This is a genomic window from Moritella sp. Urea-trap-13 (assembly GCF_002836355.1).
In the GTDB taxonomy this organism is placed as follows: domain Bacteria; phylum Pseudomonadota; class Gammaproteobacteria; order Enterobacterales; family Moritellaceae; genus Moritella.
In genome coordinates this window covers 1-115,343 of the sequence record NZ_PJCA01000028.1, presented here as the reverse complement: position 1 = coordinate 115,343, position 115,343 = coordinate 1, and the positions used below count along the sequence as shown (strand labels likewise).

The following is a 115,343-nucleotide window of genomic DNA, read 5'->3' as shown; positions in this document are numbered from 1 at the left end:
GATGCAATTACCTTGCCCAAGTGGTCAATTATTTTTAGTTGTAGTGTGTGTGTGCCAATGGGCACGCCACTAACATTAAATTGCGTGTCAATTTGTTCGCTATGGGTCACCCCATCAATTAATAAACGCATATTTAAACCATAGGCGAGTGTGGTACTCAGTGTCGCTGATAAGGTTATATCGCCGCTATTGCTGCGCAAGGTTTGTTGATCAACAGGACTGTGGATACTAATGCCAATCGCTATTTCAGCAATGTCAGTGATGCTTGGGTTCGCTGCACTTGCCTCTGGCGTTCTTGATTGCGTTAGTGATGCTATTGATGGCGGTGTGAGTTTTACATCAATTTCTGTGGCGGATTCAGGTTTACTTTCGTCATCCGAAAAATGGGTTATGCCTTGTTCATCAGTCCATTGATAAATAGCGGCGATACTCGCGTAACTGGTGAGTAATAATATTAATAATACACTGTGTTTCATTGCGACATCCTGTCTTCTTTTTATTGATTTATATAGTTATTCTCACCTAGTTAATAAAAATTAACAAATAAAAAACCCGCTATTTAGCGGGTTTTTTTAGATTAATTTTTATTAATAACAAATTATACGCTGTAGTACATTTCAAACTCAATTGGGTGAGTTGTCATGTTCAGTCTTTCAACTTCTTGCGCTTTAATTGCGATGTAAGCGTCGATCGTATCGTCGGCCATTACATCACCAGCTGTTAAGAAATCACGATCTGAATCGAGTGCCGCAAGTGCTTCGTCTAATGATGCTGCAACTTGTGGAATTTCTGCTGCTTCTTCAGCTGGCAGATCGTATAAATCTTTATCCATAGCATCACCAGGGTGGATACGGTTTTTAATACCGTCGATACCCGCCATTAACATAGCTGAGAATGCTAAGTATGGGTTTGCTGCTGGATCTGGGAAACGTACTTCAATACGCGTCGCTTTTGGCGATGGTACGATTGGGATACGAATCGATGCTGAACGGTTACGTGCAGAGTAAGCTAGCATTACTGGTGCTTCAAAACCTGGAACTAAACGTTTGTACGAGTTAGTTGCTGGGTTAGCAAATGCGTTAATTGCTTTTGCGTGCTTGATGATGCCACCAATGTAATAAAGTGCCATTTCAGATAGGCCGCCATACTGATCACCAGAGAAAAGGTTTTCGCCATTTTTCTGTAGTGATTGGTGACAATGCATACCTGAACCGTTATCGCCTACTAATGGCTTCGGCATAAATGTTGCTGTTTTGCCATAAGCGTGGGCAACATTATGGATAACATATTTAGTGATTTGCACTTCATCAGCTTTTTCAACGATAGAGTTGTATAGTGCTGCGATTTCGTTTTGACCAGCGGTTGCTACTTCATGGTGATGCGCTTCAACTGTTAAGCCCATTTCTTCCATTACTAAGCACATTGCGCTACGGATGTCTTGTGCAGAGTCAACTGGTGATACTGGGAAGTAACCACCTTTAACGCCTGGACGGTGACCCATGTTGCCGCCTTCGTACTCTTTGTCAGAGTTCCAAGAAGCTTCTTCAGCGTCAATTTTGTACATACTACCTGACATGTCTGTTTTGTATTTAACATCATCAAATAGGAAAAATTCTGGTTCTGGACCGAAGAAAACATCATCTGCGATACCTGTCGAACGTAAGTATGCAAGTGCTCGTTTAGCTACAGAACGTGGGTCACGGCTATAACCTTGCATTGTTGCAGGTTCTAGTACGTCACAACGTAGGTTCAGCGTTGTTGCTTCTGTGAACGGGTCAAGTACAGCTGTTGCAGGGTCTGGCATTAAAATCATGTCAGATTCGTTGATGCCTTTCCAACCTTCAATTGATGAACCATCAAACATTTTACCTTCTTCAAAGAAGCCGGCATTCACTTGATGATGCGGTAGAGAAACGTGCTGCTCTTTACCTTTCGTATCTGTAAAACGTAAATCTACAAATTTAACGTCTTGTTCTTTAATTAGAGCTAATACGTTTTCTGCTGACATAATAAAATAACCTCCGGTGTCATCAATATGATGGCTTCATTTAAAGTTGCTGACTGTAAACAATCATAAACTAGATAATGCCATATATGTGCCAACTATTTAAGTTGTTGATTTAAATGTTTTAATGTACTTGCCTTCTGTTACCACTACCCTCTATTGCACACTCATCGTGCGCTCTATGCACTATATTGGTGCAATGGTGGTGGTGATCATTAAACTTATACATTTGTTATTACTCAGTTCGATATTATGGTTTATTTTCAACGATTACCAGTAAAATCGTGTTCAAATTATTTTGACAATATATATGCAATATAGGTCGCAGATATTACCGCTTAAAACACTTTATTACGCTGTGATTTGCCTGCTAAAAGCCCGTATGCGGCCTATCGCACGGTTTTTAAATAAAAAAAAATGCAATCATTTTACTCTGCGCCAAAATTTTGCTAGGTAGATCACAGCGGGACGGTTACAATACCGCCTAATTTTTACACATAAAAAACATATAGAGGCATCACAGTGCTAGATAAACTACGCAACATTGCGATTATCGCTCACGTTGACCACGGCAAAACGACTTTAGTTGACAAGTTATTAGAACAGTCAGGTACTTTAGAAACACGTGGTGGTAATGAAGAACGTGTAATGGATTCCAACGATCTTGAAAAAGAACGTGGTATTACAATTCTTGCTAAGAACACAGCAATTATCTGGAAAGATTACCGTATCAACATCGTAGATACTCCAGGACACGCCGATTTCGGTGGTGAAGTTGAGCGTATTATGTCTATGGTAGACAGTGTTTGTTTGATCGTTGACGCAGTTGATGGCCCTATGCCACAAACGCGTTTCGTAACACAAAAAGCATTTGCTCACGGTCTTAAGCCAATTGTTGTTATCAACAAAATCGATAAGCCTGGTGCTCGACCTGAATGGGTAATGGATCAAGTATTTGATTTGTTCGATAACCTAGGCGCTACTGATGAACAGTTAGACTTTAAAGTTGTTTACGCTTCAGCGTTAAATGGCTGGGCTAACTCTGAGTCAGAAGAAGCAACTGAAAACATGGAACCTTTATTCCAAGCTATTGTTGACGGTGTTGCTCCACCTGAAGGCGATCGTGACGGTGATTTCCAAATGCAAATCTCGCAACTTGATCACAACGCATATGTTGGCGTGATCGGTGTTGGTCGTGTAACGCGTGGTTCTGTTAAAGTAAATCAACAAGTTACTATTGTTGGTTCTGACGGTAAAGAACGTAAAGGTAAAGTTGGCCAAGTATTAGGTTACTTAGGTCTTGAACGTCATGATGTTGAACTTGCACAAGCAGGCGATATCATTGCAGTTAGTGGTTTAGGCGAACTTAAGATTTCTGACACTATTTGTGCACAGAACAATGTTGAAGCGCTACCACCATTATCAGTTGATGAACCAACTGTAACAATGACGTTCCAAGTAAATAACTCACCATTCTGTGGTAAAGAAGGTAAATTTGTTACATCACGTAACATCCTTGACCGTCTGAACAAAGAGTTAGTACACAACGTTGCACTTAAAGTAGAAGAAACTGCTGATCCAGATAAATTCAAAGTATCTGGCCGTGGTGAACTTCACTTAGGTATCTTAATTGAAAACATGCGTCGTGAAGGTTTCGAGCTAGCAGTATCTCGTCCTGAAGTTATCGAAAAAATGATCGATGGTAAGTTACACGAACCAATGGAAACATTGACAGTTGATTGTGAAGATCAACACCAGGGTTCTGTTATGGAACAGTTAGGTATCCGTAAAGCGGAACTAACTAACATGACTCCAGATGGTAAAGGTCGTATTCGTTTAGACTTCATCATCCCAAGCCGTGGTTTAATCGGTTTCCAAACTGAATTCTTAACAATGACTTCTGGTTCTGGTCTTCTATACCATAGCTTCGATCATTATGGTCTGCATAAAGGCGGAACAATTGGTCAACGTCAGAATGGTGTATTAGTTTGTAATCAAACTGGTAAAGCTGTTACTTACTCTCTATTCTTCTTACAAGATCGTGGTCGCCTGTTCTTAGGTCACGCTACAGAAGTATACGAAGGTCAAATTGTTGGTATTCATAACCGTGCTAACGATTTAACAGTTAACTGTATCCGTGGTAAGCAGCTTACTAACGTACGTTCTTCTGGTACTGATGAAGCACAAACGCTTTCACCAGCAATCGTATTGACTCTTGAGCAAGCGCTTGAATTCATCGACATCGATGAGTTAGTTGAAGTTACACCAAAAAGCATTCGTATCCGTAAGAAACTTCTTTCAGAAAACGATCGTAAACGTGCTGGTCGTCCAGTTAAATAATAATAGTTAGCGGGGTTATTATTTAATAATCTTGGCGCTATGACAAAAAAAGGTGATACTTAGGTATCACCTTTTTTTTATCTTAAAATTACCAAGGACGGAACCTGTGGTTACTTTATCTTATCAACAATCGTTGGTATTACTTGCTAAAACAAAAACCAGCCTCAGGTTGTCCTTATTAACTTGCTTTGCCTTTCTACGTTATTTCGGTAAACGCGTCAGTGATGATCGGATCACGGTTAACGCCAGTTCTCTCGCCTATACCACGCTACTTTCTCTCGTGCCTTTAATTACCGTGTTGTTTTCTGTCATGTCTGCGTTTCCTATCTTTGAAACCTGGCAGCAGAGTGTTGAATCATTTTTATATACCAACTTAGTACCGCATGCGACGGGGACTATTCAAGACTATTTACAGGATTTTGTAGCCAACACCGGTAAGATGACCTCTATCGGTTCTGGGGCATTATTCATGGTGGCATTGCTGCTGATTAACACTATAGATAAACACATTAACTATATTTGGCGGTGTAAAATAGATCGCAGTTTCTTTTTATCTTTCGCCGTTTATTGGCTTATCTTAACGTTTGGTCCACTTTTCATCGCCATCAGTTTAGGTGTTTCTTCTTATCTATTATCCTTGTCATTCGTGACCGATGTAACTGAAGTAACGGGTACGGTGAGTTTATTAAAACTGGTACCCGCGTTATTAGGTACACTGGGTTTATTTGTGATGTATGTGGTGATCCCACATCGCCGTGTGCCGCGGCGTTATGCCCTTATTGGTGCGTGTATTAGTGCCTTTTTGTTTGAAACGATTAAACGTGTCTTCACTTGGTATTTAGTGCAATTTCCCTCTTATGAAGTGATTTATGGCGCATTAGCAACTATACCTATCTTACTGGTTTGGATTTATATGTGCTGGTTAATCGTGTTGTTAGGCGCTGAAATTACCGCGTCATTGACCGAGTTTACTGAACAGCTAAAACTCAAAAAAGTACAACCTGAATACCAACAACAGTCACATAATCAGCAACAAGCACACCTATCTATGGATGACAGTTCTGACTAAGCAAGGCAATTTAAACCCGCAAACGCGATAAAATTGTCTTCGCCGATGTTAGGTGCAACTATCAACCTCAGTGTCCTTTGTTGCGGAACAGGAGGTTGATATAACTATGATTGGACTGTACCCCGCCATCCAGCATTACGCTGAACATTATTTACCTGTGAATGCCCAACATTGCCTTTATATTGAGGAGGTGGGGAATCCGGACGGTATACCGTTATTATTTCTTCATGATGGTCCCGGTAAGGGGATTCTGGAGGATGATCGACGTTTATTCGACCCTAAGCTATACCGCATTATTTTATTCGACCAACGCGGCTGTGGGCGCTCTAAGCCATATGCATGCACTGACGATAATACCAGCCAAGACTTAGTGCAGGATATCAATGCGATCTTAACGTTATTGAATATCCACCGCTGCGTATTATTCGGTGAAGGCTGGGGCGCAACATTGGCATTATTATACAGTTTGAATTATCGTGATAAGGTGCGAGGGTTAATATTGCACAGTGTATTTTTAGCCCGAGATCAGGATTTAACCTGGCAATTTTCTGCTTCAGGCGGTGCTGCGCAGCTATTTCCTGAACATTTTAGCCATTTACACAGTCATGCTAATGGCAATGATTATGCGGCGCTACTATCCTCGTATCGCCAGTTGTTAGCCAGTGATAATGACATCGAGAAAATGACCGCCGCGAAGGCGTGGGTGGAATGGCAGGCGCAGATTGGCAATCCCCATCCGGAATTTCGCAGTAAGGTGGATTTGATTGATGCCGATGTGGCGTTAAGTATGTCGACCCTACAGTGTCATTATTTTTCCCAGCACTGTTTTATTAGCGATAATTATATTTTTGAATGCTGTGGTGCATTAGCGCAAGTGCCGATGATCATGGTACATGGCCGTTTTGATATTTCCAATCCACTCGGGCCTGCTTATGCGTTATGCCAGCGTTTACCATTAGCACAGTTATTTATTGTGCCTTATGCTGGGCACTTCGACTGTGAGCCAGGCATGATTGATGCGTTACGAAAAGCGACCGAGCTCATGGCTGAGATTATCGATTATGAGTTTGTCAGTGATTAATTTAAGCCGTTTCGGTATTATCAATAACATTAAGATTTAATAATGATTATTGAGGCAAGGCATGATTGCATTGATCCAACGTGTGCACAAAGCAGATGTAAGCGTTGAAAATGAAGTGATTGGTAAAATAGAGCAAGGTTTACTGGTATTTCTGGGTGTTGAGAAAGGCGATACGGAAGCCAAAGCGAAACGTTTATGTGAAAAATTATTAGCCTATCGGGTGTTTAGTGATAGCGATGATAAAATGAATTTAAATGTGCAGCAAGTTGACGGTGAGCTGTTGGTGGTGTCACAATTTACCCTTGCCGCGGATACTAATTCAGGTACGCGTCCCAGCTTTTCGACGGCCGCTGCGCCTGCTGATGCTTATCATTTATATGAGTATTTTGTTGGTCAATGTCACCAGAAAAAAATAACCACAGCAACAGGACGCTTTGCCGCAGATATGCAAGTGTCGTTAGTCAATGATGGACCAGTTACTTTTTGGCTGCAGGTGTAGAGCGCAGACCATGAGTGATAATAATAGACAAGGAGAGACTATGTTTCACGTGCATGTTCCTGAAACGGAACAAGAGTTAGAAGATTATTATCATTTACGTTGGTCGCTGTTAAGAGCGCCATTACAGCGTCCGCGTGGCACCGAAAAAGATATTTATGATGAGCACAGTGAACATCGTATGATCTTGGATAGTTCCGGTACGCCTATCGCCTGTGGTCGGATTTATACCGCTGGCGTAAACGAATCTCAAATACATTATATGGCTGTAGACCCAAATCACCGTAAAAAAGGCTTGGGTAGCTTGCTGATTTCAGCGTTGGAAGATGAAGCATATAAAGCCGGTAGCGAACGTATTGTCATGAATGCGCGTGTTGAAGCGGTACCATTCTATGAAAAATGTGGCTTTTCCTTAGTCGGTAGTGGCCAAATCAGTGAAGGTGTTCAGCATCGTCAGATGATTAAAGAAGTCAGTGCCATGGATAAGATCTTACGCCATCCAGGATGGTGTGCGGAACTGCAAAATGAGTGGGCAACTAAGATCCCCATTAGTCAGCATATGGGCATTAGTATTCGCCAATATAGCGGCTGGCGCTTTGAAACTTCAGCGCCATTAAACGCCAATGTCAACGTTCACGACACCATGTTTGCAGGCAGTATTTATAGTCAGGCAACATTAACCGGTTGGGGATTAGTTTGGTTAATGCTTAAAGAACAGGGCTTAATGGGTAATATTGTGCTGTCGAAAGGCAGTATTAATTATAAACGGCCGATTAATCTTGAACCGTTTGCGGTGGCGCATAAATATCGCATGAAGGGCAGCTTTCTTGAGCTACTAGAAGGGCGTAACGCCAAGCTGGATATTGACGTTGATGTTTACAGTGGCCCTAAATTGGCTGCGGTGTTTAGTGCGACCTTTGTGGTGATTCCTATCGGTGCCTAGTGTTATCGCCTAATCCTTAATTAACGCTTAGCCCTAGTTTAACTGCGCTAAGCGTTAGAATAAATGTCTTTATCTGCCATCCAGCGCTGGGTGATCGCATGGGCATTATCTGGATGCTGTTGCAGTAAGTGGCGAGCAATATTTTGCACTAAAGGTATCAGTTGCTGGTCGCGCACTAAGTCTGCGACTTTTAAGTCGGCAATACCGGTTTGCTTACTGCCGAGCATTTCGCCGGGGCCACGGATCTCAAGGTCACGCTGCGCAATTTTAAAACCGTCGGTGGTTTCGCGTAATACCGACAACCGCTTGCTACCGCTCTCTGAAAGGGGGGCGTGATAAAGTAATACGCAATGACTCGCCACTTTCCCACGACCAACCCGACCGCGTAACTGATGTAATTGTGCCAGACCCAAACGCTCTGGATTTTCGATAATCATCAGACTCGCATTGGGGACGTCCACACCGACTTCAATGACCGTTGTCGCGACCAGTAAATCCAGTTCTTTGTTCTTAAACGCCGCCATGACGTATTGTTTTTCAATGGCTTTCATTCGGCCATGGACTAAACCAATACGTAAGTCGGGTAATTGTTTCTGTAAATCATTAGCGGTATCTTCCGCGGCTTGCACTTCCAATACTTCTGACTCTTCAATTAGGGTACATACCCAATAGACCTGACGGCCTTCATTCTTAACCGCTAACTCGACCCGTTCAATAATTTTACCGCGTTTACTATCGGGCATCACCACGGTTGTGATTGGTGTGCGTCCCGGCGGTAATTCATCAATCACCGAGGTATTTAAGTCGGCATATGCGGTCATGGCTAAGGTTCGCGGGATCGGGGTTGCGGTCATAAATAATTGATGGGGGTATAAACCACTCACCGCGCCTTTTTCACGTAGAGCAAGACGTTGTTCGACACCAAAGCGATGTTGTTCATCGATAATCACTAAGGTTAAATTTAAAAATTTTACCGCATCTTGAAAAATAGCATGAGTGCCGACAATCATCTGAGTTGCGCCACTGGCAATCGACTCCAGCTCAGCTTCTCGCGCTTTACCTTTTTGTTTACCCGATAGCCAGCCGACTTTAATGCCCAGTTGATTGAACCAGGCTTTGAAATTAAGCGCATGTTGTTCGGCTAATATCTCTGTGGGTGCCATCAATGCCACTTGATAGCCATTACCGATAGCCTGAAGGGCTGCTAGAGCCGCGACAAGAGTTTTACCTGATCCAACGTCACCTTGAACTAATCGCATCATAGGGTAGCTTTTATGGAGGTCCTGTTGGATCTCAGCAACCACGCGTTGTTGCGCATTAGTTGGCGTAAAAGGCAGTTGCGCTAAAAATTTGTCGGTCAGTGTTTTGCTGGGCTGCAGTTTTAGTGCTGGATGCTGCTGCATTTTTTTGCGTAATTGCAGCATACTGATATTTTGCGCTAGCAGCTCTTCAATAATCAAGCGTTGTTGCGCAGGGTGCTGACCTTGCTCCAATAATTCCAGCGACACATCAGGTGTTGGTCGATGTAATAATTGAATGGCATGGTTTAATTCAATTTGGCCGGTATACAGTCCTGTCGGTAGTAATTCTTGCAATGTGCTTTGGCTAAGGTGCTGCAGTGCTTGATCGGTTAGATTACGCAAGGTTAATTGTTTTAAGCCATCGGTTGAAGGGTACACAGGTGTCAGTGTTTCTTCACTCATCTCAGAAGTGCTGGCGTGCGCGAGTTTATATTCTGGATGGACAATCTCATAACCAAAGCGGCCACGGCGAAATTCGCCAAACGCGGTAATGGTTTTACCGATATTGAAACTGTTTTTTTGTCCGGCATTAAAGTGGAAAAACAATAGCGTGATGATGCCTGTGCCGTCGTTGACTTTACAAGACATTATTTTGCGTTTACCAAAGGTGACATCGCAGCTGACGATCTCGCCTTCGATAGTGCCGTGCAGACCGGGTAATAGGTCTTGGATCGGATAGATGGTGGTGCGATCCTGATATCGACTTGGCAGGTGAAAAAGCAAATCCTGAACCGTCACTAAGTTCAGCTTTGCTAACTTGTCGGCCATTTTGGCGCCAACACCTTTTAATTCGATAACCGGGATCTTATCTAATCGCATAATTACTCACGAATCTACTGTATATATGAACATATATTATCAGAAGATGCGGATTATACTAGCCTAGTTTGAGCTACGTAATGCATTCCACCACGATTCGTCAGCAACTATCTGACCTTCTTCATCTAATTCTGGGTAAGCGAGCCCTTTACGTTTACAGGCTTTAGCAAAGACAGGATGGCCGCCTTCAAAGTAAATTTTGTGTTGTTCTTCAGCTGGTAACTTGCTCTCGCCTTGGTACATGCCGGCGTTGTCACGTTGACGCTGTGCTTCGTACAAGATGGTCGCTGTCGCTACTGATACGTTTAGTGACTGCACCATGCCAACCATCGGAATGATGATATCTTGATCGGCAAGTGCTAATGCTTCTGCACTGATGCCAGTCTTTTCTTGACCCATTAAGATCGCGGTTGGTTTGGTGTAATCAATTTCACGGAAATCCACGGCATTATCCGACAGGTTCGTTGCAAGCACTTGCATACCCTGCGCTTTCAACTCTTTAATGGCTTCAGCAATATTATCGTGAGAGTGTACTTTCACCCAGTTTTGGCTACCAGTAGCAGTACCACCAGATACTTTTGTTGGGCGTATAGACCATACCGCGTGAACATTGTTGACACCAACAGCATCACACGTTCTTACTACAGCAGCAAGGTTATGTGGTTTATGTACTGCTTCCATACAAACGGTTAAATCTGGTTGGCGGTGTTGGAGCATTTTAGTAATGCGGTCTAAACGTTCTGGGGTCATGGTCTTACTCTATAAGATTTAATTGGCGAGGTATTATACCCAAATAATCGGCTAATGCGAGTATCTGCAGTTAGCTTAAGTGGGTCTAGGATAGCTGAATGATAAATATATCGCCAAGGCATTGTCAGCAAGGCCCTGGCGAGCAACGTAATAGCGAGACATTATGCTTCGCTATTAGCTGTTTAGTTATAACTGCGCGATATTTTCAATACATCTTGTAGGGTGCGGATCTTCTTCATTACATCAGCCACATGTTTGCGGTTTTTAGCGGTAATAAGAATATCCACGTTATACACACGGGCATCTTTCTCATCGGTGACAATATTGTGGATATTGGCACCTGTGGCGGCAACAGTATTGGTTAGTTTAGCTAATACACCTTGGTGATTAACTACTTGAATACGGATCTCAGTTTTAAACTCTTGGCTTGGATCGATATTATCATCCCACTCAACCGGAATATAACGATCCGGTTCATTTTGATAACCGTGAATATTACGACAGGTTTCAATATGCACGACTAGCCCTTTACCTGGACTTAAATGCGCAACAATCGGATCACCTGGAATAGGGTGGCAGCAGTTAGCAAAACTAACCAGCATACCTTCCGCGCCCTTAATCGGCATTTTGTCTTGTTCTTCCGAGCGTGGTGCAAGATCGGTGAGCTCATCAACACGACCTTGTAGACGACGCGCCACTAGAATACTCATGATGTTGCCTAGCCCAATTTCGATAAGTAAGTCATCGAAGGTTTCACACTTAATATCAGTCAGTACTTGGCTTAAATTTTCTGCAGCAATATCTTCAATTTTGACGCCATTGAGGGCATGATTTAATAATCGGCGACCAAGGATAATTGAATCCTCGGTACGCATATTTTTCAATTGCTGACGAACGCGGCCGCGGGCTCTGCCTGTGACAATAAAGTTTAACCAAGCGGCATTTGGACGCGCACCCGGTGCGGTAATAATTTCCACTGTTTGACCATTTTTTAATGGCTGACTGAGTGCATGTGGTTGACGATTTACACGTGCACCAACACAAGTATGACCAACATCGGTATGAATGGAATAAGCCACGTCGACTGGTGTTGCGCCACGAGGTAATTCGATGATCTTACCTTTCGGCGTGAACACATAAATTTCATCTGGGAACAGATCGGTTTTCACACTCTCAATAAATTCAAACGACGAACCGGCACTTTGCTGCAGTTCGAGTAGGCTTTGCATCCACTTCTGCGCACGCAATTGAGCGTTGGTATTAATTTTGTCTGCGCCTTGCTTATACGACCAATGCGCGGCAACACCACGGTCAGCCATCAGGTCCATATCTTTAGTGCGGATTTGAATTTCCAGTGGTACGCCGTGTGGGCCGACCAACGAAGTATGCAGGGATTGATAACCATTGGTCTTGGGAATGGCAATATAATCTTTAAAGCGCGTTATTTTGGGCTTATACAAGCTGTGCATTTGACCCAGTACGCGGTAACAGGTATCTAGATCGTCAACGATGATTCTAAAAGCATAAATATCGACAACCTCATGGAACTGTACCCGTTTTTTCTTCATCTTGTTATAAATACTAAAGATGAGTTTTTCGCGGCCATGGGTTTCCGCTGGTACACCGGCTTCTGCTAAACGACCTTCAATTTCTTGACGGATGTTCGACATGACTTCTTTGCGGTTACCACGTGCCGATTTTACTGATTCGACAAGAATACGGTAACGCATTGGGTACATGGCTTCTAACCCGAGTTCCTCTAATTCATTTTTAATATTATGAATACCAAGGCGGTTCGCAATCGGGGCGAAAATTTCTAATGTTTCGCTAGCAATACGGCGGCGCTTGTCAGGTCTTAATGCCCCTAAGGTACGCATGTTGTGTGTGCGATCGGCTAGTTTGATTAAGATAACGCGAATGTCTTGAACCATCGCCATGAACATTTTACGGAAGTTTTCCGCTTGGGCTTCTTTGCGATCGCGGAATTTTAGCTTATCAAGCTTAGACACACCTTCGACTAATTCAGCAACGGTATTGCCAAATAATGAAGCAAGGTCTTCTTGGGTGGTTGGCGTATCTTCAATCACATCATGGAGCAGGGCGGCCATAATGGTTTTATGATCAAGACGCATTTCAGCAAGAATTTCAGCAACGGCAACAGGGTGAATAATATAAGGTTCGCCCGTACTTCTTTTTTGAGGTAGATGCGCTTCTCGCGCGACTAAATAAGCATGCTCAATGAGTTCGACTTGTTCAACCGATAGATAGGTTGATGTCGTTGCTTTTAAATTTGCGAATATATGCAAGTACTGCCTCGTTACTAAAAAGTTGATATAAATAAGATGATAATATTAGCAAGATAATAAAAAGTGGAACTAATTGCACCTTTAAATTTACATCTTCGTCATATTTATGCCAACTCAAGCTTGAATTAGCGGTTTGGGGATTTTGAATTTAAAAAGATATACAAACCTATAAACATTAATTTGGCCGGATCATAGGTATTAAAAAAGGTGCAATATGCACCTTTTTATAAAACCATCAAAAAAGATGATTAAGTATTAACCACGGCCTTCAGCGATTGCTGCAACTGCTGCAACTTGCTGTGCTTCGTGTTCTTGCTGTTCTTGACGGTCGCTAGCATCCATCAATTCGTTGCTCATTAGACCAGCTTCAATTTCACGAAGGGCAATGACAGTCGGCTTATCATTCTCTGGTGCTACCAAAGGTTCTTTGCCGTGAACTGCGATTTGACGAGCGCGACGTGCCGCCATTAATATTAGGTCGAAACGGTTACCAACCTGTTTTACAGCATCTTCTACGGTTACGCGTGCCATGCAGGAACTCCAAGTGAATTAAGTCTAAAAAATGACGAGAAACTATACTTTATTTTTGCCTAATTAACCAGCAAATCTTTCATAATTACGTTGTTTTTTGCTGCTTGCTTCGCTGAACCAAGTCGTTCCGCACGTACAATCGCGTGTAGATCTTCAAGGGCAGTGGAGAAATCATCATTAATAATGAGGTAATCATATTCATTATAGTGCGACATTTCAGCTTCTGCTTCAGCCATTCGGCTTGCTATGATCTCTTCACTGTCTTGACCGCGACTGTTAAGGCGACGTTCAAGTTCTTCGCGACTCGGTGGTAGGATAAAAATACCACGCGCATCAGCAATCTGTTGTTTAATTTGACGGGCACCTTGCCAGTCGATATCTAAGAAAATATCAATGCCACGAGCTAGGGTATTTTCAATCATCACGCGTGACGTACCGTAGTAATTACCGAATACTTCAGCCCATTCAAAAAACTCATTGTTTTCGATTTGCGCTTTAAAATCAGCAACGGGAATGTAGTGGTAATGGGTACCGTCAATTTCACCAGGGCGAATAGCGCGAGTAGTGTGAGAGACAGACACTTTCATATCGCTGCTTGGGTTTGCATCTAAAAGTGCTTTGATAAGACTTGATTTTCCTGCGCCACTTGGAGCGGATACAATAAATAGAGTGCCTTTACGTGCCATGGTGAACCTTTGATGAGAGTATTTAATGGGAGTTAAAAGCGACCCAAGATAGCATAAATAGCAGGAGGAATTAAACTGCTTTAATGGTTTACGCAGTGATAGCCACAAAAAATAGTTATAAAGTGCTGCACTTATCAAGCAACTTCAGCAACGACTTAATGTGTATGCGGTGTTGATGATAGGTTGATAAGCGCAATACCAACAGCAATAAATAACATGCCGATCCAAACTTTAGTATCAAGATGTTGTTTGTAGACTAAGCTCGACATGTAAGTGACTAAAATAATAGCTAATCCTGCCCATGACGCATGTACAATACCGACGGGTAAGTTTTTAACGGCTTGGCCTAAAAATAAAAACGCCAGCAGGTGACCAAAGATAACAATGACGCTGGGCCAGAAGTTGCTAAAGCCGTTGGTGGCTTTCAAAGCGACATGTGATGTTGCTTCTGCTAATACGCCTAATAAAAGAAATAACCAACCCATAACGCTACCAGCTCACTTTATTTATAGAAAATATAGAAAATATAGAAAATATAGAAAATTTTTATACTTTAAAAAAACGCCTTCACATACTTACGCATGTGAAGGCGGATATAACACGATTAATTACTAAACTATTTTTAATAAACAACCGGTTGTAGAAGGTGCTACTTATCGAAATGAATGACAGTACGAATACTTTCGCCTTTGTGCATCAATTCAAATGATTCGTTAATGTCCTCTAAGCCCATGGTATGGGTAATGAAATCGTTTAGTTTGAAATCACCAGCCATGTAACGTTCTACAATTTCAGGTAACTCTGAACGACCTTTAACACCACCGAATGCACTGCCACGCCATACACGACCCGTTACAAGTTGGAATGGACGAGTCGAGATCTCTTTACCTGCACCGGCTACACCAATAATCACTGATTCGCCCCAACCTTTGTGACAACATTCTAATGCCGAACGCATTACATCTACGTTACCGATACATTCGAATGAGTAATCAACACCACCGTCTGTTAGTTCAACGATCACGTCTTGAATTGGTTTGTCGTAGTCTTTCGGATTGATGCAGTCTGTAGCGCCTAATTGACGTGCTAGTTCGAACTTGCTTTCGTTAATGTCGATAGCAATGATACGACCTGCTTTTGCCATTTGTGCGCCGATAATTGCAGAAAGACCGATACCACCTAGGCCAAAAACAGCAACTGTGTCGCCTTCTTGCACTTTGGCTGTATTAAGCACTGCGCCCATACCTGTGGTAACGCCACAACCTAATAAACAAACTTCTTCTAACGGTGCTTCTTTATTTACTTTTGCTAACGAGATTTCTGGTAGTACTGTGTATTCAGAGAACGTTGAGCAGCCCATGTAATGGAAGATTGGCTGACCGTCTTTGTAAAAACGTGTGGTGCCGTCTGGCATTACGCCTTTACCTTGAGTTTCACGAATTTTTTGGCAAAGGTTAGTTTTACCTGATTTACAGTACTTACATTCGCCACATTCTGGGGTGTAAAGTGGGATAACGTGGTCGCCAACTGCAACACTTGTTACGCCTTCACCAATTTGTTCAACGACACCGCCACCTTCATGGCCAAGAATCACTGGGAAGATACCTTCTGGATCATCACCTGACATCGTGAATGCGTCTGTGTGGCATACGCCAGTTGCCACTATGCGCACTAATACTTCACCAGCGCGGGGTAACATCACATCAACTTCTTCAATAGAAAGTGGTTGGTTAGGGCCCCAAGCAATAGCCGCTTTTGATTTAATAAATTTATCAGTCATGTTGTTCTCGCTAATTTATATTGTCATTTGGGAGGTAACACTGAGGTCCCCTCGTTTTGTTGGAGCCATTATAGTTATTTCTCAGATATTGATAATCCCATTAAATTACAAATTACTTTTACTACATGGTAACAATTGGCGGTTATTAGCAGTGATTGGCTGAAAATCTAAGTTGAATGACTGGTATGCAGGTTTTTTACCGCGAGGTTATTCTATTTATCATAAAAAAAGCCTGATATTGCTATCAGGCTTTCATGCATTAATTAACTTGGCTGGACACCATTTAATTAAGCGAATTTCTTTTCTAAATGGGCAATGATGTCATTTGATTCATACATCCATTGTACTTGACCATTTTCTTCAATGCGCAGGCAAGGTACTTTACGGCGACCGCCTTGTTGCTCTAGTTCGTTACCAAACGTCGCATCATTTTTTGCATCACGTACAGTAATATCTAGGTTTAAACGCTTCATGCTACGACGTACTTTTACACAAAATGGGCAAGCTTCAAATTGGTAAAGTGACATGTTATTAATTTCACTATCCACTTTTGCTTGTTCATCTGCAGGGCGTTTCATGCTTTTTGGCGAGAAGATGAAATTAAGCGTTAAAATAAGACGGCCTAGTAACCAGCGAATAACTTTCATGAATAAGTACCTTGTGAAAATGGGGTGATTTTTTCGGTATGCTAACACATTTATAGTCTGTTAGGCGACGCCCAGAACGACCCTCGGTGTTTATCAACAAGGGCGCTAGGCGTAGACCTGATTAGTTATTGATTATAATCAAGTCGATATACGAGTGACTAAGCACGACGCTTTCTAAATGCGTAGATACCAGCGCCATAGATGGTTTTGAAGAACACTGGCCAAGTACCGAGATTGGCTTTTGGCTGTTGCTGTTTGGCAATACGCGCAAGCTGAGCTTCATACCAAGTAATGTCTAACATCGCCATACGATCAATGGCTTTCACACCTGTGGTTAAGTTCGGTAAACTAATTTTATGCTCATCCGATGCCATTAATTTATTCGGCAGTTGGGTATCTAGCGACATTGGACGCGCGAGTCCGATAAAATCAGTGGCATTGCTTTGCAGTGCTGACAACATGGCTTTGCTTGAACGGAAACCGCCCGTCACCACTAACGGTGTGTCGCTGATAGCACGCACTTTTTCAGCATAGCTAAGGAAATAAGCTTCACGCGCTAAGGTTGATTTTTTTACCTTATGACCGGTCATCGTCGGACTTTCATAAGTACCTCCGCTGATTTCAATCTGATCGATACCAGCATCGGACAAGGCTTTTACTACCTGCATCGATTCTGCTTCAGTAAAACCACCACGCATGAAATCGGCTGAATTTAATTTAATGCCAATGGGAAATTCATCACCGACTTCGGCGCGTATAGCTTGATAGATAGATAATACAAAACGCATGCGGTTTTCAATGCTACCACCCCATTTATCGTCACGTTGATTATGACGTGGAGACAGGAACTGACTAACTAAGTAACCGTGCGCACCGTGAATTTGCACACCAGAGAAACCCACTTTCTTAGCCAGTTTGGCACTGGTTTGGAACTGACCAATAATGTTCAGGATTTCTTTTTCGGTTAGCGCGCGCGGGGTATTAAAGCCTTTTTCCAAACCGTTGGTTAATGCGATAGCCGAGGGGGCAACGGGTTCTTTATTAATAAAGTTCGGTGTTTGTTTGCCGGGATGATTTAACTGCGCCCACAATTGAGTATCGTTAACGCTGCCTTGTTGTGCCCAGTTTTTAAATTCGCTTAAATTACTTTGTTCATCTAATACGACGTTTTTGGGCTCACCTAAAGCATTGCGAGCAACCATGATATTACCGGTAATTGATAAGCCTAAACCACCTAACGCCCAAGCGTGATAAAGCGTAGCTAGACCCGGTAATGGATTGTGTTGGGCATCACCAAGCTGTTCGCTCATTGCCGATTTAAATAAACGGTTTTTAATAAACGTGCCATTTTTTAAGGTAAAACCTTGTTGTAATGTAATTGCTGTAGTCATTATTAATCCTGCTTTAAATAAATCATTAGACCGGTCGTCTTAAGCTAGGGTCAAAAAAACGATATTATAATTCGACTCATAATATCGCTGTCTGTTTGTCTGTCAGTTTTTGTGAAGTAATTAGTTAGCTTTTAAAATGTCATCAAAAATGAAATCGGTGATCTGCGTTAGATTATCGGTATTACCGGCGATCTTCATTTCGATTAAACTGCCTTCCCATGCCGTCCACATTAATGTCGCTAGCTGTTTGGCTGGTAAGTCTGTGCGGATCAATTGCTGTGCTTGCGCATCGCTGATTAATCCAGATAATAATATGTTTAGCGCTTTAACCGAACGTTGCATTGCTTGTTGGCATAATGCACTGGAATCACCAATATCGTTGGCCACACTGGCAACCAAACAACCTTGCTTACCTTGGTTTTCGCTGTACTTTTGGCGGCCTTTTTCAAATAGCGCACGCAACTTTTGTATTGGGTTCAGGTTTACGTCATCCAATAGCGGTTGAATTTCCTTGGCATTGGCGTGCATATCGGCTTCGATTAGCTCGGCAACAAAGGCTTCTTTGCTATTAAAATAGTTATAAAAGGACCCTTTAGGTACTTTCAGCTCATCTAGGATCTGTTTGATCCCAGTGCCGTGATAACCGTGTTGAGAGATATGCTTGATACCAACTTCAATCAGGGCTTCGCGGGTATGTTCGTTTTGTTTAGGTCTTGGCATTTGGCTATTCTATGACCGATCGTCTTGAAATGCAATTATTAAGGTAGGAGGCTTATCTTTTCCGACCTTAATAACGCGAGTTAGGTGCGATTATATTTTATCCTGCTGCCATTTATCAACAACTAAGGCGGCAATCAAATCACCTTCAACATTCACTGCAGTTCTAAATGTATCGAGTGGACGTTCGATAATAAGTAAGATGGCGATGCCTTCTAATGGAATACCGGCTGCTAACATCACCAACTGCATGCCTGACATCGAACCTGATGGCATACCTGGCGCGCCGACTGACGATACCATCGCCATGATAAATATCATTACGACACCTGTGGTCGTTAAATCAATACCAAATAACTGCGCGAGGAAGATGGCAGCAACACCTTCAAACAAGGCGGTACCATCCATATTCATCACCGCGCCAAGCGGCAGAACAAAACTGCTGGTACTTTGTGATATGCCCAGCTCGTTCTCTGCGGCTTGCATAGATAGTGGTAGAGTTGCGGAGCTTGATGACGTGGCAAACGCCATCGCTAGTGGTGCGGATATGGCTTTAAACAAAGTGCTAAATTTAATGCCAGTAAAAATTTTAGCCAGAGTCGGTAATACAATCAGACCGTGGATAAGGGTTAGTACAAATACTAACAAGGCGAACAGCGCCAACTGGCCAAATAAGCCGGTATTACCAGTGACGGTAAACTCAAATACGATGGCAAACACGGCAATCGGTGCGAGACGAATAATGCTCTGTACTAATTTATTTAAGCCTGTATTCAAACCTGCAATCACAGTAAATACCACATGATTTTGTGGCAATGAACGTAATAGCGATACTGAAAATAACAACGAGAATAAAACAATCGCTAACAGGTTGCCGTTAACCAAGGCTGAAAAAGGATTCACTAACGCCATCGTCAATAATTTAGCGGTAATGCTGGAGCCTGTTACTGTATCTTGTTCAATTAAATTAATGTGGTCAGCAACAACGACTGGCTCAACAAGTGGCTGCCATTCTGGCATTAACAGCGCAGCACCGAGCCCGAGACTGATCGCGATAATCGACGTTAAGCTGTAAAAAGCGAGGGTGCTTACGCCTAAGGTTTTTAATTTTAGCGTTGAACCTATATTGGTAATACCCTGCATTAACGACAGCATGACTACTAAGCCGATAACCATTTTAAGTAAACCGGTATAGGTGGTCTTGCCTAACAAGATTAATTGATACCAAGTTTGTTCTGTAACGTGTTCAGCCACGGGCTCGGTAATATTGGCTACAGTGGGCATTATTGTGGCAAAAATCCAAGCCAGAATAGCGGCAGTCAGTAGTTGCAATGGCAATGAACGCTTGATAGTAGATAGCATAATCTTTCTCGTGAGAGTTACTGGATATCAGTAATTAAGGCGAGATTATAGGGGAGTTATTAGCAGATGATAATTAGCTCGATAAGCAAATCACTTTTACTGCATAGTAATAATTTAGGTTTATTGTGGCTAATAACTTATAATTGTTACTTAACAGTTGAATAAGAGAATGTATTGATGAGTGATTGGTCTGGTGTCAGTGAGTTTGTTGCGGTTGCTGAAACCGAAAGTTTTACCGCGGCGGCCAAGCGTTTAGGGATCTCGACGGCGCAAGTGAGTCGACAGGTTTCGGCACTTGAAGAGCGCTTGTCGGCAAAGTTATTCTACCGGACCACGCGTAAAGTATCTGTGACTGAAGTGGGTGGCATTTACTATCAACATTGTCGTCAGGTAATGGATGGTTTAGCTGATGCTGAACGTGCCATCAGCAATTTACAAAGCACGCCAAAAGGTAAGTTAAAAATAACCGCGCCAATCACCTATGGTGAACGCAGTGTGGCACCGTTAGTAAATGACTTTGTGATCCAGTATCCTGAGCTAGAAGTGCAATTAGTATTATCTAATCAGCAGATTGATTTAATCGATGAAGGCTTTGATTTAGCCATTCGTCTCGGTCAGTTAGGTGATTCATCTATGATCGGTAAACGGCTTGCGACCCGTAAGCAATATGTTTGCGCCGCGCCGGAATATTTAAGTGCCTTTGGTGCCCCGCATACCTTGTCAGAATTAGACCGTCATAATTGCTTATCAGGTACTTTGGATTACTGGCGTTTTCAGGAAAAAGGCAAAGCCCGTAATATTCGCGTGAAAGGTAATTTTAGCTGTAACAGTGGCCCTGTATTAGTCGATGCGGCGTTGAAAGGCGTCGGTATCGTGCAATTGCCCGATTATTATGTGCAGGAATATATTAACCAAGGTCTACTGATTGAATTGCTGCCAAACTACCGCGAACCGGATGATGCTGTGTGGGCGTTATATCCGCAAAATCGTCATCTGTCGCCGAAAGTACGTATGTTGGTAGACTATTTAGCGAAAGAATTGGCGATAAATTAATTATAATAATATCGTTATTTACATAGTTTATGGTCGATAGTGAAGTCGGGAGTCATCGCATTTGACTCCCTTTTTTAGTACTTATTTTTAGTGCAGTTATTTTATTTATACAAGTTAACTGTTATTCGCTAACAGAACTAGTCAATTAACGCTGACACAGTTTCTTGTAACGCTGTTAACTGCGCTTTCAGCGTCGCGACTTCATGTTCTAGTTCATCAACGCGAGTGGCTAATGCGTTATTCTCATCGGCGCTGTTGTTTCTAGTCTGTGCTGAGCTATCCGTTGTGCTAACTGTCGAAGCGACTGGACCACTGAATAGATGGGCATAGCGGCAAGCACTTTGTCCTGGCTCTCTATCCAGTTTAACGATAAACGGACCTTGTTCATGATTGGCTAGCTGATCTAATGCCGTTTCAACTTCTTGTACATCATTAAATGCATGCTGGCGCGCTGAGCGGGTTCTTAGTTCACCCGGTGTTTGCGGCCCACGTAAAAATAATAGCGTCAAAATAGCTAATTGTTGTGGGTTAAAACGAATTTTACTGAACTCAGTATTACCAAAACGATGACGAATTTTAGCGCTGCGTTTACCGCCATTTTCATCGTTTATCACTAAGTGTTTTTTCACCAAGTCATCAACAATGTTTTGTACTTCGTCTTGGCTTAATGACAGTACTGGCTCACGGCTGCTTTTTTGATTACATGCTGACGTTAATGAATTTAACGACAGTGGGTAAGTATCTGGCGTTGTGTGTTCTTTTTCGATTAATGCGCCTAATACGCGCGTTTCATGTAGTGATAATTCATCCATTACCAGTCAATCCCTATTTGCGCTTTAATGCCTGAGCGAAAGGCGTGTTTTTCTTCTCTGACTTCACTTACCGTGTCTGCCATTGCCACGAGATCTTTGTGGGCACTGCGACCTGTGACGATAACAGTCTGATCAACAGGGCGGTTACGGATAGCGCTAAGTACTTCTTCTAGATCTAAATATTGGTAACTGAGCATGTAAGTCAGTTCATCTAATAACACCATTTTTAGATCCGGATTTGCGAGCATGGCTTTAGCATGTTCCCATGCTGTTTCTGCTGCCGCGATATCGGCGGCTTTATCTTGGGTATCCCAAGTAAAACCGGTTTTCATCGCATGGTAAGGCATATCTGGACGAACCTGCTGGATAAATTTAACTTCACCCGCTGCCCAGGTTCCTTTGATAAATTGCACTACACCGGCATTAAAGCCATGGCCAATACAGCGGATCACATTACCAAAACCAGCGCAGGTTTTACCTTTACCGTTACCTGTCATGATGATCAAAATACCACGTTCTTCAGTGGCTTTATCTACACGTTTCGCGACAGTGCTCTGGATCTTTTGCATCTTTTGTTGATGTTTATCTTGGCTATTTTCTTCCGTCATTCCAAATTCCTTTAATGCCTAGTACTGTTAACGTCAGTGTAAGGCTTTTGTGGCTAAATGGAAGTGGGAAAATTAAAAATCACCTTGAGTGAGCTTTTGATAAATCTTATCTTTTAAGGCCACGCGACGACTTTTTAATTCGCTAAAGTGACTGTCTGTGGTGGGAATACCACTGGCTTCAAGGCCGTAAATATGGTGGTCGAGTTGATGGTATTCTTTGGCTAGGGCGGTAAATCCGGGATCGTCGCTTTTTAACTTGGCGATGTCGATAGCGTGGTCTGGGAATTCGTGCGATAGGGGATGTTTTTCATTCTGCATGATAACGGCCTAGGTAATGAACGAGTTCTTTCAGTGTAGTCGAACCCGTTCATTGCGGCATTTAATGCTGAGCTTGTTCTTGGTGCCAATGATCAAGACGTGGTGTTAGCATGATCGCCAGTAATACCAGAGACAAACCACCCATCAAGACAATTACCGCGTAAGGGGCTGTTAAATCAGTTTGTTGAATTAAGCCGGCAAGCAATGCTGCGCCACTCATCTGGATACAACCTAACATAGCGGCGGCTGTGCCTGCGCGTTCACCAAATGCAGCTAATGCCATACTGGTTGCTGGACCAAGCAATAATGCAAAACCAATGCAAAGCAACATCATAGGTAGCATAAAGGCAAAGGCAGCTGACATACCAGTCGTTGGTCCCCATTGTTGTACCACTAACTGTAATACGGCAGATGATAATAAAGCGAGTAGAGCAATAATAACCGTAGGGCGATTACCAAAGCGTTTAATCACTAACGGCGCGGTAAAACAAGCGGCGATATTAACGATGGCATTCAGACCAAATAAACCACTAAACTCTAACTCGGCGATACCTAAGTTGCGGATCAACCAATCGGGTGCATAAGAGACATAGGTTAAGATTGAAGCCATACCAACCATGCAAGCAACGGCATAAAACATAAAGTGGGCATCGTGTAACACAGGTTTAAAGCGATCCCAGTGATAAAGCGAGCCGGATGTATCGGTATTATCTGGGCGAGTCTCAGGTAATTTTCTGATGATCAGTGCAAGTATGATTAAACCGTATATCGCCATGAAGATAAACGTCGAACGCCAGCCAAACTGCAATGCTAATAGACCACCTAGTGTTGGTGCTAATGCTGGGATAACACAGATCACGCCATTTAAATAACTGTAGTAATGCGCGCTTACTTTAGAATCAAAGCTATCTCGTACGGCACTAAATACCACGATTGAAGTGGCACAAGCCGCGATACCTTGTAATACTCGCGCTATTTGTAACCAATGAAATTCAGCCGCGCCTGCAGCAAGTAGACTGCTTAAGCAATACAGGATTACGCCGCCGATAGCGACTGGACGACGGCCAAAACGATCGGCTAGTGGCCCTATTAATATCTGACCAATACCCATGGCAAATAAAAATAATACTAAGGTGGATTGGATTTCACTTGAGGATACCTGAAACTCGGTGGCCATTGTCGGCATTGAAGGCAGGTAAATATCGATAGCGAGGGGGCTTAATACCACCATGGCCATCAAAATAGGTAATATATTTCGGCGCATTGTTATTCTCGAGTAAAAAAGGCTGGTTTAATGCGGGGCAGTTTACGTAAAGCGTGTTATGAATGGAAGTGGTATAATGTCAGGAGTGAATTTCCTTTAAGGAATATCTTATGAATTTAGATAATCTCGCCAGAATAGATTTAAACCTCTTAGTTATCTTACAGATCTTGCTGGAAGAAGAGAGCGTTACCCGTGCAGCCAACCGTTTGCACTTGAGCCAGTCGGCATTAAGTAAAAGCCTCACCCGCTTACGCGATACTTTAGATGATCCGTTATTTTTACGTACCGCTCATGGACTAAAACCGACCGCGCATGCTTTGCAGTTAAAAGCGCAATTGCCGACGATACTGCAAGGTTTGTATCAGATCAGTTTACCGCCGAGTTTTGAGCCCGCAAAAAGCCATCGCCAGTTTTCGTTTGCCATGCTGGAAAGTGCCTATGAAACTTTACTGCCTTATTATATTGGCCCTATTCTATCGCAAGCACCGAAGCTGAATTTAGAAATCTATGGCTGGAATGAAAAGTCATTATTAGACTTGCAGCAAGGGCAAATTGATTTTGGCATTACCGCTAGGGAGTTACACCCAACCGCTGATTTTCGCTTGAATAACCTACCGGATGGCATTGCCCATCAGCGTTTATTTACCGATAACCAAGTCTGCTTAGTGCGCAGTGACCACCCGATGTTAGCCAGTATTAATGCCGGACAGTGGGATGTTGAAACCTATTTGAGTATGTCGCATGTGCAGGTGCGCTGTGAAGGCAATGATTGGTGGTTACTCGATTATCAATTAGCAGAGTCAGGACAACACCGTCATATCTGCGCCACATTACCGGATTTTTACGGCGCTGCTAGCGTCTGTGCCCACAGCGATTTAGTGCTTACCTTACCCTCGTGTTTTGTCTCTCATGCGCAGAAGTTATATGACTTGGTGCAATTACCTCTGCCGATCGACTTTTCGTCATTAGTGTATGTGCTGTTATGGCATGAGCGTAACAACGATGAACCTGGGCATAAATGGGTGAGAGATATTATTTGTCAGAGTGTGGAAAGGGCAATTGACTAATCATGTGGCGTTGCCGTGTGATGGATGGGCTTTCACCAAACAGTAACTTATAGTCCTGAGAAAATGCGCCTGGATGATAAAATCCGTAATCAAGCGCTATATCCACTATGGGTTTGGTTTGAGTTGGCTCACTGAGTTCTCGTCGTATGTGGTTTAAACGAGTAAGGCGAATAAAACGCTGAGGACTAATACCTAATATTGATTCAAAGCTATATTGCAGGGTGCGTCTGCTCACGTTGGCGATACCACAAAGTTCACTAATCGTCGTTGGATAAGCGGTGGTTTGGATGTATTGAGTAATGGCGTCGACAGTCGTTTTACGTTTGCGATAACTGACGCGTGTTGTTATTAGAGGTTGGTTCTGCATTAGTAATTCAACCGTAGCAGCAATCAGAATATCTTCTTGTATACGACTGGTTATGTTGAGTAATTTAGAGGCTAACAAACGTTCTGTAAAAAATCGTAATGCGGTAATGGTATTGCTTGGACTACCGGGCAGTAAAATTGGGTCTGAGGTGATGCTATCCAACGCCAAATGCTGTTTATCAAAAGCCTGTTGTAATGCTGGTTGCTCGATGACAATACCAAAAATATTAAAATCTTTGGGGGTGATTAATTCGAAATCTTGTTGTCCGGTTCTACACATGATGGTGTTTTCTGGTGTATTGAGACCATTTATGCGGCAACATTTATTATTTGTACTAAACCCGAGCCAGATCCCCCCGTCGTTAATATTACATTGTTGTCGTAATGATTGATTGGTGTATTCCTTAAAGACACTTATGTGCGCTAAGGCGACCTCGTTAATACGGCCATAAAAAGCACCCTGACTAAATTGATCATATTCTTGTGACCAAAGCGATAAGTTATTGGCATGCCTGTTTGCATCATCTGCTTCATAGATGCTCAAACATGGTGCAATGATGTTGTCGGACTTATCGCTCATCTCTAATTACCTCTTTATGACTATGCTCTTCTATGCAGCAATGTAATTTCAACTTATTGATTTTAATGGTTTTTAATATTTGCCTAAATCTGATAGGCGATTGGAACGATCCTCGCTTTTGTTTTATTCATGCAAGTATTAATCCTAATCTGTGCAAAACGTTTACAGAAGCTATTTGAGGTCAAAGTATGAACGCTGCTTACCGTCACCAACTTGGTAGTAAAATATATCAATTCAAATCTTTAGCAGACCTACTTGCTAAAGCAACACCTGAACGTTCTGGAGACAAACTCGCTGGTGTTATGGCGCTGACCGCCGAAGAACGCGTGGTTGCGCAAATGACACTGGCAGCATTACCGTTGAAAACATTTCTTAATGAAGCAATTATCCCTTACGAAAAAGATGAAGTGACTCGCCTTATTATGGACGAACATGATGTTGAAGCTTTTGCGATTATTGCACATTTCACCGTGGGTGACTTTAGAAATTGGCTACTCACTGACGCTGCCACACCACTGATATTAAATCGTTTACGGTTGGGGATCACGCCAGAAATGGCAGCGGCGGTGAGTAAGATAATGCGTAACCAAGATCTTATTCTGGTGGCTAAAAAATGCCAGGTGACCACGGCGTTTCGCAATACGATTGGCTTGGATAAACGCTTATCTACCCGGCTTCAACCTAATCACCCGACGGATGATGTGAATGGTATTGCCGCCAGTATTTTTGATGGTTTGATGTATGGCAGTGGAGATGCGGTAATCGGTATTAATCCTGCGACTGATAATGTTGCGCAGGCATCGAAATTGTTAACACTGATGGATGAGGTTATTCAGCAATACGAGATCCCGACACAATCATGTGTATTAACGCATGTGACGAATACGATTGAAGCGATTGAGCAGGGATCACCTGTTGACCTGGTATTTCAATCTATTGGTGGTACAGAAGGAACAAACCAGAGTTTTGGTTTTGATCTCAATATATTGGCAGAGGCGAATGACGCTGCATTATCATTGAATCGTGGCACGGTTGGTAACAATGTCATGTATTTTGAAACTGGACAGGGTAGCTCACTGTCGGCGAATGCTCATCATAATATCGATCAGCAAACGTGCGAAACCCGCGCTTATGCTGTGGCGAGGAAATTTAAACCTTTATTAGTGAACACTGTGGTGGGCTTTATTGGTCCTGAATATTTATTTGACGGTAAACAAATCATCCGCGCTGGTTTAGAAGACCATTTCTGTGGCAAGTTACTTGGCCTCCCTATGGGCTGTGATATTTGTTACACCAATCATGCTTATGCCGATCAAAATGATATGGATAACTTACTTACCTTACTCGGCGTTGCAGAATGTTCTTTCATCATGGGCATTCCAGGGTCGGATGACATTATGCTGAACTATCAAACGACGTCATTCCATGATGCTTTGTATGCGCGTCGTGTCTTAGGTTTACGTCCTGCCCCTGAATTTGAACAATGGCTGACGAAGATGCAATTGTTTGATGATACCGCTGATGTGGTCCTTAATAACGCCATTCCTGAACGCTTTTCAAAACAATTAAATAACTTACCTAAGGGGGAATGCTATGTCTGATCTGCATGAGTTAATTGCGCCGCAATCCGATTCCGTTGTGACAAACCCGTGGCGTAAATTAAGACGTTTCACCAATGCTCGGATTGGTTTAGGGCGAGTGGGTAATAGTATCCCGAGTGATGAGTTATTTAAATTTCAATTGGCCCATGCACAGGCTAAAGATGCAGTGCATACACCACTCGATATTCATTTGTTATGTAATGACTTAACGTTAATGCAGACACCAGTCATGTTAGCCGAGCCCTTGGTGTTACACAGTGCCGTTGCTGATCGCATTATGTATTTGCAGCGGCCTGATCTCGGACGTCAGCTTAATGATATCTCATGTCAAAAACTAACTGATTATCAACAAATGACACAGACAGAATATGACCTAGTAATTGTGGTTGCAGATGGGTTGTCTTCCCGGGCTGTGCAAGATCATGCTGTTGCTGTTATTTCCTTAATAGCATTGCACTTAGCGGCGGATAAAACTAATTCATGGACTGTCGCTCCTATCATTGTTGTCGAACAAGGTCGTGTCGCGATCGGTGATGATATTGGTGAATTACTCCATGCTAAGGCTGTTTTGGTGTTGATTGGTGAGCGCCCTGGACTGAGTTCACCTGATAGCTTAGGCATGTACCTTACCTGGGCACCTAAACGTGGGCTTGATGATTCGAGTCGTAATTGTATTTCTAACGTACGTCCCGAGGGGTTGAGCTATAACGAAGCTAGTTTACGGGCTTTTTACCTGTTAACAGAAGCACGTCGATTATCACTGTCTGGGGTGAGCCTAAAAGATCGCTCTGATACAAAGGTGGTTGAAACGCTGCAGGATACACAAAATTTTTTACTTTCGAAAACAAACTAAAATAAGGATATAGCATGTCTGATCATAAGGAATATCTCGCGAAGAGACAATTGAAAAAGGGAACTGCAGGTTGGCTCTTATTGGCTGGTTTGGGTGTGTCATACGTGATATCGGGTGATTTTGCTGGCTGGAACTTTGGTTTTGCTCAAGCAGGATGGGGTGGCTTTGCCATTGCCTCGGTATTAATGGGGTTGATGTATTATACCTTGGTGTTATCACTGGCGGAAATGTCTGCTGCGATCCCCGCAGCAGGCGGTGGTTATAGTTTTGCTCGTCAGGCCATGGGGCCGGCTGGTGGCTATCTTACTGGGCTCGCAATATTGATCGAATATGCGCTGGCACCTGCTGCAATCGTTATCTTTATCGGCTCTGCGGTTAATGCATTGCTTGGTGTCGATGGCCCTTTCGTATATGCATTATTTTATTTGGTCTTTATTGGTATTCACTTAGCGGGTGTCGGTGAAGCATTAAAAGTGATGATGGTGATCAGTGGTCTGGCTGTATTCGCTATTATTGCTACCGCTGTAGCCTTAATTGGTGAATTTGATGTCAATAATTTATACGATATTGCGGTCACTGATGCTGTTGGTGCATCTGAATTTATGCCTATGGGTTGGTATGGCGTATGGGCGGCATTACCTTTTGCAATGTGGTTATTCTTGGCTGTTGAAGGGGTTCCGCTTGCTGCCGAGGAAGCAAAAGATCCCGCAAAAGATGTGCCGAAAGGTATTATCGCTGCGATGATATTCCTACTCTTTACTGCATTGTTAGTAGTGGTACTGTTAGCTGGAGCCGTTGGTGCTGACGTGATTGGTAAGAGTGCTGTGCCGTTAGTGGATGCATTAAAAATCAGTGGTAATGAAACGTTAGCAACTTGGGTCAATGTCTTGGGTCTTGCTGGACTAGTAGCGTCGTTTTTCTCTATTATTTATGGTTATAGTCGGTTGGTATTTGCGTTGTCACGTGCGGGTTATCTACCTAGCTCATTGTCGTTAACGAGCAAACGTAAAGTACCTTCAAGAGCATTGATTGTTCCGGGTGTATTTGGGTTTTTAGTGTCATTAAGTGGCGAGGGAGATTTGATTTTAGCCATGGCGGTAGTCGGTGCGACGGTATCTTATGCCCTGATGTCACTCAGTCATATATTATTACGTATTAAACAGCCTGACTTAATTCGTCCTTACAAAACGCCGGGTGGTGTTGTGACATCATCAATTTCGTTGTTACTGTCTTTAGTTGCCTTGACTGGGGTATATGCATTTGACCCACGCGCATTTAATCTTACATTCGGATTATTTGTGATTGGTGGCCTGTATTATTTCTTTGTCAGTAAGCACAACCTGATAGCTGACAGCGCGGAAGAAGAGTTCGCATTGCTGTCGCAAGCAGAGTTGGAACTGCAACCGGATGAGCGTGGAGAATTAGCTAACACCGTTTAATCGTCAATTTTTTAGTATTGAAATAATGAGCCTTAACCCCTGGGTTGAGGCTCTTTATTGATGATGGAATTAATCCATCGCTTTAGCAGGAAAGGCATTTTCGCCAACGACTTTACCGTTAACAGTTTTACCGTAATAACCTTGGTGGTTATGGTACTGCTCTTTATTGGCTTTCAAGTCACCCGTAAAACGCGGATCTTGTGGGCGCTCATGGCTATTCATAAACGCGGCGACATCCCATGCTTGCTGTTCGCTTAGCTGGATGCTTTTACCCAATGGCATGTTTTCATAAATAAAGAAGGCTGCGGTATTCACGCGGTGCATCCCCGCGCCCCAGTTAAAGGAGCCTTCACCCCAGAGTGGTGGGAATGATTGCACCCCATCTTGTTTCAAACCTTGGCCATTATCACCATGGCAAGTTGAACAGGTTTGCTTATAGACAATTGCACCGCGCTCCAGAGATGGCGTTTCTGCTGACTTGGCTAATTTAGGATAACCACGACCAGCTAGCTTGTTACGCTGTTCAATTGGTAGCGCTGCCGCAATTTTTTCTGGTAATACAAATGAATCTGCTTTACCGCCAAGTTGTACGACAGCGTCACTCATTTCTGGAATAGGCGTACTTTGCATATCGTATTTATCTAACAAGCCACCCATCGCTAACCAATATGAATAAGCGGTTAAGGCGACCAGCTCTGGTGAATCAAGCGTAGGCGCGACGCCGTTCATTGAATATTTAAAACAACCTTGAATACGTTCAGCGTAGGTATTTACCTTATCGTTCTTTTTACGATAGGCAGGGTAAGCCATGAATGCGCCCCATAGCGGTGCAGAATTGGCTTTCATACCCGCTTGCATGTGGCAGTTGGCACAATTTTGTTCATTACCCACGTATTGACCACGCATGGTTTGCGAATTAACGAATAGTGAATAACCTTGTTTTACTTTGTTACCAAACTCAGTATTTGGGATAGTGGCTAAATCTCGCGGGACTAGGTATTCACTGCTTGCCACTTTGGCATGCGCTGGTAGTTCGGTTTGGCGGTCGGGTAAATTAGCTTCTGCGTTGGCAAACGTCGTGAACAATAAACCTGCGCTGATGATAAGAGATAATGTTTTCATTGGATGACCTTATTTTATCGCCGCAAAGTATTGCGCAAGATGTTGGATTTCAGAGGCTGTTAATTGCTGCGCTATGGTTGCCATCACGTAGTTGTGATCGCCAGTGCGCTGTTTGCTTTGCCATGCTGTTAATTGGTTACTGATATAATCGGCATGCTGGCTGGCTAGACGCGGGAAATGCGCGACGCCTAAACCGCTCGGACCATGACATGTAGCACAGGCTGGGATATTGCGTGTCCAATCACCTTGGTAAACAAGTTTTCTAGCGGGGTCGGTAATGATGACATTATCACCACGTTTTTCAATATCAGTGATGGTCGGTGCTGGTAAAGAGGAAAAAAATGCAGCAACTTGCTGTACGGACTCTGGCGTTGGTAAGGTCATGACCATCGATGTCATGGATGGATTCTTACGATTACCATTTTTAAAGTGATTAATTTGTTCGACTAAATAATCTTTATCCATACCTGCCAACATCGGCGCTAGATTAGGCGTGCCTAAACCTGCAGTGCCATGACAACTTTCACATACCATCGCCGCGGGTGGTGTTGCTGAAAATGCGGGCGCTTGCACTAACAGCAAAGCGCTAAGTCCAATGATGCTGCGGAATATATTATTTATGGGCATGGTATGTCTCCGAGGTGATGTTGGTATGCTCGAGTCGTAGATGGGTATCTATGACATTATAGTGATTAGTTTGACTGTTTGAGCCGAGGATGACTATTGTGGTTATCCACATTTATTGTAGGGGTGATGTGATTGCTAGGCTATTTCAGCTGATGGTCGCTCAATGAGTACGGAGTAGTGGATATTGCCAAGTTTACGCTAACAGTGTTTTCTTAGGTAAACTTGGCGTTGTTGTATTAGTAGTTAATGGTTAATGTTAAGCGGTATTAGCCTTAATCTTCTAGCTCTGCTTAACCTAGGCTAATCTTAGCCGGTAATGCTTGTCTTGCTGCGGCACCAACCACCCAATCGAGTAATACGCCTTTACCTTCTCGAGTTGGGTCGATTAGACCGATATCATTGATATTCACCCCATCATGAGATTTCATTTTTACTGGCTGTTGTTTATCGCCGATCCAATGGGCGCGCTCACCGAGTTCGGTATGACCAAAACCATGTTCAAACCCTAACGTTCCCTGTTTGACTCCATCAACGATTAACGCCATTGCTTGGGTCGCGCTTGTTGGTGTGGTAATGGTAAACATCGCACCGGTTGTTAAGCCTATTTTCGCCGCATCAGTCGGATGGATATAAACTGGGTTAACACCTTTAATCGAATTTAGCCGCGGTGACAGATTTGATACCGCACTGTGAATATTCGATTTAAAGTTGGTTAAGGTAAATGGCCATTCCGTCGCTGGATACTTTTCTGTTAACGGTGTGCCATCGGCTAATTTTTGTGGATACCATGTAGGACAGCCCGAATAATATTCACCCGTCATGGTATTACGTGATGTGCCGACTTTTTCATTCCAAATTGCTAATGGTTTTTGCCATTTATATTTCATTTCGTCGCCTTTGTAGGCTTGGGTTGCATCTTCAAAGCGACCGCCACGGGCAAAGATAAACGCCACTTTACCGAGTTCTTCCGGTGTCAGTACCCGCTGCATATCAGGTAATAACCGTGCCAATCCAGATAACACCATATCTTCACTACTTGCAGCAGGAACGCCATTAGCTACATAGGCTAAGTTAGCGGCAGCGCGTAGATAGAAATCTTCAGCATTATGAATACCGTGCCAGTTACCTTGGCTATCGCTAATGGCATTATCACCAAAGCCACCTAACTGCATTTTTTTGGCGATATCAATTAAGAAATTTTCTAGATTGATTGAACGACCGTCGGCAGTTTTTTCTGTTAATGCGTTCACAATCGGCCAACGTGCGGTGACTGTTTTAGTGGGAACGCCATGCCAAGGTGTCGTCATGCCCCAACTTTCGTAAGTGACGGTATCTGGGACTATGTAATCGGACAACGCTGTTGTTTCATTAATGAAGGCATCAACAGAAACAATCAGTGGTAATTGTCGTGGATCTTTTAATTTCTCGCCCAGTAAGTTAGCTAAACCGGGAACGCCATACATAGGGTTCGCCATGTGGTTGATCCAAGCTTTAGCACGATACGGATAACCATCCACTGCAGCCGATAAATGTTCGGTTAATAACGGCGCTGAGATCGGGTACCAAGGTGATCGTGTTGGGTACGGTGATTCTCCAGCAGCAACGCGACGTTTATACTCACTGGTTTTTTGGTACGGGAATTTACTGCGCGATAAGAAGATCCCCTTGGGTTTTACTTTATTTTTGAATTTAGTGAAGTCATAACGCGGGCCATTACCTGAGGTTGGATAACCGCCTGATTTAGCCATCACCCCACCTTTAAGGTTGATGTTACCAATCAGCGCGTTGAGCATCAGGATGGTATAGGCATTGTAGAAACCATTACTGTGCATGTTACCGCCATGGCTATCTACTACGGCTTTAGTGCCGTGACTGGTAAAGCGTTTTGCCAGTGCCGTGATCGTCGCTACTGGGATATCACATTGGGCACTGTAGAAAGCCAGATCATGTTTAAATGCGGATTCTTTTAAATGCTGCAATGATGATTTAACTTGTACGGATCCTTGCTTGGTTTCGACTATTTGATCAACAAAGATGCGTGCAGGTTGATCTTGAGTGTGAAGCGAAAGATCACCGCTGTTGGCATCGACGACGACATACGGATCTGTTTCTGATAGTGGCTTACCGGTAAACGGAAGATCCATTTCTGACGCCCGTAAAAAGGCCCCATAACGTGGATGAGTGTTATCACTGATCACCAGATGGGTAGCATTACACCAGTGCGCCGTACCCGCAGTTTTCATCGCATTTGGTCCGGGTTGTGACAAGAACGGTTTATTAAACTTATCGTTAGCCAGTATCCACTGGATCATGCCCAATACTAATGCTGAATCGGTACCGGGTGTGATTGGTAGCCAGTTATTATTGTTACCCGCCGCTAAGCTAGATGATGCTGGTAGCGCTGGAGATACCACTGTGTAGCTAAAGTTACCTTTAGTGCGTGCCGTGGCTAATTGACGAGCTTGGCGTTTAAATGGATTACCAGCTTGAGCCGGAGACATACCGATATATAAAGCAAACTCACAATTTTCGAGATCCGGCTTCACGTGGGCGAATTTATTTAGATCATTCATCAGCGCGCCAGAGCCTGCACGGAAACCATAACCACAATACGATCCATGGTGACCAAAATTACGTGTGCCATAGCTGTTAAAGGCAAAACGTTTAAATAGATCGTCACGACCTTCATTACCGGCGTTAGTCATTAATAACTGATTAGCTTTCGGGCCATATTCTGGATTGAGTGGATCAATGGGGGTTTTTAAGTCACGGATCGTGCGTAGACCGTCAACATGGCCTTCACCAAATAGATCACCGCCTTCAACCACTTCTGTTAATAACTGTTCGTAGCTAATTGGTAGCCATTTACCTTCGCCACGGTTACCCACACGCTTTAACGGCTGGGTGATCCGATACGGACTTTTACGAATTTCCATCATGCCGTTACCACGTGCGCAGGCAGTTGATCTGCCGTCTAATCCAGCTTCACCAGCCATACCTATATAAGCATCTTTCACCGACGTATTAAACGGGATCTGATGTTCATTTGATAATGGGTGATATGGATTGCCTGAGATACGTAAGATCTCGTCGCTGGCGTTATCCACTCGTACCCGTAAACCACACAGTGTCCAACAACCAAAACACATTGATGGCGCTACACGTTGCGTCGGGTTATTGATCAGCTTACCGTTTTCAGTCACTTTATATTCTGGTGTTAACGAATTACCATAATGTGGGTGTTTGGTTTTTTCCCCGGCAGTGCCTTCGATAAGACCATGTACCGCATGCGATGTGGTGGTTGCGTAACCCGCTGCGAAAGCGCCAGCACCACCCACAGCAAGACCTGATTTTAGAAATTGACGACGTTTGTTATCCATAATGAGTCCCTTACTGTGCGAGTTGTGGTTTGTTGATAGATTTATTGGTTCGAATCGCAATGACTTCTGACGCGGCAAGTGCCAACGCTAGCCATAATCCCGCCATGCCGAGGATGCCGAGTAGTCCAGCAGAGCCCATAGGTAATTCATACGGATAAGGACCTTGGTCAAATTTTGGAATGGTTTGTACATCCATGATGGTGACCCAGCGTAAGTACCAACAGCAGAGTAAGCTGATCGCACTCATCACTAATAATTGTGGGCGGTTATACAAGGCAATCTTAGAGGCGAATAAGGCAATACCAATACAGGCGATAAAGCTCACACTTAAACTCCCCAAACGCACTAGCCATTCTTGGCTGTCGTAGAGTGAGAACGACGGATTATTTGATGCCCAGATTGGCAATAAAATAGCGGCTAATATCGCGCTGAGTAATAATGCGCGTTTAATCAGACCTTGGTCGCTTTGGGTAAAGGCATTGGCTTTTGCAGGAATAGGGAATAGCGCTAACAGTAATAACGCAAAGCCAATGGCACCGATAAACGCAGTCACAAACCACAATAATGGCGCTGCAGGTTGATGCCACAGTGGACGGCTTTGTACGATGTAGATCTCGGCACCAGTGTACAGGGCGATAGTTAAACCGGATAAACAGGTTAATACCGTCACGGTGATCATTTGGGTGCTGGTGGTCTGCCAATTACCGAGACTAAACAGGGCAATTTTTTGGGCAATAGCGCTGTCACTGTGTTTAAGTTCGATGATGTCATCACGTAGATACAACCAAGCGGTAAGTACCGATAACGCTGAAAATAACGGTAAGAATACCGAACCAAGTGACATCCATGACCAAGGCGTTAAGTTAGTATAAAAATGCCAAGCACGTCCGGGTTGATGTAAGTCACCGGTTAACGCTAATGGCCCCACTACCGCGCCAATCGACATGGTAAGCACTAGGGCAGCACGTAAATAGTGACTAGTATGGGCACGGAATAAATAACTTAATAAAAATAATATCGCCGCCGCATACGCAGAACCAATATAGAAAAAGTATTGTACTGCCCAAGGGAGCCAAGCGACGGCTTGGGGTTGGACTAAAATTTCGGTGATGCTCATGCTTTATCTCCTGCTGGATCGTAAATGGCAACTTTAGCGTCAATTTTATTGGTGAATGCGTCATCCATGCCGATGTAGAACACATGTGGCTGAGTGTTTTCTTCTGGTTTTAATACCTTGATGTCATCTTGGTGTTCACGCATTAAATGGCTAATATGGCTGTTGGGATCTTTAATATCACCAATAATACGCGCACCACCCACACAGGTTTCCACACAGGCAGGTAATAAGCCTTCTTCTAAACGATGAGCACAGAAGGTACATTTATCAGCGGTAAGGGTTTCTTCGTTAATAAAACGGGCATCGTAAGGGCAAGCTTGTACGCAATAAGCACAGGCCACGCAGCGCTCGTTATCGACCATGACAATACCGTCGTCACGTTGGAAGGTAGCTTGTACCGGACATACTTTCACACAAGGTGGATTTTCACAGTGGTTACATAAGCGTGGTAGGGTAAATGATTTTACATTTTGTAATTCACTGCTGCCGTCATCTAAAGTGACTTCATATTGTTTTACTGTGGTACGGAATTGACCGATAGGTGCTTGGTTCTCAATACTGCAACCGACGGTACACGCTTGGCAGCCCACGCATTTACGTAAATCAACCACCATGGCATAACGTTTACCTGTGTGACCTTTACGATCGGGCGCTTCGTTATTACGGATAATTGTCGTGGTGAGCGGATTTGCTCCCGAAACTGGTATGATGGCGGCGCCTACAGTTAATGCACCGAGACGGCCCATCAAGCGGCGTTTAGTTGAGTCCATGAGAACACCTTATGGTTAATAGTGATTAAGGCTATTGTCTGGAAATTAAGAGGTAGATTGTATTGTGGTTTTCCACATACACAGGGAGGGCTTGATCTAAAACAATAAATATTTTGGCTTTATCGCTATTTTGGTATGCTGAGGTCGTTATTTTATTTGTGATGAATGGTATGAGTTTGTAATGAATGGTATGGGCAGGGATTTTTCATGGCTAATGTATTAATAAAAGCAGTGATTGGTGCGTTGTTACTGGTGATGACTCAAGTGCACGCCAGTAACGTGACTGATGCCAAGACTGCTACCAAGCCAATCATTACCACCGTTGATGTGGGTGTATTAGCCACACGCGGGGTATTGGAGGCGAAACAGCGTTGGCAGCCGACATTGTTATGGTTACAAAGCCAGATCCCCAATAGTGAATTTAGATTACATCCCTTTACCTTGGCTGAAATGGAAACCGCAGTAAAGCAGCAAAGTGTTGATGTGGTGGTGACCAATCCCGGACAAGCGGTGCGCTTAGGTCGGCAATATCCATTGTCTTGGTTAGCGACCTTAAACAGTAAGTTAGGTGACGGTACCCATGTCATCGGCTCGGCATTGATTGTACGTGCCGATTCGCACTATCAGCACTTGGTTGATGTTAGTGGTGACAAGATCGCTGCGGTTGCCAGTAATGCCTTTGGTGGCTACTTAACGATGCAGCTGCGGGTGCAAAATTTAGGTATTAATCCCACTGCGTTTTTTTCTGATGTGTCTTTTTTAGGTTTTCCTGTCGATGCTATTATTTATCAGCTGCGTGACGGTTATTTTGATGCCGCGGTAGTACCTGTGTGTCAATTGGAAAGCATGTTAGAAGAAGGCTTGATTAAGTCAGATGCTTTTCGAGTATTAGATGATATCAGTCCAGATAATTTTGCTTGTGCCCTGTCTACCCAGTTATACCCGAATTGGTCGATAGCCAAAACCAGTGCTATTTCAACAGATTTAGCCAAGAAGATAACGCGGGCATTATTGGCATTACCGAGTGATCACGCCGCCAGTATTGCTGCGTACTCAACGGGCTGGACGCCACCGATTAGCCAATTGTCGGTTGACCAACTATATCGCGATTTGGATATGCATCCCTTACAACGGCCTTGGTGGCAAGAAGCTGCAGTTTGGATCAAGAAAAATCAGCAATGGGCCTGGGTCGTTTTTTTATTCGTATTATTATTAAGTGTTTATCATTTAATTTTGGAATACCGTTTTAGTCGCAGTGAACGTAAATTGAAAGCCACTTTAAACCGTTTAAAAGAAAAAAATACCATGTTAGAACATGCCCAGCGAGTCGCGATTGTTGGTGAGTTAGGCAGTAGTCTCGCCCATGAAATTAATCAACCTTTGGCGGCTATTTTAAATTATAGCCAAGGCGGATTATTGCGTATTAACAAAGGCGCTGATGCCAGTACCATCAAGCCAGCATTAGAAAAAATACAGCAGCAAGTGAAACGAGCCGATGACATAGTGCAGCGACTGCGTACGCTTATTAATAAGCGCTCGGTGGCTAAATCTAGCTGTGATATGCAAGTATTATTAACTGATACATTAGAGTTGTTAGAGTATGATCTACAGCAGAAACATATTACCGTAAAGCGTACTTGTGTTGGTAATGCAGCGCCCTTATATGCCGATATGGTGGGCTTACAGCAAGTATTATTAAACGTATTAAACAATGCCGCGGATGCCTGCTTGATGCGAGCTAAAACCGTGTTGATAAATGATGAAATTAATATTACCAGCGATTATAGCGATGACAGATTAATATTAACCATCAGCGATAATGGTATCGGCTTAACGGCGACCAATGCCGAATTACAGAATGCTTTCTTCACCACCAAAAAAGACGGTTTGGGTCTGGGGTTAGCCATTTGTCGAGACGTAGTTGAAGCCCATCACGGCAAGTTTTCATTAGCTCCCGCGGAGCCTATGGGTTGCTGTGTGAGTATTATTTTACCGTTACCATAATATCTATCAGAGGACTATAAATATGAATCCTGCGTCAACAGCTATGTCACTAACAGTGCCTGTTTATGTCGTCGATGATGATGAATCGGTACGTGATTCGTTGGCTTTTATGCTCGAAGGTTATGATGTTAATGTCACCACTTATGCTGGTGGACCGACATTTTTAGATAATGCGGATATTATGCTGCCAGGCTGCGTGACCTTAGATAGCCGCATGCCGGAATTACGCGGCCAGGATGTACAAGCTATTCTGACTCAATGTAATAGCCCACTGTCGATTATTTTTCTTACTGGTCATGGCGATGTATCGATGGCTGTCGATGCGTTTAAATCTGGCGCTGTGGATTTCTTTCAAAAACCCGTCGATGGTGAAAAGTTACTGCAGGCGATCATCCTGGCAGCAGAAAAATCATTACAACGTAGTGAGCAACTCAAGGCGTTATCATCTTATCAGTCACTGACCGAACGTGAACGCGATATATTATTGTTGTTGGTACAAGGTAAACGAAATCAACAAATTGCAGATGATCTGTGTATTGCGGTGCGCACAGTTGAAGTGCATAGGTCGAGTTTGATGAAAAAATTTAATGCTAAAACCATTGCTGAATTAGTGCTGCAATATGGCATGGCGATAAATTAATGAGATGAATATATGATTTAGAATAATTGATAGAATAGAAAATATCCCAGAATTATCAAATTCTTTATCTGGGATATTTTACTGAACCACTTGCTGTGTTTGTCGCTTATTTATTAATGAGGGCGTATTCAGATTTAGTTAAAATAGCCTCCTCTAAAGAGGATAATCCTAAATTACTATAACCATAAAAATTAGGCATTAAATTTTTTCTAATTGCTGAAACTTCTGCTGAAATATCATCATCCCCTAAAATTTGCTTATCAGTTAATGATGATAATAAAGTCCTTTTCTTGTCATCTAATATGTCATCAATCTCAGTATAACCTGCAACAGAAGAGTAAAGGTTACTGAATTCACCTGTTGAATTTTCTTCAATATAATAGGTAACACTTCGAGATACTGATGCTTTGATATCGCTCACACCTTCCTGATGCTCAAATGGTGTTGAGAGTAAATCATCACCACCACTAGATGCACTTGTCTCGGGATTGAAACTAGAGCTAGGAAAAACGAGATAGGCTGCAATAGCATCATCTTTACTGATTGTAGATAAGATAAAGCGATCGTCCCGATAGTATTGTATTACTTCGCCAGAATAAGATTTTTTAATATATATAGGGGCGCCAAAATTTTCTTCTAGAGTATTAGAAGATGCGCGAATATAGATTTTATCTAACTTATTTTGTGATGGTATATCGGTCAATTGTGATAAGGAAAAATCATAAATTTTATCAACAGCGTCCATCGTGTCATTAAATCCGCCCAAGGCTATAGCGACTAAAGATACAATCGCAACAATACGTCCCCATTGCTCTTTAATTTTAGGCGTAACGCTTTGATTAGTTGGACTTGTGTTTGTTTGTTCAATTGTATTCATCGTATTTGCCTCTTATTTATATAACTCGATACGACCATTCACTTTTTTCAAATAGTTTTTAGTTTCGTCATACGGCAAATTTGCTAATAGGTGGCTATAAACTTCATCAGGCGTCATGGTGTTGATGATTTTAGAGGCCTTGCGAATATTGGTTGAGTGACCCTTATTAAACGCGCGTGCAACATTACCTGCACCGGTATTATAAGCAGCAATTGTACAATATAAACGACTTTGATCATCGGTTATTGAGCTAAGATATCGACTATTTAATATGTGCAGATAGGCAGTGCCGGTTTCAACGTTAACTGGTGGAATGTACAATTCTTTTGGCGTCATGGGAGCATCAATTTTACGTATTTGCTTATTAACGTCATGACCTGCACTTACGGGTACCACTTGCATTAACCCAAAGGCTGGAACGTGAGATTTTGCATCTGGTCTGAAGGCTGATTCACTGTGCATTATCGCCATAACTAGCGCTTTATCTATGTTCCATCTTTCACTTTCTTGTATGGCTAGTTCTTGATACTTAATTGCTCGTTTCTTTAAACTATTATTTGGTAGCTTTATCGTATAAGAAACTACTTTTTTAGCTTTTACCGGTTTTGGTGCGACATCTGTTATGACCGCTACATCTGTTACGGCAGTTGTATCTGTTACGACAGCTGTATCTGTTATGGCGGCTGTATCTGTTGTGGCGGCTGTATCTGTTGTGGCGGCTGTATCTGTTGTGGCGGCTGTATCTGTTGTGGCGGCTGTATCTGTTGTGGCGGCTGTATCTGTTGTGGCGGCTGTATCTGTTGTGGCGGCTGTATCTGTTGCGGCGGCTGTATCTGTTGCGGCAGCTGTATCTGTTGCGGCGGCTGTATCTGTTGCGGCGGCTGTATCTGTTACGGCAGCTGTATCTGTTATGGCAGCTGTATCTATTACTGCAGCAACAGTGGGCTGTTCTTCGATCTTAACTAATACCGGTTCTGGTATGCCAAGTTCTTTTCTTTGATGCTTATAGAGTTTATTTATCTGGCTAATACGTTGCTGTGCTTCTGCAAGCAAGTGCATTTTTTTGTTATTGGCGCGGTCGTAAATAAATGAATCAGGAATACCAGTTTGTGATTCAATTAAACGATCGGCTTGGATATCGAACTCTTTCATTTGAGCTTGAGTTTGCTGAATAACAAATACTTTTTCTTTATTTTGTTGTTCTGCAGAGTAGTTTATATCACTATGAGTAATTTTAGCATCTTGTAAATCTAGGGTTTGACCATCGACGCTAATCGTATTATTTTTTGCAATGGAATTGATGTCATTATTTTTTTCTGATGGATCGACGATGATAGAGATAGTCGCAGTATTTTCTTCATAATTAATAACTTTTTTTACTGTGTTATCTTGCGTATATTCCACATCTGTTGTTTGATCTGATACATCACCGCTGCCCCATTGCTCAATTAATTGAACTTTTTGCTTGTCTAGGTTTGTCGTATATGTTTCTCGCCACTGTTCATATTCATCTAAATAATTATTAACATATGCATGAAACTCAGCTATTTTCTCTTCCTGAGAACGGTTCATTTCTATTTTTTCTTGCTCAAGCTCTGCGAATGCTAGACTCGAATTGGCATAACTCGTAGGTAAGAATGAAATAAATGACAATGCGATAAGGCTTTTTTGATAGGGTTTCATTATTATTATTATTCTCTAATCAAAGGGGGGAAAGTAAGTAAGAGGCTATTTAGTAAAAGCTTCTTACTTACTGATTTTAGGAGATTACATTGCTTTTAATGACTGGAGCGCATTAGACAAATCTGCTGCCGCTTTCTCATTGTTAAACTGACCCCATAACTTAGAGTCCTGAGTTACACCATCAATAACTTTATTAAGGTTTGCATCGTAAGTCGCTTGATCCATACCTACTAGCACATATAAACCGCCTGTCGGTGTTGCTTGGCTTACAATTAACTTACTGTTTGCAAGCGTTCTAGATACAACGGATTTTGTCACATTTTCCATTTTCTCTAATACATCTTCATTAGAGCCAGCTAATGTTGAAGACGTAACGGTAGACTCTACAGCTTGTTTAAACATGCTGCTAACATCAATTTCAAATTGTGATGCTAATTGCACGCGTGCGTTATTAATTGCTATTTTACGCATGATAGACATGCCAGCAGCACTTTTCTTAGAATAACCAACGCCGCCAGCAGCAAGATCGCTTGGTAATACATCACAGATCCAAGCGGGTGCAGTTGCAGCTGGAGAGTCTGGGAAGTTACACGTTACAATTCGTACACTTTGTGTTTCTTCAACTGTTTTATTCGTTGTCGCACAGCCAGCTAACGCTAAGGTAATTGCACTAATTAGGATAATTTTTTTCATTATAAATTAATTCCTGTAGCTTTCATTGTGCATTCTAGGTCGAGTATGCTTGTACAAGCAGTTGGAACTATTTTTGCTTGATCGCCTTTACTTATTTGCAGTGCTAACTCTTCCGTGATTTCAACCCAAGAGTATTTTGGCTTAATACCATGTTGTGGGATGTCCACAATTGTACCGTCACCGATACTAAAGGTTTCAATTTCGCCTTCACTATTTTGAATTGCCTTTGAAAACGCGATTTCTGTACCAGGTTGCATATTTTTATTTGAGCCGATTGCAATTTTCACCATAGTACCTGCGTCACATTGGCGTAATTCCATAACCGGAGCGCTAAGTGCTAATAATGATTTCAATTCATTGTCGTGTTGAACTGCTTCAGCGGCGGCTTCACTTGCTAACCCTGCGTATTGTGTATTACTTACTGGACAACGGCTATTGCTAGTCTCAGATGAAGTACTTTTATCACCCTTTAATTCAATGCGTTTGATCAGCTGCATATCAGGTAATGAGACAACTTTTGCGATCGCAGATACATCAACTTCATAAGAGCATGAAGCTGCTACTTTAACTGTTTCACCATCGTCGTTTTTATAAGTTCGAGCTTTAGAGAAACTAGTTTTGAGATCACTTGCGGTAATTTCAGTTAAAATAGCATAGTCTGCAATTGGCACACCTTTGGTATTATATCGACCACTTTGCTCCGCAAGTCTAAGTTCATTTTTTAATTTATTAGCGATCTTACGATCCACTAGGTTTGTACCTGATGCTACAATTTGAGATTCAAGTTCATTACGTAAAACGGATTGAATTTTTTTAGCTGCTGGATCTTTAAATCCAATTTCAATTGGTAATACGATGATTTTTTTATCTTCTGCTGTTTTTGCTGGTTGTTCAGAAGCGGCTATATCAACTTTATAATTAGGCTCGCAAACCTTAGTTGCAGCACACCCTGAAAGTATTACTGATAAGCTTAATGCAAGAGCTGTTTTTTTTAACATGAGTATCATTCCATTGTTTTTAGAATTATTTTTATAATATTTATTGTGCACGGTGAACGTAGGTTATTTTTATTAATAATAACAGCGCTTTAAAGTGCACCTCAAAGGTAGTATCGCTCTAAATGGTTAGACTTTGCAAATTTTAATGATGATAAAATGACTCGATGCTCAAATAATTAAAAAATAATTTAATTTAATTTATAAAAAGTTTAAATATTAGCCTCTTATGCTGTTTATTTGGTTTTTTATACTGAAACTGAAGGGGTTAACTGTATCGAGTTTATATTCTCGATGAGAATTCATTGTTGTAATTAACTTGTATATGTTTATCGAAGGGATGTTTTTATTTTTATAGTTAATTTGGCATATATATCGAGGGTTAACGTTTCTCCTATATAATCGAGTTAGCACATGAGTTATTAGCCATTAACTAGCTTCATATCATAAAGTTACATTTAAATTAGTTATTTAAATTCAAATTTTTAATTAATAGCTATATCATCGGACAATTCTAACAAAATAAAAAAACCTTATGAAACAATGCAGAAATAAACTATTACCTTTATTGTTGCTGTCTATGCTGACAGCTTGTCAATCTACAAGAAATCCGGAGTGGTACGATCAACCACAAGTTAATAATACAGAATACATATATTCGGTTGGTGAAGGGAGAAACTTGAATCAAGCGAAAAAATCAGCATTAAATAACATCAATGCGACATTGTGGACGCAGGTCGATTCTGATTTTTCGAGTAAAGAGAGTAATACTAATATCAATGATAAGAGTTATACCTATGGTTCAGTCAATAATAATGTGAATGCTAAAACATCAAGCGTGACCTTCAGTGGCGTCGAATATACCAATATAGATAATCAGAATGATATTTACTTTGCTCAAGCGAGAATAAAAAAAGACGTTATTATTAAACAGCTAAAATCAGATATTAGTAACGTAAATAAAAAATCGAAAATGCTGCTTGATGAATTAAAACATCAGGACCCTTTATCTTGGTGGTTGATGAATCGAGAGGCAAGTTCTAATCTAGAATATGTTAATGTTAGGACCGCCATGTTGGGAGCTATGTCTCCAAAAGATGATGTGAGCGCACCTTACGTTCTCGAATTAACAGAGCAAGTATCAAAAATAAAATCACAGTTATTAATTAAAATACAGCCATCAAAGCATGATAAAAAAGGTGCTCAATATCTTGTTGAAAAACTATCAGCGCAAGGTATAAATACAACATTTAAAAATAACAATTCAGTGAGTCATACATTAAAGCTGACGACTGAGTTACGTCAAAGCATAATGATGAGTGCTTATATCTCAACAAAAATAACATCACTAAAATTATTAAATAAAAAAGGTAATGTTATTGCAAGTAATGAGATGATCTCAACAGGGAATTCAATGTCCAATTACAGAATATCTAAGGAAGGAGCTGATCGCAATTTTTCTGCACAGATGGACGAACATGGAATATGGCCATCTCTCGGTTTTAACGGCTCATAATTCACGATATTAGTATTCAGCAATTACTACAATGGCTGGATATCTAGAATACTGAAGTAATATCGTCGCTAATTTATAATCCTCAATCTTACTTAGGTTGAGGATTTTTTTTAATCAATGATTGAGCTAATTCTGCAATATGGAATGGTTAGCTAGTCAGATATATTGTAAAAATACATAATGAAATACATTGTTAGAATAAAAAATTGTTTTGCTCTTAAGGGATAATTTACAGTTGCAGAATATTCAATATCGCATAAACTTCTTATTGTGAATTAACATTATATTCACATTTCTTGGATTGATTAGTTAACTGGAGGTACACATGAAAACTTTAAATTTTGTTCAATTCGTCTGTGTATCTGTCGATCATACCAGCCCTATGATGGCCGTTCATCACGCCCTCATAGCCTGTTTTGATCTGCAATCAGGCACCAATAACTAATTAATTCGTAACCTTAACGGCTGCGGAAAAATGGCAGCTAATAGGGTTATACCTCATTAATATCCCTAGATAGTCGAAATACTTCACGCCATTTTTCCCAGTACATTTTTTAATACTGGAGAATTATTATGCGTCATTCACTTTATTTAAACCTTGCGGTGTTTTTTGTTCGTGCTGATATTCGTCGTGAAGAACGAGTGTGGTTAGCAAAAACGCGTCGTGCGACCAGCGAGATCCCATTGGGTAACGCTTATCTGCTAAAAGATATTGGCCTGAATGTCGATGGCCGTCCACTTTGCAGTTCAGCGCCACGTGATGTTATTGCAGCACGTCGAGTACGTCATCTTCGCCGTGCTTTTCGTGTGAAAATAGCAACCTAACAAAAAGGGCTAGGCTGTGTGTGCAGCTTAGCCCCTGATATGTTTTTAAGTGGTAGAATTTTACTTAATGTTCAAACGCGGCAGAGCCATCTTCATTGAGATGAAGCTTGGCTTTTGCTTGGTTAATTAATTGCGCTGCACAAGAAGGCGAGACCGAGCGTAAACTACCTTTTCCACTCTGGAATGAAGGTTCCCAAGCTCTATCTTTGTATCGACCTGCTTCTATAAATTCCACAACTACTTTCATGAATAACCTCTACATTGTTGGTCTAATTACTGGCCTATTACGACGACATATTTCGAGATAATGTGGTCTTGCGTAATGGTCACTCAAAGGTTAGAGATAATTTTAGTTCAATTGGTTCAAATATAAATGGGCTTATTTCAAATGAAACTAAGGGCATTTTTTTTATTCTTTTATAGATATAAAAACGTGATAATTTTGCTGTGACTAACGAAAATAATTATCCCTTTGGTAACAAGTCGCTAGCGATCCTTGACTGACAGAGCTGAAATTAGCAACTAAACTATTAACAATTAGAATGTAAAAATTAGAACATAAGAAAAACGCTATACTCGATCACCATTTTACCGATCCCAGCAGTGTTTTATGCAACACATTTGGGAGGAGGGTTAGTATGAGAGATAACGCCGCCATCGAAGCGTATCGTAAAGACCATGGATTGGAACAACTCACTTACCACACAGTTGAAGAGCTCCAATCTGGACACTTTGATTTAGATAAAGCGCAGGCTTTTCTGGCCTTTCAAAGCCGAATTAATAACGAACTCCTTAATCACAAGGTTATTACCGCAAATCCCTATACCCAGTGGTTTAGCCAAGCCTCACTTAACGATGCGCAGATTAAACAATTAATCGTGCAGTTCTCGGTTTTCTCTAATCAATTTTTAGTCGCGCAATTGGAAAAAATGCTTAATGCTGAAACCATTGAAGAGATGCGCGCGTCGAAAGAAATTTTAGCCAATGAAATTGGGGTGGTATATAAAAATCCGAAGCGAGATCGTGCTGCGCAGTTAACGCCGGATGAACGTGAATTTGGTGATATAGAAGGCAGTATTGATGGTGGTGCCTTTCATTTTAAAGCCGCGCATTTCGAACTGTTAAGCCAATTGGCCGATTATTTTGGTCTGGCGTTTAACCAAATTGGCCGACGCCAGTTTGGTACCGCGAAGACCTTGTTCTTTTGTGATGAATTAGTGCGGATTTATGGTTCACCCAGTTATGCGACTTCAACGGCAGCTTCTTATGCCGTGGAGAACTGGGCTGCGGCAGGATTCTGGGATGAATTGGTGGCAGGGTTTAATCATTATCGTCAAACCAGAAACTTAAAAGGCCTGCCACTGACCTTTTTTACTTGGCATGCCAAACTCGAAGCCAATCATGCTAACCATACTCAAGAAGAACTCGAAGCTTATTATTTTAATAATGACGTCGATGAAGCTCATTTTATTCAAAGTGGTAACGAGATGCTCGATGGGGTCTATGCTTTTTGGCAAGGGTTGGATGAAGAAAGAAAACGCATTCACTAATTAATCTTAGCAACTATTATTCTGCGTCTGGCTGCTGCTCAGGCGCCGCTTGGCTAAATGTTGGTAACTGCATGCAATGCTGATAGATATGACGGATGGCAGGATAGGGCGTCATATCAAAATTAAACCGCAAGGCATTGTAAACTTGCGGGATCAAGTAAACATCAGCCATGGTGACTTGCTCGTTGTAGCAATAGTGGGTACTTCCTTTTCTCGCTAAAAGCGTTTCAATCGCGGCAAAGCCTTTTGCTAGCCAATGGTGATACCAGCGTATTTTTTCGGCCTTATTACAATCGAAGTGCTCCTCAAGATAATGTAATACCCGTAAGTTATTCACCGGATGCATGTCGCAGGCAATAATATGCATTAAGCTGCGTACATAAGCACGTTCAATCAGGCTGGTTGGCAACAAACTCGGTTGCGGAAATCGTTCTTCTAAGTATTCAATAATCGCCCCTGACTGAGTGATTATTTGTGCTTTACTACCTGGCGCGGCGACATCAAGACAGGGTAATAAACCTTGGGGATTAATAGCAAGGTAGGCTATCGAATGTTGCTGGCCGCTATCTTTAACTAAATGTACTGGCACTGTGTCATAGTTAATATGCTTTAAGTTTAATACTATCCGCACCCGATAAGCAGCAGATGAGCGGAAATAGCTATACAGTTTCATCTTGTATTCCCTTTGCTGTCTATGGCTTTATGGATGTTACACGCTGTCCAATAGCGCCAAAAATAGAGTCTCCAGCCTGATCCCGCATTTCAATTTTGACTTCATCGCCATCTTGTAAAAAAGCTGTCGTAATTTCCCCTGTAGCAATTTTTTCCAACATTCTTTGTTCTGCTAGGCAGGATGAACCCACAGTGCGATCACAATTTGACACGGTACCTGAACCAATAATCGTACCTGCGGTTAAGGTGCGCGTTTTTGCGGCGTGGGCAATCAACTCAGGGAAATTAAATGTCATGTCGGTACCGGCATTAGGACTGCCAAATAAAGTATCATTGAGATAAGTCGATAAAGGTAAATGTAATTTAGCCCCATCCCAAGCCTCGCCAAGTTCATCTGGTGTCACGGCAACAGGTGAGAATGCGGTAGAGGGTTTACTGTGAAAAAAGCCAAAACCTTTGGCTAACTCACAGGGAATTAAATTACGCAGGGATACGTCGTTGACCAAGGTAACTAATAAAATGTACTCGCTAGCTGCTGCGGCGTTTATCCCCATCGGGACATCACTGGTGATCACCGCTACCTCAGCTTCAAAGTCCAAGCCCCAAGCTGGATCTTGTAATGGAATATCATCTTTAGGTCCTATAAAACTGTCACTGCCGCCTTGGTACATTAACGGTTCTGTCCAGAATGACTCTGGCATTTCTGCGCCTCTGGCTTTACGTACTAGCTCAACATGATTAACGTAAGCACTGCCGTCGGCCCATTGATATGCTCGGGGTAAGGGCGATTCTAGTAGGCAGTTTTTAAATTCAACAACACCAGCAGACTCACCATTATTTAATTGTGCGTAATGGCTTTGTAACTGCGGCTCGACGATAGACCAATGCTCTAGCGCCCATTGTAAATTGGCCGCTATCGAAGATACACACAATGCAGTTTGTAAGTCTTTGCTAACGAGGTGTAAGCTGCCATCTCTAGAGCCGTCTCGTAATGTGGCTAATTTCATCGTATTTCCTCCTCCTGTTTGGCGTTATTCTTTCCAGCTATCGACATAACCCGCCCATTCCACATCAGGCATGCTCGAACCTATGGCTAAACCATCGCGGGTATCAATCATCACCGCCACTTCATCGGTTTCTTTGCGTTGTGACTGACAACCCGCTCGATAGGCTTTAGGGTGCGGGCCATGAGGAAAACCACAAGGGTGGAAGGTCAGCATACCTGGTTCAATATTGTCGCGACTAAAAAACTCGCCTTGGTGGTAGAATATCACTTCATCAAAATCATCATTGCTATGATAAAAAGGCACTTTTAATGCGCCGGGATCACTTTCCATTGGCCGTGGTACGAAAGTACACACCACAAATCGACTGGTCACAAAGGTTGAATGGGCTGAAGGGGGAAGATGAAAACGATGACTCATTAACGGGCGAATATCGAGCCAATTAAGCCGCACCACAGATACGTCACCATGCCAACCGACCACATCCAGCGGGTTAAAAGGATAGGTGATAATGGATTGCTGATTAAAGCGTTTGATAATGATTTGCCAGGGTTGTTCATTTTGTTGTTGTAAATAGGCATCATCAATTTCTGGGGTATCTAATACCGCTTGATCAAATATCGCATGCTGGCCAACAATGGTTTTATCGGGTAAACCATAATAATCATTGCTGGCTTCGATCATCATTAATGTCATCGGTTTAGTTGGTTCTAAACGCCATAAACAAGAGCGCGGAATTAACACGTAATCACCTTGTTCCACACTTAAATGACCGTAATCACAAAACAATTCACCGTGGCCTTGATGAATGAAAATGAGATCGTCGCCATCGGCATTTCTGACCAAGGTTTGCATGTTACCGTTACATTGCCAGAATCGTATCTGGCAATGAGCATTGTGAAATAACAACGGAGCATCCCATGGCGAGGACTGAGCATTAGGCAGTTTTAATAAGTTATAGGCTCTTGGTCTGTGCTCTCCAGACCAAGCGCACCATCCTGTTGGCGGGTGTTTATGATGCAGATGTGTGGCGGGCCCATAGAAACCTTCCCGACTGACTTCTCTTTCAAATACACCTTGCTCGGGGAGATCCGCGTGCGCTTGCCGAGAATAAGTGCCTTTTAGTAGTGGAAACGCAATTCTACGGATCATACCTTCCCCTTTAGTTATCTTTATCAATGATCACGCCACGCGCAACTTGGTCTCTTTCAATCGATTCGAACAAGGCTTGGAAATTACCTTCACCAAAACCTTCGTCACCTTTACGCTGGATTATTTCAAAGAAAATCGGACCAATTAAGGTCTTAGTGAATGTTTGTAATAGCAGTACTAATTTACCGTCGTCCATGTGACCATCAATCAAGATACGGTGTTTTCTTAGCTGGTCAATCGCCTCGTGATGGTCTGGCAAGCGTTCTGCAATCATGTCGTAATAGGTATCGGGTACATCCATGAATTCAATGCCGTTGGCTTTTAACGTCGCCACGGTTTGATAAATATCGTCAGTGCCTAAGGCGATGTGTTGGATGCCTTCACCGTGATATTCCTGCAAGAATTCTTCAATTTGGGATTTATCATCACTGCTTTCATTAATTGGAATACGCAGGTTACCGCAAGGGCTGGTCATTGCACGGCTACGTAACCCGGTCATCTTGCCTTGAATATCAAAATAACGAATTTCGCGGAAGTTAAATACCCGTTCATAAAATTCTGACCAGGTATCCATGTGGCCATTATGTACATTATGAGTGAGATGGTCGATATAAGTCAGTCCGGCAGATTTTGCAGGCTGCTCAGTCTCACCTGTTAATTTAAATTGTTCCTGATAAAGCCTTTTTCTGACATCGTCATCGACTAAATACAGCAGACTCTCGCCAATGCCATAAATCGCTGGCACACCGAACTCGAGGATTTTACGTTTACACGGTTGCGCTTCACGGCTAATTGCATGTTGATAGGCTTTGTCGGCGTCGCTGACTTTGAACCCCATCGCACAGGCGGAAGGGCCGTGCTGTTGCGAGAATTCAGAGGCGAAACCACGACCTTCGGTACTTACCAAAAAATGAATGTCACCTTGCTTAAACCAAGTTAATGGACGTGTTTGATGTTGGGCAAAAGCGTGGAAGCCCAATTGTTTGAAAAGCGTAGCGAGTTGTGTTGGATCGGGGGACGTGAATTCGACAAATTCGAAGCCTTCGGTGCCAGCAGGGTTACTAAACTCTTGTTTAGTATAATCATACGCATGACCCATATTACCTCCTGTGCAGACTTTGGAGGTACAAACCAGCCTACAAATTTAATAGGAACCTAGAGCTAGTATGGACGATTTATGGTGAATCTGCCTAATAACGGCTTTAAAAGAGCTGATCTACATTTGCTCCTTTGGTGGTCACGATTAACCATCGACAATGTGATTACGCGAGGTTTTTTTCACTTTACCTTCATAACCTTAGTTATATCTATAACCAAAGTTATAATTGTTTGTAACAATATGATAACACTTGATAAAAGCTAAAAAATAGCATCGAGTATTATTTTATCTGCAGTAATTAAACAAATTTATTACAAAAGTTATACCTTGTTGAATTAACGACTTAAGTTATTTAATTGTTACATTTCAGTGTTTTGCTGTTTTATTTCGAGTTGGCATTAATGGTGCAAGTAACCACATTGTTAATATAATGATAAATAGCCCAGGGGGCATGTATGAACAATGGCGTTAAACCAAATTTTCAAACTCGCACAGAAAAAGATCTACTCGGAGAGGCTTCCGTTCCTGTGGATGCGCTATATGGTATTCAAACGTGTCGAGCCATTGAAAACTTTAAGTTAAGTGGTGTACCAATCAGCCATTTTCCCGAGATGATTATAGCCTTAGCGACAGTAAAGCAAGCTTGCGCGGCAGCGAACAATCAACTAGGTCTATTATCATCAGAAAAATTTAATGCGATAAAAACAGCCTGTGAGCAGCTGCAACAGGGTCAACATCATGATTCTTTTCAGGTCGACATGATCCAGGGGGGCGCTGGTACCTCGACTAATATGAATGCCAACGAGGTGATCGCCAATCTTGCCTTACAAAATTTGGGTTATGCATTGGGTGATTACCAGCATTTACACCCGAATGATGATGTCAACATGTCTCAATCGACTAATGACGTTTACCCCTCTGCGGTTCGTCTCGCCATTTTATTGAGTCATGGGGCATTAGTTGACTCCTTAAAGTCATTGCGTGATGCGATGGCTGTTAAAGCCGCTGAATTCTCTGATGTCATCAAAATGGGCCGAACCCAGCTTCAAGATGCAGTGCCGATGTCGTTAGGCCAGGAGTTCCGGTCATTTGCGACCACATTAAATGAAGATGTTGACCGTATTGCCCATTTATCCGAGCTATTAACGGAAGTGAATCTTGGTGGCACCGCCATTGGTACTGGCATCAATGCACATCATCAATTTGGCGAAATTGCGGTGCAGGCGCTAAGTGAATTATCTGGTTTGCCTATGGTATTGGCTGGGGATTTAATCGAAGCAAGTTCCGATATGGGGGCCTTTGTACTCTTCTCTAGTATGTTAAAACGATTAGCGATAAAGCTGTCCAAAATTGCCAATGATTTACGGCTATTAAGTATGGGGCCGCGTGCGGGGTTGGGCGAAATAAACCTACCTGCGCAACAACCTGGCAGTTCAATTATGCCCGGTAAGATCAATCCGGTGATCCCAGAGGCGGTATCTCAGGTCGCTTATAAGATCATTGGTCATGACTTAGCTGTCACCATGGCGGCAGAAGCGGGGCAGTTACAGTTAAATGCGATGGAACCCTTAATCGCCTATAGCGTGCTCGATTCAATTGTGTTGTTAACCCGTGCGATGCATATGTTTGAACATAAGTGCATTACAGGCATTACGGCTAATATCGAACATTGTCGTGCTCAGGTGGATAACAGCATTGGCATCATCACCGCAGTAAATCCTTATATCGGGTATGAAAATGCCTCTCGCATCGCAAAACTAGCGCTTAGCAGCGGGCGAGCTGTATTAGATATTGTCCTAGAAGAAGGACTCTTAAGTGAAGAAAAACTTATTGCCATCACCAATCCGAAGAATCTGATAACCCCAACATTTAGCTAATCCTAATCAATATGATAAGCAAGTAAAAGGAAGTACAACCCATGAATAGCAATACATCAAAACGAGAAAACGCAGCTAAAGCGATGCCATTATGGCTTAAAATTTTGATCGGCATGATAGCGGGTATCGCTGTTGGTGCCACTTTTGGTCCCAGTGCCGAAGTCGTTAAACCGATCGGAACCCTGTTTATCAGCGCGATAAAAATGCTGATTGTGCCACTGATATTCTGTTCGCTTATCGTCGGTGTTACCTCGATGAAAGACACCGCAAAAATGGGCCGTATCGGGCTAAAATCTATTCTGTTTTATCTTGGGACGACGGCTATCGCGATTACGATTGGACTCGGCCTAGGGATATTTTTTGAACCGGGTGCTGGCCTTAATATGGTGGCATCCGTTGCTAATGAAGCGAAATCGGCACCGAGTTTGCTCGACACCCTCGTCGGACTTATTCCTAAAAATCCGATTGGGGCACTGGCTGCCGGTAACATTTTACAAATTATCGTCTTTGCACTGGGGTTAGGTATTGCTTTAAACCTCGTTGGTGAAAAAGCCCAACCTGTGATCAAAGTTTTTGAAGGCTTTGCCGAAGCTATGTACAAGATGACTGAACTGGTGATGAAGTTTGCACCCTATGGTGTTTTTGCGCTAATGGCTTGGGTTTCTGGGAAATACGGTCTAGACGTTTTACTGCCACTGATTAAGGTTATCGGTTTAGTTTATTTCGGGAGTATTTTGCACGTGTTATTCCTTGGTGGTGGTCTGGTTGGCCTGTTCGGCAGACTCAATCCGAAACGTTTTTATAAGGGTATTATTGAAGCGCAAGTCATTGCCTTCACCACGACGAGCAGTTCAGGCACTTTACCTGCGAGTATTAAATGTGCGACCCAAAACCTCGGCGTATCTCGCAGTATTTCAAGCTTTGTATTACCGATGGGCGCAACCATTAACATGGATGGCACCGCTCTTTACCAAGGCGTTTTAGCGTTATTTGTCGCTCAGGCTTTTGGCATTGATCTTTCAACAGCTGATTACTTAACCATTATTGCGACTGCCACGCTTGCCTCTATCGGCACCGCTGGTGTACCGGGGGCTGGGCTTATTATGTTATCACTGGTACTAACGACTGTTGGACTGCCTATGGAAGGTATTGCCATTGTTGCCGGTATCGATCGTATTCTCGATATGGCTCGCACCACAGTTAATGTAACGGGTGATCTGATGGTTACGCTGTTAATCGGCAAAAGTGAAGGAGAGCTCGATCTCGCCGTCTTCAACCAGGAAGAAACAGCAAACACTGAATACCGAGGTGAGGTGGTTTAGTGCCGACAATTTTAATGAGAGCATCCTGACCAATCATGCTGGCAGAGACTGTGTTCAGGTAAACCTGAATATGCAATTTTAAGTCTCACACTCATTAATTATTCAACTAAATAGCGGCTGGCAATGCATATTCCGGCCGCTTATTTATTCATTAAGGTTTGCAGTATGAACAACAATAATCCCTATCTCCCCTTATATATACCCTATGCCGGTCCATCATTATTGGAGACGCCGTTACTGAATAAAGGTAGTGCTTTTAGCGAACGAGAACGCGCTTATTTTAATCTTGACGGTTTATTACCGCCCTTGGTGGAAACAATTGAAGAGCAGGCGCAGCGGGCTTATCAGCAGTACTCTAGTTTTCAACAACCGCTCGACAAGCACATTTATCTTAGACGTATGCAAGATACCAATGAGACACTTTATTACCACTTAATTGAGCAGCATATCGATGAAATGATGCCGATTATTTACACCCCAACTGTGGGTGATGCCTGCGAGCAATTTTCAGATATTTATCGCTGTGCCAGAGGCTTATTTATCTCCTATGAACAGCGTCACCAAATCGATGATATTTTACATAACGCGACTAAAAATAAAGTAAAAGTGATCGTTGTGACTGACGGTGAACGCATTCTTGGCCTCGGTGATCAGGGCATCGGTGGCATGGGTATTCCAATTGGTAAATTGTCTCTTTATACCGCTTGTGGTGGTATTAGCCCTGCCTATACCTTGCCCGTGACATTAGATGTAGGCACAAATAATCAGTCACTCCTCGATAATCCGATGTACATGGGCAGTAGCCATCCTCGGATCAGTAATTATGAATATTTTGAATTTGTTGAATGTTTCATTCAAGCGGTGAAACGTCGTTGGCCAAATGTATTGTTGCAATTTGAAGATTTCGCTCAGCCCAAAGCCATGCCTTTACTCGAACGTTATCGCGATGAATTATGCTGTTTTAATGATGATATTCAGGGTACTGCAGCCGTTACTGTCGGTTCATTGTTAGCGGCCTGTCGTGCTAATGACAGTAAACTGTCGGAACAAAGAGTGACCTTTGTCGGCGCGGGTTCTGCGGGTTGTGGTATTGCAGAGCAAATTATTATGCAAATGCGTGCTGAGGGAATTAGCGAGCAACAAGCGCGTAGTCAAGTTTATATGGTTGACCGTTTTGGATTACTTACCGACGGCATGCCTGAGTTACGTGATTTCCAACAAAAACTGGTGCATTCAGCGCAGGCATTGGCAGCATGGCAAACTCAGGGCGATTATGCCACATTGTTTGAAGTGATGAAAAATGCCCAACCTACGGTGTTAATTGGTGTCTCTGGTCAGTCAGGCTTATTCACCGAACAGGTGATTAAAACGATGCGCCAAGGATGCGAAAAACCGATTATTCTGCCACTGAGTAATCCGTCTAAGCTGGTTGAAGCGACCCCGGAACAAATAATTAATTGGACGCAAGGACAGGCTATTGTTGCCACTGGCAGTCCATTTGAACCAGTCGAATACCAAGGTCAGAGTTACATTATTCCTCAATGTAACAATAGCTATATTTTTCCAGGGCTTGGCTTGGGGATCATTGCTTGTGGCGCGAAACGGGTAACGGATGAAATGCTGATGGCGACGAGCTTATGCTTAGCTAATGAGTCGCCGCTGGCTAACCACGGTGAAGGTTGTTTATTACCGCCAATTACTAATATTGCTCAGTTAAGTAAGCGCATCGCATTTGCTGTTGCAAAGGTAGCTATTCAACAAGGTTGGGCATTGCGACTAAGCGATAAACAACTTGCGGCAGCGATCGAAGAAAATTTTTGGTTACCGAGGTATCGTGACTACCGTAGGATCACACTCTAGCTAACACTATACTAACTATGATGGCATTGCCTTGCAGTTTGCGCAGTGCCTCAAGAATATTATACTTATTAAAACAATCAGGGTTGCGAATATAATTTGAGAACTAATAATCACCGTGAATCATTTGACGTTATCCGGAGCATGCTAAAGAGCTTGTGGTTCTGCTGTGTGGCTGTTTTTTCTGTCATGGCAGATGAAACCACTGTAACAAGTAAGCGTATTATTATTGGCGGTGATTATGATTATCCACCCTATGAGTTTATTGATAAAGATGGAGTAAGTAGTGGCTATAATGTCGAACTCAGCCAAGAGATTGCCGCGGTTATGGGCATGGATATTGAATTCCGGCTCGGTACATGGGGGGAGATCCGTGAATTATTTGATCGCGGTGAAATTGATATTGTACAAGGCATGGCCGCCTCAAAACAACGCACGCACCTTTATGCATTTAGCCCCCACACCTTTGTAAATCAGTCGGTGTTTGCCCGTAATGACCGCCCCATTCTCGAGTCTTTAGCCGGTTTGAAAAATCATCAAGTTATCGTGCAGCGTAACGGCTCCATGTATGATTTGTTAGTGAACGTCGATAAGCTGATTGAACTGATCCCGGTTGATACTCATGCTGATGCCCTGCGCTTACTGGCTTCCGGTAAACATGATTATGCCGTAGTGTCTAATTTGCCGGGCTTGTACTTGAGTCAAGAACTTGGTTTATCAAATATTAAACCCGTCTACAGCATTGAAGGGACCAATAAATATGGCTATGCGGTAAAAAAGGGCAATGAAGAATTGCTGTCTAAATTTTCCCAGGGGTTGGCTATTTTGAAAAATACCGGGCGTCAGCAAGCCATTTATGAAAAGTGGTTTGGTGCATTACAACGCTCGCCTTGGACTCGGTTCGGTTTAATTGCTGCCGCTATTGCGGTGATGTTGATTTTTGTTAGCACTGGTATCGCTATCTGGAATAGAGCATTGCGCAAAAAGGTAGAAAGCCGAACCCAAGAGCTGAAAGCCCAACAATTGCAATTGCTGCATGCCGACAAAATGGCGTCTTTGGGCGTCTTAGTCTCGGGTGTCGCGCATGAGATCAACAACCCTTGCGGGATCTTAACCCTCAATTTTCCTTTTGTTAGAGATGTATTTAAACAAATTGAAGAAATATTAGATGAGTACCAGGCAGAGCAAGGCGGCTTGATGTTAGCTGGGGTCGATTATACTCGGTTGAAAACAATGTTTCCGGAAACCCTGGAAGATATGCATATTGCCAGTCGAAAAATTAGGGCCATAGTCGAAGATTTAAAACACTTTGCCAGTAAAGATAGCTCCGATCTCGAGCTTAACGAGTTACTTGATTTAAACAAATTAGTCGAAGTATCAATGCGTTTAGTCGCCAATCAGATCAAGCAATCGACGAATGATTTTGAGGTGCATTACAGTGATAACCTGCCGCTTTTTAAGGGCTCGGGGCAACGCATTGAACAAGTGATTATTAATTTGATCCTTAATGCTTGTCAGGCATTGAATGATAAAGAACAAAAAATTAGTATCAGAACCTTATATGACGATGCACAGCAGCATGTTGTTTTTACCATTACAGATCATGGTATTGGTATAAACGAAGATGATTTAAGTAAATTAACCGACCCATTTTTTACTAGCAAGCGAGAGCAGGGCGGGATGGGATTAGGCTTATCGGTTTCGGCTGGTATCGTCAGAGATCATCAAGGTGTGCTTGATTTTAGGTCCATGGAAGGTAAAGGTACAACAGTGAAACTGTCATTGCCCTTAAAACATAAAGAGGATGCATTATGAGCCCCAGTCTATATCCGGCTTTTCAGGTGTTAATTTGCGATGACGACGTTAGTTTTTTACGCAGTATCAGTTTTGCGATTGAACGTTATTGCGGGGTAAACAATATTATTCAATGTGCAGACAGCAGAGATGTTCTTGGACAACTGGCGGATGGCAATGTCAGGGTGGTGTTACTTGATTTGAATATGCCGCACCTTTCGGGGGATGAGTTACTGCTCCAAATCGTCGAGTTATACCCGCATATATCGGTCATTATCATCAGTGGATTAAACCAGATCACCACGGCGGTGCAATGCATAAAATCGGGTGCTTATGATTATCATGTTAAAACAGAAGAGCCTGAGCGTTTAGGTGGCAGCATCATGCGGGTGATCCGATTTCAGGAGTTAGGCCTAGAAAATGAAGCGATGCGTGGTTGCTTGCTCGACAATAAAAATACGTTGCACCAAGCATTTGCAAAAATTATCAGCGTCGATAATCAAATGCATTCAATCTTCCAATATATCGAATCGATATCCAAGAGCCAACAACCGATATTAATCACCGGGGAGAGCGGTGTCGGTAAAGAATTAATCGCCCGTGCAATTCATGAAACCAGCGGTTGTTTGGGGGAGCTGGTTTGTGTCAATGTTGCCGGGCTCGATGATAACTTGTTTGCTGATACCTTATTTGGTCATAAACGTGGTGCTTTCACGGGGGCAGATAAGGCCCGACAAGGCATGATTGAGTGTGCATCCGGTGGCACGCTATTCCTTGATGAGATTGGCGATTTAAGCATGGCCTCACAAGTTAAGTTATTACGTCTGTTGCAAGAGGGCGAGTATTACCCCGTTGGCAGTGACATACCAAAAAGAATCAACGCCAGGGTCATTGCTGCCACGCATCAGGATTTACACAAAAAGAAGGATCAGAGCAAGTTTCGTAATGATTTATATTACCGACTGAAAATACATCACGTAGATATTCCAGCCTTGAAAGAACGCAAAGCAGACATCCCGCTGTTGCTGGAACATTTCCTGGCTCTGGCGGCCAGTGAGTTTGCTAAACCGATGGCGACGATACCCGCTGAACTGCTGTTGTTACTCGATAATTATGATTTTCCCGGGAATATAAGGGAATTACGGGCAATGGCTTATGATGCGATGAGTACCCATCAGTCCGGTATATTGTCGATGCAGGCATTTAAAAAAGTTATCGATACCCTGCCTGAAGTTAATGCATTAGCTCGTCAGACTGAACCGCTATTTAGTGGGTTTTCTACCTTGCCTACCTTAAAACAATCTACCGATTTCTTGGTTGATGAGGCGATGAAACGTGCCAAGGGCAATCAGTCGCTAGCGGCTCGTTTGCTTGGGATCTCTCAGCCAGCGTTAAGTAAGCGGTTAAAGAAATTATCGGCAGAAGAATAAACTCCATCGCAATAGCTTTACCGCAATGACTTTCCTGATAGTAATTTATTCGAATTTTGCCCGAATGAGTTCCTAAAAAACAAGAAGTTGCTACTTGATCTAGCGAGCGGTGAACTTTTATTGTGATTATTCGTTTCAGCGGTTGTGCTATCATCTATTTAACAATGGTTAGATAATTATCACCAATCAATTCATCATCTAAACGTATAAAGGAACTAAATAGTGAAAAAGATGGCTGCTCCACAGGACATGTACAACGGAGCTAAATTTAAAACCAATAAATATGGTTATGTGAATATTGTTGAATATTATAATTGCCATACTGTGATTGTCGCGTTTGAAAACACCGGTAATATTCGTGCTATTAGCGCAACTAAATTAAGAAGTGGTAATGTGCCTGATCGTGACATTCCGCCTGAATCTATTATGGTTGGCGAACGAGTGCACTCAATCAAACATGGTTGGTTGACGATTACCAAAGTCGAATCTGAAAACATCGTGTTAATGACCAATGAGCAAAATGAAGAGATCCGCATGCTACTGCCTGCAGTACAAAAGATGAAAGATAAGTCGGCGGAAATAGAAAGTCTAAAATCAGCTACAAGTGCGCCTACCTCATTGAAAGATTTAACAAAACGCAACAAAAGTGTTAATACTATGGTTAAGAAAATGTTGACTGATTATGGTAAGTGAAACTATTAATATGTCATTGATAAATCTTTAAGGTATTGATATTTTTGATTTTTACCTTGCCTCTTTGTTTTTTAGTACCTCTGTGTAAATAAGCTAAAATCTTTTCTCGTCTTTGCCTTTCATTTTTTATGTTACAAATCACACTTCTAATACAAATACCCGTTTTAGAGATCTGCGTCGCAAGTTCATTGTGGTTTTGTGACGTAAATCTTATTTGATTTCGCCTCATTCAGTTATGCTCCAGCCATACATGTTAGCCAATGCAATTTTGCAGTAGCGTTAACCCAAATAGAGATCAAATATCATGAAAAAAATATTAGTTGTATGCGGTAACGGTTTGGGCACGTCATTAATGATGGAAATGGCTGTTAAAGATGTGGTGAAAAAATTAGGTCTTGAAGCTGAAATTGATCACGAAGATTTATCTTCTGCAGCATCAAGCCAAGCAGATATTTGGGTTGCGGCAACAGACGTTGCTACGCAGCTAGAAGAAGCGGGTAAGGTGAATATTATCAAACTAGTTAATATTTTCGACAAAGCATCTATCGAAGCACAACTAAAAACTTTCATCTAAGGCTAACATTATGATTAACTTTTTTGAATTCATGCTCGGCTTATTAAAAGAGCCTGCAATCATGGTTGGCCTTATTGCTTTTATCGGCTTAGTGGCACAAAAAGCAGATGTTTCTACGATTTTAAAAGGCACTATTAAAACCGTAATGGGATTCCTAATCCTAGGTTTTGGTGCTGGCGCGCTAGTTGGCGCACTGAATAATTTCTCTGTGGTATTTACTGAAGCTTTTGGTGTACAAGGTGTTATTCCAAATAACGAAGCAATTGTGGCATTAGCACAACAAGCGTTTGGTTATGAAATGGCACTCATTATGTTCTTCGCATTCGTGGTGAATATTATTTTAGCGCGTGTCACGCCGTTGAAATATATTTTCTTAACCGGCCATCACACTATGTTTATGTCAATGTTGGTTGCGGTAATTTTATCAACCGCGGGCATTACCGGTACAGCACTGATTGCGTTCGGTGCCACGATTGTTGGCTCGTTGATGGTGATCATGCCTGCAATTGGTCAGCGATATACTGAAAAAGTGATGGGCACAGACCAACTTGCGATTGGCCACTTCTCTACCTTGTCTTATGTTGTATCTGGTTATATTGGCAGTAAATTTGGTGATACGTCTAAATCGACAGAAGACATCCAAATGCCAAAAAGCCTGATGTTTTTACGTGATACTCCCGTTGCTGTAGCAACAACAATGGCTATATTTTTCTCACTTGCCTCTATTTTCGCCGGTGGTGAGTTTGTTGAAACAGTGTCAGGTGGGCAAAACTGGGTTGTGTTTACGTTTATGCAATCGTTAACCTTTGCCGGTGGTGTATACATAGTACTGCAAGGTGTGAAGATGCTGATTGCAGAGATCGTGCCTGCATTTAAAGGTATTTCAGATACCTTAGTTCCTGGCGCGAAGCCTGCACTTGATTGCCCTATGGTATTCCCTATGGCACCTAATGCGGTTTTGATTGGTTTCTTATGCTCATTTGCAGCTGGTCTTCTGACGATGGGCATCCAAGGCGCACTTGGTTGGACAGTCATTGTTGCTGGCGTTGTACCTCACTTTTTCGTTGGTGGCGCTGCTGGTGTTTACGGTAACGCAACCGGTGGTTTACGCGGTGCAATGTTAGGTTCTTTCGCTCAAGGTCTGTGTATTTCAGTCTTGCCGATGTTATTGCTACCTGTGCTTGGTGGTCTAGGTCTTGAAGCAACAACGTTTGCAGATTTTGACTTTGGTGTTGTTGGCCTTGTTCTTGGTTGGATGGTGTCATGAGCCTATTTGATTTAATTGGTAATGACGGCATTGTTATTACGACTGAAGAAAATATGACTGTCGATGCTGCATTAGACTTAACTTGTTCTACCCTGTTGGCAAACGGTAAAATAGCAGCAAGTTATGTTGAAGCGATTAAAGCGACACATGAAAAAATTGGTCCGTATTATGTATTAGCACCTAAGATTGCCATGCCGCATGCGCGCCCTGAAGATGGCGTCAATGAAGCTGGATTACAACTGACGGTGTTTAAAAATGGTGTTGATTTGGGTTCGACAGATAATGGTGATGTGTACTTCTCAATCACTTTAGCTGCCATGGATTCTGACAGTCATATTAATACCATTATGGCACTGGCTGAGTTATTCCAAAACGATGATGATATTGAAGCTATCATCGCCGCGGACAACCACGCTGACATTATCGAGATACTTAAGAAATACTAAGTTGCAATGAGATAGTGAATGATTGATAGAAGGCGATAACGAAAGTTATCGCCTTTTTTATTAGCCATGAATTTTAATCCATGGCTTTGCTAGTCAGCTTACTTGTTCTTATTTTCATACATATAAAAATCAGCCATCTCGATTATTTCATCATATAGATCACCTTCTGAATAAGGGGTTAAACCATAGGCAAAGGAAATCTTATGCTCTCTAAATTCTTTCTTGTATTTAGACTTTTGGATTATTCTGTTTTGTATTTTTTCGATGATCTCTGTGGCAATTTCTATTGTCGGGCAGTCATTCAACAAAATAACAAATTCATCGCCACCGCTTCTAATTAAGTAATCTTCGTCTCTTATTATTTCTTGAGCCGATGACGCAAGCAATTTAATCGCGCTATCACCTGCAGAGTGACCTAAGGTGTCATTAATTTCTTTTATTTTATTGCCATCGATAACGGCCAATACCCCTGACGAAGTTGCTTCACTGTAGTAATCAAAATAACGTCGGTTATAGGCTTTTGTGAGCGTATCGATCATGGATTTTTCTTTATGCAGTTCAGACTCACAGGTAATGCGTTGAATGAAATGAAAGTAAAAAATTGAAATTGCGATGAAAAAAGATAATATACCTGAAAATTTCAAAGGTATATCAAGTACATATAAAAATGGTATTTGTACTATCACTATTATGCCATCTGCAATATCAGCATATTCACTTCTATAAAATAATAAAGAATCGGGATAATCTGCATATTTAACCGAGATAACATAATTCTTTTGATTTTTTTTGGTGTTAGGCGGCATGATAGATATGTTCTTATCGTCATAATAAGAGTTACTGTTTAAGTGCACATTAAAACCGATATCAATATGCTCATTCACGCCTTTAAATATAGTAAATAATTTATTACCGGAGAGCGCGTCTTCATGCATATAACTAACGCGGTACTTGTTCACTTTGGTTTTGCAAATATTGAGTTCTCGGCAGCGAGTTGAGTCAAAAATAGTACTCACTACACTCGGCTCTAATTTCCGTCGATATAAAACACTGTGGGCTTGCCAGTCTTTAATCATGAAGTTACCAGAAATAGACGATGTGGTAATGAAGCCTAAACGGTCGAGGGCATTTTTATATTGAGAAAGTAGATCTACCGTTCCGGCATCAGTGCTTGTTTCAGGCTCGACCTCTGCCTTACTCATATAAATGTAAGATCTTTTATTCAGTGATGTTGATGATGCGAGTTCTTCATTCTCTGCTATAACGATGATGTTAGATAGTTCGAGTAGGGCATCAGAGAGATCGTTCATGGTTTGATGTATTGCTGATTGTTCATCTTCAAGCGTACTTGCGGAAAATATGTAATGAAACATCACGGTTAACACGACAAACGAAACGATGAACATTCTCACTGCAAAATAGATACTATGTAACAAGGTTGCTACCCTTACTTCTTAAAAAATAGTTGGGCATGGTAGGGTATTTTATCGATATTTTAAATATGAATGTTTATACATGCTTATATATTCAGCATTTAATCCCGTGTATGTCTGTGAGGATTTATTTCAACGTGATGATGATATTGAAAGTTATTGCAGGAGAAAGAAAGCTGAGTTTATCGAGAGGTTTAAAGGCTCAGTTAGCGCTAGAGTATTGGAAAGTAGGCGATAACAAAAGTTATCGCCTGTAATTAAGCTAATGTTTAGTGAGTGTTACTCAATGTTTTGTAACTGCTCGCGCATTTGCTCAATCAATACTTTAAGCTCAACCGCAGACTTAGTAATATCAGTACTAATCGATTTTGAACCTAATGTATTTGATTCACGATTGAATTCTTGCATCATGAAATCCAGACGACGGCCACAAGCGCCACCTTTGGCTAAGATGCTACGTGTTTCAGTCACGTGGGCATTTAAACGGTCAATCTCTTCAGCCACATCTAACTTCTGCGCCATTAAGATAAGTTCTTGTTCTACGCGCGTTTCATCAAGTTCGATTTTCGCATCGCTGAATTTCTTTTGAATACGTGCACGTTGCCATTCGATGATCTCAGGCATTTTACCTTCCACGAAATCCGCTTGCTCGGAAATACCTGTTAGGCGTTGCTCTAGCATTGCTTGTAGTTTCTCACCTTCAGAAGCGCGAGAATCAAGGAATTCGATCAGTGTTTCGTCGAAAAAGCTTAATAGGTCAGTTGATAACTCACCCATGTCTTTTTCTGCAGCTTCCATCACGCCAGGCCAGCGCAGGATATCTACTGGGTTTAATTTCGCTTTACCGGCTTTTTTAGATACCCAGTTGGCGCTTTCAATTAATTTTTCAGCTAACGCTTCATTTAACTGTAATTCACCGCTGTTGGCAGAATTTGCTTCAAAACGCAGGTTACATTCAACTTTACCGCGTTGTAATTGTTTACGGAAACGTTCACGTAGTACAGCTTCTAAACCACGGAATTGCTCAGGTAGTCGGATGTACGTTTCGAGGTAACGTTGGTTAACCGAACGGATCTCCCATACTGCTGTACCCCAATCACCTTTAAACTCTTTACGGGCATATGCCGTCATACTGTGAATCATGTTGAATCCGTTAATTAAAGTAAATTAAGCCAATTATACCTGTAGGTTATTACAACTTGCTATAGCGATAGTTTAGCTTAGCTCATATAATATTGGCCAATCATCAATGAAGAGTTAAAATAATGCGCCCAAGTCAAAGAACATTAGGTCAAATTCGACCTGTAACAATTACCCGTAACTTTACCGCGCATGCAGAAGGTTCTGTATTAGTTGAATTCGGAGATACGAAAGTATTGTGTACTGCGACTGTTGAAAACGGTGTTCCACGTTTCTTAAAAGGTAAAGGCCAAGGTTGGGTTACTGCTGAATACGGCATGTTACCGCGCTCGACGCACAAACGTATGAATCGTGAAGCGGCACGGGGTAAGCAAACTGGACGCACTATGGAAATTCAACGTCTGATCGCGCGTTCATTACGTGCTTGTATCGACCTTGGCTCATTAGGTGAACACACTATTTTAATCGATTGTGATGTTATTCAAGCAGACGGCGGTACGCGTACTGCGGCTATAACTGGCGCTTGTGTGGCATTGGCTGATGCCATTGAATTTTTGATCCGTAAAGGTAAATTAAAGATTAGCCCAATCAAATTTATGATCGCAGCTGTGTCTGTTGGTATCTATAAAGGTGAAGCGGTGTGCGATTTAGATTACCCAGAAGATTCTGACGCTGAAACAGACATGAATGTGGTGATGACTGATACCGGTAAATTTATCGAGATCCAAGGTACTGCTGAAGGCGAACCGTTTAGCCACGAAGAAATGCTAGCCATGCTGGCGTTAGCAAAAGACGGCATAGAGCAGATTATTATAGAGCAAAAGAAAGCCCTCGGTGATAGCTTGATTAAAGTGTAAAGCTTGTTAGAATAGCGGCGCTTAGCGTTAGTCGCCGCGCGCTAACAAGGTTAATTGCCTAATAATATTCCCCGTATTATTAGGCTTTTTAGGTGAAGTGGCTTTTAGCCATAATATCTAATTATTCATAATAGGGGAAAACGATGAAAGATTACCAACGCGAGTTTATTGAGTTTGCTTTAGAAAAAGAAGTGCTTAAATTTGGTGAATTCACACTAAAGTCTGGTCGTACTAGCCCTTATTTCTTCAACGCTGGTTTGTTTAACACGGGTCGTGACTTATCACGTCTTGGTCGTTTCTATGCAGCCGCTTTAGTTGATTCTGGTATCGAATACGATGTGGTATTTGGTCCTGCCTACAAAGGTATCCCAATCGCGACAACAACTGTTGTAGCGCTGAACGATCATCATGACATAGATGCACCTTACTGCTTTAACCGCAAAGAGAAAAAAGACCACGGCGAAGGTGGTTCATTAGTGGGTTCTGCACTGGAAGGTCGTATCGTATTGGTTGATGACGTGATCACTGCGGGTACTGCAATCCGTGAATCAATGGATATTATCCAAGCGCATAAAGCTGAACTTTCTGGTGTATTAATCGCTCTAGACCGCCAAGAAAAAGGCAAAGGCGAGTTATCGGCAATTCAAGAAATTGAACGTGATTATGGCTGTAAAGTATTATCAATCGTGACGTTGGGCGACCTTGTTAGTTTCTTAGCGGATAAGCCAGAAATGCAACAACACCTGGAAACTGTAAAAACATACCGTGAAAACTACGGTATCTAATTAACGCCTATCTTATAAAATATAAACGGAACACTAAGGTTCCGTTTATATTTATTTATGTCATTAATTTCAGTTTATTCAACCACTTTTATAATTTTGGTATCTGCTGAGTAATACAGTGAATATTGCCACCACCTAGCAAGATCTCTCTGGCTGCGACACCTGTCAGTTCATAACCAGGATATAGTTCAGCAAGCTTATCCCGTGCCATATCATCCGTTTTCTCATCCAGCAATGGATAAATAATGTGTTTGTTCGAGATGAGGTAGTTTGCATATGAAGCCGCTAAACGCTCGCCTGGCTCACGCGCCATACCATCACACATATCAATGCCATTCGCCTCTTCTTCGGTGAAGTAAAGCGGCCCAGGTAGTGGTAATTTGTGTACTTTAATCTTACGCCCTTTTGCATCCGTTGCCGTTTCTAGCGCATCTAATGCTTTCCGTGAAATTGCATATTGTGGGTCTGAAGGATCTTCACACCATGTTAATGCCACTTCACCTGGCGCCACAACGTGCATAATGTTATCGACGTGACCATTGGTTTCATCATTGTATAAACCCAGTGGTAGCCAAATTACTTTTTCGATTGATAAGTGATCTTTTAATACTTGCTCAATGTCTGCTTTAGATAAATCAGGGTTACGGCTTGGGTGCAACAGACACTCTTCGGTGGTATATAATGTACCTTCGCCATCAACATGAATAGATCCCCCTTCAAGTACGATAGGCGCTCTATAGCTATCATCCTCGAGTATTTCACATACTTTTTTAGCGACAGCATCATCTTTGTCCCAAGGAGAGTAAAGCCCGTCAACTAAGCCTCCCCATGCATTGAATTCCCAGTCAATCCCACGTCTGACGCCTTTATCATTTACCACATATGACGGACCAATATCACGCATCCAAGAATCATCAGTCGTCATTTCAATGAGTTGAATATGCTCTGGTAAACGTCCTCTGGCGTTATCGTATTGATCTGCTGTCACTACCATGGTTACTTTGGTTTTTTTTGCAATGGCTTTCGCCACTTCAGCAAAGGCATGTTGCGCTGGCTTTGCGCCAAAGCGCCAGTTATCAGTGCGTTCTGGCCATGCCATCCAAATACCTTCGTGAGCCTCTTGCTCGCCTGGCATTCTAAAGTTATCAAGTGCTGGTATTGTGTGTAATTTTTTACTCATGATTCTTGTTCCTTTAGTTTGTTCGGCTGGTATTAGCTCGCTGATGTTTCAAGTTGTAATGCTTTGTTGTTGGTTGCGCGTTTTAGTAGTACTTCACCAATTAAAACCGTGATCGCAATACCAATAGCAACGGGTCCGGTATATGCCCAATCAACGCTCAATGTCATTAGATCTGGGAAGATAAATAATATAACGGCTTGCACTATCACTAAGAAGCACACGATGGCTAAGACCCATTGTGTCATTAGGCTACCAGGCACTTTGAATGGGCGTTCACGGTCGCCATCGGTAATGCGTAGTTTGATGTATGAAGGAAACATAAAGAGGTAAGGTAATAAGAATACGCAGCTTGAAAATGCAAATACAGACCAGAATAATTCATCACTGTCTTGTGCAAACAATGCGTAAGCCAAGATCACTACCGTTGATACGATACCGGTAATGTTGTTAGCACCAAGTGGTGTACCGTGTTTTTTAGACATCACCCCAAAGACCTCAGGTAATTCACCTTCGCCTGCTGCTTCTGCCGCTGCACGGCTTGCGCCCATTGTCCATGTCACCATGTTACCCACGAAGGTTAATAGTGCCATCGTGCCAACGATATATACCATGGCTTGACCCATTGCACTGTCACCAAATAATACTTTTAATGTATCGGTGATACCAGCAACAAGGCCAATAGATTCAACAGGTAATGCCATTAAAATACCGATAGTACCAAGAATATACAAGAATGAAGTGATGCCTGCGGCTAAGAAAATAGACTTAGGCATGTCACGCACATCTTTCATTTCTTTTGACATGGTCGCGACCAGTTCAAAACCCATGAGGTTAAATACTAATGCGGGTAAGAAGGCTGCGCCAGTATCAAGTGATGGCATCATTGCTGCGAAAGTGAATTCATTGGCCACGCCGTTTTGGGCTGCGTAAATAAAGCCACCAAAACCCAGTACTGATATCACGGTGATTTTTAATATAGCGCCAATATTTGTTACCCATACGCCCACATCAACAGACAGGTTACAAATTAAAATTGTTAACCAAGTTAATACGATACAAATAGATATTTGCCAAACCATGGAGAGATCTGGCATGAATAATTCAGCGAACATACCGGCAAACATGATGTAAACGGCTGGCATCCATAAACCAACATTTACCCAATAGAACCAAGTTGTTCTAACTGCCCATTTATAGCCGTAAGCTTGTTTTACCCAATCGTAAATACCGCCATCACCTGGGTAAGTAGTACTGAGTTCTGAGGTGATTAATCCGTAAGGAATAACAAAAATAACAAAGATGACTAGCCACCAACCAATAGAGCTAACGCCAATAGATGCTGATGCCGTTAATGTGTCGACGACAATAACAGCGCAGAGACTAAAGAGGGCTAAACTGGTTACCCCCATTTTACCTTTTGATGTTGTAGATTCCATATCATGTTCTCCGTAAATAAAAAGTAGTGTGTTTAATATCAGAATTTTAAGATGCCTCTATTCAATCAGAGTTGCTGGCTGGGTAGTGTTATGAGAATCACTTATCGATTTTTACTGTGTTTATTCGGGCAGAATAGTGAGCGGTCATTTGTATTTGCGTTGATTTAAGTTACGAATTGAGAACATTGATTCTGATCAAATAATGAGGAGTGCGATGAGTGGCTATTTATAAATAAACCCCTAATTGCTGTCAGGCCATGATTGAAACACCTTATCGAAATATCTTTATTTCAATGGCCAATATTTGTGATTTGCAACTGAATATTCTAGGGGAATTAACTGACAAAACGGATATTTGATTCTGGTTTGATATTTTTTTATAAAATAAATAGATAATTATTCCATCGAAATTTAATTATCATTTATCAAATAAATAGGAATGTAATATGAAACTACCATCATCAAGTGCGACCGAACTTAACAAAGTAAACCTAGAACATATGGTATCAATGAAAGACTTCTCAGTGAAAGAGATGGATAACATGATGGAACTGATGAGTTACTTGAAAAAAGCGAGAGAAGACAATGCTATCCCTCAGCTTTTCAAAGGTAAATCAGTAGGCATGATTTTTGAAGCTGGTTCAACGCGTACTCGTGTATCGTTTGAAGTAGCGGCAACTTTATTAGGCGGTCACGCTTTATTCTTGTCTCCTAAAGACATTCACCTCGGCGGTAAAGAGTCGATTCATGATACTTCACGTGTGCTATCTCGTATGTGTGACATCATTATGGCAAGAACAAATAGCCCTGAAACACTAGACGGACTGCTTGACATGGCGACTGTTCCTGTCATTAACGGACTAGATACTCGCTTCCACCCGACTCAAATGTTAGCTGATTTATTTACCATTAAAGAGCACATCACAGATGGTCGTCAACTCTCTGATTTAACGCTGGCTTTCATGGGTGATGCAACCGATGTATGTCGTTCTCTGATGCTAACGTGCGCTAAATATGGCATGGGCTTTAAGCAAATTGGTCCTAAAAAATATCAAATGGAAAAAGAGTGGGTTGATTTAGCAGAGACTTACTGTGCTGAGTCTGGTGGACGTATTGAAATTACCGATGATGTAGACGCAATCAAAGAGTGTGATGTTGTTTACGGTGACAGCTTCTACTGGGTTACTCAATATGATGAAAAAGAAGAGCGTCTTGCTGCCTTTATGCCTGATTATGTGATCACAGAAGAACTTATGGCGAAAGCGAAACCAGGCTCAATGTTGTTACATTGCTTACCTGCAAACGACAAAGAAGAAGTCACACGTGGTGCACTCGAAAGTAATTATTCAGTTGCATTTGATGAAGCTGAAAACCGCCTAACAGCACAAATGGCGATTTTAGTTTACTTCACGCATAAACATAACATTACTGCTTCGGCCGAAACTGAAGCAATGCATAAAGAAAAAATTGAAGGTTTCTTAAGCCAACTATAAGCCTATGACTAACCGAGCAAGTAACAACAAATTGTTACTTGCTTAAGCTGTCATCTCAGTGACCAATTCAATTCCAATAGCGAATCTGTGCGTTGGAATACTTAGGTAAAGAATTAGGTAAATAATTAGGAAAGTCATTATGAAAATAGTATTAGCTTTAGGTGGTAATGCACTGCTTCAGCGTAGCCAAGATCAAACATTAGAGAATCAACTTAATAATATTAAAGATGCATCGGCAAGTATTGTGCAAATATCGGAGGGCAATGAGCTGGTAATCGTTCATGGTAATGGTCCGCAAGTTGGCATGTTAATGGAACAAAATGCCACATACCATGAAGTTAAACCTCATATCTTGCCCTATCCAATGGATGTTTTAAGTGCTGAGACATGTGGAATGATTGGCTGTTTATTACAGCAAGAACTGTTGAATGCAAACAATGCTTGTAGCCCAATCAGCGTAATTACTCAAACACTGGTTGAAAAAGGCGATCCTGCATTCGAAAATCCGACTAAATTTGTAGGCCCTGTTTATAGTGAAGAAGAAGCTCGCAAAATTATGCAAGACAGACCTAATCTTCAATATAAGCCAGATGGAGAATATTATAGACAAGTCGTAGCGTCACCTAAGCCTAAGGATATCTTAGAAATCCCGCAGATTAATACTTTGTTATCCGCTGGCAACATTGTCATCGCGGGTGGTGGTGGTGGTATTCCTGTCTATAGAAATGACGAAGGTAAACTTAACGGTGTTGAATGCGTTATCGATAAAGATTATACCGCGGAAATGATTTCAGAAATGATCGAAGCAGACCTATTTATCATATTAACTGACGGTGATGTGTGCGAAAACTATGGTACTCCAGAGCAAAGAAGTATTAAGAAAATTTCTTATGCTGATTTGCGTAAGTATGACTTCCCCGCAGGATCTATGGGGCCAAAAGTTGACGCCGTATGTAAGTTTGTAAAACAAACAGGCAACAAAGCGGTAATTGGTTCCCTGTATGAACTAGATAAGATCCTTGCAGGTACTTCTGGTACATCAATTGAAACGGACTGTATTCTTGAGTACTACAATAAATAATTTTCTTAAACTAACTGAACAGATAAATACCTGATTAACCAGCAGTTTAGTACTGCTGGTTATCACTGCTTTTAAACAAATTTAATTCATCAATTTAATCATTCCAAATGTAATTAAACGTGTAATCCACGTGAAATCTATATCAAATAGGAGCTTATCGATATGAGCAACGATATCATCAAAGTATCAAGAAACACCAAAAACGCACCAATAAGCAATGTATCTAGTCAAACAGTCGCTTTTTCTCATTACAACAATATTTCAGCGCAATTACCGCTAGACCCTAAAACAGGTCAGATCATCGTGGGTGGTGTAAAAGATCAGGCGGCGCAGTGCTTAACAAATATTAAAGCGATTGTAGAAAGTATCGACCATGTGATGGACGATGTTGTTAAAATCACTGTATTCCTTAAAAACATTTCAGATGTGGACGCGGTAGATGAAGTATATACAAGCTTCTTCCAAGATTATCTGCCGACACGTACGACAGTTGCAGTCGCTGCTTTGCCTATGTCTGATGCTTTGGTACAAATTGAAGCTCTTATTTCAAACGGCGAAGGCACTGCACCGCAAGCGCCTTGCGCCTTGGTTAAGGTAGCAAGAAACACTGACAATGCGCCAAAGGGGCTACACACACAAACAGTCGCTTTTTCTCATTACAACAACCTTGCATCTCAATTGCCTGTTGATCCTAAAACGGGCGAAATGGTAACGGGTGGTATAAAAGAGCAGGCAGCACAGTGTTTAAACAACATCAAAGCCATTTTAGAAAGTATCGATCACGTGATGGATGATGTTGTTAAAACAACTATCTTCCTTACAGACATCGCCGATGCTGAAGCGGTAAATGAAGTTTGTGCTAAATTTTTCCCCAGCTATGTGCCAGCACGTACAATCGTTAATGCTGCAGCTTTACCGATGGGCGCACTAGTACAAGTTGATACCGCAGTATCACACGGCGATGGTACGCCGCCACAGCTGCCTGAAGATACTAGCCTACTTGTCATCGAAGCAAACAATACTGAAAATGCACCAAAAGCGCCATATTCACACTCTGTTGCTTTCTCTCATTACAATCATGTTGCAGGTCAATTGCCTTTAGATCCTAAAACCAATGAAATTGTCGCGGGTGGTATTAAAGCGCAGACGAGTCAATGCTTGGAAAATATCAAAGCAATCGTAGAAAGCGTTGAGCACGTGATTGATGATACCGTTAAAATCAATATTCAACTTACAGACATCGCCGATCTTGATGCTGTAAACGAAGTTTACAGCACATTCTTCAAAGGCGCTCTTCCAGCAAGAACTGTCGTTGGTGTTTCTGCTATCCCGATGGATGCTTTGGTACAAATTGATGCTGTAGTGTCTAACTGTGAAGGTACACCACCAGAATAACCATTGGTATTAAATCGAGACATCCATAATGTCGAAGTGCGTGCGACCTTTTGGATGTCTATTACTACTTATAAAACCAAACGATTTTAAATGACCTGAATAATCCACCTGATTACCCATTATTAATTTGCTATCTTCGCTCCTAAATAACCAGCTCAATTACCAGGTTCCCCATCGCTATCATCCAGACTTAATTATCTTGGTTGTTCGCGATGCTATGCATATTAATAGCGGAATAATATACTGCTAAGTGTCTGGACAAACACTTAACGTCTTAATTTCCTCTATATCAATGCTATTTGCTTCTTCTTCAGTGATGTAAAGTGGGCGGGCAAGGGGAGTTTATAGATTTTTATCTTGCAACCTTTCGCATCTAATACTTGATGTGAAATTGCATATTGGGATTTGTAGGGTCATCGCACCATGTTAGTGGATGTGCGATGGTGAATGCCGCTATGGCTGCTCGTGCGTTTTAGCAATAACTCTCCGATAAGCACGATCAGGGAAACACCGATAGAAACAGGGGCGCTGTAATCCCAATCAATAGAGAGTGACGGTAATTCAGGGAAGATGAATAACACAACGGCTTGAACAATCACAAAGAAGCAAACAGTTGCTAATGCCCACTGAGTCTTGATCCCGCCGGGTACTTTGAATGGACGTTCTCGGTCACCATCGACAAGGCGTAATTTTAGGTATGATGGAAACAGAAAGAGGTAAGGTAATAAAAATATGCAGCTTGAAAATGCAAATATTGACCAGAATAATTCATCACTGCTCTGCGCGAAAATAGCATAAGCAAGGATTACCACCGTTGAAACCGTTCCTATGATGTTGTTTGCACCAATGGGGGTATCGTGTTTAAGTGACATTTTACCGACTATTTCGGGTAATTCACCTTCATTTGCCGCTTCTGCAGCCGCCCGACTGGCGCCCATTGTCCAGGTCACCATGTTACCAACGAACGTTAGTAGTACCATGGTGCCGATAACCTTAACCATTGCTTGCCCTGATGTACTTTCACCAAATAATAGTTTTAACGTGTCAGTGATACCGGCGACTAAACTTATTGAGTCCACGGGTAATGCCATTAAGATGCCGATAGTACCGAATAAATAAAGGAACGCAGTAATTGCAGCGGCCATAAATACCGCTTTTGGCATGTCTCTTACATCCTTCATTTCTTTTGACATGGTCGCGACAAGCTCAAGACCCATGAGGCTAAAGATTAATGCGGGTAAGAATGCTGCACCAGTATCGAGTGACGGCAGTATCGCTGATAGTGTGAATTCGTTTGCGACCCCATTTTTAGCCGCATAAATGAAGCCTCCAAAACCCAGTACCGAGATCACGGTAATTTTTAAAATCGCACCAATATTGGTTACCCATACACCGACATCAACAGAGAGGTTACAGATAAGTACGGTAAGCCATGTTAATAAGATACAGATTGATACTTGCCAGGTCATGGGCATATCGGGCATGAATAATTCAGCAAACATACCGGCGAACATGATATAAACGGCTGGCATCCACAAACCTACATTAATCCAATAGAACCAGGTTGTTCTGACGGCCCATTTATAACCGAATGCTTGTTTTACCCAATCATATATGCCCCCATCGCCAGGGTAAGTAGTACTTAGTTCTGAAGTGATTAATCCGTAAGGGATGACAAATATAACAAAAGTGAGTAGCCACCAACCGATGGCACTGACGCCAATGGATGCTGATGCTGTGAGGGTATCAACGACGATAACGGCGCAAAGGCTAAAGAGCGCTAAACTGGTCACCCCCATTTTTCCTTTTGATGGTGTCGTGTCCATATCATATTCCCCGTGAATAATCGCGTGTTTTGAAGGTGCTAGAAGCATGCTTTTATTCAATCAAAATTATGCATATTGGAATGTTATTAGAATCACTTATCGATATATCCTACGAATATTCAAGCAGAATAGTGAGCTGTAATTTGTATTTACCTCGAATTGAGTCATGACAAGAGAACATTGATTCTGATCAAGCTGCGTACAGACAATAATGCTAATTTGTTAATCACAAACGTTAATTATCGCTATGGGCGATGATGGATAAAAATATATTGAGATTATGCAAAATTTGGCGGGGCACATCATCGTGGCTTTTTAAACATGTTTAATTCAATGTTCAATATTAGCGATATAACTTTACAGCTGAGAGCATCATGAGAAAAGCAAGCACAGAAGACAAATTGGGACGTATTCATATCGCGGCAAAAAAGCTTGTCGCTAAAAGAAATATCGTCAATATCTCTATGTACGATGTAGCGAAAGAAGCCTCAATAGCGACATCTACCATTTACCATCATTATCCAAACATGGAATCTCTTATTTATAAGTTGCTTGATGATGTGTTTGTTGATTTTGAACGAGTGTTAGAAGAAGCAATAAAGCCCGATGAAATCACCCACTGGAGTGATATTAATCGTATGATCGAAGGCGGTTTTGTACGTTATTATTCGGAAAATCCCATAGCCCAAAAAATATTATTAGGTCTACATATTTATGATTCAGTACGGCATGCAGATGTTAATAACGATTTGATTTTGGCCCTTAAAGTGGAAGACATATATCGACGTTATTTTTTACTTCCGCCGTTGCCAAAAGATGTGAATATATTTGCAATTGCGTTGCAGGTTGCCGATAAAGTGTATTCAATGAACTATTGTGAGTCTGGTTCTATACCTGTTAAAATGGCGCGTGAAGCCGTCATTTTAACAGAGTGTTACTTGGGTGCATATTTGCCAAGAGTATTACCTCGTGTAGAACCAAATTAAGCGATAAGTTAATGTGTTTTATAACGCGACAGAAACAACAAAGGCTACCTCGGTAGCCTTTGTTGTTTCTGTATTTTGTTATGAGTAAGCGGTTAACTCTGCAGTAGCTGCTTGCGTAAGAATTCCCACTGTTGATCAAAGTCTGTGGTGGGTTTTAATACAAAGCGAGTACGTACATATTGATTCATACGGCCTTCTGCATATGCTAGCAATAAGTTCGCTAACATACTTTCATCTAAGCTAAAACCTACGCCGTCACGCATTTTTTTCTCACGCAGTAACTGCTTTAAGTGGGTTTCAATTTTTGCGTAGAGTGCGCTGATTTGTTCACCAAGGCGTTCGTGTTCACCTTGCAGTGCATCACCAGTCATAATACGGGTGATACCTGGATTACGTTCGGTAAATACCAGCAACAAATGCAGGATGTGATGACAACGGGTAATAGTATCTTTCTCTTCATTTAAGATTTGATTAATACCGGCTAAGATCGAATCTTCGATAAAGGTAATTAAGCCTTCAAACATACGCGCTTTACTGGGGAAATGTCGATACAGAGCAGCCTCTGATACACCCACTTCTTTGGCTAGTTTAGCGGTCGTTATCCGTTGACCTGCGTTCGTTTCCAGCATGTGTGCTAACGCTTGTAAAATCTGTTCACGACGATTCTTTTTAGTGCTTGTTGACATCTTTTTCATCCTAGAATGGTGTTAACCGTTATTGCTTACCCGAATGGCCAAAGCCACCTTCGCCACGTTCACTACTATCAAATTCTTCAACAATGGTGAGTTGTGCTTGGATCACTGGCACTATCATCATCTGAGCAATGCGATCGCCCGGTTGAATACTGAAGCTGTCTTGACCGCGATTCCAACATGAGATCATTAACTCACCTTGATAATCAGAATCAATTAAACCCACTAAGTTACCCAATACAATTCCGTGTTTATGGCCTAGGCCTGAACGCGGTAAAATAGTTGCTGCCATCGTCGGGTCGGCAATATGAATGGCAATACCCGTGGGGATCAAGTGTGTTTCACCTGGGTTAACTGTTAATGGCTCTGCAAGACAAGCGCGCAGGTCTAAACCCGCCGAACCCGGTGTTGCATAACTTGGTAATGGAAATTCAGTACCCACACGTGGATTTAAAATTTTAACTTCTATTTGCTTCATTGTTTGTTTCACTAAATATATCAATTAATGGCTCAACCGTGCATTGCGTTAGCGCAATACAAGATTAGATGCCGAGTATTTTTATTATTATTTTTATAATTTTTTATGATCAGGTATTGGCGTTGAACTGAGTGGCAATTAATTGTAGTAATTGTACTGCCACCGCTTGCTTGCTGGCTAACGTTATTTGCGCTGTGCCTTGTGGCCAAAATACAGTTAATGCGTTGTTGTCAGCATTAAAACCTTGGCCTGATTGTGCCACGTCATTTGCGGCGATCATAGCAAGATTTTTGCGTTGCATTTTGTCGCGTGCATAATGTTCAACATCTTGGGTTTCTGCAGCAAAACCGACAGTAAAAGGAGAGTTTTCGAGCGCTGCGACACTGGCCACGATATCGGGGTTTTTGATCATACGTACGACCATTTCGTCGCTATTGGTCTTTTTGATTTTTTGTTCAGCAATATTCTCTGGGCGGTAATCTGCTACGGCGGCACAAGCAATAAAAATGTCTTGTTGGTGAATATCAGCCATGACTGCAGCGTGCATATCAAGCGCGCTAGTCACTTTGACTAGATGACATGCGTTAGGCGCCGCTAGTGCCACTGGGCCACTTACCACGGTGACATTTGCCCCTAACGAGCGCGCTGCTTGGGCAAGGGCATAACCCATCTTACCTGAACTGTGATTACTGATGTAGCGTACCGGATCAATCGCCTCGCGGGTTGGTCCTGCGGTGATCATGATGTTTTTACCCGCTAATAGTTGCGCTTGTGTATTTATTTGCGCTTGCTCGCTAAAGTAATCAGCGACAGCGGTGACCAACTCATCGGGATTCACCATTCTACCCGGTCCAACATCGCCACAGGCTTGTGCACCTGCTGCTGGGCCCCATAGCATGATGTTACGTTGCTTGAGTGTGGCTAAATTAGCTTGGGTTGCAGCTGCTTGGTACATCACTTGATTCATCGCAGGGGCAATGGCAATCGGTGCTGGCGTCGCCAGACATAATGTCGAGAGTAAATCATCGGCAATACCGGCGGTGAACTTGGCAATAAAGTTCGCGGTTGCTGGGGCGATTAATACTAAGTCTGCCCACTTGGCGAATTCGATATGGCCCATGCCGGCTTCGGCTGCGGGATCTAATAAACTGTGTGCAACGGGGTTTCCAGAGACTGCTTGCATGGTGAGCGGGGTGATGAACTCTTGCGCTGATTGGGTCATGACGACGCGAACTTCCGCGCCTTGTTCCGTTAATCGACGGGTTAACTCTGCGCATTTATAAGCGGCGATGCCGCCGGTAATACCGAGCAAAATGCGTTTATTGGCAATAGCAGTCATTGTGTATTCCACGTTAAAATCTGAAAGGATATTCTAATAACGCAATAACAATACCATAATTAAATTAGCAGAGGCTAAGGTTTGTTATTAATTTTATATGCATCATTATCAAATCTATAAATTTGAACTATTTCACTGTTTTATCATTATTGAGTTCGTTTATTCACCGAATAGCTAAGCTAACAGGACGTTATGTTAAATGGTGAAAATAGATGAAATTGAAATCATTGCCGAGCAGTGAAATGCCACGCGAAAAGTTGGTTAAATTAGGGGCTAATTCGTTATCCGATGCTGAATTGTTAGCAATATTCTTACGCACCGGCATCAAGGGCACCAATGTTGTGGCGCTGGCGAGTAATATATTAGCGGAGTTTGGCACCTTGCGGGCGTTATTTGCGGCCAGTGAACATGAATTCTGTCAGATTAAGGGACTAGGGGTCGCGAAATATGTGCAGTTGCAAGCCACGGTAGAGATGTCTCGACGCTTTTTAGCCGAAAAATTAGAGCGCAGTAATGCCTTAACCAGCCCACAAGAAAGCCGAGATTACATCCGTGCAAAACTGCGCGATCAGCCTCATGAAGTGTTCGCGGTATTATTTTTAGACAATAAGCACCGAGTTATTCGCTTTGAGGAGTTGTTTTATGGCACAATAGACAGTGCTAGTGTTTATCCGCGAGTGGTGGTTAAAAAAGCGTTAGAAAGAAATGCTGCGGCAGTGATTTTTGCGCACAACCATCCCTCTGGCATTGCTGAACCCAGTCGTGCTGATCGTATGATCACAGATAAACTTATCTCAGCCTTACAATTAATTGATGTTAAAGTCCTCGATCATTTTGTTATAGGTGACAGTGACATAGCAAGCTTTGCAGAGCGAGGGTGGGTGTGAAATTACGATTTTCATTCATTTTTGAAATATAAAAAGCTTGCTCTATGTTTTAATTTACTGTATAAAATGCGGCCTTTAGCACGCGTCTTGGGCGACGGCCAACAAGACGCTGTATATTTGCTCGAGCAAGAAAATATTTGGAGAAGACGACATGTCTAAAGTATGCCAAGTCACTGGTAAAAAACCAGCTGTTGGTAATAACGTTTCTCACGCAAAAAACCGCACACGTCGCCGTTTTTTGCCAAACCTGCATTCGCACAGATTCTGGGTTGAGAGCGAAAACCGCTTTGTAAAATTACGCCTTACTGCAAAAGGTATGCGTATTATTGATAAAAAGGGTATCGATTCAGTTTTAACTGAAATGCGTGCCCGTGGTGTGAAGGTTTAAGGAACTATATTATGCGCGATAAAATTCGTTTGAATTCATCTGCTGGTACAGGTCACTTCTATACCACAGACAAAAACAAGAAAAACATGCCTGAAAAAATGGAAATCAAAAAATTTGATCCAGTTGTTCGTAAGCACGTTATCTACAAAGAAGGTAAAATCAAGTAATCCTTGATTTTATGTTCGATATTTAAAACCCAGCTTTTGCTGGGTTTTTTTTGCCTAAAATTCAGCCTTGCTAAACTTGCCCTAGTCGGCGTTTTCACGTAATTTGCGTATACTTTGATAAATTAATGACTAGATTGGAAGGATGATCGCGTGCAGTTATCACGACGAGGTTGGAATAACGTATTAATATTTACGGTATTAACGATGATGTTGATATTTCAATATTCAGGCAAGAAGACGAATGGTGATGATACCGCGAGTCTATATCAATCTGCGCTACCGGCCAGTGCGGTGGTATTGTCGATGAAGTTTGATAATATTCAAATCCAACGCGTTGGCAGTCAGTTGGCGACAAAACCTGAACTGGGCTTATCGCAGCCGCAATTGCAGCAAATTATTAAAGCATGGGAAAGCGCGACGTTTAAGCCTGTGGCTGAGGATGTGGTGGTTGCTAACCTTGCTTACGGTATTAATATTTCTTTCGAATTAGCGAACTTAGCCGCGCCAATTACCTTGATCTTATATCAAATTGATGGCGGTTATCTGCTACAAAATTGGCAAAGCCAGTTATTACAAATCGATGAAGCCGAATTACAGGTTTTATTACCGCGTTAGTCTTTCGTTTCATTCCTCGTCAATTATGTTGCGTTTTTCGCACTTTTAATCGCTCTTATTAGCTGATTTAGATTTTATCTACTGGATGTCACCATGCCTGAATTACCGGAAGTTGAAGTAAGCCGTCAAGGCATTGCCCCGTATCTCGAAAATGTGCAGATCGCCAAGATAGTGGTGCGTAATGCGCAGTTACGCTGGCCTGTCCCCATCGAGTTACAAGATGCGGTCGGTTGCACGGTGACAAGCGTGCGTCGCCGAGCTAAATATTTATTACTCGAGACTGATAAGGGCACAATTATTATTCACTTGGGCATGTCAGGTAGCTTAAGAGTGCTTGATTCAAGCGTAGCAGTCGCAAAGCATGATCATGTAGACATAGTGATGGATTCAGGTAAATGTCTGCGCCTGAACGATCCTAGGCGTTTTGGTTCGGTGTTGTGGCAAGTCGGTGAGGTACTTGAGCACAAGTTATTAGCCAGTTTAGGCCCTGAGCCGCTAACCGATGATTTTACCGCGCAACGTTTATTTGAGCGATCTCGTTCACGCAAGATGCCGGTTAAGTCATTTTTGATGGATAACCATAACGTTGTCGGCGTCGGTAATATTTATGCTAACGAAGCGTTATTTTCGGCGGGCATCAGTCCGAAACGTGCTGCGGGCAATGTGTCTTTGCAGCGTTATAAGATACTTGTTGAAGAGGTGAAGTCGGTATTAACCAAAGCCATTGCGCAGGGCGGTACAACGCTGAAAGATTTTACCCAGACCGATGGCAAACCGGGATATTTCGTTCAGGAATTACAGGTCTATGGTAAAGCAGGCAAACCTTGCCCTAAATGTGGTGAGGAATTAAAAGCGTTGAAGATCGGTCAGCGCAACACTATTTATTGTAATCAGTGTCAACGCTAACGCGATCTTTGCGAGCAAAGACTATCTTGTTGCTAGCTTAGCTAAAATTGCCTGACACACGACAGGGTGGACAAATTGCGCCACATCACCGTTGTGAATGGCGACTTCTTTCACCAATGTTGAAGAGATAAATGAATTCTCTTCAGAGGGGGTAAGGAAGACGCTTTCTAAATCAGGGCTCAAGCGACGATTCATATTGGCAAGTTGGAATTCGTACTCGAAATCAGATACAGCACGTAATCCACGAATTAATACTGAAGCATTGTACTCTTTAGCAAAATCAACTAATAAACCGCTAAACCCGACCACTTCTACATTGTCTAAATGTGCGGTGACTTGATTTGCTAATTGCACGCGTTCTTCAAGATCAAAGAAGGGTTTTTTGGTTTTATTAAAGGCCACTCCAACAATCACGTGATCAAATAGTTTGGCTGCACGCTCGATTAAATCGGCATGGCCATTAGTGATGGGATCAAATGTACCTGGGTAAATTACTTTTACTGTCATGATAGCTTCCAGTATCCTAATTTTTTTCTTAATTTCAGTTGGCGTAATAAATTTAATGGTTTGTTTTTTAGCGAGTCAAAATTAAATTTATCAACGGCATCGAGTACTCTTGCACTTGAATTACCATCGGTATACGCATGAATGTATTCTATGTAATCATCAATTTTTCGCATCAGTTCATCTGGCTGCTTTAATGCTTCTATTAAAGCTAATTCAATTTGCTCTGGGCTACTGACATTGATGAGGTGCTCTCCTTGTTGATTACCTTTGAAGGTGACCACTGGTTTTCTTTGTAATAAAAACATCAATAATACTGAAGATGTATCGCAAAGCATCACATCAGCACTTTTTAATAATGGGACTACGTTATCAGTTTCAATAAAAGTTAAATTGTCGCTTTCTAACGCTTTATATTTATCAACAATATCAGCACCCATTTTCGGGTGAAATTGTACTAACCAACGCCACTTTCCTGACTCGGATAATTTTTTTATCGCCTCAAAAATATGCGGGGCACAAGAAAAACGCGGAGAGAATGTAGAACAGAACAATATTGTTGGTCTTCTGTCCTCGTTATCAATATAAGGATTCAACGCTGTATCTGCGGTGAATAATGGATCTAACGCAGGCCAGCCAGTATCTACTACTTTAAATGTTTGGTATTTTTCGGCTAGTTGCTCAAATTGTCTGGTCATGTCTTTGCCATATGAACAATGCAGATCAAAACTACCCCTGATCCGGAAGTGAGTATTTTTGCCTTTCCAATCCAGTTTACCGGCATCAAACCCATGAAATACCGTTACTTTAAGACCAGGTATAAAACTCGGTACGACATTGCCAGGCACAAATACCGCAAAAGGATTGAAAGATACTATTGCTTCAACTGTGGTGAGTTGTTCTTCATCTGCCGATAAGTAACTGGCGTTCACATTTGGTTCTAGAAACCATTTTACCTCATCGCCTCGACGTCGGATCTCTGCTTGTAATGGTCTTAATATGGCGAAGCTGTAATTTTGGCTAATGTAAAAAAGATATTTTTTTGGCATTGTCACACGACTCGTATTCAGATTTTGATTGGTGAGTAATACAAAGGTACAACTGAACTCTATATTACTTTAATTTAAATTGCCGTTTTAAAGCCATTTTTGTAAGCAAGATTTAACTTGCTCAATCGAAATAGCATCCATTAAATCAGCACCTTTAGCGCGTTGTCCCCATTCACTGTCGGGTAAATGTTGATGATAGACTGCTGCGACGTCATTCAGATTGTTATAAGGGCCTGTGCGTCCAGGATTACTGTGCGCATATAAACCAACCACGGGAGTGCCAACTGTGGTGCTCATGTGTGCTGGACCGGTATCAGGGGCGAGTACCAGATCGGCATGTTTTAAAATCGCGAGCAGTTGCTTTAACGATGTTGCACCAACCAGGTTATTCACTGGCGCTGTCGTAAGCTGGATTATATCTTTGGCTAATTGTTTTTCACAGTCGGTTGGACCACCACAGATAGAGACTTGGTAATTGTGTTCATGCATATAATTGGCAATTTCAGCATACCCAGAGGTTGTCCAATTACGTTCCGCTTTACTGGCGGATGGACAAATAATGAAATTTTTCTTGTCGTGGCTTAATTGCGAATGCGCCCATAAATTATCTTGGGTAGAAAGCGGGATATCCCATTGCGGTGGTGCAACTGGCACGCCAATCGCTTCGGCAAATGCCATAAAGCCATCGAGTACATGCGGTTGTGATTGTGGTTTGATTTTATGATTGGTAAACAACCATTGGCCTTCTTTGGCTCTGGCGCTATCAAAACCCCAACGTTGCTTGGCTTTGATGCATAAACTGGCGATACTGGCTCTGAGTGCAACTTGCATGTGCAGCAATACATCAAACTGACGGTTATTTAATTTTTTACGCAGGTCTGAATAGCCTTTCAAGCCCGTTTTTTTATCAAAAATAATAAATTCAACATTGTCTATGTCCCCAACTAACATGGCTTCTATTTTTCCGATCACCCAAGTGATCTTGGCGTTTGGGTATTGGCGCTGAATGGCTTGTACAACAGCAACAGCATGGCAAACATCACCAATTGCGGAAAAACGTAAAATACAGATACTCTGTGGAGGGGTCATATTCATGATTTCTAGTTGTTGAATGTAAAAGGCTATTATGCAAATCGTTTGAGGTAATGTAAAATTTATCAGCGAAGTTTTTTTGGAGAACACATGTTAATAGACACACAAGGCGCTCGAGTCTTATTTTTTCAGGACGAATTAAAAGACGAAATCACCTCAGAATATTTTGATGGCGCATATTGGCAGCGCAACAATGCCATTATCGGTTCTGCGTTTGGTCGTGGTATTACCTGGTTTTTCAAGATAAATAATGATGAGTTTGTATTACGTCATTATCATCGCGGTGGACTGATTGGTAAGCTCATCAAGGATGGATATTGCTATACCGGGCTTAAAAATACCCGTGCTTATCAAGAATTTTTGGTGACTCAGCAATTAGTGGATAAAAATTTACCGGTACCACAGCCAATTGCAGGTCAGGTAATTAAACACGGATTATTTTATCGTGCTGATTTAATTACCCAAAAAATTGCCGGTGCTAACGACTTAGTCGCGGTATTAAAAGATCGCGCGTTGAATCAAGTTGATTACCAGCAGATTGGCGCGATGATAAGACGTTTTCACGATGTTAACTTATGGCATGCGGATTTAAATACCCACAATATTATCTTAGATGGTGATGGTAAGTGGTGGTTGATTGATTTTGACCGTTGTAAATTTAAACCTGCGGCTGATGCGTGGAAACAAGCCAACCTAGCCCGTCTAAAACGCTCTTTTGTGAAAGAGAAAAATAAAGATACGGCATTTAAATGGCAAACCACAGATTGGGATTTGTTACTCGCAGGTTATCAGAATTGAGCGAATATTCTAACAATGAGATATTACACTGTGTCATTTAGTAATAAATGTGCGAGTATTAACAAATCTATTATAAATCAAAGCGGTCATTTTCATGAAAACCAGAGATAAGATCATTCATACGGCACTTGAGTTGTTTAATGAATGTGGTGAGCGTAATGTCACTACCAATCATATTGCCGCACATTTAGGCATTAGTCCTGGCAATCTGTATTATCATTTCCGCAACAAAGAAGACATTATTGATTCTATTTTCGATCAGTACGTTAATTATCTCGCGGAGCATTTCCAGCCTCACAGTGAAGGTGAAGTGACATTGGAAGTGATGATGCGTTATTTAGATTCTATGTTTGAAACCATGTGGCGTTTTCGATTTTTATATTACAGTTTACCGACTTTATTATCTCGCGATCCGAACTTACATAAGAAATATTTAAAATTCCAAGAGGTATCAGCACAGCGTGAAGTTGATTTGTTATTCTCTTTGCAGAAAAATAATGTGGTGAATATTCCGATTGAAGATCTGGACGAGTTAGCCAATTCTATTAAGGTAGTATTAGTTTCTTGGGTAAGCTATCGCACGACAATCAGTAAAGATGCGAAGGTATATAAGACCGATATCTATCGTGGCATTCTAAAATCAATCTTTATGATGAAGCCATACTTTACCGAGAAAGCCTTGGTTGATTATCAGCATATGCGTGAATACTATTTACGTTTAGCCACCGCTGAAACGGTTGCGCCTGAAGTTAATGGTTAATTTTTAAAGTTAGCCGTGTGATGCTCAATAGGGTTTATCTTTATTTTCGATTATATCGTTGCTTAAGATAAACCATATTGATGAACGCCACTATTTTATATTGGCTTGTTGCAGCGTTTGGTCGATGTAATAGATTAGCGTTTGCATGATCTTGCTAAGCGCACCTTTGTTCTTCTCTACAACACTTTTTGCTTGTCGTCCCATTGTTACTGCCATTTCTGGTTGTGATATCAATGTATTTATTTTATTGGCTAATTCAAGCTCATCATTGACGACCGCAACTCCGTCACAATCGAGTAATTGTGCTGTGACATCTGCAAAGTTAAAGTAACTTGGTCCGGTGATGCAGGCTTTTGATAATGCGGCGGGTTCTAATAAATTATGTCCACCGACTTTATCACCAATTAAACTGCCGCCCATAAAGCAGATATCGCTAGCGGCAAGTAGAATCGGCATTTCGCCCATACTATCCCCCAAATAAATATCGCAATTACTCAAGTCATCTATTGCTTTAGTCAGGCTGCGTCGTTGGGTTTGAGGGAACTTACTTAAACAGAGAGTCGCCACATCATCAAAGCGTTCGGGATGACGAGGCACCAATATCAATACTGCATTAGGGTGTTGCTGCTTTACTTGCTCAAACGCCGAAAGTACGATCTCGTCTTCACCTTTATGGGTGCTTGATGCGATGACGACAGGACGTTGTTGGCCCAGTTGTTGACGTAGTGCAAGTCCGCTATTGATAATGGCGTCTGAAAATTGAATATCAAATTTTACCGTACCAGTGACAGACAGTTGTGCTTGGCTTAATCCTAAAGATTTAAAGCGACGTTGATCATTTTCATCCTGACATAAAATATGACTTATTTTTTGCAATGGCGTTGAGAACAGGGATTGAAAACGTTGATATTTTTGTTGCGACTTTGCTGATAATCGCGCATTGACCACTATCGTTGGGATATCTTGGTCTTTACAAATAGTCAGCATGTTTGGCCACAGTTCCGTTTCCATGATTAAACACAGCGCTGGTTGCATGCGTTTAATAAATTGTTTGACGGCGCAAGGATAATCAGCAGGGAAGTATCTGTGCTCAATGTTACCCGTTAACGCTGCCACACGTTCGGCACCCGTACTGGTTGTTGTGGTGAGCAGTAATGGTTGCTCTGGATAATGTTGCTGTAGCGCGTTGATAATCGGGGTTGCTGCGATCACTTCCCCCACAGATACGGCATGGATCCAGATTGGTTGTTGAGGTTGCTTTAACTCAGGCGCGATACCGACGAACTCTTTCCAGCGGTCTCCTACCGGCGGTTTACCTTTCTTGGTTTTCAACAGTAGTGAAAATATCAACGGTGAAGTTGCATAAAGTAACGTGGTGTAGAGTGTTCGACTGAGCATTCAATATTCCCTTCTGTATCAATATAAGCAATGTGATAATATCATCATAAGCTAATGGTTCGCTGTTGAATTGTTAAATTCGGTGTTTGTGGTCATATACTCGAGCGAAATTAAATTATATTAAGGTGTAGCATGGATAGTTTTAAACATATTTCAATTAACGAAGTTAAACAATTAGTAAGTGATAGTGCCGGCCTTAAAATCGTCGACATTCGCGATCCGCAATCATTTAGCGATGCGCATATCGAAGATTCCTTGCACTTAACAGACTCGGTGTTAGGCAATTTTATGCAACAAACTGATTTTGATACGCCTGTTGTTGTGGTTTGTTATCATGGCCGTAGTAGCCAAGGTGCCGCGCAATATTTAGTGGAACAAGGTTTTGAAGATGTTTATAGCATGGACGGTGGCTTTGAAGCTTGGCGTCGAGAATGTGCGTTTGTGACAAAATAGGTAATAGTAATGATCGAGATTGGTGTAATTAATAATCCACGTATGGCCCAGGCTTTTGTCGATTATTTAGCGGTACAAAAAATTGATGCGAAAATCGCACCGGTAGATGAGGGCTTTGCGATTTGTTTACCTGCGATGACGCACGTTGAAGCGGCATCAGCAGAACTTGACTTGTTTTTGGCTGACCCTTATCAAGAAAAATACCAAGCGGCATCGTGGGATGTAGCAGATACCAGAACGGCGAGTTTCAGCTATGGTTCGGGTAATATGCTGAGTAACTTCCTGACGCATGCGGGCAAAGTGACGCTGACTATCTTTGCTTTGAGTGTCGTTGTCTTTGTGGCGATGTACTTTAGCATGTTGACGCAAAATGAATTTATCTTTGCCGCACTGCATTTTCCGTATGATTTAAGTTTTACCTCATGGAGTGAAGTTTGGCGATTGTTTACCCCAGCGATCATTCACTTTTCAGTTTTACACCTAGTGTTTAATTTATTATGGTGGTGGTATCTTGGTGGCCAAATTGAAAACAAGCTGGGTAGTAAAAAATTATTGTTACTGTTTTTAGTTGCCGCGTTAATACCCAATATCGGTCAGTTTTTATTATCAGGGCCTAATTTTGGTGGCTTATCGGGTGTAGTTTATGCGCTGGTCGGTTATATTTGGTGGACTGGTTGGTTAGCGCCTGCACAAGGTATTAGTTTACCTAAGCCTTATATTGGCTTTCTGTTAGTTTGGTTGGTGCTTGGCTTTTTCCCTATATTCGGCCTTAATGTTGCCAATGCTGCTCACGTACTTGGCTTAGTTGTCGGCTGTAGCCAAGCGTTTATAGACCATAAATTTAAATCTTTTAACTAGATATTATCGAGAAAATAATGGAAATCATTTTACCTGACTTTAACACTGCAAAAATATTAGTCGTTGGCGATGTCATGTTAGATCGTTATTGGACCGGCGATTCCAGCCGTATTTCTCCTGAAGCGCCAGTACCTATCGTTAAAGTCGGTAACGTTGAAGACCGTCCTGGTGGTGCCGCTAACGTGGCACTTAATCTTGCTGCTTTAGGTGCCAGCGCTAAGCTGCTGGGCTTAACCGGTAATGATGAAGCGGCACAAGCGTTATGCGGTAAAATGAGTGCGGTTGATGTTACCTGTGATTTTTTGCAGTTAGATGATTATCCAACGATTACCAAATTACGCGTATTAAGCCGTGGCCAACAAGTTATCCGCTTAGATTTTGAAGAATCTACTGCGGCTGTCGATACCCAACCTCTGGTGGCGAAAACCATTGCTAATTTAGCTGATTATTCAGTGATGATAGTATCGGATTATAATAAGGGCGCCTTGGTTGAAGTACGCCAAATGATCCAAGCGGCTAAACAGCAGGGCGTAAAAGTTTTTGTTGATCCCAAAGGCTGTGATTTTGAGAAATACCGTGGTGCGACGTTATTAACACCGAATTTATCCGAATTTGAAGCGGTTGTTGGTCATTGTAAAAGTGAACAAGATTTGGTTGAAAAAGGCCGTAAGCTCATTGCTGAACATGATTTTGAAGCATTATTAGTTACCCGTAGTGAAAAAGGCATGACGTTAATCCGCGCAGATGAAGATGAATTTCATTTGCCTGCTCTCGCACAAGAAGTATATGACGTGACGGGTGCAGGTGATACGGTTATCTCGGTATTAGCGGCTGCTGTATCTGCGGGTTCATCGTTAGAGCAAGCTTGCGCATTAGCCAATGCCGGTGCCAGTGTTGTTGTCGCTAAAATTGGTACTTCGACAGTAAGTCCAATTGAATTAGCTAATTCAGTTTATGGCTCGCACGAAAGTGGCTTTGGGGTATTATCTGAAGAGCAATTGAAAATAGCGGTGAAGTCAGCGCAATTGCGTGGTGAAGATATTGTTATGACCAATGGCTGTTTTGATATTCTCCATGCAGGTCATGTGTCTTATCTAAACTCTGCGCGTAAATTGGGTCAACGCTTAATTGTTGCGGTTAATTCTGATGCCTCTGTTCGAGCCCTGAAAGGGTCTAGTCGACCGATTAATACTTGTGATCGCCGTATGACGGTACTCGCGGCTTTAGGTGCTGTTGATTGGGTTGTTGAATTTGCTGAAGAAACACCAGAACGTTTAATCGCTGAATTGCTACCGGATGTATTAGTCAAAGGTGGTGATTACAAGGTTGAAGAGATCGCAGGGCATAAACAAGTGTTAGCAAATGGTGGTAAGGTTAATATTTTACAATTTGAAGATGGTTGCTCTACAACGGCCATTATTAATGCTATAAAAAGTTAATATCCCTAGGTATGAACGCCATAACCGCTAATCAGTGGTTGTTTATAACTCGGCAGAATCATTAAATTGATAAGGAGTAGGCTAAGCGGCTTACTCCTTTTTTATTACATTAATAAATATTTGGTAAATAATAGGTTTTCAATAACGGCTTTGCCAGTCTCTTGCTGCAGTAAGCTGTTCACTTCATTTTGGATCATTTTTCGGACTTCTTCTCGACCAGTCAGCGAACGTAAATGCTGTGGTGATTGTTGACCTAATAATGAAATTATTTTATCTCTGAGCAAAGGTTCATGCTTTTCAATAATATCCAAGCCGTCATTGTCTGCTAGCATAAATTCGACTGCGACACTGATAAAACCAATCTTATTCGTTTCACTGGTATAGTTAGTAATAATATCTGGCTCTAAGCCGAAATAAATATACACAGGTTTATTGCTATCGTTTGCTGATACGGTGGTAGGTGAGAGTGAGGCTGTGAGCATGCATAATAGCCAGAGTAGTTTTTTCATTTACCGTATCCTTAGTTAAATGAGGCGCGAAAGAAACAAGCTTGTAGGCCAGTATACGCAATTTCAAATGATTAATTAAATAAATCCGCCAACAACTTGCACCCCGACTTACAATCTTAGTCTGAATAGCAGATAATTATGCCTGATTTCGTTGTTAAAAAAGTAATTTATAATATGCCTGATAATATAGATAATACGCGGGTGCGTGAACTGACATTACCGAACTATCCGATTGGCTGTGATGCTAAGTGGTTATGGCCGAGCATATTAGAGGATAGCTTATCTGTGAACCTTTATGATTGGTTAGTTGATACCGGTTCTTTAACCGCAAGGCTGAAGCAATATTGTCAGAAATTTAGCGTTGAGATATTAAGTGAAGGCAATTATGCATTATCCGATGATGAAAAAACAAAATTAAATTTAGCTGAAGACCTTGGTTTCGTACGTGAAGTACTGTTGAAACTCGATGGTACCCCTTGGGTATTTGCACGCAGTGTTATGCCGCTTAATATGTTAACAGCTCCAGGTGGTGAACTTGATCAGTTGGGTAATCGTTCATTAGGCAGTGTGTTATTTAGTGCGCCAGATATGCAGCGTAGTGAAATTGAAATCGCAGCGTTTGATGCGCAGAGTAAAGTATATTCGTTATCTCAGCTATTTAGTTCAACACCGAAAACAGTGCTGTTTGGTCGTCGATCATGTTTTCTGTTGAATGGCAAATCGTTGCTGGTATCGGAAGTTTTTTTACCTGATGCATCGGCATATAAAGAATAAAAGGACGTTGAACATATGTCTATCATGACAGCAAAAATGCAAGATTATATCCAGCTTACGCGTATCGATAAGCCAATTGGCACTTTGTTATTATTGTGGCCGACGCTATGGGCATTATGGATCGCAGCGCAAGGATTACCAAAATTAGATGTGCTAGTTGTATTTGTATTAGGTGTGATCTTAATGCGCTCGGCAGGTTGTGTTATTAATGACTTTGCCGACCGCCGTGTTGATGGGCATGTCAAGCGAACTGAAAATAGACCGCTGGCTGCTGGACGCATATCGAGTCGTGCTGCATTAACATTTTTCTTTGCTTTGACTTTGTTAGCCTTTCTACTCGTACTGACCATGAATACCTTGACGATCATGTTATCGTTTGTGGCAGTTGGCCTTGCCGCATGTTATCCGTTTATGAAGCGCTATACTCATTTTCCTCAAGTGGTATTAGGCATGGCATTTGGTTGGGCTATTCCGATGGGGTTTGCAGCGCAATTAGATACCGTACCGAGTTATGTATGGTTATTATTTTTGGCTAATATCTTATGGACAGTCGTTTTTGATACCTTATATGCCATGGTTGACCGCGATGATGATTTAAAAATTGGCATTAAGTCTACGGCCATTTTGTTTGCCGAAAAAGATAAACTGATCGTGGGATTATTACAGCTATCGTGCTTGTTATGTCTAGGGGTACTAGGTTGGTTATTGGTATTACCAAGCGTGTATTTTATTGGTCTAACGATTGTTGCGGGGTTATTTGTTTATCAACAGACCTTGATTGTTAATCGTGATAGAGAATCTTGCTTTAAGGCTTTTTTGAATAATAATTATGTTGGTATGGTTATCTTTGTAAGCCTGGTGTTAAGTTATTTATAAGTAAAGAGTTAAGCTATTTATAAGTGTTTTATCGCCGAATTAGGGCTGTACTACAATAATAAAAAGGAGCCTCGGCTCCTTTTTATTATCTTCAATATCGAATGCCGAGAAGTAAACTGCTTATATTAATCAGCCGACCTCTGGCACACTAATACTAGTCGTTAGATTGTTGACTCAGCATCACATCGGATATCGTTTGTTTTACTTCTAGTGTGGTTAAGCTTCTGACTGTATTAGCTAACTGACCAATTTTGTCAGCTTTAGCGGTACCAGCATCGGATAGGTAATGTAGTTCTTGCAGCTTATCAATAAAGATAGTCAGTACTTTTTTATCAAAGAACTCTGGCGCACTAACCCCGTTTAGTGATGATAGGCGCTCTGCAATTAGCTGACTACGATCTTCAAGATTAGCCCTTTCAATTACTTGGTCATGCTCTAATACGGTCAGTACAATTGCGTAGCGTTGCAATGTTTCTTGAATGCTTGCAGCAAGTAACTTCAATGACATGAGACGTTCATTCACTGGGGTTACCACATCATCGTGATTGTTAATTAGACCTTGTTGTTGCATTTCTGCTAACGTCTCGGTAATACAATCACTTAATTCATCTTCTGAGTATTTCAAGAATAGTTCAGCCTGAATTAACGGGTAAAGTTGGCGCACTTTAGCGTTAATGTCTGCGACACTCGTTGTTGGATTTTCTGTCACGATTGCTGCAATTAAAGACGGTAATGCAAACAGGTGTAAAATATTATTACGGTAGAAAGTTAATAACACGGCTTGTTCGTATGACATAGATAGCATTTGTCCTAAGCTATCTTCACGTACGGTGAATTTTTTCAGTGCGATGGCCTGATCCAGAATTTCTTCTGCGCTGTTTTCAGGCAAGGTACTGAATTCACTGTATGGGTTATTACGCAGTAATTTTAAGTAACTATCAATTTGCTGGACCAAAATTTCTCGGCTTAATGCCTTGTGTGGCGCCGCGTGTAGAATCAATGCACAAATCGTTAATGAGTTAACTGCTGCCGCACTGTTGATGTTTACCATCACTTGGTTGGCAAGGTCTTGGGTGGTTTGCTGTAACCATTGCGGCTGTTCTTCAACTGGCATATTCATGTCATCACGCCAGTTTTCAACGTGTTTATTTAAATACTGATTAAGGTTAATCGGCTCACCAAAATTCACAAATGCTTGACCGTAATTTCTTAGCTTTTTAGCGATACCAAATACTTGGAATACACTTTCTTTTTTCTTATTGGCACCAGACAATTCTTTTACATAGGTGCTTACTTCCATCACATGATCGTAACCTAGGTATACAGGCACTAGCGTAATTGGTCGATTTTGCTCTCTTAACATCGCTTGTAACGTCATGTTAAGCATGCCCGTCTTTGGTGGTAATAAACGACCTGTACGGCTACGCCCACCCTCAGTAAAGAACTCAACCGAATAACCTTTAGAGAATAATAAGCTTAAGTATTCTCTAAAGATGGTTGCGTAAAGCTTGTTACCTTTAAATGTACGACGTAAGAAGAACGCGCCACCACGACGGAACATCGGTCCTGCAGGGAAGAAATTAAGATTAATACCTGCGGCAATGTGTGGCGGGATCAAACCTTCATTGTAAATAACATAAGAAATAAGCAAGTAATCCATATGGCTGCGATGGCAAGGCATGAAGACAATTTCATGGCCATCGGCAGCGAGTTTACGCACTTGCTCGGCGTTATTAACTTTGATGCCGCTGTAGATTTTATTCCACAACCAGCCCAGAAAATTACTACTGTTTTTTACTAATTTATAAGAAAAATCACTGACGATTTCATCGATATAATCGTTGGCGCGTTTTTCAGCTTTTTTAGCTGAAATATTATGTTCCGCAATCTCAACTTGGATGGCTTTTTTGACTTCTGGATTACGTAATAGTTGCTCAAACAGTTGGTAGCGATTCGGTAGTTTAGGACCAGATGCGGCCAATTTTTGGCGACTGAAATGGATCTTGGCAACACGAATTAATTTTTGGGCTAATTTCTCGTCGCTACCGTGCTGGTCGGCCATGAAACGCAACGATACCGGTTTATTAAAACGCACTAAGTTGTCTTTGCGATTCAGCCCGACAATTAATGTTTTACGTAAACGACTTGGCGAAATACTGTTGGCTAGTGATAGTAGTGGTACTTGACCTTCTTTACCTGGTGCTCGGCCCCAAAATAGAGCTACGGGCATCAATTGAATATCAAGGGCTTTATCGTCTTTATGTAAACGTAATAGCTGTTGAAATTTTTCAAAGAATACATCGGTATCTCTGGCTTTGCCAAACAGTGGCGCAGGGTTATCTAAGCAAACATAGCTGGGAATGATGACCCCGTTCACTTTTATTGGTGTGAGCGGATCTGGTAAGCCTAGTTCTTTACAGGCGCGTTGTAATGCGACGAGATCCGTCATTGATTTAGTTTTTAATGCGTAAACAATGGGACGCGTTAAATCTAACTTTAGCGCATCAACCGGATTATCTGGTACGTACTGAGATTTAACTAAGCCATTAACGAAACTTCGACTTAACATTGATGGTGTTTGTTGCATAGGTGTTGTCATTCTGTTGTTTAAAATGCGAGAGTGCTTACTCCAATAATATCAGATGCGTGCCTATAAATCTGTGTTTAAGCGCCTGCAAGCGATTAATTCATTATTATTCTGATATCCCTACCGCTTATATTGCAAACTTGATATTACTGTATATAATTACAAGAAACTGTATATAAAACCAGTTAGGGTACATGATGAAAGCATTGACACAAAGACAAGCAGAAGTACTTGAATTAGTTAAGCAACATATTAAAAATACCGGTATGCCACCAACCCGAGCTGAAATTGCGAAGGAACTTGGTTTTCGTTCTCCGAATGCGGCTGAAGAACATTTAAAAGCATTGGCACGAAAAGGTCATATTGAAATTTTAGCGGGCACGTCACGTGGTATTCGCCTGTTGGTTAATGCCGAAGAAGCCAGTAATGAGAGTGGTTTACCCTTAATCGGCCAAGTTGCCGCTGGTGAGCCTATTTTAGCGCAAGAGCATATTGAAGCGCACTACAATGTCGATCCATCGATGTTCACCCCTAATGCAGATTTTTTATTGCGGGTTCGTGGTGAGAGTATGCGTAATATCGGTATTATGGATGGCGATTTATTAGCTGTACATAAAACCAAAAACATTAGTAAAGGCCAAGTTGTTGTTGCTCGTGTCGATGATGAAGTAACGGTAAAACGCTTTGAGCAGCAAGGCAGTGAAATATTATTGCATCCTGAAAATGATGAAATGAGCACAATACGTGTTGATTTAAATTTCCAAAGCTTTGATATTGAAGGTGTAGCCGTAGGTATTATTCGTAATACCGATTGGATGTAATTACACTCTATTTATGCTATTGCGTTGAGGGTAGATAGTTAATGATCCCATTATTGACTATCTATCTTTTTATTCATATATCCTCACTATTTGTCTGTAACCTATAGAAAAGCATTTCAAATCCTGTTCTCAGGTCACAGTTCTCCCTATCGCCTGCTTATTTATAAAATCTTTTCCTATACTCAACATGAGTTATAAAAGAATGAACGAATTTATTTTCTGATACGTTTGCGTAAATACAGGATTAGTTTATGGAACAAAGCCCTATCACCATGGAATTAGGTGAAAAGATCGATATATCCGCGATCACCACACTTAAGGAAACACTTGATTCGTTATCTATCAATACCGAACCTCAACGTTTCGATGCGCGTCATGTGACTCATATTGACAGTGCTTCTTGCCAGCTTTTTTATGCTTATGCTCAACATCTAGCGATACATAATACAACACTCGTGTTTCTATCTCCGTCGGATAAGTTTATGGCGGTGGTGAAAGCGTTAGGGTTTGAAACGGACTTTAATTACGCATCAATGTGAGGCGCTCTAATGAAACGAATATTAGCTGTAGATGATTCGGTATCCATTCGTGAAATGGTACTGTTTACTTTAAAACAGGCAGGTTATGAGGTTGATTCAGCCGTCGATGGTGTTGATGGTTTAGAAAAAGCAAAAACTGGACACTTTGACCTTATTATTTCAGATATTAATATGCCACGTATGGATGGTATTAGCTTAATTAGTCGATTACGTAATGAAAGTGCTTATAAATTTACGCCAATTCTAATGTTAACGACTGAGTCCGGCACCGATAAGAAAATGGCAGGAAAATCTGCTGGTGCAACAGGCTGGATAGTAAAACCTTTTAATCCAGAAAAACTCATTGCTACCGTACAAAAAGTATTGAGGTAAGCATGGATATCGATCTTAAACAATTCCAACAAGTGTTTATTGAAGAGTGTCTCGAAGGCTTGGAGGTGATGGAAGCTGAGCTGCTAAAGTTAAATCCTGGCTCGGTAGATAGCGAAGTCATTAATACCATTTTTCGCGTAGCGCATTCCATTAAGGGCGGCGCTGGTACATTCGGGTTTAGTCAATTAACCGAATTTACGCACGTTGCTGAAACCTTACTTGATGATTTACGTGCAGAAAAAATTCCTCTTATCGATGACCATATTAATCTTTTTTTACAAACCGTGGATTGTTTAAGTGCGTGGATCCAATTATTAGCTGACGATTCGGAATCAATCCCTGAGGCGGCGGAAAGCCTCAAACTGCAATATAACCAATTCTTGCAACTCGATGTTAATCAGGACGCGTTATCGACATGTGATAGCACGCCCGTCCAACCTAATTCGTTAGTGATTAATGAACACGATGATAGTGATTGGTTAATTAATTTTACGCCTGGTCAAGATATTTTAAAGCAAGGTAACGAGCCGCGTTTAATCTTTGCTGAATTAGCAGAGATGGGTGAGCTTAAGGTGACGCCTAAACTTGAAAATATACCTTTATGGCAAAATTTATTACCTGAAGATCTCTATGTGAGTTGGGAGCTTGAATTAATCAGCTCGGTGAGTGACGCGCAAATAAAAGAAGCATTTGAGTGGGTGGAAGATGATTCAACAATTATCATCACCCACCCTAGTACGCTACCTCAACTAGCAGAAAGTGAGGCCGCTGATGAAACCTTGTCTGAATCGATAGTCTCTCCAGTGGTAACGAAAAAAATAGCCAGTACGAAATCGGCAGAAACAAATTCAATTCGGGTATCAATCGATAAAGTTGATGCGTTAATCAATATGGTTGGCGAACTGGTGATCACGCAAGCGATGCTAGGTGAACTAGGGCAAAATTTTTCTGCAGAGAAATTGCCGGCATTAAAAAAAGGCCTTACTCAGCTATCTCAACATACCCGAGAAATGCAAGACAGCGTCATGAAAATTAGAATGTTGCCGATTCAATTCGCCTTTAATCGTATTCCAAGAATGGTCAGGGATTTAAGTGAACAGCTAGGTAAAAATGTATTACTGAGGATGCACGGAGAAGAAACTGAACTGGATAAAATCATGCTCGAAAAGCTCTCTGATCCGATTGTGCATCTTGTCCGTAACGCTTTAGATCATGGTATTGAAACGATTGAAGAACGAAAGCTAGCGGGGAAAAGTGATGTTGCTTACCTTGATATTAACGCATTTCATCAAGGTGGTGAGATTATTGTTGAAATTCGCGATGATGGTCGAGGCTTAAACCGATCCAAAATTCATGCAAAGGCGATTGAAAAAGGTATTGTCAATAAAGACTTACATTACAGTGATAATCAGATCGATGAACTTATTTTCGCGCCTGGTTTTTCAACTGTCGAAACGGTGAGTGATATCTCTGGCCGCGGTGTTGGTATGGACGTCGTCAAGCGCAATATTGAATCACTTGGTGGTGGTATTAAAATTGAATCGACGACGGGCGCAGGCAGTTGTTTCTCGATCCGTTTACCTTTGACCCTGTCTATTATGGATGGCCAATTAGTCAAAATTGGCAGTAAAACTTATATCTTACCGATTATGTCAATTATTGAATCGTTGCAGTTAAAAGATGGCATGGTCACTAAGTTGGCTGATGATACCGAGGTATTTAAACTGCGAGATGAGTTCATCCCTATCATTCGTCTTTACCAAGTATTGAATCATGAAACGAGTCTCAAACGTATTGCCGATGGATTATTAGTGGTTGTTGAAAGTGGCAATAATAAATATGGCTTATTAGTGGATGATCTAGCGGCGCAACAGCAGGTAGTGATAAAAAATTTAGAAGAAAATTTTATGAAGGTAAGTTGTGTCTCCGGCGCTACCATTTTAGGTAATGGCACGGTGGCGTTAATTTTAGATATTGCTGATATTGTCAAGCGTGTGACAACTGAACGCTATCAACATCAAGGTCAGCGTGCACATGTTGCCGCTTAACATAGGACTGAATATATATGGATAATAATACGCTGACCGAGATAGATGAACAATCCACCCAGTTTTTGACATTTATAATGGCAGAAGAAGAATATGGTGTGGAAATATTAGATGTACAAGAGATCCGTGGTTGGGAAAGTTGTACCGAGATCCCCAATATGCCTGCTTATGTGAAAGGCGTTATTAATTTACGCGGAACTATAGTGCCGATAGTCGATTTAAGGCAGAAATTTGGTTTAGAAAACATTGAATATAGTGCCATCACGGTGGTGATTGTCGTCAAAGTTTTAGTCGAAGATAAATCAAAAGTGATGGGGTTAGTTGTTGATGCGGTTTCAGATGTGCACACTATTGCCCACAGTGATATTAATTTACCGCCACAATTAGGCCCTGATAATGGTCCTAGTGTCATCCGCGGACTGGTATCAATCAAAGATAAAATGGTGGTGTTATTAAGCTCAAGTTTATTGTTAGATTTAGAGCAATTTCAAAATATTGAAACCCTGAATATGCATAATACACCGGCACCAATGGTTGCCAATGGTTAGCCTAGCAACACCACTATTAGGTGGCGATATTAACGAATATCCATCAACTAACCTGATTATGCAGGATGCTGAATTTCAATATCTATCGCAACTGGCTTTTCGAGAATCAGGTATTGTGATCAATGAATCCAAGCGCGATATGCTTTATGGCCGAGTCATGAAAAGGATCCGTTATCTTAAATTAAATGGGTTTGCTGCTTATTGCCAGTTATTACAAGATAGCTATGCTGGTGAACTGAGTGCGTTTATTAATGCGATAACGACCAATCTTACGGCATTTTTTCGTGAAGAATATCATTTTGATTTTTTACACAACGTGGCATTAGCCGATTTTAAACATCACAACCAAGATAAAAAATTGCGGATATGGTCAGCGGGGTGCTCCACTGGGCAAGAACCTTATTCAATTGCCATGAGTGTGGAGGGTCAACTTCCTGATTGGGACGCTAAAATACTGGCTACTGATTTAGATAGTGAGGTTTTATGGCGTGCTCATCAGGGTATTTATGATGAACTGATGGGGATTCCAATGAATTATCGCACGCAGTATTGCTCAGATATGAATCTTCAGCATCGCTATAGTATGGATGATAAAATTAAGCAGCTCATTGCATTTAAGCAGCTGAATTTATTGTCTCGATGGCCGATGAAGGGACAGTTTGATGCGATTTTCTGTCGTAATGTTTTAATTTATTTTGATGATGAAACAAAGCGAAAGTTGGTGCAACGATTTTACTCGCAACTCAAACCGGGTGGCTATCTTTTTATTGGCCACTCTGAAAGTCTACAAAGTTTTAACACCAAGTTTAAGCTGGTCGGTCAGACTATTTATCAACGCTAAATTTGCCATTATGTCGATGGCGCTATAGGGATCATTTTATGCAGAAAATAAAAGTGCTTGTTGTCGACGACTCTGCATTAATGCGCAAAATATTAACCACATTACTCAGCTTAGACTCGGTTATTGATGTCGTCGGTAGCGCGATTGACCCTTTTGATGCGCGCGACAAAATAAAAAAATTACATCCTGATGTGTTAACGCTTGATGTTGAAATGCCGGGTATGAATGGTTTATCTTTTTTAGATAATTTAATGCGACTACGTCCTATGCCAGTTGTCATGGTATCAACGCTGACGTCCCAAGGTGCGCCAGTGACATTGAAAGCGCTGGAGTTAGGCGCATTTGATTTTATTGCCAAACCCACTGATAACAGCAGGCAATCATTGGGACATTTTGGTGATGAACTCTGTACTAAAGTTAAATTAGCCTGCAGTGCAAATTTACGCGTCATGCGAGAGCCAGTGACCGCGTTACTTACCAGCCAAGAAGTGCAAGAAGATAGGCTAATTGCTATTGGTGCATCCACGGGGGGAACCGAAGCATTAAGGGAATTATTAACCCCCTTAGTGCCGCCTTTCCCACCTATTGTTATTGCTCAGCATATACCCAAACATTTTAGTGGGGCATTCGCAAAACGCCTCAACGATAATTGCCGCTTAACTGTGATTGAAGTAACGAGTGAAGAAGTCATAAAACAGAATCATGTGTACATTGCACCGGGCGATTGCCATTTAAAAGTGCAGCGGTCAGGGCTACGTTATACTTGCCAATTATTTGATGGGCCCGCGATAAATAGGCACAAGCCGTCTGTTGATGTGTTACTTGGATCTGTCGCTAAGAACTATGGTGATAAAGCCATTGGTGTAATGCTGACGGGCATGGGTAAAGATGGTGCTGAAGGGTTATTGGCTATGCGTGAAGCAGGCGCTTTAACAATCGCCCAAGATGAGGCTTCATCCGTTGTTTGGGGTATGCCGGGTGCAGCAGTCAGGCTAGGTGCTGCTATGGATATATTAAGCTTGCCGCTCATTGCGCCTAAGCTAGCTACATTAGTGCAGAAGAACACAGCTAAAGTAAAAAGGACTGCTTATGACACGATTTAATTTATACCAAGGCGCTGCGTTATTACCACTATTGCTGATGTTGCTGTTGCAAGAATGGCTTGCTGCTGGTGCTATTGTAGTGACATTAATGTTGGTGTTAATAGCGGTATTTTCTGCAGTGAAAAAACCGTTAGAGCTGCAAGTTGAAAATAGCATGTCGATGGAGACTAAAGCAATGTTGGTCGATATGCTACAGCAAGAGATCCCGCCACATATTGATGAATTAAAGAATGATTTAAATAAAACCCAGCATATTAATAGCGAGTCATTTACTACGTTAAATAGTGCTTTTTATCAGTTGCTACGCATGTCTGCAGAGCAGTCTGCATCGTTACATAAAGTATTACTCAGTATTTCCAAAGATAAAGCGTTGGCTTTGACTGGTGAGGAGTGTGGCGATCCAGATGCTATCGATTTAAAAATATTTATTGCATCAACACATCAATTTTTAAATAACTGCTCAGATCTAATGGTGGAAATCACCACGCAAAGTAATGACGCGGTGAATAAGATCGCAGTAATGGAAAGTCAGATGCTTAATATTAATGAGCTGGTTGATAATGCCAAGAAAATAGCCAGTCAAACTAACTTACTTTCGTTGAACGCTGCGATTGAAGCGGCGCGAGCAGGGGATATGGGGCGTGGTTTTGCTGTGGTCGCGCAAGAAGTGCGCTTATTATCTGATACCTCAAATAAATTTAATGATGAAATAAGAGGGCAGGTGACACAAGCGATGGCCACGTTTGAGGAAGCGAAAAATATGGTTGAATCATTAGCTAAAGATAATGCTGAAAAGTCATCACAGACACAAGCAAGATTACATCAAGAGTTAGTTAAATTTGCGCAATTAGAACAAAGTTTAGAGATGAACTTAGATAACCTCATGAGTTTATCGGTAGATACTAAAGCCTGTGTAAACGATTCGGTTAGAAGTCTGCAAGTTGAAGATATTATTAGCCAGTTATCGGAGCATAACGTGCTGCAAGCGGAGAATGTAAAGCAAGTATTACTGGCGTGTAGTGAGTTGTTATCTGCAGAGGAACATGTCGAACAAGATACTTTTATTGATAAGCTTAAAGCTGCTGCGGAACAGTTAAAGCAGCAATCGCTACAAGCGCAAAACAAGACAATTAGTTCCGGTTCGATGGATGAAGGTGAGATCGAATTGTTTTAATGCTTGAAGAGGTATTACTTTTTTTCATAATTGAAGTTAGATAGACTCGGGCATCTTTTGTTTTCCCTATAAAGTTGAATTCGTCTATGTGGCTATCCGTTCCCACCTCGGTACATCGAAATATCATCGCATTGGCGCTGCCAATGATCTTATCAAACATCAGTATCCCACTATTAGGTTTAGTTGATAGCATAGTGATCGGCCATCTTGATCAAGCTTGGTACCTCGGTGGTGTTGCGCTTGGTTCAACTGTGGTGATGTTAATTGTGTCTATGTGTAATTTCTTACGCATGTCGACCACAGGGCTAACAGCTCAAGCATTTGGTAAGCAAGATAATCCCGTTATATTAATGACCCTTGCCCACGCCTTTTTAATCGCTTTCGTCTTATCAATCTTATTACTGCTAGGTAAAAACTATATTGTTGAGTTGGCGTTCATGTTGACGGAAGCCAGTGACAATGTGCAGCTGAACGCGCAAGCTTACTTGTCTATACGTATGTGGGGTATTCCTGCCGCATTATTTAATTTTGCCATATTAGGTTGGCTGATTGGTCTGCAGAATATGAAAGCGCCGATGCTATTACTGATTATCGCCAATGTATTTAATATTGTGTTAGATATTTTGTTCGTGGTGTATTTCGAATGGGGCGTTGAAGGCGCTGCTGCTGCCTCTGTGATTGCCGAGTATGCGGCGTTGTTGTTTGGCTTATTATTAGTATTAAAACAACTGGATAAATTTTCATTACCGAGTAAGACTGAAATTATTCAAAGCTTATTCGAATCGAGTAAATTGTTGGGGTTACTGTCATTAAACCGCGATATCTTTATTCGTTCACTGTGCTTGCAGCTGACGTTTGCTTTTATGACCTTTAAAAGTGCGAGTCTCGGTGATGAATATATTGCCGCGAATGCGGTATTACTCAATTTCTTGATGTTTATTTCTTTTGCCCTTGATGGTGTTGCTTATGCCGTCGAGGCGATGGTTGGTAAAGCGATAGGAGCTAAAAATACAATTGCTTACCGTCAATCTGTTTTCGCATCCCTGATCTGGGCTGGCGTATTTTCTCTAATGTTTTCAGCTGTTTTTTTTATGTTCGGCGAAGGGATGGTGAGTATGATCACGGATATTGAAGCTGTGAACACTATTGCCGTTGAATATTTACCTTGGTTAGTGCTATTACCTTTTACTGCAGTGTGGTGTTTTGTATTTGATGGGGTATTTATTGGTGCAACTCGTGCTAAAGATATGCGTAATAGCATGTTGTTTAGTGTTATTTGCATCTTCCTGCCCACCTATATTATTAGCAGCGGCTTAGGTAATCATGCTTTATGGCTAGCGATGAATACGTTCATGTTAGCTCGTGGTTTATCACTGGCTTGGTTGTTATGGCCTTCTCTGCAAAAGCGGATCGCGTAACAAGGTGAGTCGACTATACTGAAGAGATTTAGCTATTAGGGATACTTTCTTCGTTATTCTTAAAGAGTAGTGCTGGAGTTGTCACTGTATTTCTTTTATCTAGCCTTATTATTACACCTGAGTAAAAGTAATTTGTGTTTCAAGGGTATTATCATTATCTAGTAATTGAATATAATAAGCGCCATACAGTATGACTAGTCGGAATGCAGAGATTAGCACTACCGATGATATTAATTTTATCCCAATGGAGATGAACATGACTGACAAATTTATTAAATCTAAAGCAGCTATTGCTTGGGGTCCAAATCAGCCACTATCAATCGAAGAAGTGGATGTAATGTTACCAAGAAAAGGTGAAGTGTTGGTTAAGGTTATCGCTTCAGGCGTATGTCATACCGATGCATTTACATTATCGGGTGATGATCCAGAAGGTATCTTCCCAGTAATTCTTGGTCACGAAGGTGGTGGTATCGTTGAGCAAATCGGCGAAGGCGTTACCAGTGTTCAAGTTGGCGATCACGTTATTCCTTTATACACACCAGAATGTGGTGAATGTAAATTCTGTAAGTCTGGTAAAACCAACCTTTGTCAACAGATCCGTGAAACCCAAGGCCAAGGCCTAATGCCTGATGGCACAACACGTTTCTACAAAGACGGTCAGCCAATCTTCCATTACATGGGTTGTTCAACATTCTCTGAGTACACGGTATTACCTGAGATCTCGTTAGCGAAAGTGAACAAAGAAGCGCCGCTTGAAGAAGTATGCCTACTTGGTTGTGGTGTTACAACGGGTATGGGCGCAGTAATGAATACGGCTAAAGTTGAAGAAGGCGCCACGGTTGCTATCTTCGGTCTAGGCGGTATTGGTCTTTCTGCTGTTATCGGCGCAACGATGGCGAAAGCGAGTCGTATTATTGCTATCGACATTAACGAAAGCAAATTTGAACTAGCGAAAAAATTAGGCGCAACAGATTTCATCAATCCAAAAGATTATGACCGACCAATTCAAGACGTTATCGTTGAGCTAACTGACGGTGGTGTAGATTACTCATTCGAATGTATTGGTAACGTTAACTTAATGCGTTCGGCATTAGAATGTTGTCATAAAGGTTGGGGTGAATCAGTTGTCATTGGTGTTGCCGGTGCAGGTCAAGAGATCTCTACGCGTCCATTCCAACTAGTAACTGGTCGTGTATGGCGTGGCAGTGCATTCGGCGGTGTTAAAGGTCGTACAGAGCTACCTGATTACGTTGAACGTTACCTAAAAGGTGAATTCGCATTAAGTGATTTCATTACCCATACTATGGGCCTTGAAGATATTAATGAAGCATTTGATCTGATGCATCGTGGTGAAAGTATCCGCAGCGTTATCCATTTCGATAAGTAATTAAAATATATTTCGTTACTTTATCTTTAATAAAAAAATAAAGTAACGGAATGATTAGTAAAGGTTTGTCATGTCTATAGAAGTTGTTAGTAGTAATAAAATGTTTGGCGGTTGGCAGCATCAATATAATCATGCGTCGAGTGTACTGAACTGTCAGATGCGTTTTGCTGTGTATTTACCACCGCAAGCGTCAAGTATGCGTAAAGTACCGGTGATGTATTGGTTGTCTGGCCTTACATGTACTGATGAGAACTTTATGCAAAAAGCCGGTGCTCAGCGTATTGCTGCAGAACTGGGTATTGCTATCGTGGCACCTGATACTAGTCCGCGTGGTGAAGGTGTGCCAGACGATGCTGACCAAACGTATGATTTTGGTTTGGGTGCTGGATTCTATGTGAATGCAACACAAGCGCCATGGAATACAAATTATCAAATGTATGACTATGTGCTTAATGAATTACCTGCATTAATTGAAGCTAACTTCCCTGTTACTCAAGAGCGCGTGATCAGTGGTCACTCTATGGGTGGACACGGCGCATTAGTGATGGCATTACGTAATCCTGAGCGTTACCGTTCAGTGACGGCATTTAGCCCGATTAGTAATCCTATCAATTGCCCTTGGGGTCAAAAAGCGCTACAAAATTATTTAGGTAAAGATAAAGCAACGTGGCAACAGTACGATGCCAGTCTATTGATGGCTAAAGCCGATAAGTTTGTACCTGCAATGGTTGAACAAGGTAAAGATGACTCATTTTTAGATGAGCAACTTAAACCGAATATGTTAACTGCTGCGGCGGCAAAGAAAGGTTATCCTCTCATGCTAGAAATGCATGATGGTTATGATCATAGTTACTATTTTATCGCCACATTTATTGAAAAACATATGCGTTTTCATGCGGCCAATTTAGCTAAATAGCAGGTCTAAATAAGACGGTTAAAAGGGTGGCATAACTATGTTCTGTCACCCTTTTTTTATTGTTTTTAAATATTGCTGTTAAATATTATTTTGAACCTGCAAAGTCCAATTGACGCCAGCTTTCATAAATAAACACTGACACTGCATTTGATAAGTTCATACTACGGCTTTCTGGTAGCATTGGGATTCTTAATTTCTGCTCTTGAGGTAATGTATCGAGTACCTCTGGCGGTAAGCCGCGTGTTTCAGGGCCAAATAATAACACATCACCAGCTTGATATTCAGCTTGGTGATGGTATTTAGTACCTTTGGTGGTACAGGCAAAAATGCGTGCATCGCCAATGCAATCTAGAAATGCTTGATAGTTTGCATGGCGTTTTACGTCTGCAAATTCGTGGTAATCTAGCCCCGCACGTTTTACCCTTTTATCATCCCATTCAAAACCAAGTGGTTCGATTAAATGCAATTTGAAACCAGAGTTGGCACAAAGGCGAATGATATTACCTGTATTTGGTGGGATCTCAGGTTCAAATAGTGCTACTTGTAACATAATAAAGTCTCAGTTCAGGGTTATATAACGTAGGTACTTTGCGTAGAATAGCAAATTTAACAACCTAATGGTAAAAGTGATGAAAAAGCGTAGTACTTTGATCGTGACAGGCTTAATTATATTAAGTGCGATACCTTTTAGCTTAAATATTTTGATTAATATGTTCTTTGAAGATCTGGATACAGAAATATATGAGCAGAAAAAAGCACGGGTGGAGCAGCGCCGACAAATAGAAAAGATGTTCCCAGAGTTAGATACCAAAGATCCATTACGTCCTAAGATTACGACTGAAGAAATAACAGAAGAGCAGCCATAACACTGCTCTTCTGTATTTATTCCGTTATGAATACAGTGATTAACTGATTGGTATAGTAATAGATATTTGTAAACCGTGAGTGTCTCTATTACTTGCCACTATCTCACCGTGATGTTGTCTAATGGCATTTTCGGTAATCGCTAATCCAAGACCTGCACCACCTGATTCACGATCGCGCGCTTGTGATACGCGATAGAAAGGCTTAAATATTTGCTCAACCTCATCTTCAGGTACACCTGGGCCATCATCTGTGATCACAAAGGTTATTTTGTCTGTGTCACTTATAATAGCTAAGTTAACCTGTTTTGAAGCATAACGTAGTGCGTTACGGATGACATTTTCGACCGCACTCCCCAGCAGCGCGGGGAAACCTTTAATGTCTACATCAGGAATTATTTGGTGACTAAATATTTTTTCGAGTTGTTCAGCTTCGAAAATAGCATCATCACAAATAGGTTGTAGCAAGGAATCAAGATTAAAAGATTCTTTGGTGGTGGCATTTAATTGCATTTTTGATAAATTTAATAGCGCTGCAATCATTTCCTCTAGGCGCTCAGATTCATTATCAATACGCAGAATTTCTTTGGTTTCACCATAACGGCGTTTAGATAATGCCACCGACATTTTCAATCGTGTTAACGGTGATCTTAACTCATGAGATATATCGCTCAGGAGACGATGTTGGAGTGAGATATGTTCGCGAATTGAGAGCATCATGGTACGTAAACTTCGTGCTAACTCGCCTATTTCATCTTGTCTTTGTGTCGCTGGTACCACGGCATCTAAATTACCGTCGGTGATATCAGATGCGGTTTTTTTCAGTTTTTGTAATGGGTTAGAAATATGCCATGCGAGTGATGCACATAATGGCATACTGACCAGCATAGTAATAAAGAGTAATAGAAATGGTCTGTCTAATACATTAATTAACCAAATGTTATGCTCTGCAGGTAATTGCTGTGCGGCATATAATTGGAATTGCTCTCCACGTAATGTCACCGAAATGGGGCCCGTCATTAGCCAGTTTTTATATTGCTTTACCTTTGGTGAAAGCGACTCTTCGCTTTGTAAAATAAAACGACGAATAGCTTTAGAGGCTTTTGTACTAGAAACGATATCGCCATTAGCAGCAGCTAAATAGAAGTGTTTGGTTTGTGCTTCTTTAGGCGTGATGAGTACTTGTAGGGGGACACTTGGATAGCGTTCTGCAGATGTCGCAATATTATGGGCAATACTGTTTAAGATATTGACTGAACGTGGATCTAGTTGTCTCATTACTCGGCTATCGAGAGTCGGTAGCGCAATGACTACCGCAACCACGAGTAGTAGCATGCACCAAAACCAGACGAAAATTTTAACGAATAAATGATTTAATTTGCTACTAAGCACGTGTGAACAACCTTATTTCAAGAGTAATAAAAAACGTCGAGGAGAGCAGGTTAGGTGTCTAACCACATATAACCACGGCCACGTAATGTGCGAATACGCATTTTTTCATCTGTTCTTTCTGGTAATTTTTTACGTAAGTTACTTAAATGCATATCAATACTGCGATCGAATGGCGTTAACTTTTTACCTAATACTTGTTCGCTTAAATCGGCTTTGGTTAAAATAATACCTGGAGAAGAAATAAGCGCTTCTAATAGCATTAATTCGGTGCTGGTTAAATCAAGTAAGATACTCTGGCACCAGGCCTCTTGCGTACGGCTATTTATTACAATATCTAAATGGGTTAATAGTTCTGTATTTTTTGTCGTCGTGACAGGTTCGATTCGACGTAGTACCGCTTTAATGCGTGCTAATAGTTCACGGTCACTGAATGGTTTTGGTAAATAATCATCTGCTCCCATTTCTAAGCCAAGCACGCGGTCGATCTCATCGCCTTTCGCTGTCAACATTAATACCGGAGTACTGTTGTCAACACGCAGTTTTTTTAATACTTCAAAGCCGTTTAGCTTGGGCATCATGACATCTAAAAGTACCATATCATATTGATTGCTTCTGATTGCGGCTAAGCCGGCTTCACCATCGTGTACCATATCAACATCGAAATCTTCGAGGCTAAGAAACTCTGCAAGTAATTCAGCTAGCTCTTTATCGTCATCAATTAATAATAATTTAGTCATATAAGGTACTCTGTTAATTGTTCTTGTGGTATTAGGATACTGGGTTAAGCAGTAAATAATTCGAAGATTTACCTTGTTTTACATTTTGATTGCGGCACAACAAAGAATTGATGATGCCTAGTCAGTTTAACTAAAATAGGGTAATAAACAATGCTATTTAAAATTAAATGGCCGCAGATTACGCCGAAGTAGGTTATTGCTTTATTTATGATAACTGAGTTAATTACACAGTATTTATAACTCTTATTTTAGATTAACGAGCTAGTATAAAAGACTTATTTATAACTATATGTCCTCGCTATCCTAAAATAACCACAGAATGTTTTTATTTCGTCTGTTTTCTTTGATTTAGCGTTTGTTTAAGGTGAATAACTTCACGTTGTTTTTCTGTTGCCCGCGTTTATAATAAACGCAAGATAATGTAAAAGGTAAACCTGTGATAAATTCGAAACATGAAAAATTAGTTAAACGTGCGAGTTATGCGTCGGTCGCAACGGCTGCGATCTTATTATGTAGTAAATTATTCGTGTGGTTCGCCACGGGATCATCATCGATACTGGCATCCCTGACGGATTCGTTTTTAGATATTGGTGCATCCATTATTAATTTATTCGCTATTAGATATGCGTTAGAGCCTGCTGATGAGGCGCATCGCTTTGGACATGGTAAAGCGGAATCTTTAGCTGGGTTAGTACAATCTGCATTTATTGTTGGCTCATCTATTTTATTGATGTTACATGGCGTTAGCGCGCTATTAGATCCGCAACCAATTGTACGCTCAGAACTAGGTATCGCAGTCTCTATTTTTGCGTTACTGGTGACGTTTATATTAATTCGTTATCAAACATATGTAGTGGCGAAAACCAGTAGTGTGGCGATTAAAGCTGATTCACTCCATTATAAATCAGATTTATGGCTTAATGCTGCCGTGCTTATTGCGCTTAGTTTATCTGCGTATGGCTTTTATTGGGTTGATGGATTAGCGACTATTTTGATATCTTGTTACATATTATACAGTGCGTATGAGATTGGTATGGAGTCAGTTCAGACGCTACTTGATCATGAGTTACCAGCTGAAGATATTGCCAAAATAACGACTATTGTTGCGAATACGGAAAATGTACTCGGTTTGCATGAGTTACGGACCCGACAATCAGGCTATATGCGTTTTATTCAATTACATATTGAACTTGATGACCACCTGACGTTGTTCCAATCTCATGCTATAGCTGATAATGTAGAAACTAATTTACTCCGTGAATTTGCGAATACGGAAGTGCTTATTCATCAAGATCCAATCTCAATTGTAAAGACGAAAAATGATTAATACAAACGTGAACTCTAAATGTTGTAAAGGAATGAACATGGAAGATAAACTTTCAATGTCTTGGCTTAAAATTAAAGAAGAAGCTAAATTGTTGGTTGAACAGGAACCGATGCTAGCTAGCTTCTTCCATTCAACAATACTTAATCACGATAGTTTAAAATGCTCCTTAAGTTTTCAATTAGCTAATAAACTCGGTAGTGCGACAATGCCTGCTATTTTATTACGTGAAGTGATTGAAGAGGCGTTAAAATCAGAACCGGATATCTTACATGCGGTTGCTGCCGATTTATGCGCAGTACAAGAGCGTGATCCGGCAGTAGAATACTTCTCGACCCCACTATTATATTTGAAAGGTTTTCTCGCATTGCAGTCTTATCGTATTGCGCATTGGTTGTGGAATCAAAAACGTCAAGCATTAGCTATTTATTTGCAAAATCAAATCTCCGTGGTATTTGCCGTCGACATTCATCCTGCTGCGAGAATTGGTCGAGGAATCATGCTCGATCACGCTACTGGTATTGTTATTGGTGAAACAGCCGTTGTCGAAGACGATGTATCTATTTTACAAAGTGTGACACTTGGTGGTACTGGTAAAGAGAGCGGTGATCGTCATCCCAAAATTAGAGCGGGGGTGATGATTGGTGCTGGCGCTAAAGTATTGGGTAATATTGAAGTCGGCCGAGGGGCGAAAGTTGGCGCCGGTAGCGTAGTCCTCGACCCCGTACCCGAACATACTACAGTGGCGGGTGTTCCGGCTAAAGTTGTTGGTAGACCTGATTCAGAAATGCCTTCATTAGCGATGAATCAAACAATTTGATGTATAAATGTCAGTGCTCACAAACAAAAACTTAATTCTGCTTGAGGGCATCATAAATTAACTAATAAGACTTGTTGTCGGTTGACTAGCGTTGTATTCTTCTAGCTAAGGGATAAGCCCTCTCAGCACAATATTGAATTCTTAAATTATGGGTGACAAAATGAATTTTGACGTATTAGATAAATTAGAAAGTAAAGTCCAAACAGCAGTTGATACCATTTCCCTTTTACAAATGGAATTAGAAGAGCTAAAAGAAGAAAATAACCAACTATTAGCAAATAATTCTGAACTTAAAGGCCAACAAGATGTGTGGCAAGATCGTTTACGTTCTTTGCTAGGCAGAATGGATGAAGTTCAAGAACTAGAAGAGTTAGAAGAAGAAGCATAATTTGATTCAGAGGTATGGTTGAAAAAACATATACCTCTGTTTCTATGTTTTTATTCGATATCAAGTGCATCGGCGGATAATATAATGCCTGTACTGTCTGCATAGACATGATCATCAGGTAAAAATGTGACGCCACCAAAGTTTACAGCTACATCGACTTCGCCTGTGCGATTATCGTCAGCACCAACAGGAATAGAAGCCAGACTCTGAATACCAATATTAATGTCATCTAACTGATCAACTTCTCGAATACTGCCGTAAACAATAATGCCTTCCCATTCGTTCTCAAATGCCATTTGTGCAATGTCAGAATCAATTAATGCTCTTCTTAGTGAACCACCGCCATCAATAAGTAATACTTTACCTAAGCCTGGTTGCTGTACCGTTTCAGCGATCAAACCTAAACTTTCAAAACATTTGATCGTAGTTACTTTTCCACCGAATGATGTCTTACCACCAAAGTTCATAAACATCGGTTCCACAACATCAATCATATCTGCATAAATGTCGCATAGTTCAGAAGTATTGTATTCCATGAGCAGCACCTTTTAATAAAGAGAGTTAGGTCATTAGCAATAAATCATAGCACTATTGGCATATAAATTAAGTCTTTATTAGCATTAGATAAATCAATATTTGGCTTGCTACATAAAATATACGTCGATGCTGAGTGAATATAACGTTAATCCCTGATAGCACGATGTGATGGTCTATTCTATTCTTTATTATAATAGACCATCGATGAGTGGGTTGTTATGACAATTACTAATGCACTGACTATTAATGTGGAAGATTATTTTCAAGCCCCAGCTTTTCAATACAGTATCAAAGAAAATGATTGGGGACAGCTCTCCCCAAGAATTGAATTCGCGGTTGATAAAATTTTATTGCTGCTACATGACCATCATGTAACGGCTACATTTTTTGTTTATGGTTGGACAATTAGCCATTTCCCTTTGATGTTAAAGAAAATAGCAGATCAGGGACATGAGCTTGCTTATCGACATTATAGTCCACCGGATACACAACATTTTAATCAGCGTAAAATCATAGAAGATTTAAATGACTATAAAGATCAGTTATCGCAAGTCATCGGTTGTCATGTTGCTGGCTATCGGGGCGATACAAAATTATACAGTGCAACTTCGGCATGGTTAGAAGGTGAATTAATGTTAGCCGGGTATGAATATAGCAGCGCTAATAATTCGAATGAGATGATTAAGGATGATAGGGACATGACCCCTGAGGTAGATCATTTTCAATACTTAAATGTATCAACTCATAAGGTGCTAAATAAGCGATATGAAATTATCAATACCGATAGTATTCGTCTGCGTAAGTATGAATCAAGCCGTCGACTCGTGAGATGTTTTATTGAAGAAAATAAAACACCGGTTATCGGCAGTATATCAACTTGGGTGATGGATAATCAGCAGCCAAAAATTCGAGCGGATAGCTTATTTAAAAAATGGTTACACAGTTATCATACTCGTGAGACTCCGCTCATATTACATCAACTTTTTTCTGAGTATGACTGGCAAACAGTCAGCGCTACATATTTGCACAAAGTATTACAGTTAAGCAGTATTAAAAAAAGGACAGGGCGCAGTGTAAGCTAATGATAAGGATATTATGGTAATGAAAATTTTACACGTGATAGAAAGTGGTGGTTTTTATGGTGCTGAAAGAGTCTTAATTGAATTGATGTTAGGTCTAAAGGTATTAGGACATGAAGTGACCTTACTTAGTGTTGGCTATAAAGGACAAGAAGACAAAGAGTTTGAAATTATTTGTCGTCAATCTGGCATTGCAGTAAATTCTATTCGAGTAACTAAACTTGAATCTTTGTGTATTAGTCGTTATATAAAAGACTTTGCAGAGGAACATGATTTTGATGTTGTGCACTCTCACGGTTATAAATTCAACATACTGTTTGGCTTAATGCCGAAACGAAATCGTTCAAAATGTTTTTGTGCCACTGTACATGGTTATGTTTCAGCACCTAAGTTTAGTAAAATGGCTCTTTATCAATATTTGGATAAGTATTCATTAAAGCAGTTAAATCGAGTTTTTCTTGTTAGCCAGCATATGACTAGTCTAGCGAGTATCCAAGGGTTAGAAGTAAACCAATATACGGTGATTGAGAATGGCATAGGTGGCTATGTGCCAAAATGTGCAATTGAAGAACGTTTGGTGACTTTTCTTCACAATAAAACCACACGATTAATGGCCGTCGGTCGTCTTGCTGTGGAAAAAAGTTTTGATACCCTTATTGATGCCTTACCTCAGCTAATTGAAAATGATCCTAATACTGTGCTCGTTATATTTGGTGCGGGAAGTGAAGAGTATCGATTGCGAAAAAAAATAAACCAATTGGATTTAAATGAACATGTTTTATTATTTGGTTTTGTAGAATCACTATCTAGTTATTTTAATCACTTTGATGTTTTTGTAATGCCTTCTATTACAGAGGGGACTCCTATCGCTTTACTCGAAGCTATGTTGGCTAGAGTTCCTTGTGTTGTTACTAATGTCGGCGGGATGCCACATATGCTCGGACATGGTAAGGGAGGTTGGATTGTGCCACCTAAAGATTCATTAGCATTACAAATAGCCATTTCAGAAAGTCTTATTCAGAGTCAAAGCCAAATTAAAACCATTTTTTCTTATGAGCGTGCCACGTATGAATTTAATTATCTGCACATGAGTCAGCAATATTTAAATGAGTACCAAAGTTTGCTTTCGGCGAATTCCCTCTCAACATAATTCAGCTTACCTTCAACTAGCATGCTAATCATAATTGCCTTTATATAAAGAGGCTAAGATACAGTACGTATATGATGAATATAACGAGGTTAGATTGATATTTGTACATTAAGAGGGGTTTCAGAACGTATTTTTAATGTTTTGTACTTTTTTATCATCAATACCAGAAAGTACTTGCCTGAAATCGCTAGTTCTCTATAATTCGAGCTCACTGACACGGCAACAGCCGCTAAGTAAAGGTGTTTGTTCAGTATCGAAAGTTACTTTTTAACCTCCTGAAATGAAGTACAAATATGTGCTTGACTTCGAAATAGGTTTGCGTAGAATACGCAGCCTGACTACGACGAAAGACGTCAAGGTCAATGCTCTTTAATAATTTATTCAAGCAATCTGTGTGAGCACTTGCAGAGATATAATGACCAAATATTATATCAATGTAATTGTGAACATTAAATTAAATCGAAAGATTTGGTTTTATAAACAATGAACTTTGGTTTGTTGTTGAAGTACAGAATTCATTGAGCCGACTTAATC

The 115,343-nt window shown here is 41.4% G+C and carries 109 protein-coding genes (1 of these 109 running past the window's edge); 59 read left to right on the top strand and 50 right to left on the bottom strand.

What is annotated here, in order from left to right; translation table 11 throughout:
• On the bottom strand, positions 1–476 hold the 5' portion of the coding sequence (locus CXF93_RS06555; RefSeq protein ID WP_101061635.1) for a DUF4124 domain-containing protein. The gene continues 46 nt to the left of window position 1, outside the view; only the first 476 of its 522 coding nucleotides appear in the window; it begins with the start codon at positions 474–476; its stop codon lies beyond the left edge, outside the window.
• 122 nt (positions 477–598) lie between these two features.
• Positions 599–2,008, bottom strand: coding sequence for a glutamate--ammonia ligase (gene glnA / locus CXF93_RS06550; protein WP_101061634.1), 1,410 nt, complete (start codon positions 2,006–2,008; stop codon positions 599–601).
• Positions 2,009–2,527: 519 nt separating this feature from the next.
• Here glnA and typA point away from each other — a divergent pair.
• The 5 genes from typA (at position 2,528) to CXF93_RS06525 (ending at position 7,934) form a co-directional block, all read left to right on the top strand.
• On the top strand, positions 2,528–4,345 hold the full coding sequence (gene typA, locus CXF93_RS06545) for a translational GTPase TypA (RefSeq protein WP_101061633.1): 1,818 nt from the start codon (positions 2,528–2,530) through the stop codon (positions 4,343–4,345).
• Positions 4,346–4,451: 106 nt separating this feature from the next.
• Positions 4,452–5,414 (top strand): virulence factor BrkB family protein, encoded by a 963-nt coding sequence (locus tag CXF93_RS06540; protein WP_232784128.1) that lies wholly within the window; start codon positions 4,452–4,454, stop codon positions 5,412–5,414.
• 106 nt (positions 5,415–5,520) lie between these two features.
• Complete coding sequence (gene pip / locus CXF93_RS06535; RefSeq protein ID WP_101061632.1) at positions 5,521–6,495, top strand: prolyl aminopeptidase; 975 nt, start codon at positions 5,521–5,523, stop codon at positions 6,493–6,495.
• A 61-nt stretch (positions 6,496–6,556) separates the two neighbouring features.
• Positions 6,557–6,994, top strand: a complete 438-nt coding sequence (dtd, locus tag CXF93_RS06530; RefSeq protein ID WP_101061631.1) for a D-aminoacyl-tRNA deacylase — start codon at positions 6,557–6,559, stop codon at positions 6,992–6,994.
• Positions 6,995–7,034: 40 nt separating this feature from the next.
• Entirely contained in the window at positions 7,035–7,934 is a 900-nt protein-coding gene (locus CXF93_RS06525) for a bifunctional GNAT family N-acetyltransferase/hotdog fold thioesterase (RefSeq protein ID WP_101061630.1), read from the top strand.
• Between the two features lie 47 nt (positions 7,935–7,981).
• On the opposite strand, the gene recG is transcribed toward CXF93_RS06525, so the two are convergent.
• From recG to CXF93_RS06470, 11 genes are all read right to left on the bottom strand, one after another.
• Positions 7,982–10,054, bottom strand: coding sequence for an ATP-dependent DNA helicase RecG (gene recG / locus CXF93_RS06520; protein ID WP_101061629.1), 2,073 nt, complete (start codon positions 10,052–10,054; stop codon positions 7,982–7,984).
• Positions 10,055–10,117: 63 nt separating this feature from the next.
• Positions 10,118–10,804 carry a tRNA (guanosine(18)-2'-O)-methyltransferase TrmH gene (gene trmH / locus CXF93_RS06515; protein WP_101061628.1) on the bottom strand — a complete coding sequence of 229 codons (687 nt, stop codon included), beginning with the start codon at positions 10,802–10,804 and terminating at the stop codon, positions 10,118–10,120.
• Between the two features lie 182 nt (positions 10,805–10,986).
• On the bottom strand, positions 10,987–13,110 hold the full coding sequence (gene spoT, locus CXF93_RS06510; protein ID WP_101061627.1) for a bifunctional GTP diphosphokinase/guanosine-3',5'-bis pyrophosphate 3'-pyrophosphohydrolase: 2,124 nt from the start codon (positions 13,108–13,110) through the stop codon (positions 10,987–10,989).
• A 255-nt stretch (positions 13,111–13,365) separates the two neighbouring features.
• Complete coding sequence (gene rpoZ, locus CXF93_RS06505; RefSeq protein ID WP_017222386.1) at positions 13,366–13,641, bottom strand: DNA-directed RNA polymerase subunit omega; 276 nt, start codon at positions 13,639–13,641, stop codon at positions 13,366–13,368.
• A 59-nt stretch (positions 13,642–13,700) separates the two neighbouring features.
• Complete coding sequence (gene gmk, locus CXF93_RS06500) at positions 13,701–14,327, bottom strand: guanylate kinase (RefSeq protein ID WP_101061626.1); 627 nt, start codon at positions 14,325–14,327, stop codon at positions 13,701–13,703.
• 155 nt (positions 14,328–14,482) lie between these two features.
• The gene (locus tag CXF93_RS06495; RefSeq protein WP_017222388.1) at positions 14,483–14,812 is read right to left on the bottom strand and encodes a multidrug efflux SMR transporter; all 330 of its coding nucleotides are present in this window, start codon (positions 14,810–14,812) and stop codon (positions 14,483–14,485) included.
• A gap of 164 nt (positions 14,813–14,976) precedes the next feature.
• Positions 14,977–16,107 carry an S-(hydroxymethyl)glutathione dehydrogenase/class III alcohol dehydrogenase gene (locus CXF93_RS06490; RefSeq protein ID WP_101061625.1) on the bottom strand — a complete coding sequence of 377 codons (1,131 nt, stop codon included), beginning with the start codon at positions 16,105–16,107 and terminating at the stop codon, positions 14,977–14,979.
• Between the two features lie 287 nt (positions 16,108–16,394).
• Positions 16,395–16,754 carry a glutathione S-transferase N-terminal domain-containing protein gene (locus CXF93_RS06485; protein ID WP_101061624.1) on the bottom strand — a complete coding sequence of 120 codons (360 nt, stop codon included), beginning with the start codon at positions 16,752–16,754 and terminating at the stop codon, positions 16,395–16,397.
• 158 nt (positions 16,755–16,912) lie between these two features.
• Positions 16,913–18,145, bottom strand: coding sequence for an NADH:flavin oxidoreductase/NADH oxidase family protein (locus CXF93_RS06480; RefSeq protein ID WP_101061623.1), 1,233 nt, complete (start codon positions 18,143–18,145; stop codon positions 16,913–16,915).
• 120 nt (positions 18,146–18,265) lie between these two features.
• A complete protein-coding gene (locus CXF93_RS06475; protein WP_101061622.1) occupies positions 18,266–18,865 on the bottom strand; it encodes a TetR/AcrR family transcriptional regulator in 600 nt (199 codons plus the stop codon).
• Positions 18,866–18,955: 90 nt separating this feature from the next.
• Positions 18,956–20,224 carry a dicarboxylate/amino acid:cation symporter gene (locus CXF93_RS06470; protein ID WP_101061621.1) on the bottom strand — a complete coding sequence of 423 codons (1,269 nt, stop codon included), beginning with the start codon at positions 20,222–20,224 and terminating at the stop codon, positions 18,956–18,958.
• A 177-nt stretch (positions 20,225–20,401) separates the two neighbouring features.
• Between CXF93_RS06470 and CXF93_RS06465 the strand changes: the two genes are divergently transcribed.
• A complete protein-coding gene (locus CXF93_RS06465) occupies positions 20,402–21,277 on the top strand; it encodes a LysR substrate-binding domain-containing protein (RefSeq protein WP_017222396.1) in 876 nt (291 codons plus the stop codon).
• Positions 21,278–21,414: 137 nt separating this feature from the next.
• On the opposite strand, the gene CXF93_RS06460 is transcribed toward CXF93_RS06465, so the two are convergent.
• The 4 genes from CXF93_RS06460 to CXF93_RS06445 form a co-directional block, all read right to left on the bottom strand.
• The gene (locus CXF93_RS06460) at positions 21,415–22,089 is read right to left on the bottom strand and encodes a YceH family protein (RefSeq protein WP_101061620.1); all 675 of its coding nucleotides are present in this window, start codon (positions 22,087–22,089) and stop codon (positions 21,415–21,417) included.
• Positions 22,089–22,697 (bottom strand): cob(I)yrinic acid a,c-diamide adenosyltransferase, encoded by a 609-nt coding sequence (cobO, locus tag CXF93_RS06455; protein ID WP_101061619.1) that lies wholly within the window; start codon positions 22,695–22,697, stop codon positions 22,089–22,091. Before cobO ends, CXF93_RS06460 begins: the two co-directional genes overlap by 1 nt.
• Positions 22,698–22,769: 72 nt before the next feature.
• Positions 22,770–23,015, bottom strand: a complete 246-nt coding sequence (locus tag CXF93_RS06450; protein WP_101061618.1) for a YdcH family protein — start codon at positions 23,013–23,015, stop codon at positions 22,770–22,772.
• Positions 23,016–23,076: 61 nt separating this feature from the next.
• Positions 23,077–24,279 carry a multidrug effflux MFS transporter gene (locus tag CXF93_RS06445; RefSeq protein ID WP_101061617.1) on the bottom strand — a complete coding sequence of 401 codons (1,203 nt, stop codon included), beginning with the start codon at positions 24,277–24,279 and terminating at the stop codon, positions 23,077–23,079.
• A gap of 110 nt (positions 24,280–24,389) precedes the next feature.
• On the opposite strand from CXF93_RS06445, the gene CXF93_RS06440 reads away from it, so the two are divergent.
• Positions 24,390–25,346, top strand: coding sequence for a LysR substrate-binding domain-containing protein (locus tag CXF93_RS06440; protein ID WP_101061616.1), 957 nt, complete (start codon positions 24,390–24,392; stop codon positions 25,344–25,346).
• Here the strand turns inward: CXF93_RS06440 and CXF93_RS06435 are convergent.
• Positions 25,312–26,292 carry a helix-turn-helix domain-containing protein gene (locus tag CXF93_RS06435; protein WP_101061615.1) on the bottom strand — a complete coding sequence of 327 codons (981 nt, stop codon included), beginning with the start codon at positions 26,290–26,292 and terminating at the stop codon, positions 25,312–25,314. The genes CXF93_RS06440 and CXF93_RS06435 overlap by 35 nt on opposite strands.
• 188 nt (positions 26,293–26,480) lie before the next feature.
• On the opposite strand from CXF93_RS06435, the gene CXF93_RS06430 reads away from it, so the two are divergent.
• The 3 genes from CXF93_RS06430 to eat are packed head-to-tail and all read left to right on the top strand — an operon-like array spanning position 26,481 to position 30,185.
• Entirely contained in the window at positions 26,481–27,893 is a 1,413-nt protein-coding gene (locus tag CXF93_RS06430; protein ID WP_101061614.1) for an ethanolamine ammonia-lyase subunit EutB, read from the top strand.
• Positions 27,886–28,746: an ethanolamine ammonia-lyase subunit EutC gene (gene eutC, locus CXF93_RS06425; RefSeq protein ID WP_101061613.1), complete on the top strand. Its 861-nt coding sequence runs from the start codon at positions 27,886–27,888 to the stop codon at positions 28,744–28,746. The genes CXF93_RS06430 and eutC overlap by 8 nt, the downstream gene beginning before the upstream one ends.
• Before the next feature lie 14 nt (positions 28,747–28,760).
• Complete coding sequence (gene eat, locus CXF93_RS06420) at positions 28,761–30,185, top strand: ethanolamine permease (protein ID WP_101061612.1); 1,425 nt, start codon at positions 28,761–28,763, stop codon at positions 30,183–30,185.
• Between the two features lie 69 nt (positions 30,186–30,254).
• Here the strand turns inward: eat and CXF93_RS06415 are convergent, their stop codons facing one another.
• The 5 genes from CXF93_RS06415 to dsrO all read right to left on the bottom strand — a co-directional run bounded on the left by CXF93_RS06415 (position 30,255) and on the right by dsrO (position 37,201).
• Positions 30,255–31,307: a c-type cytochrome gene (locus CXF93_RS06415; protein ID WP_101061611.1), complete on the bottom strand. Its 1,053-nt coding sequence runs from the start codon at positions 31,305–31,307 to the stop codon at positions 30,255–30,257.
• Positions 31,308–31,316: 9 nt separating this feature from the next.
• Positions 31,317–31,934 (bottom strand): c-type cytochrome, encoded by a 618-nt coding sequence (locus CXF93_RS06410; RefSeq protein ID WP_101061610.1) that lies wholly within the window; start codon positions 31,932–31,934, stop codon positions 31,317–31,319.
• 290 nt (positions 31,935–32,224) lie between these two features.
• Entirely contained in the window at positions 32,225–35,314 is a 3,090-nt protein-coding gene (locus tag CXF93_RS06405) for a tetrathionate reductase subunit A (RefSeq protein WP_101061609.1), read from the bottom strand.
• A gap of 10 nt (positions 35,315–35,324) precedes the next feature.
• Positions 35,325–36,431, bottom strand: coding sequence for an NrfD/PsrC family molybdoenzyme membrane anchor subunit (nrfD, locus tag CXF93_RS06400; protein ID WP_101061608.1), 1,107 nt, complete (start codon positions 36,429–36,431; stop codon positions 35,325–35,327).
• Positions 36,428–37,201 (bottom strand): sulfate reduction electron transfer complex DsrMKJOP subunit DsrO, encoded by a 774-nt coding sequence (gene dsrO / locus CXF93_RS06395; protein ID WP_101061607.1) that lies wholly within the window; start codon positions 37,199–37,201, stop codon positions 36,428–36,430. The genes nrfD and dsrO overlap by 4 nt, the downstream gene beginning before the upstream one ends.
• A gap of 207 nt (positions 37,202–37,408) precedes the next feature.
• Between dsrO and CXF93_RS06390 the strand changes: the two genes are divergently transcribed.
• Together CXF93_RS06390 and CXF93_RS06385 are read left to right on the top strand one after the other, a co-directional pair.
• The gene (locus CXF93_RS06390; protein WP_101061606.1) at positions 37,409–39,205 is read left to right on the top strand and encodes a sensor histidine kinase; all 1,797 of its coding nucleotides are present in this window, start codon (positions 37,409–37,411) and stop codon (positions 39,203–39,205) included.
• 43 nt (positions 39,206–39,248) lie between these two features.
• Positions 39,249–39,845 carry a response regulator transcription factor gene (locus CXF93_RS06385; protein ID WP_198551614.1) on the top strand — a complete coding sequence of 199 codons (597 nt, stop codon included), beginning with the start codon at positions 39,249–39,251 and terminating at the stop codon, positions 39,843–39,845.
• Between the two features lie 106 nt (positions 39,846–39,951).
• On the opposite strand, the gene CXF93_RS06380 is transcribed toward CXF93_RS06385, so the two are convergent.
• The 4 genes from CXF93_RS06380 to CXF93_RS06365 form a co-directional block, all read right to left on the bottom strand.
• Positions 39,952–40,722, bottom strand: coding sequence for an ETEC_3214 domain-containing protein (locus CXF93_RS06380; protein WP_232784127.1), 771 nt, complete (start codon positions 40,720–40,722; stop codon positions 39,952–39,954).
• Positions 40,723–40,734: 12 nt separating this feature from the next.
• The gene (locus CXF93_RS06375) at positions 40,735–42,375 is read right to left on the bottom strand and encodes a transglycosylase SLT domain-containing protein (RefSeq protein WP_232784126.1); all 1,641 of its coding nucleotides are present in this window, start codon (positions 42,373–42,375) and stop codon (positions 40,735–40,737) included.
• Positions 42,376–42,489: 114 nt separating this feature from the next.
• A complete protein-coding gene (locus tag CXF93_RS06370; RefSeq protein ID WP_101061603.1) occupies positions 42,490–43,098 on the bottom strand; it encodes an LPP20 family lipoprotein in 609 nt (202 codons plus the stop codon).
• Positions 43,098–44,096: a hypothetical protein gene (locus CXF93_RS06365; RefSeq protein WP_101061602.1), complete on the bottom strand. Its 999-nt coding sequence runs from the start codon at positions 44,094–44,096 to the stop codon at positions 43,098–43,100. The genes CXF93_RS06370 and CXF93_RS06365 overlap by 1 nt, the downstream gene beginning before the upstream one ends.
• A 532-nt stretch (positions 44,097–44,628) precedes the next feature.
• Between CXF93_RS06365 and CXF93_RS06360 the strand changes: the two genes are divergently transcribed.
• Together CXF93_RS06360 and CXF93_RS06355 are read left to right on the top strand one after the other, a co-directional pair.
• Positions 44,629–45,609, top strand: coding sequence for an LPP20 family lipoprotein (locus tag CXF93_RS06360; RefSeq protein ID WP_101061601.1), 981 nt, complete (start codon positions 44,629–44,631; stop codon positions 45,607–45,609).
• 573 nt (positions 45,610–46,182) lie between these two features.
• Entirely contained in the window at positions 46,183–46,434 is a 252-nt protein-coding gene (locus CXF93_RS06355; protein ID WP_101061600.1) for a DUF1127 domain-containing protein, read from the top strand.
• A gap of 64 nt (positions 46,435–46,498) precedes the next feature.
• Here CXF93_RS06355 and CXF93_RS06350 read toward each other — a convergent pair whose 3' ends face one another.
• Positions 46,499–46,681 (bottom strand): hypothetical protein, encoded by a 183-nt coding sequence (locus tag CXF93_RS06350; RefSeq protein ID WP_101061599.1) that lies wholly within the window; start codon positions 46,679–46,681, stop codon positions 46,499–46,501.
• 391 nt (positions 46,682–47,072) lie between these two features.
• Here CXF93_RS06350 and CXF93_RS06345 point away from each other — a divergent pair, with 391 nt between their 5' ends.
• Positions 47,073–47,984 (top strand): hypothetical protein, encoded by a 912-nt coding sequence (locus CXF93_RS06345; RefSeq protein ID WP_101061598.1) that lies wholly within the window; start codon positions 47,073–47,075, stop codon positions 47,982–47,984.
• 16 nt (positions 47,985–48,000) lie between these two features.
• Here CXF93_RS06345 and maiA read toward each other — a convergent pair whose 3' ends face one another.
• The 4 genes from maiA to hppD are packed head-to-tail and all read right to left on the bottom strand — an operon-like array spanning position 48,001 to position 51,911.
• Entirely contained in the window at positions 48,001–48,657 is a 657-nt protein-coding gene (gene maiA, locus CXF93_RS06340) for a maleylacetoacetate isomerase (RefSeq protein WP_101061597.1), read from the bottom strand.
• Positions 48,658–48,676: 19 nt separating this feature from the next.
• Positions 48,677–49,663, bottom strand: a complete 987-nt coding sequence (locus CXF93_RS06335; RefSeq protein WP_101061596.1) for a fumarylacetoacetate hydrolase family protein — start codon at positions 49,661–49,663, stop codon at positions 48,677–48,679.
• 24 nt (positions 49,664–49,687) lie between these two features.
• Complete coding sequence (locus CXF93_RS06330; protein WP_101061595.1) at positions 49,688–50,812, bottom strand: homogentisate 1,2-dioxygenase; 1,125 nt, start codon at positions 50,810–50,812, stop codon at positions 49,688–49,690.
• A 10-nt stretch (positions 50,813–50,822) separates the two neighbouring features.
• Entirely contained in the window at positions 50,823–51,911 is a 1,089-nt protein-coding gene (gene hppD, locus CXF93_RS06325; protein WP_101061594.1) for a 4-hydroxyphenylpyruvate dioxygenase, read from the bottom strand.
• A gap of 455 nt (positions 51,912–52,366) precedes the next feature.
• Between hppD and CXF93_RS06320 the strand changes: the two genes are divergently transcribed.
• From CXF93_RS06320 to CXF93_RS06275, 9 genes are all read left to right on the top strand, one after another.
• On the top strand, positions 52,367–53,788 hold the full coding sequence (locus tag CXF93_RS06320) for an aspartate ammonia-lyase (RefSeq protein ID WP_101061593.1): 1,422 nt from the start codon (positions 52,367–52,369) through the stop codon (positions 53,786–53,788).
• Between the two features lie 41 nt (positions 53,789–53,829).
• Positions 53,830–55,110 carry a dicarboxylate/amino acid:cation symporter gene (locus CXF93_RS06315; protein ID WP_198551609.1) on the top strand — a complete coding sequence of 427 codons (1,281 nt, stop codon included), beginning with the start codon at positions 53,830–53,832 and terminating at the stop codon, positions 55,108–55,110.
• Between the two features lie 165 nt (positions 55,111–55,275).
• A complete protein-coding gene (locus tag CXF93_RS06310; RefSeq protein ID WP_101061592.1) occupies positions 55,276–56,970 on the top strand; it encodes an NAD-dependent malic enzyme in 1,695 nt (564 codons plus the stop codon).
• A 168-nt stretch (positions 56,971–57,138) separates the two neighbouring features.
• Complete coding sequence (locus tag CXF93_RS06305) at positions 57,139–58,782, top strand: transporter substrate-binding domain-containing protein (protein ID WP_198551608.1); 1,644 nt, start codon at positions 57,139–57,141, stop codon at positions 58,780–58,782.
• Positions 58,779–60,191: a sigma-54 dependent transcriptional regulator gene (locus CXF93_RS06300; RefSeq protein WP_101061590.1), complete on the top strand. Its 1,413-nt coding sequence runs from the start codon at positions 58,779–58,781 to the stop codon at positions 60,189–60,191. The genes CXF93_RS06305 and CXF93_RS06300 overlap by 4 nt, the downstream gene beginning before the upstream one ends.
• Positions 60,192–60,413: 222 nt before the next feature.
• Complete coding sequence (locus CXF93_RS06295) at positions 60,414–60,884, top strand: hypothetical protein (RefSeq protein ID WP_198551607.1); 471 nt, start codon at positions 60,414–60,416, stop codon at positions 60,882–60,884.
• Between the two features lie 304 nt (positions 60,885–61,188).
• Positions 61,189–61,458, top strand: a complete 270-nt coding sequence (locus CXF93_RS06285; protein WP_101061588.1) for a PTS sugar transporter subunit IIB — start codon at positions 61,189–61,191, stop codon at positions 61,456–61,458.
• Positions 61,459–61,468: 10 nt separating this feature from the next.
• Entirely contained in the window at positions 61,469–62,725 is a 1,257-nt protein-coding gene (locus tag CXF93_RS06280; RefSeq protein ID WP_101061587.1) for a PTS ascorbate transporter subunit IIC, read from the top strand.
• Positions 62,722–63,171: a PTS sugar transporter subunit IIA gene (locus tag CXF93_RS06275; protein WP_198551606.1), complete on the top strand. Its 450-nt coding sequence runs from the start codon at positions 62,722–62,724 to the stop codon at positions 63,169–63,171. Before CXF93_RS06280 ends, CXF93_RS06275 begins: the two co-directional genes overlap by 4 nt.
• Positions 63,172–63,269: 98 nt before the next feature.
• Here the strand turns inward: CXF93_RS06275 and CXF93_RS06270 are convergent, their stop codons facing one another.
• The gene (locus CXF93_RS06270) at positions 63,270–64,607 is read right to left on the bottom strand and encodes a GGDEF domain-containing protein (protein ID WP_101061585.1); all 1,338 of its coding nucleotides are present in this window, start codon (positions 64,605–64,607) and stop codon (positions 63,270–63,272) included.
• Positions 64,608–64,883: 276 nt separating this feature from the next.
• Positions 64,884–65,747, bottom strand: a complete 864-nt coding sequence (locus CXF93_RS06265; RefSeq protein ID WP_101061584.1) for a YicC/YloC family endoribonuclease — start codon at positions 65,745–65,747, stop codon at positions 64,884–64,886.
• Between the two features lie 122 nt (positions 65,748–65,869).
• Between CXF93_RS06265 and rph the strand changes: the two genes are divergently transcribed.
• Both rph and pyrE read left to right on the top strand, forming a co-directional pair.
• Positions 65,870–66,601: a ribonuclease PH gene (gene rph / locus CXF93_RS06260; protein ID WP_101061583.1), complete on the top strand. Its 732-nt coding sequence runs from the start codon at positions 65,870–65,872 to the stop codon at positions 66,599–66,601.
• A 143-nt stretch (positions 66,602–66,744) separates the two neighbouring features.
• Entirely contained in the window at positions 66,745–67,386 is a 642-nt protein-coding gene (gene pyrE, locus CXF93_RS06255; protein WP_101061582.1) for an orotate phosphoribosyltransferase, read from the top strand.
• An 88-nt stretch (positions 67,387–67,474) separates the two neighbouring features.
• Here the strand turns inward: pyrE and aguA are convergent, their stop codons facing one another.
• Both aguA and CXF93_RS06245 read right to left on the bottom strand, forming a co-directional pair.
• Positions 67,475–68,566: an agmatine deiminase gene (gene aguA, locus CXF93_RS06250; RefSeq protein WP_101061581.1), complete on the bottom strand. Its 1,092-nt coding sequence runs from the start codon at positions 68,564–68,566 to the stop codon at positions 67,475–67,477.
• A 32-nt stretch (positions 68,567–68,598) separates the two neighbouring features.
• Positions 68,599–70,002 (bottom strand): APC family permease, encoded by a 1,404-nt coding sequence (locus CXF93_RS06245; protein WP_101061580.1) that lies wholly within the window; start codon positions 70,000–70,002, stop codon positions 68,599–68,601.
• A gap of 446 nt (positions 70,003–70,448) precedes the next feature.
• Between CXF93_RS06245 and argF the strand changes: the two genes are divergently transcribed.
• From argF to CXF93_RS06230, 3 genes are all read left to right on the top strand, one after another.
• Positions 70,449–71,495 (top strand): ornithine carbamoyltransferase, encoded by a 1,047-nt coding sequence (gene argF / locus CXF93_RS06240; RefSeq protein WP_101061579.1) that lies wholly within the window; start codon positions 70,449–70,451, stop codon positions 71,493–71,495.
• A gap of 139 nt (positions 71,496–71,634) precedes the next feature.
• Positions 71,635–72,576 (top strand): carbamate kinase, encoded by a 942-nt coding sequence (locus CXF93_RS06235; RefSeq protein WP_101061578.1) that lies wholly within the window; start codon positions 71,635–71,637, stop codon positions 72,574–72,576.
• A gap of 162 nt (positions 72,577–72,738) precedes the next feature.
• Positions 72,739–73,971 carry a Rid family detoxifying hydrolase gene (locus CXF93_RS06230; protein ID WP_101061577.1) on the top strand — a complete coding sequence of 411 codons (1,233 nt, stop codon included), beginning with the start codon at positions 72,739–72,741 and terminating at the stop codon, positions 73,969–73,971.
• 413 nt (positions 73,972–74,384) lie between these two features.
• Here CXF93_RS06230 and CXF93_RS06225 read toward each other — a convergent pair whose 3' ends face one another.
• Entirely contained in the window at positions 74,385–75,797 is a 1,413-nt protein-coding gene (locus CXF93_RS06225; protein ID WP_101061576.1) for an APC family permease, read from the bottom strand.
• Positions 75,798–76,171: 374 nt separating this feature from the next.
• On the opposite strand from CXF93_RS06225, the gene CXF93_RS06220 reads away from it, so the two are divergent.
• A complete protein-coding gene (locus tag CXF93_RS06220) occupies positions 76,172–76,783 on the top strand; it encodes a TetR/AcrR family transcriptional regulator (RefSeq protein WP_101061575.1) in 612 nt (203 codons plus the stop codon).
• Between the two features lie 92 nt (positions 76,784–76,875).
• Here CXF93_RS06220 and slmA read toward each other — a convergent pair whose 3' ends face one another.
• The 3 genes from slmA to coaBC form a co-directional block, all read right to left on the bottom strand.
• Positions 76,876–77,469 carry a nucleoid occlusion factor SlmA gene (slmA, locus tag CXF93_RS06215; protein WP_101061574.1) on the bottom strand — a complete coding sequence of 198 codons (594 nt, stop codon included), beginning with the start codon at positions 77,467–77,469 and terminating at the stop codon, positions 76,876–76,878.
• Between the two features lie 28 nt (positions 77,470–77,497).
• Complete coding sequence (gene dut, locus CXF93_RS06210) at positions 77,498–77,953, bottom strand: dUTP diphosphatase (RefSeq protein WP_017222423.1); 456 nt, start codon at positions 77,951–77,953, stop codon at positions 77,498–77,500.
• Positions 77,954–78,062: 109 nt separating this feature from the next.
• Positions 78,063–79,292, bottom strand: coding sequence for a bifunctional phosphopantothenoylcysteine decarboxylase/phosphopantothenate--cysteine ligase CoaBC (coaBC, locus tag CXF93_RS06205; protein WP_101061573.1), 1,230 nt, complete (start codon positions 79,290–79,292; stop codon positions 78,063–78,065).
• Positions 79,293–79,504: 212 nt separating this feature from the next.
• Between coaBC and radC the strand changes: the two genes are divergently transcribed.
• From radC to mutM, 5 genes are all read left to right on the top strand, one after another.
• Positions 79,505–80,179, top strand: a complete 675-nt coding sequence (radC, locus tag CXF93_RS06200) for a DNA repair protein RadC (RefSeq protein ID WP_101061572.1) — start codon at positions 79,505–79,507, stop codon at positions 80,177–80,179.
• A 151-nt stretch (positions 80,180–80,330) separates the two neighbouring features.
• Positions 80,331–80,567: a 50S ribosomal protein L28 gene (gene rpmB, locus CXF93_RS06195; RefSeq protein ID WP_019442412.1), complete on the top strand. Its 237-nt coding sequence runs from the start codon at positions 80,331–80,333 to the stop codon at positions 80,565–80,567.
• A gap of 11 nt (positions 80,568–80,578) precedes the next feature.
• Positions 80,579–80,734 carry a 50S ribosomal protein L33 gene (gene rpmG / locus CXF93_RS06190; protein ID WP_017222427.1) on the top strand — a complete coding sequence of 52 codons (156 nt, stop codon included), beginning with the start codon at positions 80,579–80,581 and terminating at the stop codon, positions 80,732–80,734.
• A gap of 150 nt (positions 80,735–80,884) precedes the next feature.
• Positions 80,885–81,349 (top strand): hypothetical protein, encoded by a 465-nt coding sequence (locus CXF93_RS06185; protein WP_101061571.1) that lies wholly within the window; start codon positions 80,885–80,887, stop codon positions 81,347–81,349.
• A gap of 93 nt (positions 81,350–81,442) precedes the next feature.
• Positions 81,443–82,255, top strand: a complete 813-nt coding sequence (gene mutM / locus CXF93_RS06180) for a bifunctional DNA-formamidopyrimidine glycosylase/DNA-(apurinic or apyrimidinic site) lyase (protein WP_101061570.1) — start codon at positions 81,443–81,445, stop codon at positions 82,253–82,255.
• A gap of 21 nt (positions 82,256–82,276) precedes the next feature.
• Here mutM and coaD read toward each other — a convergent pair whose 3' ends face one another.
• The 3 genes from coaD to CXF93_RS06165 form a co-directional block, all read right to left on the bottom strand.
• Positions 82,277–82,762 carry a pantetheine-phosphate adenylyltransferase gene (coaD, locus tag CXF93_RS06175; RefSeq protein ID WP_101061569.1) on the bottom strand — a complete coding sequence of 162 codons (486 nt, stop codon included), beginning with the start codon at positions 82,760–82,762 and terminating at the stop codon, positions 82,277–82,279.
• Positions 82,759–83,808 carry a CDP-glycerol glycerophosphotransferase family protein gene (locus CXF93_RS06170; RefSeq protein WP_101061568.1) on the bottom strand — a complete coding sequence of 350 codons (1,050 nt, stop codon included), beginning with the start codon at positions 83,806–83,808 and terminating at the stop codon, positions 82,759–82,761. The genes coaD and CXF93_RS06170 overlap by 4 nt, the downstream gene beginning before the upstream one ends.
• 87 nt (positions 83,809–83,895) lie before the next feature.
• Entirely contained in the window at positions 83,896–84,897 is a 1,002-nt protein-coding gene (locus CXF93_RS06165) for a glycosyltransferase family 9 protein (RefSeq protein ID WP_101061567.1), read from the bottom strand.
• 93 nt (positions 84,898–84,990) lie between these two features.
• On the opposite strand from CXF93_RS06165, the gene CXF93_RS06160 reads away from it, so the two are divergent.
• Together CXF93_RS06160 and CXF93_RS06155 are read left to right on the top strand one after the other, a co-directional pair.
• Entirely contained in the window at positions 84,991–85,698 is a 708-nt protein-coding gene (locus CXF93_RS06160) for a 3-deoxy-D-manno-octulosonic acid kinase (protein ID WP_101061566.1), read from the top strand.
• A gap of 94 nt (positions 85,699–85,792) precedes the next feature.
• Positions 85,793–86,458 (top strand): TetR/AcrR family transcriptional regulator, encoded by a 666-nt coding sequence (locus CXF93_RS06155; RefSeq protein WP_101061565.1) that lies wholly within the window; start codon positions 85,793–85,795, stop codon positions 86,456–86,458.
• A gap of 90 nt (positions 86,459–86,548) precedes the next feature.
• Here the strand turns inward: CXF93_RS06155 and waaA are convergent, their stop codons facing one another.
• Positions 86,549–87,856: a lipid IV(A) 3-deoxy-D-manno-octulosonic acid transferase gene (gene waaA, locus CXF93_RS06150; protein WP_101061564.1), complete on the bottom strand. Its 1,308-nt coding sequence runs from the start codon at positions 87,854–87,856 to the stop codon at positions 86,549–86,551.
• Between the two features lie 132 nt (positions 87,857–87,988).
• Here waaA and glpE point away from each other — a divergent pair, with 132 nt between their 5' ends.
• The 3 genes from glpE to hldE are packed head-to-tail and all read left to right on the top strand — an operon-like array spanning position 87,989 to position 90,606.
• Positions 87,989–88,309: a thiosulfate sulfurtransferase GlpE gene (gene glpE, locus CXF93_RS06145; protein ID WP_101061563.1), complete on the top strand. Its 321-nt coding sequence runs from the start codon at positions 87,989–87,991 to the stop codon at positions 88,307–88,309.
• A gap of 9 nt (positions 88,310–88,318) precedes the next feature.
• Positions 88,319–89,167, top strand: coding sequence for a rhomboid family intramembrane serine protease GlpG (gene glpG, locus CXF93_RS06140; protein WP_101061562.1), 849 nt, complete (start codon positions 88,319–88,321; stop codon positions 89,165–89,167).
• A gap of 17 nt (positions 89,168–89,184) precedes the next feature.
• Entirely contained in the window at positions 89,185–90,606 is a 1,422-nt protein-coding gene (gene hldE, locus CXF93_RS06135) for a bifunctional D-glycero-beta-D-manno-heptose-7-phosphate kinase/D-glycero-beta-D-manno-heptose 1-phosphate adenylyltransferase HldE (protein WP_101061561.1), read from the top strand.
• 104 nt (positions 90,607–90,710) lie between these two features.
• Here the strand turns inward: hldE and CXF93_RS06130 are convergent, their stop codons facing one another.
• Entirely contained in the window at positions 90,711–91,115 is a 405-nt protein-coding gene (locus CXF93_RS06130; protein ID WP_101061560.1) for a flagellar basal body-associated FliL family protein, read from the bottom strand.
• A gap of 174 nt (positions 91,116–91,289) precedes the next feature.
• On the opposite strand from CXF93_RS06130, the gene CXF93_RS06125 reads away from it, so the two are divergent.
• Both CXF93_RS06125 and ubiA read left to right on the top strand, forming a co-directional pair.
• Positions 91,290–91,889, top strand: a complete 600-nt coding sequence (locus CXF93_RS06125; RefSeq protein WP_101061687.1) for a chorismate lyase — start codon at positions 91,290–91,292, stop codon at positions 91,887–91,889.
• A 15-nt stretch (positions 91,890–91,904) separates the two neighbouring features.
• Positions 91,905–92,765 (top strand): 4-hydroxybenzoate octaprenyltransferase, encoded by an 861-nt coding sequence (ubiA, locus tag CXF93_RS06120; protein ID WP_101061559.1) that lies wholly within the window; start codon positions 91,905–91,907, stop codon positions 92,763–92,765.
• A gap of 154 nt (positions 92,766–92,919) precedes the next feature.
• On the opposite strand, the gene plsB is transcribed toward ubiA, so the two are convergent.
• Entirely contained in the window at positions 92,920–95,352 is a 2,433-nt protein-coding gene (gene plsB / locus CXF93_RS06115; protein WP_232784125.1) for a glycerol-3-phosphate 1-O-acyltransferase PlsB, read from the bottom strand.
• A 197-nt stretch (positions 95,353–95,549) separates the two neighbouring features.
• On the opposite strand from plsB, the gene lexA reads away from it, so the two are divergent.
• The 11 genes from lexA to fghA all read left to right on the top strand — a co-directional run bounded on the left by lexA (position 95,550) and on the right by fghA (position 106,519).
• The gene (gene lexA / locus CXF93_RS06110) at positions 95,550–96,173 is read left to right on the top strand and encodes a transcriptional repressor LexA (RefSeq protein WP_101061557.1); all 624 of its coding nucleotides are present in this window, start codon (positions 95,550–95,552) and stop codon (positions 96,171–96,173) included.
• A 251-nt stretch (positions 96,174–96,424) separates the two neighbouring features.
• Positions 96,425–96,712 carry a lipid asymmetry maintenance protein MlaB gene (locus CXF93_RS06105; RefSeq protein ID WP_101061556.1) on the top strand — a complete coding sequence of 96 codons (288 nt, stop codon included), beginning with the start codon at positions 96,425–96,427 and terminating at the stop codon, positions 96,710–96,712.
• A 9-nt stretch (positions 96,713–96,721) separates the two neighbouring features.
• Complete coding sequence (locus tag CXF93_RS06100) at positions 96,722–97,084, top strand: response regulator (protein ID WP_101061555.1); 363 nt, start codon at positions 96,722–96,724, stop codon at positions 97,082–97,084.
• A gap of 2 nt (positions 97,085–97,086) precedes the next feature.
• Positions 97,087–99,132, top strand: a complete 2,046-nt coding sequence (locus CXF93_RS06095; RefSeq protein ID WP_101061554.1) for a chemotaxis protein CheA — start codon at positions 97,087–97,089, stop codon at positions 99,130–99,132.
• Positions 99,133–99,149: 17 nt separating this feature from the next.
• The gene (locus CXF93_RS06090; protein ID WP_101061553.1) at positions 99,150–99,680 is read left to right on the top strand and encodes a chemotaxis protein CheW; all 531 of its coding nucleotides are present in this window, start codon (positions 99,150–99,152) and stop codon (positions 99,678–99,680) included.
• The gene (locus CXF93_RS06085; protein WP_101061552.1) at positions 99,673–100,521 is read left to right on the top strand and encodes a protein-glutamate O-methyltransferase CheR; all 849 of its coding nucleotides are present in this window, start codon (positions 99,673–99,675) and stop codon (positions 100,519–100,521) included. The genes CXF93_RS06090 and CXF93_RS06085 overlap by 8 nt, the downstream gene beginning before the upstream one ends.
• Before the next feature lie 38 nt (positions 100,522–100,559).
• Complete coding sequence (locus CXF93_RS06080; RefSeq protein ID WP_101061551.1) at positions 100,560–101,624, top strand: chemotaxis response regulator protein-glutamate methylesterase; 1,065 nt, start codon at positions 100,560–100,562, stop codon at positions 101,622–101,624.
• Entirely contained in the window at positions 101,611–102,798 is a 1,188-nt protein-coding gene (locus tag CXF93_RS06075) for a methyl-accepting chemotaxis protein (RefSeq protein WP_101061550.1), read from the top strand. The genes CXF93_RS06080 and CXF93_RS06075 overlap by 14 nt, the downstream gene beginning before the upstream one ends.
• Before the next feature lie 86 nt (positions 102,799–102,884).
• Complete coding sequence (locus tag CXF93_RS06070) at positions 102,885–104,216, top strand: MATE family efflux transporter (protein WP_101061549.1); 1,332 nt, start codon at positions 102,885–102,887, stop codon at positions 104,214–104,216.
• Between the two features lie 256 nt (positions 104,217–104,472).
• Positions 104,473–105,603: an S-(hydroxymethyl)glutathione dehydrogenase/class III alcohol dehydrogenase gene (locus tag CXF93_RS06065; protein ID WP_101061548.1), complete on the top strand. Its 1,131-nt coding sequence runs from the start codon at positions 104,473–104,475 to the stop codon at positions 105,601–105,603.
• 70 nt (positions 105,604–105,673) lie between these two features.
• A complete protein-coding gene (gene fghA / locus CXF93_RS06060) occupies positions 105,674–106,519 on the top strand; it encodes an S-formylglutathione hydrolase (RefSeq protein WP_101061547.1) in 846 nt (281 codons plus the stop codon).
• An 85-nt stretch (positions 106,520–106,604) separates the two neighbouring features.
• Here fghA and trmL read toward each other — a convergent pair whose 3' ends face one another.
• Positions 106,605–107,069: a tRNA (uridine(34)/cytosine(34)/5-carboxymethylaminomethyluridine(34)-2'-O)-methyltransferase TrmL gene (trmL, locus tag CXF93_RS06055; protein WP_101061546.1), complete on the bottom strand. Its 465-nt coding sequence runs from the start codon at positions 107,067–107,069 to the stop codon at positions 106,605–106,607.
• Between the two features lie 79 nt (positions 107,070–107,148).
• Between trmL and CXF93_RS06050 the strand changes: the two genes are divergently transcribed.
• Complete coding sequence (locus CXF93_RS06050) at positions 107,149–107,385, top strand: hypothetical protein (RefSeq protein ID WP_101061545.1); 237 nt, start codon at positions 107,149–107,151, stop codon at positions 107,383–107,385.
• Positions 107,386–107,424: 39 nt separating this feature from the next.
• On the opposite strand, the gene CXF93_RS06045 is transcribed toward CXF93_RS06050, so the two are convergent.
• Positions 107,425–108,717: an ATP-binding protein gene (locus CXF93_RS06045; protein WP_232784124.1), complete on the bottom strand. Its 1,293-nt coding sequence runs from the start codon at positions 108,715–108,717 to the stop codon at positions 107,425–107,427.
• Between the two features lie 107 nt (positions 108,718–108,824).
• A complete protein-coding gene (locus CXF93_RS06040; RefSeq protein WP_101061543.1) occupies positions 108,825–109,511 on the bottom strand; it encodes a response regulator in 687 nt (228 codons plus the stop codon).
• A gap of 436 nt (positions 109,512–109,947) precedes the next feature.
• Between CXF93_RS06040 and CXF93_RS06035 the strand changes: the two genes are divergently transcribed.
• From CXF93_RS06035 to zapB, 3 genes are all read left to right on the top strand, one after another.
• On the top strand, positions 109,948–110,838 hold the full coding sequence (locus CXF93_RS06035; RefSeq protein ID WP_101061542.1) for a cation diffusion facilitator family transporter: 891 nt from the start codon (positions 109,948–109,950) through the stop codon (positions 110,836–110,838).
• A 37-nt stretch (positions 110,839–110,875) separates the two neighbouring features.
• Entirely contained in the window at positions 110,876–111,655 is a 780-nt protein-coding gene (gene cysE, locus CXF93_RS06030) for a serine O-acetyltransferase (protein WP_101061541.1), read from the top strand.
• A 160-nt stretch (positions 111,656–111,815) separates the two neighbouring features.
• Positions 111,816–112,043 (top strand): cell division protein ZapB, encoded by a 228-nt coding sequence (gene zapB, locus CXF93_RS06025; RefSeq protein ID WP_026006261.1) that lies wholly within the window; start codon positions 111,816–111,818, stop codon positions 112,041–112,043.
• A 50-nt stretch (positions 112,044–112,093) separates the two neighbouring features.
• On the opposite strand, the gene rraA is transcribed toward zapB, so the two are convergent.
• Complete coding sequence (gene rraA / locus CXF93_RS06020) at positions 112,094–112,579, bottom strand: ribonuclease E activity regulator RraA (protein WP_101061540.1); 486 nt, start codon at positions 112,577–112,579, stop codon at positions 112,094–112,096.
• 219 nt (positions 112,580–112,798) lie between these two features.
• On the opposite strand from rraA, the gene CXF93_RS06015 reads away from it, so the two are divergent.
• Both CXF93_RS06015 and CXF93_RS06010 read left to right on the top strand, forming a co-directional pair.
• On the top strand, positions 112,799–113,662 hold the full coding sequence (locus CXF93_RS06015) for a polysaccharide deacetylase family protein (protein WP_101061539.1): 864 nt from the start codon (positions 112,799–112,801) through the stop codon (positions 113,660–113,662).
• A 19-nt stretch (positions 113,663–113,681) separates the two neighbouring features.
• On the top strand, positions 113,682–114,809 hold the full coding sequence (locus CXF93_RS06010; protein WP_101061538.1) for a glycosyltransferase: 1,128 nt from the start codon (positions 113,682–113,684) through the stop codon (positions 114,807–114,809).
• The last annotated feature ends 534 nt before the right edge of the window (positions 114,810–115,343 follow it).

Excerpts from the sequence above, each read along its gene's own strand:
- CXF93_RS06015 (WP_101061539.1), top strand. The coding sequence starts at position 112,799 with ATGACAATTACTAATGCACTGACTATTAATGTGGAAGATTATTTTCAA.
- cobO (WP_101061619.1), bottom strand. The coding sequence starts at position 22,697 with ATGACGGAAGAAAATAGCCAAGATAAACATCAACAAAAGATGCAAAAG.
- coaBC (WP_101061573.1), bottom strand. The coding sequence starts at position 79,292 with ATGACTGCTATTGCCAATAAACGCATTTTGCTCGGTATTACCGGCGGC.
- CXF93_RS06460 (WP_101061620.1), bottom strand. The coding sequence starts at position 22,089 with ATGGATGAATTATCACTACATGAAACGCGCGTATTAGGCGCATTAATC.
- CXF93_RS06075 (WP_101061550.1), top strand. The coding sequence starts at position 101,611 with ATGACACGATTTAATTTATACCAAGGCGCTGCGTTATTACCACTATTG.
- gmk (WP_101061626.1), bottom strand. The coding sequence starts at position 14,327 with ATGGCACGTAAAGGCACTCTATTTATTGTATCCGCTCCAAGTGGCGCA.
- CXF93_RS06345 (WP_101061598.1), top strand. The coding sequence starts at position 47,073 with ATGAGAGATAACGCCGCCATCGAAGCGTATCGTAAAGACCATGGATTG.
- CXF93_RS06385 (WP_198551614.1), top strand. The coding sequence starts at position 39,249 with ATGTCACTAACAGTGCCTGTTTATGTCGTCGATGATGATGAATCGGTA.
- trmL (WP_101061546.1), bottom strand. The coding sequence starts at position 107,069 with ATGTTACAAGTAGCACTATTTGAACCTGAGATCCCACCAAATACAGGT.
- CXF93_RS06490 (WP_101061625.1), bottom strand. The coding sequence starts at position 16,107 with ATGACTGATAAATTTATTAAATCAAAAGCGGCTATTGCTTGGGGCCCT.
- CXF93_RS06220 (WP_101061575.1), top strand. The coding sequence starts at position 76,172 with ATGAGAAAAGCAAGCACAGAAGACAAATTGGGACGTATTCATATCGCG.
- CXF93_RS06430 (WP_101061614.1), top strand. The coding sequence starts at position 26,481 with ATGAACGCTGCTTACCGTCACCAACTTGGTAGTAAAATATATCAATTC.
- rpoZ (WP_017222386.1), bottom strand. The coding sequence starts at position 13,641 with ATGGCACGCGTAACCGTAGAAGATGCTGTAAAACAGGTTGGTAACCGT.
- trmH (WP_101061628.1), bottom strand. The coding sequence starts at position 10,804 with ATGACCCCAGAACGTTTAGACCGCATTACTAAAATGCTCCAACACCGC.
- CXF93_RS06350 (WP_101061599.1), bottom strand. The coding sequence starts at position 46,681 with ATGAAAGTAGTTGTGGAATTTATAGAAGCAGGTCGATACAAAGATAGA.
- CXF93_RS06130 (WP_101061560.1), bottom strand. The coding sequence starts at position 91,115 with ATGAAAAAACTACTCTGGCTATTATGCATGCTCACAGCCTCACTCTCA.
- CXF93_RS06485 (WP_101061624.1), bottom strand. The coding sequence starts at position 16,754 with ATGAAAGTTATTCGCTGGTTACTAGGCCGTCTTATTTTAACGCTTAAT.
- CXF93_RS06445 (WP_101061617.1), bottom strand. The coding sequence starts at position 24,279 with ATGCGCCGAAATATATTACCTATTTTGATGGCCATGGTGGTATTAAGC.
- CXF93_RS06285 (WP_101061588.1), top strand. The coding sequence starts at position 61,189 with ATGAAAAAAATATTAGTTGTATGCGGTAACGGTTTGGGCACGTCATTA.
- CXF93_RS06155 (WP_101061565.1), top strand. The coding sequence starts at position 85,793 with ATGAAAACCAGAGATAAGATCATTCATACGGCACTTGAGTTGTTTAAT.
- CXF93_RS06480 (WP_101061623.1), bottom strand. The coding sequence starts at position 18,145 with ATGACTACAGCAATTACATTACAACAAGGTTTTACCTTAAAAAATGGC.
- CXF93_RS06100 (WP_101061555.1), top strand. The coding sequence starts at position 96,722 with ATGAAACGAATATTAGCTGTAGATGATTCGGTATCCATTCGTGAAATG.
- CXF93_RS06105 (WP_101061556.1), top strand. The coding sequence starts at position 96,425 with ATGGAACAAAGCCCTATCACCATGGAATTAGGTGAAAAGATCGATATA.
- CXF93_RS06390 (WP_101061606.1), top strand. The coding sequence starts at position 37,409 with ATGGCTAATGTATTAATAAAAGCAGTGATTGGTGCGTTGTTACTGGTG.
- hppD (WP_101061594.1), bottom strand. The coding sequence starts at position 51,911 with ATGGGTCATGCGTATGATTATACTAAACAAGAGTTTAGTAACCCTGCT.
- CXF93_RS06095 (WP_101061554.1), top strand. The coding sequence starts at position 97,087 with ATGGATATCGATCTTAAACAATTCCAACAAGTGTTTATTGAAGAGTGT.
- CXF93_RS06370 (WP_101061603.1), bottom strand. The coding sequence starts at position 43,098 with ATGAAAAAAATTATCCTAATTAGTGCAATTACCTTAGCGTTAGCTGGC.
- CXF93_RS06230 (WP_101061577.1), top strand. The coding sequence starts at position 72,739 with ATGAGCAACGATATCATCAAAGTATCAAGAAACACCAAAAACGCACCA.
- radC (WP_101061572.1), top strand. The coding sequence starts at position 79,505 with ATGAAATTGAAATCATTGCCGAGCAGTGAAATGCCACGCGAAAAGTTG.
- CXF93_RS06160 (WP_101061566.1), top strand. The coding sequence starts at position 84,991 with ATGTTAATAGACACACAAGGCGCTCGAGTCTTATTTTTTCAGGACGAA.
- CXF93_RS06475 (WP_101061622.1), bottom strand. The coding sequence starts at position 18,865 with ATGCCAAGACCTAAACAAAACGAACATACCCGCGAAGCCCTGATTGAA.
- CXF93_RS06525 (WP_101061630.1), top strand. The coding sequence starts at position 7,035 with ATGTTTCACGTGCATGTTCCTGAAACGGAACAAGAGTTAGAAGATTAT.
- CXF93_RS06085 (WP_101061552.1), top strand. The coding sequence starts at position 99,673 with ATGGTTAGCCTAGCAACACCACTATTAGGTGGCGATATTAACGAATAT.
- CXF93_RS06315 (WP_198551609.1), top strand. The coding sequence starts at position 53,830 with ATGAATAGCAATACATCAAAACGAGAAAACGCAGCTAAAGCGATGCCA.
- nrfD (WP_101061608.1), bottom strand. The coding sequence starts at position 36,431 with ATGAGCATCACCGAAATTTTAGTCCAACCCCAAGCCGTCGCTTGGCTC.
- CXF93_RS06335 (WP_101061596.1), bottom strand. The coding sequence starts at position 49,663 with ATGAAATTAGCCACATTACGAGACGGCTCTAGAGATGGCAGCTTACAC.
- glpE (WP_101061563.1), top strand. The coding sequence starts at position 87,989 with ATGGATAGTTTTAAACATATTTCAATTAACGAAGTTAAACAATTAGTA.
- dtd (WP_101061631.1), top strand. The coding sequence starts at position 6,557 with ATGATTGCATTGATCCAACGTGTGCACAAAGCAGATGTAAGCGTTGAA.
- CXF93_RS06450 (WP_101061618.1), bottom strand. The coding sequence starts at position 23,015 with ATGCAGAATGAAAAACATCCCCTATCGCACGAATTCCCAGACCACGCT.
- rpmG (WP_017222427.1), top strand. The coding sequence starts at position 80,579 with ATGCGCGATAAAATTCGTTTGAATTCATCTGCTGGTACAGGTCACTTC.
- CXF93_RS06405 (WP_101061609.1), bottom strand. The coding sequence starts at position 35,314 with ATGGATAACAAACGTCGTCAATTTCTAAAATCAGGTCTTGCTGTGGGT.
- CXF93_RS06300 (WP_101061590.1), top strand. The coding sequence starts at position 58,779 with ATGAGCCCCAGTCTATATCCGGCTTTTCAGGTGTTAATTTGCGATGAC.
- CXF93_RS06125 (WP_101061687.1), top strand. The coding sequence starts at position 91,290 with ATGCCTGATAATATAGATAATACGCGGGTGCGTGAACTGACATTACCG.
- CXF93_RS06410 (WP_101061610.1), bottom strand. The coding sequence starts at position 31,934 with ATGCCCATAAATAATATATTCCGCAGCATCATTGGACTTAGCGCTTTG.
- CXF93_RS06360 (WP_101061601.1), top strand. The coding sequence starts at position 44,629 with ATGAAACAATGCAGAAATAAACTATTACCTTTATTGTTGCTGTCTATG.
- glpG (WP_101061562.1), top strand. The coding sequence starts at position 88,319 with ATGATCGAGATTGGTGTAATTAATAATCCACGTATGGCCCAGGCTTTT.
- CXF93_RS06090 (WP_101061553.1), top strand. The coding sequence starts at position 99,150 with ATGGATAATAATACGCTGACCGAGATAGATGAACAATCCACCCAGTTT.
- cysE (WP_101061541.1), top strand. The coding sequence starts at position 110,876 with ATGGAAGATAAACTTTCAATGTCTTGGCTTAAAATTAAAGAAGAAGCT.
- maiA (WP_101061597.1), bottom strand. The coding sequence starts at position 48,657 with ATGAAACTGTATAGCTATTTCCGCTCATCTGCTGCTTATCGGGTGCGG.
- hldE (WP_101061561.1), top strand. The coding sequence starts at position 89,185 with ATGGAAATCATTTTACCTGACTTTAACACTGCAAAAATATTAGTCGTT.
- CXF93_RS06050 (WP_101061545.1), top strand. The coding sequence starts at position 107,149 with ATGAAAAAGCGTAGTACTTTGATCGTGACAGGCTTAATTATATTAAGT.
- lexA (WP_101061557.1), top strand. The coding sequence starts at position 95,550 with ATGAAAGCATTGACACAAAGACAAGCAGAAGTACTTGAATTAGTTAAG.
- CXF93_RS06465 (WP_017222396.1), top strand. The coding sequence starts at position 20,402 with ATGAGTGATTGGTCTGGTGTCAGTGAGTTTGTTGCGGTTGCTGAAACC.
- CXF93_RS06330 (WP_101061595.1), bottom strand. The coding sequence starts at position 50,812 with ATGATCCGTAGAATTGCGTTTCCACTACTAAAAGGCACTTATTCTCGG.
- CXF93_RS06070 (WP_101061549.1), top strand. The coding sequence starts at position 102,885 with ATGTGGCTATCCGTTCCCACCTCGGTACATCGAAATATCATCGCATTG.
- CXF93_RS06280 (WP_101061587.1), top strand. The coding sequence starts at position 61,469 with ATGATTAACTTTTTTGAATTCATGCTCGGCTTATTAAAAGAGCCTGCA.
- aguA (WP_101061581.1), bottom strand. The coding sequence starts at position 68,566 with ATGAGTAAAAAATTACACACAATACCAGCACTTGATAACTTTAGAATG.
- argF (WP_101061579.1), top strand. The coding sequence starts at position 70,449 with ATGAAACTACCATCATCAAGTGCGACCGAACTTAACAAAGTAAACCTA.
- waaA (WP_101061564.1), bottom strand. The coding sequence starts at position 87,856 with ATGCTCAGTCGAACACTCTACACCACGTTACTTTATGCAACTTCACCG.
- eat (WP_101061612.1), top strand. The coding sequence starts at position 28,761 with ATGTCTGATCATAAGGAATATCTCGCGAAGAGACAATTGAAAAAGGGA.
- eutC (WP_101061613.1), top strand. The coding sequence starts at position 27,886 with ATGTCTGATCTGCATGAGTTAATTGCGCCGCAATCCGATTCCGTTGTG.
- CXF93_RS06275 (WP_198551606.1), top strand. The coding sequence starts at position 62,722 with ATGAGCCTATTTGATTTAATTGGTAATGACGGCATTGTTATTACGACT.
- CXF93_RS06435 (WP_101061615.1), bottom strand. The coding sequence starts at position 26,292 with ATGAGCGATAAGTCCGACAACATCATTGCACCATGTTTGAGCATCTAT.
- dsrO (WP_101061607.1), bottom strand. The coding sequence starts at position 37,201 with ATGGACTCAACTAAACGCCGCTTGATGGGCCGTCTCGGTGCATTAACT.
- coaD (WP_101061569.1), bottom strand. The coding sequence starts at position 82,762 with ATGACAGTAAAAGTAATTTACCCAGGTACATTTGATCCCATCACTAAT.
- mutM (WP_101061570.1), top strand. The coding sequence starts at position 81,443 with ATGCCTGAATTACCGGAAGTTGAAGTAAGCCGTCAAGGCATTGCCCCG.
- rpmB (WP_019442412.1), top strand. The coding sequence starts at position 80,331 with ATGTCTAAAGTATGCCAAGTCACTGGTAAAAAACCAGCTGTTGGTAAT.
- glnA (WP_101061634.1), bottom strand. The coding sequence starts at position 2,008 with ATGTCAGCAGAAAACGTATTAGCTCTAATTAAAGAACAAGACGTTAAA.
- CXF93_RS06380 (WP_232784127.1), bottom strand. The coding sequence starts at position 40,722 with ATGAATACAATTGAACAAACAAACACAAGTCCAACTAATCAAAGCGTT.
- CXF93_RS06495 (WP_017222388.1), bottom strand. The coding sequence starts at position 14,812 with ATGGGTTGGTTATTTCTTTTATTAGGCGTATTAGCAGAAGCAACATCA.
- CXF93_RS06040 (WP_101061543.1), bottom strand. The coding sequence starts at position 109,511 with ATGACTAAATTATTATTAATTGATGACGATAAAGAGCTAGCTGAATTA.
- dut (WP_017222423.1), bottom strand. The coding sequence starts at position 77,953 with ATGAAGCAAATAGAAGTTAAAATTTTAAATCCACGTGTGGGTACTGAA.
- plsB (WP_232784125.1), bottom strand. The coding sequence starts at position 95,352 with ATGCAACAAACACCATCAATGTTAAGTCGAAGTTTCGTTAATGGCTTA.
- CXF93_RS06245 (WP_101061580.1), bottom strand. The coding sequence starts at position 70,002 with ATGGAATCTACAACATCAAAAGGTAAAATGGGGGTAACCAGTTTAGCC.
- CXF93_RS06365 (WP_101061602.1), bottom strand. The coding sequence starts at position 44,096 with ATGTTAAAAAAAACAGCTCTTGCATTAAGCTTATCAGTAATACTTTCA.
- CXF93_RS06470 (WP_101061621.1), bottom strand. The coding sequence starts at position 20,224 with ATGCTATCTACTATCAAGCGTTCATTGCCATTGCAACTACTGACTGCC.
- CXF93_RS06165 (WP_101061567.1), bottom strand. The coding sequence starts at position 84,897 with ATGACCCCTCCACAGAGTATCTGTATTTTACGTTTTTCCGCAATTGGT.
- CXF93_RS06320 (WP_101061593.1), top strand. The coding sequence starts at position 52,367 with ATGAACAATGGCGTTAAACCAAATTTTCAAACTCGCACAGAAAAAGAT.
- CXF93_RS06065 (WP_101061548.1), top strand. The coding sequence starts at position 104,473 with ATGACTGACAAATTTATTAAATCTAAAGCAGCTATTGCTTGGGGTCCA.
- CXF93_RS06440 (WP_101061616.1), top strand. The coding sequence starts at position 24,390 with ATGAATTTAGATAATCTCGCCAGAATAGATTTAAACCTCTTAGTTATC.
- CXF93_RS06045 (WP_232784124.1), bottom strand. The coding sequence starts at position 108,717 with ATGCTACTACTCGTGGTTGCGGTAGTCATTGCGCTACCGACTCTCGAT.
- CXF93_RS06225 (WP_101061576.1), bottom strand. The coding sequence starts at position 75,797 with ATGGACACGACACCATCAAAAGGAAAAATGGGGGTGACCAGTTTAGCG.
- slmA (WP_101061574.1), bottom strand. The coding sequence starts at position 77,469 with ATGTCAACAAGCACTAAAAAGAATCGTCGTGAACAGATTTTACAAGCG.
- CXF93_RS06355 (WP_101061600.1), top strand. The coding sequence starts at position 46,183 with ATGCGTCATTCACTTTATTTAAACCTTGCGGTGTTTTTTGTTCGTGCT.
- pyrE (WP_101061582.1), top strand. The coding sequence starts at position 66,745 with ATGAAAGATTACCAACGCGAGTTTATTGAGTTTGCTTTAGAAAAAGAA.
- pip (WP_101061632.1), top strand. The coding sequence starts at position 5,521 with ATGATTGGACTGTACCCCGCCATCCAGCATTACGCTGAACATTATTTA.
- CXF93_RS06265 (WP_101061584.1), bottom strand. The coding sequence starts at position 65,747 with ATGATTCACAGTATGACGGCATATGCCCGTAAAGAGTTTAAAGGTGAT.
- recG (WP_101061629.1), bottom strand. The coding sequence starts at position 10,054 with ATGCGATTAGATAAGATCCCGGTTATCGAATTAAAAGGTGTTGGCGCC.
- CXF93_RS06235 (WP_101061578.1), top strand. The coding sequence starts at position 71,635 with ATGAAAATAGTATTAGCTTTAGGTGGTAATGCACTGCTTCAGCGTAGC.
- ubiA (WP_101061559.1), top strand. The coding sequence starts at position 91,905 with ATGTCTATCATGACAGCAAAAATGCAAGATTATATCCAGCTTACGCGT.
- CXF93_RS06080 (WP_101061551.1), top strand. The coding sequence starts at position 100,560 with ATGCAGAAAATAAAAGTGCTTGTTGTCGACGACTCTGCATTAATGCGC.
- zapB (WP_026006261.1), top strand. The coding sequence starts at position 111,816 with ATGAATTTTGACGTATTAGATAAATTAGAAAGTAAAGTCCAAACAGCA.
- CXF93_RS06310 (WP_101061592.1), top strand. The coding sequence starts at position 55,276 with ATGAACAACAATAATCCCTATCTCCCCTTATATATACCCTATGCCGGT.
- fghA (WP_101061547.1), top strand. The coding sequence starts at position 105,674 with ATGTCTATAGAAGTTGTTAGTAGTAATAAAATGTTTGGCGGTTGGCAG.
- CXF93_RS06415 (WP_101061611.1), bottom strand. The coding sequence starts at position 31,307 with ATGAAAACATTATCTCTTATCATCAGCGCAGGTTTATTGTTCACGACG.
- CXF93_RS06170 (WP_101061568.1), bottom strand. The coding sequence starts at position 83,808 with ATGCCAAAAAAATATCTTTTTTACATTAGCCAAAATTACAGCTTCGCC.
- rph (WP_101061583.1), top strand. The coding sequence starts at position 65,870 with ATGCGCCCAAGTCAAAGAACATTAGGTCAAATTCGACCTGTAACAATT.
- rraA (WP_101061540.1), bottom strand. The coding sequence starts at position 112,579 with ATGGAATACAATACTTCTGAACTATGCGACATTTATGCAGATATGATT.
- CXF93_RS06010 (WP_101061538.1), top strand. The coding sequence starts at position 113,682 with ATGAAAATTTTACACGTGATAGAAAGTGGTGGTTTTTATGGTGCTGAA.